This is a genomic window from Puia sp. P3, assembly GCF_050632245.1.
Taxonomy (GTDB): domain Bacteria; phylum Bacteroidota; class Bacteroidia; order Chitinophagales; family Chitinophagaceae; genus Puia.
The window spans coordinates 5,912,672-6,019,813 of record NZ_CP192583.1; the positions used below are offsets into that span (position 1 = coordinate 5,912,672).

The 107,142-nt window shown below is 54.9% G+C and carries 136 protein-coding genes, 1 tRNA gene and 7 pseudogenes (2 of these 144 only partly in view); 49 read left to right on the forward strand and 95 right to left on the reverse strand.

Annotated elements, in window-relative coordinates:
• The 5 genes in view from ACQ86N_RS37290 to ACQ86N_RS37310 are tightly spaced (at most 60 nt apart) and all read right to left on the reverse strand, a layout consistent with a single transcriptional unit that may run on beyond the window.
• On the reverse strand, positions 1-469 hold the beginning of the coding sequence (locus ACQ86N_RS37290) for an amidohydrolase family protein (protein ID WP_431211453.1). 881 nt of this gene lie to the left of the window's left edge; the window shows 469 of its 1,350 coding nt (coding positions 1-469); the start codon lies at positions 467-469; the stop codon falls past the left edge of the window.
• Positions 470-519: 50 nt separating this feature from the next.
• Entirely contained in the window at positions 520-966 is a 447-nt protein-coding gene (locus tag ACQ86N_RS37295) for a carboxymuconolactone decarboxylase family protein (protein WP_431211454.1), read from the reverse strand.
• 60 nt (positions 967-1,026) lie between these two features.
• The gene (locus ACQ86N_RS37300) at positions 1,027-1,623 is read right to left on the reverse strand and encodes a Crp/Fnr family transcriptional regulator (RefSeq protein WP_431211455.1); all 597 of its coding nucleotides are present in this window, start codon (positions 1,621-1,623) and stop codon (positions 1,027-1,029) included.
• A 9-nt stretch (positions 1,624-1,632) separates the two neighbouring features.
• Positions 1,633-1,974: a TetR family transcriptional regulator C-terminal domain-containing protein gene (locus ACQ86N_RS37305; protein WP_431217749.1), complete on the reverse strand. Its 342-nt coding sequence runs from the start codon at positions 1,972-1,974 to the stop codon at positions 1,633-1,635.
• Positions 1,862-2,212, reverse strand: a complete 351-nt coding sequence (locus ACQ86N_RS37310; RefSeq protein ID WP_431211456.1) for a TetR/AcrR family transcriptional regulator — start codon at positions 2,210-2,212, stop codon at positions 1,862-1,864. Before ACQ86N_RS37310 ends, ACQ86N_RS37305 begins: the two co-directional genes overlap by 113 nt.
• A 162-nt stretch (positions 2,213-2,374) precedes the next feature.
• On the opposite strand from ACQ86N_RS37310, the gene ACQ86N_RS37315 reads away from it, so the two are divergent.
• The 3 genes and pseudogenes from ACQ86N_RS37315 (at position 2,375) to ACQ86N_RS37325 (ending at position 4,956) form a co-directional block, all read left to right on the forward strand.
• On the forward strand, positions 2,375-3,193 hold the full coding sequence (locus ACQ86N_RS37315; protein WP_431211457.1) for an SDR family oxidoreductase: 819 nt from the start codon (positions 2,375-2,377) through the stop codon (positions 3,191-3,193).
• 148 nt (positions 3,194-3,341) lie between these two features.
• Positions 3,342-4,045 (forward strand): annotated as a pseudogene (locus ACQ86N_RS37320) (SDR family oxidoreductase).
• Positions 4,046-4,266: 221 nt separating this feature from the next.
• Complete coding sequence (locus tag ACQ86N_RS37325; protein ID WP_431211458.1) at positions 4,267-4,956, forward strand: universal stress protein; 690 nt, start codon at positions 4,267-4,269, stop codon at positions 4,954-4,956.
• Positions 4,957-5,107: 151 nt separating this feature from the next.
• On the opposite strand, the gene ACQ86N_RS37330 is transcribed toward ACQ86N_RS37325, so the two are convergent.
• The 10 genes and pseudogenes from ACQ86N_RS37330 to ACQ86N_RS37375 all read right to left on the reverse strand — a co-directional run bounded on the left by ACQ86N_RS37330 (position 5,108) and on the right by ACQ86N_RS37375 (position 14,783).
• Positions 5,108-6,367 carry an APC family permease gene (locus ACQ86N_RS37330; RefSeq protein WP_431211459.1) on the reverse strand — a complete coding sequence of 420 codons (1,260 nt, stop codon included), beginning with the start codon at positions 6,365-6,367 and terminating at the stop codon, positions 5,108-5,110.
• Between the two features lie 125 nt (positions 6,368-6,492).
• The gene (locus tag ACQ86N_RS37335) at positions 6,493-7,623 is read right to left on the reverse strand and encodes a glutathionylspermidine synthase family protein (protein WP_431211460.1); all 1,131 of its coding nucleotides are present in this window, start codon (positions 7,621-7,623) and stop codon (positions 6,493-6,495) included.
• 40 nt (positions 7,624-7,663) lie between these two features.
• A complete protein-coding gene (locus ACQ86N_RS37340) occupies positions 7,664-7,987 on the reverse strand; it encodes a hypothetical protein (RefSeq protein WP_431211461.1) in 324 nt (107 codons plus the stop codon).
• Positions 7,987-8,313: a hypothetical protein gene (locus ACQ86N_RS37345; protein ID WP_431211462.1), complete on the reverse strand. Its 327-nt coding sequence runs from the start codon at positions 8,311-8,313 to the stop codon at positions 7,987-7,989. Before ACQ86N_RS37345 ends, ACQ86N_RS37340 begins: the two co-directional genes overlap by 1 nt.
• A 25-nt stretch (positions 8,314-8,338) precedes the next feature.
• The gene (locus ACQ86N_RS37350) at positions 8,339-9,403 is read right to left on the reverse strand and encodes a RagB/SusD family nutrient uptake outer membrane protein (RefSeq protein WP_431211463.1); all 1,065 of its coding nucleotides are present in this window, start codon (positions 9,401-9,403) and stop codon (positions 8,339-8,341) included.
• A gap of 51 nt (positions 9,404-9,454) precedes the next feature.
• Positions 9,455-9,673 (reverse strand): annotated as a pseudogene (locus tag ACQ86N_RS37355) (RagB/SusD family nutrient uptake outer membrane protein); the annotation flags it as partial.
• Positions 9,654-10,064: a hypothetical protein gene (locus tag ACQ86N_RS37360; protein WP_431211464.1), complete on the reverse strand. Its 411-nt coding sequence runs from the start codon at positions 10,062-10,064 to the stop codon at positions 9,654-9,656. The pseudogene ACQ86N_RS37355 and the gene ACQ86N_RS37360, both read right to left, overlap by 20 nt.
• A gap of 24 nt (positions 10,065-10,088) precedes the next feature.
• Complete coding sequence (locus tag ACQ86N_RS37365) at positions 10,089-11,528, reverse strand: TonB-dependent receptor domain-containing protein (RefSeq protein WP_431211465.1); 1,440 nt, start codon at positions 11,526-11,528, stop codon at positions 10,089-10,091.
• A complete protein-coding gene (locus ACQ86N_RS37370; RefSeq protein ID WP_431211466.1) occupies positions 11,441-13,057 on the reverse strand; it encodes a TonB-dependent receptor plug domain-containing protein in 1,617 nt (538 codons plus the stop codon). The genes ACQ86N_RS37365 and ACQ86N_RS37370 overlap by 88 nt, the downstream gene beginning before the upstream one ends.
• Positions 13,058-13,418: 361 nt before the next feature.
• Positions 13,419-14,783: an MBL fold metallo-hydrolase gene (locus ACQ86N_RS37375; protein WP_431211467.1), complete on the reverse strand. Its 1,365-nt coding sequence runs from the start codon at positions 14,781-14,783 to the stop codon at positions 13,419-13,421.
• 215 nt (positions 14,784-14,998) lie between these two features.
• Here ACQ86N_RS37375 and ACQ86N_RS37380 point away from each other — a divergent pair, with 215 nt between their 5' ends.
• From ACQ86N_RS37380 to ACQ86N_RS37400, 5 genes are all read left to right on the forward strand, one after another.
• Positions 14,999-16,408: a hypothetical protein gene (locus ACQ86N_RS37380; protein WP_431211468.1), complete on the forward strand. Its 1,410-nt coding sequence runs from the start codon at positions 14,999-15,001 to the stop codon at positions 16,406-16,408.
• Positions 16,375-16,746: a hypothetical protein gene (locus ACQ86N_RS37385; RefSeq protein WP_431211469.1), complete on the forward strand. Its 372-nt coding sequence runs from the start codon at positions 16,375-16,377 to the stop codon at positions 16,744-16,746. The genes ACQ86N_RS37380 and ACQ86N_RS37385 overlap by 34 nt, the downstream gene beginning before the upstream one ends.
• A complete protein-coding gene (locus ACQ86N_RS37390; RefSeq protein WP_431211470.1) occupies positions 16,692-17,066 on the forward strand; it encodes a hypothetical protein in 375 nt (124 codons plus the stop codon). The genes ACQ86N_RS37385 and ACQ86N_RS37390 overlap by 55 nt, the downstream gene beginning before the upstream one ends.
• Positions 17,067-17,188: 122 nt before the next feature.
• Complete coding sequence (locus ACQ86N_RS37395; protein WP_431211471.1) at positions 17,189-18,025, forward strand: T9SS type A sorting domain-containing protein; 837 nt, start codon at positions 17,189-17,191, stop codon at positions 18,023-18,025.
• Positions 18,026-18,539: 514 nt separating this feature from the next.
• Complete coding sequence (locus ACQ86N_RS37400; RefSeq protein WP_431211472.1) at positions 18,540-19,724, forward strand: hypothetical protein; 1,185 nt, start codon at positions 18,540-18,542, stop codon at positions 19,722-19,724.
• Positions 19,725-19,802: 78 nt separating this feature from the next.
• On the opposite strand, the gene ACQ86N_RS37405 is transcribed toward ACQ86N_RS37400, so the two are convergent.
• The 5 genes and pseudogenes from ACQ86N_RS37405 to atpG form a co-directional block, all read right to left on the reverse strand.
• Complete coding sequence (locus ACQ86N_RS37405; RefSeq protein ID WP_431211473.1) at positions 19,803-20,300, reverse strand: PaaI family thioesterase; 498 nt, start codon at positions 20,298-20,300, stop codon at positions 19,803-19,805.
• A 114-nt stretch (positions 20,301-20,414) separates the two neighbouring features.
• Positions 20,415-21,935, reverse strand: coding sequence for a C1 family peptidase (locus tag ACQ86N_RS37410; protein ID WP_431211474.1), 1,521 nt, complete (start codon positions 21,933-21,935; stop codon positions 20,415-20,417).
• A gap of 172 nt (positions 21,936-22,107) precedes the next feature.
• Positions 22,108-23,317 (reverse strand): annotated as a pseudogene (gene lysA, locus ACQ86N_RS37415) (diaminopimelate decarboxylase).
• Positions 23,318-23,333: 16 nt separating this feature from the next.
• Positions 23,334-24,283 (reverse strand): annotated as a pseudogene (gene scpB / locus ACQ86N_RS37420) (SMC-Scp complex subunit ScpB).
• A 72-nt stretch (positions 24,284-24,355) separates the two neighbouring features.
• Positions 24,356-25,237 carry an ATP synthase F1 subunit gamma gene (gene atpG, locus ACQ86N_RS37425; RefSeq protein ID WP_431211475.1) on the reverse strand — a complete coding sequence of 294 codons (882 nt, stop codon included), beginning with the start codon at positions 25,235-25,237 and terminating at the stop codon, positions 24,356-24,358.
• A 505-nt stretch (positions 25,238-25,742) separates the two neighbouring features.
• On the opposite strand from atpG, the gene ACQ86N_RS37430 reads away from it, so the two are divergent.
• The 4 genes from ACQ86N_RS37430 (at position 25,743) to ACQ86N_RS37445 (ending at position 26,902) form a co-directional block, all read left to right on the forward strand.
• Positions 25,743-26,075 carry a 5'/3'-nucleotidase SurE gene (locus tag ACQ86N_RS37430; protein WP_431217750.1) on the forward strand — a complete coding sequence of 111 codons (333 nt, stop codon included), beginning with the start codon at positions 25,743-25,745 and terminating at the stop codon, positions 26,073-26,075.
• Positions 25,993-26,439 (forward strand): 5'/3'-nucleotidase SurE, encoded by a 447-nt coding sequence (gene surE / locus ACQ86N_RS37435; protein ID WP_431217751.1) that lies wholly within the window; start codon positions 25,993-25,995, stop codon positions 26,437-26,439. Before ACQ86N_RS37430 ends, surE begins: the two co-directional genes overlap by 83 nt.
• A complete protein-coding gene (locus tag ACQ86N_RS37440; RefSeq protein WP_431211476.1) occupies positions 26,427-26,732 on the forward strand; it encodes a hypothetical protein in 306 nt (101 codons plus the stop codon). The genes surE and ACQ86N_RS37440 overlap by 13 nt, the downstream gene beginning before the upstream one ends.
• A gap of 99 nt (positions 26,733-26,831) precedes the next feature.
• Positions 26,832-26,902: transfer RNA gene (locus ACQ86N_RS37445), tRNA-Gln, on the forward strand.
• 168 nt (positions 26,903-27,070) lie between these two features.
• On the opposite strand, the gene ACQ86N_RS37450 is transcribed toward ACQ86N_RS37445, so the two are convergent.
• The gene (locus ACQ86N_RS37450; protein ID WP_431211477.1) at positions 27,071-27,322 is read right to left on the reverse strand and encodes a helix-turn-helix domain-containing protein; all 252 of its coding nucleotides are present in this window, start codon (positions 27,320-27,322) and stop codon (positions 27,071-27,073) included.
• Positions 27,291-27,971 (reverse strand): AraC family ligand binding domain-containing protein, encoded by a 681-nt coding sequence (locus ACQ86N_RS37455; protein ID WP_431211478.1) that lies wholly within the window; start codon positions 27,969-27,971, stop codon positions 27,291-27,293. Before ACQ86N_RS37455 ends, ACQ86N_RS37450 begins: the two co-directional genes overlap by 32 nt.
• A 136-nt stretch (positions 27,972-28,107) precedes the next feature.
• Here ACQ86N_RS37455 and ACQ86N_RS37460 point away from each other — a divergent pair, with 136 nt between their 5' ends.
• Positions 28,108-28,524 carry a response regulator gene (locus ACQ86N_RS37460; protein WP_431211479.1) on the forward strand — a complete coding sequence of 139 codons (417 nt, stop codon included), beginning with the start codon at positions 28,108-28,110 and terminating at the stop codon, positions 28,522-28,524.
• Between the two features lie 142 nt (positions 28,525-28,666).
• On the opposite strand, the gene ACQ86N_RS37465 is transcribed toward ACQ86N_RS37460, so the two are convergent.
• Together ACQ86N_RS37465 and ACQ86N_RS37470 are read right to left on the reverse strand one after the other, a co-directional pair.
• Entirely contained in the window at positions 28,667-29,791 is a 1,125-nt protein-coding gene (locus ACQ86N_RS37465; protein WP_431211480.1) for a T9SS type A sorting domain-containing protein, read from the reverse strand.
• Positions 29,792-30,036: 245 nt separating this feature from the next.
• Positions 30,037-30,594, reverse strand: coding sequence for a carboxypeptidase-like regulatory domain-containing protein (locus ACQ86N_RS37470; protein ID WP_431211481.1), 558 nt, complete (start codon positions 30,592-30,594; stop codon positions 30,037-30,039).
• Positions 30,595-30,670: 76 nt separating this feature from the next.
• Here ACQ86N_RS37470 and ACQ86N_RS37475 point away from each other — a divergent pair, with 76 nt between their 5' ends.
• The 3 genes from ACQ86N_RS37475 to ACQ86N_RS37485 all read left to right on the forward strand — a co-directional run bounded on the left by ACQ86N_RS37475 (position 30,671) and on the right by ACQ86N_RS37485 (position 33,998).
• The gene (locus tag ACQ86N_RS37475; protein ID WP_431211482.1) at positions 30,671-31,414 is read left to right on the forward strand and encodes a hypothetical protein; all 744 of its coding nucleotides are present in this window, start codon (positions 30,671-30,673) and stop codon (positions 31,412-31,414) included.
• Between the two features lie 35 nt (positions 31,415-31,449).
• Positions 31,450-32,250 (forward strand): choice-of-anchor J domain-containing protein, encoded by an 801-nt coding sequence (locus tag ACQ86N_RS37480; protein WP_431211483.1) that lies wholly within the window; start codon positions 31,450-31,452, stop codon positions 32,248-32,250.
• Between the two features lie 227 nt (positions 32,251-32,477).
• On the forward strand, positions 32,478-33,998 hold the full coding sequence (locus ACQ86N_RS37485) for a T9SS type A sorting domain-containing protein (RefSeq protein ID WP_431211484.1): 1,521 nt from the start codon (positions 32,478-32,480) through the stop codon (positions 33,996-33,998).
• Here ACQ86N_RS37485 and ACQ86N_RS37490 read toward each other — a convergent pair.
• The 6 genes from ACQ86N_RS37490 to ACQ86N_RS37515 form a co-directional block, all read right to left on the reverse strand.
• Positions 33,984-35,351, reverse strand: coding sequence for an FAD-dependent monooxygenase (locus tag ACQ86N_RS37490; protein ID WP_431217752.1), 1,368 nt, complete (start codon positions 35,349-35,351; stop codon positions 33,984-33,986). The two genes, ACQ86N_RS37485 and ACQ86N_RS37490, sit on opposite strands and share 15 nt — an antisense overlap.
• Positions 35,275-35,487, reverse strand: a complete 213-nt coding sequence (locus tag ACQ86N_RS37495) for an NAD(P)-binding protein (RefSeq protein ID WP_431211485.1) — start codon at positions 35,485-35,487, stop codon at positions 35,275-35,277. The genes ACQ86N_RS37490 and ACQ86N_RS37495 overlap by 77 nt, the downstream gene beginning before the upstream one ends.
• A 28-nt stretch (positions 35,488-35,515) precedes the next feature.
• Complete coding sequence (locus ACQ86N_RS37500; protein WP_431211486.1) at positions 35,516-36,067, reverse strand: helix-turn-helix domain-containing protein; 552 nt, start codon at positions 36,065-36,067, stop codon at positions 35,516-35,518.
• A complete protein-coding gene (locus ACQ86N_RS37505) occupies positions 35,968-36,333 on the reverse strand; it encodes a DUF6597 domain-containing transcriptional factor (protein WP_431211487.1) in 366 nt (121 codons plus the stop codon). Before ACQ86N_RS37505 ends, ACQ86N_RS37500 begins: the two co-directional genes overlap by 100 nt.
• Positions 36,334-36,348: 15 nt before the next feature.
• Entirely contained in the window at positions 36,349-37,101 is a 753-nt protein-coding gene (locus tag ACQ86N_RS37510) for a hypothetical protein (protein WP_431211488.1), read from the reverse strand.
• Between the two features lie 62 nt (positions 37,102-37,163).
• Complete coding sequence (locus ACQ86N_RS37515; RefSeq protein ID WP_431211489.1) at positions 37,164-38,186, reverse strand: hypothetical protein; 1,023 nt, start codon at positions 38,184-38,186, stop codon at positions 37,164-37,166.
• 203 nt (positions 38,187-38,389) lie between these two features.
• Here ACQ86N_RS37515 and ACQ86N_RS37520 point away from each other — a divergent pair, with 203 nt between their 5' ends.
• Positions 38,390-39,541 carry a hypothetical protein gene (locus ACQ86N_RS37520; protein WP_431211490.1) on the forward strand — a complete coding sequence of 384 codons (1,152 nt, stop codon included), beginning with the start codon at positions 38,390-38,392 and terminating at the stop codon, positions 39,539-39,541.
• On the opposite strand, the gene ACQ86N_RS37525 is transcribed toward ACQ86N_RS37520, so the two are convergent.
• Complete coding sequence (locus ACQ86N_RS37525) at positions 39,538-39,765, reverse strand: hypothetical protein (RefSeq protein WP_431211491.1); 228 nt, start codon at positions 39,763-39,765, stop codon at positions 39,538-39,540. The two genes, ACQ86N_RS37520 and ACQ86N_RS37525, sit on opposite strands and share 4 nt — an antisense overlap.
• A gap of 90 nt (positions 39,766-39,855) precedes the next feature.
• On the opposite strand from ACQ86N_RS37525, the pseudogene ACQ86N_RS37530 reads away from it, so the two are divergent.
• The 4 genes and pseudogenes from ACQ86N_RS37530 to ACQ86N_RS37545 form a co-directional block, all read left to right on the forward strand.
• Positions 39,856-40,026 (forward strand): annotated as a pseudogene (locus tag ACQ86N_RS37530) (histidine kinase dimerization/phospho-acceptor domain-containing protein); the annotation flags it as partial.
• A 53-nt stretch (positions 40,027-40,079) separates the two neighbouring features.
• Positions 40,080-40,520 (forward strand): sensor histidine kinase, encoded by a 441-nt coding sequence (locus tag ACQ86N_RS37535; protein ID WP_431211492.1) that lies wholly within the window; start codon positions 40,080-40,082, stop codon positions 40,518-40,520.
• Between the two features lie 103 nt (positions 40,521-40,623).
• Positions 40,624-42,099 carry a peroxidase family protein gene (locus tag ACQ86N_RS37540; protein ID WP_431211493.1) on the forward strand — a complete coding sequence of 492 codons (1,476 nt, stop codon included), beginning with the start codon at positions 40,624-40,626 and terminating at the stop codon, positions 42,097-42,099.
• A complete protein-coding gene (locus tag ACQ86N_RS37545) occupies positions 42,056-42,664 on the forward strand; it encodes a peroxidase family protein (RefSeq protein WP_431211494.1) in 609 nt (202 codons plus the stop codon). The genes ACQ86N_RS37540 and ACQ86N_RS37545 overlap by 44 nt, the downstream gene beginning before the upstream one ends.
• A 233-nt stretch (positions 42,665-42,897) precedes the next feature.
• Here the strand turns inward: ACQ86N_RS37545 and ACQ86N_RS37550 are convergent, their stop codons facing one another.
• The 15 genes from ACQ86N_RS37550 to ACQ86N_RS37620 form a co-directional block, all read right to left on the reverse strand.
• The gene (locus ACQ86N_RS37550) at positions 42,898-43,194 is read right to left on the reverse strand and encodes a hypothetical protein (RefSeq protein ID WP_431211495.1); all 297 of its coding nucleotides are present in this window, start codon (positions 43,192-43,194) and stop codon (positions 42,898-42,900) included.
• A gap of 8 nt (positions 43,195-43,202) precedes the next feature.
• The gene (locus ACQ86N_RS37555) at positions 43,203-44,051 is read right to left on the reverse strand and encodes a sugar phosphate isomerase/epimerase family protein (RefSeq protein ID WP_431211496.1); all 849 of its coding nucleotides are present in this window, start codon (positions 44,049-44,051) and stop codon (positions 43,203-43,205) included.
• Between the two features lie 10 nt (positions 44,052-44,061).
• Positions 44,062-44,271 (reverse strand): hypothetical protein, encoded by a 210-nt coding sequence (locus tag ACQ86N_RS37560; protein ID WP_431211497.1) that lies wholly within the window; start codon positions 44,269-44,271, stop codon positions 44,062-44,064.
• The gene (locus ACQ86N_RS37565) at positions 44,234-44,485 is read right to left on the reverse strand and encodes a hypothetical protein (RefSeq protein WP_431211498.1); all 252 of its coding nucleotides are present in this window, start codon (positions 44,483-44,485) and stop codon (positions 44,234-44,236) included. The genes ACQ86N_RS37560 and ACQ86N_RS37565 overlap by 38 nt, the downstream gene beginning before the upstream one ends.
• Before the next feature lie 22 nt (positions 44,486-44,507).
• A complete protein-coding gene (locus ACQ86N_RS37570) occupies positions 44,508-45,395 on the reverse strand; it encodes a Gfo/Idh/MocA family oxidoreductase (RefSeq protein ID WP_431211499.1) in 888 nt (295 codons plus the stop codon).
• A 348-nt stretch (positions 45,396-45,743) separates the two neighbouring features.
• On the reverse strand, positions 45,744-46,688 hold the full coding sequence (locus ACQ86N_RS37575; RefSeq protein WP_431211500.1) for a glycoside hydrolase family 43 protein: 945 nt from the start codon (positions 46,686-46,688) through the stop codon (positions 45,744-45,746).
• A 229-nt stretch (positions 46,689-46,917) separates the two neighbouring features.
• Positions 46,918-47,199, reverse strand: a complete 282-nt coding sequence (locus tag ACQ86N_RS37580) for a hypothetical protein (RefSeq protein ID WP_431211501.1) — start codon at positions 47,197-47,199, stop codon at positions 46,918-46,920.
• Entirely contained in the window at positions 47,196-47,552 is a 357-nt protein-coding gene (locus ACQ86N_RS37585; protein WP_431211502.1) for a hypothetical protein, read from the reverse strand. Before ACQ86N_RS37585 ends, ACQ86N_RS37580 begins: the two co-directional genes overlap by 4 nt.
• A gap of 48 nt (positions 47,553-47,600) precedes the next feature.
• On the reverse strand, positions 47,601-48,593 hold the full coding sequence (locus ACQ86N_RS37590; RefSeq protein ID WP_431211503.1) for a radical SAM protein: 993 nt from the start codon (positions 48,591-48,593) through the stop codon (positions 47,601-47,603).
• Positions 48,583-49,158 carry a prolipoprotein diacylglyceryl transferase family protein gene (locus tag ACQ86N_RS37595; RefSeq protein WP_431211504.1) on the reverse strand — a complete coding sequence of 192 codons (576 nt, stop codon included), beginning with the start codon at positions 49,156-49,158 and terminating at the stop codon, positions 48,583-48,585. The genes ACQ86N_RS37590 and ACQ86N_RS37595 overlap by 11 nt, the downstream gene beginning before the upstream one ends.
• On the reverse strand, positions 49,088-49,861 hold the full coding sequence (locus ACQ86N_RS37600) for a helix-turn-helix domain-containing protein (RefSeq protein ID WP_431211505.1): 774 nt from the start codon (positions 49,859-49,861) through the stop codon (positions 49,088-49,090). Before ACQ86N_RS37600 ends, ACQ86N_RS37595 begins: the two co-directional genes overlap by 71 nt.
• Positions 49,842-50,198 (reverse strand): hypothetical protein, encoded by a 357-nt coding sequence (locus tag ACQ86N_RS37605; RefSeq protein WP_431211506.1) that lies wholly within the window; start codon positions 50,196-50,198, stop codon positions 49,842-49,844. The genes ACQ86N_RS37600 and ACQ86N_RS37605 overlap by 20 nt, the downstream gene beginning before the upstream one ends.
• Before the next feature lie 11 nt (positions 50,199-50,209).
• Positions 50,210-50,806, reverse strand: a complete 597-nt coding sequence (locus tag ACQ86N_RS37610; RefSeq protein ID WP_431211507.1) for an HAD family hydrolase — start codon at positions 50,804-50,806, stop codon at positions 50,210-50,212.
• Between the two features lie 78 nt (positions 50,807-50,884).
• Entirely contained in the window at positions 50,885-51,700 is an 816-nt protein-coding gene (locus ACQ86N_RS37615; protein ID WP_431211508.1) for a glycoside hydrolase family 3 C-terminal domain-containing protein, read from the reverse strand.
• On the reverse strand, positions 51,625-52,761 hold the full coding sequence (locus ACQ86N_RS37620) for a glycoside hydrolase family 3 N-terminal domain-containing protein (protein ID WP_431211509.1): 1,137 nt from the start codon (positions 52,759-52,761) through the stop codon (positions 51,625-51,627). The genes ACQ86N_RS37615 and ACQ86N_RS37620 overlap by 76 nt, the downstream gene beginning before the upstream one ends.
• 79 nt (positions 52,762-52,840) lie before the next feature.
• Here ACQ86N_RS37620 and ACQ86N_RS37625 point away from each other — a divergent pair, with 79 nt between their 5' ends.
• A complete protein-coding gene (locus ACQ86N_RS37625; protein ID WP_431211510.1) occupies positions 52,841-54,082 on the forward strand; it encodes an amidohydrolase family protein in 1,242 nt (413 codons plus the stop codon).
• Here the strand turns inward: ACQ86N_RS37625 and ACQ86N_RS37630 are convergent.
• From ACQ86N_RS37630 to ACQ86N_RS37640, 3 genes are all read right to left on the reverse strand, one after another.
• Positions 54,079-55,293: an outer membrane beta-barrel family protein gene (locus ACQ86N_RS37630; RefSeq protein WP_431217753.1), complete on the reverse strand. Its 1,215-nt coding sequence runs from the start codon at positions 55,291-55,293 to the stop codon at positions 54,079-54,081. The genes ACQ86N_RS37625 and ACQ86N_RS37630 overlap by 4 nt on opposite strands.
• On the reverse strand, positions 55,277-56,482 hold the full coding sequence (locus tag ACQ86N_RS37635) for a carboxypeptidase regulatory-like domain-containing protein (RefSeq protein ID WP_431211511.1): 1,206 nt from the start codon (positions 56,480-56,482) through the stop codon (positions 55,277-55,279). The genes ACQ86N_RS37630 and ACQ86N_RS37635 overlap by 17 nt, the downstream gene beginning before the upstream one ends.
• Positions 56,483-56,667: 185 nt before the next feature.
• Complete coding sequence (locus ACQ86N_RS37640) at positions 56,668-57,096, reverse strand: nuclear transport factor 2 family protein (RefSeq protein ID WP_431211512.1); 429 nt, start codon at positions 57,094-57,096, stop codon at positions 56,668-56,670.
• A 51-nt stretch (positions 57,097-57,147) separates the two neighbouring features.
• On the opposite strand from ACQ86N_RS37640, the gene ACQ86N_RS37645 reads away from it, so the two are divergent.
• The 5 genes from ACQ86N_RS37645 to ACQ86N_RS37665 all read left to right on the forward strand — a co-directional run bounded on the left by ACQ86N_RS37645 (position 57,148) and on the right by ACQ86N_RS37665 (position 59,485).
• Positions 57,148-57,324, forward strand: coding sequence for a hypothetical protein (locus ACQ86N_RS37645; RefSeq protein WP_431218035.1), 177 nt, complete (start codon positions 57,148-57,150; stop codon positions 57,322-57,324).
• Positions 57,279-57,860, forward strand: coding sequence for an aminotransferase class IV (locus tag ACQ86N_RS37650; RefSeq protein WP_431217754.1), 582 nt, complete (start codon positions 57,279-57,281; stop codon positions 57,858-57,860). Before ACQ86N_RS37645 ends, ACQ86N_RS37650 begins: the two co-directional genes overlap by 46 nt.
• Positions 57,861-58,065: 205 nt before the next feature.
• Positions 58,066-58,200, forward strand: a complete 135-nt coding sequence (locus ACQ86N_RS37655) for a hypothetical protein (RefSeq protein WP_431211513.1) — start codon at positions 58,066-58,068, stop codon at positions 58,198-58,200.
• Positions 58,164-59,096 (forward strand): SLAC1 anion channel family protein, encoded by a 933-nt coding sequence (locus ACQ86N_RS37660; protein ID WP_431211514.1) that lies wholly within the window; start codon positions 58,164-58,166, stop codon positions 59,094-59,096. The genes ACQ86N_RS37655 and ACQ86N_RS37660 overlap by 37 nt, the downstream gene beginning before the upstream one ends.
• Positions 59,093-59,485 (forward strand): DUF302 domain-containing protein, encoded by a 393-nt coding sequence (locus tag ACQ86N_RS37665; RefSeq protein ID WP_431211515.1) that lies wholly within the window; start codon positions 59,093-59,095, stop codon positions 59,483-59,485. The genes ACQ86N_RS37660 and ACQ86N_RS37665 overlap by 4 nt, the downstream gene beginning before the upstream one ends.
• 15 nt (positions 59,486-59,500) lie before the next feature.
• Here ACQ86N_RS37665 and ACQ86N_RS37670 read toward each other — a convergent pair whose 3' ends face one another.
• The 19 genes and pseudogenes from ACQ86N_RS37670 to ACQ86N_RS37760 all read right to left on the reverse strand — a co-directional run bounded on the left by ACQ86N_RS37670 (position 59,501) and on the right by ACQ86N_RS37760 (position 73,941).
• On the reverse strand, positions 59,501-60,253 hold the full coding sequence (locus ACQ86N_RS37670) for a carbohydrate-binding protein (protein ID WP_431211516.1): 753 nt from the start codon (positions 60,251-60,253) through the stop codon (positions 59,501-59,503).
• Positions 60,214-60,489, reverse strand: a complete 276-nt coding sequence (locus ACQ86N_RS37675; protein WP_431217755.1) for a cellulase family glycosylhydrolase — start codon at positions 60,487-60,489, stop codon at positions 60,214-60,216. The genes ACQ86N_RS37670 and ACQ86N_RS37675 overlap by 40 nt, the downstream gene beginning before the upstream one ends.
• A complete protein-coding gene (locus tag ACQ86N_RS37680; RefSeq protein ID WP_431211517.1) occupies positions 60,396-60,788 on the reverse strand; it encodes a hypothetical protein in 393 nt (130 codons plus the stop codon). Before ACQ86N_RS37680 ends, ACQ86N_RS37675 begins: the two co-directional genes overlap by 94 nt.
• On the reverse strand, positions 60,772-61,263 hold the full coding sequence (locus ACQ86N_RS37685) for a hypothetical protein (RefSeq protein WP_431211518.1): 492 nt from the start codon (positions 61,261-61,263) through the stop codon (positions 60,772-60,774). Before ACQ86N_RS37685 ends, ACQ86N_RS37680 begins: the two co-directional genes overlap by 17 nt.
• Before the next feature lie 28 nt (positions 61,264-61,291).
• Complete coding sequence (locus tag ACQ86N_RS37690) at positions 61,292-62,203, reverse strand: triple tyrosine motif-containing protein (RefSeq protein ID WP_431211519.1); 912 nt, start codon at positions 62,201-62,203, stop codon at positions 61,292-61,294.
• Between the two features lie 49 nt (positions 62,204-62,252).
• Positions 62,253-62,531 (reverse strand): hypothetical protein, encoded by a 279-nt coding sequence (locus tag ACQ86N_RS37695; protein WP_431211520.1) that lies wholly within the window; start codon positions 62,529-62,531, stop codon positions 62,253-62,255.
• Positions 62,452-64,221 carry a two-component regulator propeller domain-containing protein gene (locus ACQ86N_RS37700; protein WP_431211521.1) on the reverse strand — a complete coding sequence of 590 codons (1,770 nt, stop codon included), beginning with the start codon at positions 64,219-64,221 and terminating at the stop codon, positions 62,452-62,454. Before ACQ86N_RS37700 ends, ACQ86N_RS37695 begins: the two co-directional genes overlap by 80 nt.
• 86 nt (positions 64,222-64,307) lie before the next feature.
• The gene (locus ACQ86N_RS37705; protein ID WP_431211522.1) at positions 64,308-65,033 is read right to left on the reverse strand and encodes a multiheme c-type cytochrome; all 726 of its coding nucleotides are present in this window, start codon (positions 65,031-65,033) and stop codon (positions 64,308-64,310) included.
• A 190-nt stretch (positions 65,034-65,223) separates the two neighbouring features.
• On the reverse strand, positions 65,224-65,478 hold the full coding sequence (locus ACQ86N_RS37710; RefSeq protein ID WP_431211523.1) for a hypothetical protein: 255 nt from the start codon (positions 65,476-65,478) through the stop codon (positions 65,224-65,226).
• Positions 65,479-65,484: 6 nt separating this feature from the next.
• Entirely contained in the window at positions 65,485-65,982 is a 498-nt protein-coding gene (locus ACQ86N_RS37715) for a RagB/SusD family nutrient uptake outer membrane protein (protein WP_431211524.1), read from the reverse strand.
• Positions 65,967-66,359, reverse strand: a complete 393-nt coding sequence (locus ACQ86N_RS37720) for a hypothetical protein (protein WP_431211525.1) — start codon at positions 66,357-66,359, stop codon at positions 65,967-65,969. The genes ACQ86N_RS37715 and ACQ86N_RS37720 overlap by 16 nt, the downstream gene beginning before the upstream one ends.
• 1 nt (position 66,360) lies before the next feature.
• Complete coding sequence (locus ACQ86N_RS37725) at positions 66,361-67,026, reverse strand: RagB/SusD family nutrient uptake outer membrane protein (RefSeq protein ID WP_431211526.1); 666 nt, start codon at positions 67,024-67,026, stop codon at positions 66,361-66,363.
• Positions 67,027-67,056: 30 nt separating this feature from the next.
• Positions 67,057-68,841 (reverse strand): SusC/RagA family TonB-linked outer membrane protein, encoded by a 1,785-nt coding sequence (locus tag ACQ86N_RS37730; protein WP_431217756.1) that lies wholly within the window; start codon positions 68,839-68,841, stop codon positions 67,057-67,059.
• Positions 68,771-69,616, reverse strand: a complete 846-nt coding sequence (locus ACQ86N_RS37735) for a hypothetical protein (protein ID WP_431211527.1) — start codon at positions 69,614-69,616, stop codon at positions 68,771-68,773. The genes ACQ86N_RS37730 and ACQ86N_RS37735 overlap by 71 nt, the downstream gene beginning before the upstream one ends.
• Positions 69,604-70,242 (reverse strand): carboxypeptidase-like regulatory domain-containing protein, encoded by a 639-nt coding sequence (locus tag ACQ86N_RS37740; protein WP_431211528.1) that lies wholly within the window; start codon positions 70,240-70,242, stop codon positions 69,604-69,606. The genes ACQ86N_RS37735 and ACQ86N_RS37740 overlap by 13 nt, the downstream gene beginning before the upstream one ends.
• Positions 70,243-70,610: 368 nt before the next feature.
• On the reverse strand, positions 70,611-72,137 hold the full coding sequence (locus tag ACQ86N_RS37745; RefSeq protein ID WP_431217757.1) for a DUF5686 family protein: 1,527 nt from the start codon (positions 72,135-72,137) through the stop codon (positions 70,611-70,613).
• Positions 72,083-72,772: pseudogene (locus ACQ86N_RS37750) on the reverse strand (DUF5686 family protein); the annotation flags it as partial. The pseudogene ACQ86N_RS37750 and the gene ACQ86N_RS37745, both read right to left, overlap by 55 nt.
• The gene (locus ACQ86N_RS37755) at positions 72,691-73,386 is read right to left on the reverse strand and encodes a carboxypeptidase-like regulatory domain-containing protein (RefSeq protein ID WP_431211529.1); all 696 of its coding nucleotides are present in this window, start codon (positions 73,384-73,386) and stop codon (positions 72,691-72,693) included. The pseudogene ACQ86N_RS37750 and the gene ACQ86N_RS37755, both read right to left, overlap by 82 nt.
• Positions 73,347-73,941: pseudogene (locus ACQ86N_RS37760) on the reverse strand (ORF6N domain-containing protein). The gene ACQ86N_RS37755 and the pseudogene ACQ86N_RS37760 overlap by 40 nt, the downstream one beginning before the upstream one ends.
• Here ACQ86N_RS37760 and ACQ86N_RS37765 point away from each other — a divergent pair.
• Entirely contained in the window at positions 73,922-74,089 is a 168-nt protein-coding gene (locus ACQ86N_RS37765) for a hypothetical protein (protein ID WP_431218036.1), read from the forward strand. The pseudogene ACQ86N_RS37760 and the gene ACQ86N_RS37765 sit on opposite strands and share 20 nt — an antisense overlap.
• A 2-nt stretch (positions 74,090-74,091) precedes the next feature.
• Here ACQ86N_RS37765 and ACQ86N_RS37770 read toward each other — a convergent pair whose 3' ends face one another.
• Both ACQ86N_RS37770 and ACQ86N_RS37775 read right to left on the reverse strand, forming a co-directional pair.
• Entirely contained in the window at positions 74,092-75,447 is a 1,356-nt protein-coding gene (locus tag ACQ86N_RS37770) for an ABC transporter permease (protein WP_431211530.1), read from the reverse strand.
• A 16-nt stretch (positions 75,448-75,463) separates the two neighbouring features.
• On the reverse strand, positions 75,464-76,468 hold the full coding sequence (locus ACQ86N_RS37775; protein ID WP_431211531.1) for an ABC transporter permease: 1,005 nt from the start codon (positions 76,466-76,468) through the stop codon (positions 75,464-75,466).
• 176 nt (positions 76,469-76,644) lie between these two features.
• Between ACQ86N_RS37775 and ACQ86N_RS37780 the strand changes: the two genes are divergently transcribed.
• Positions 76,645-76,992, forward strand: a complete 348-nt coding sequence (locus ACQ86N_RS37780) for a cbb3-type cytochrome c oxidase subunit I (protein ID WP_431211532.1) — start codon at positions 76,645-76,647, stop codon at positions 76,990-76,992.
• Positions 76,934-78,751 carry a cytochrome c oxidase subunit I gene (locus tag ACQ86N_RS37785; protein ID WP_431211533.1) on the forward strand — a complete coding sequence of 606 codons (1,818 nt, stop codon included), beginning with the start codon at positions 76,934-76,936 and terminating at the stop codon, positions 78,749-78,751. Before ACQ86N_RS37780 ends, ACQ86N_RS37785 begins: the two co-directional genes overlap by 59 nt.
• Positions 78,752-79,007: 256 nt before the next feature.
• Here ACQ86N_RS37785 and ACQ86N_RS37790 read toward each other — a convergent pair whose 3' ends face one another.
• The 6 genes from ACQ86N_RS37790 to ACQ86N_RS37815 form a co-directional block, all read right to left on the reverse strand.
• A complete protein-coding gene (locus ACQ86N_RS37790) occupies positions 79,008-79,589 on the reverse strand; it encodes a c-type cytochrome (RefSeq protein WP_431211534.1) in 582 nt (193 codons plus the stop codon).
• 109 nt (positions 79,590-79,698) lie between these two features.
• The gene (locus ACQ86N_RS37795) at positions 79,699-79,968 is read right to left on the reverse strand and encodes a DUF4242 domain-containing protein (RefSeq protein ID WP_431211535.1); all 270 of its coding nucleotides are present in this window, start codon (positions 79,966-79,968) and stop codon (positions 79,699-79,701) included.
• 184 nt (positions 79,969-80,152) lie between these two features.
• Positions 80,153-81,139, reverse strand: coding sequence for a LuxR C-terminal-related transcriptional regulator (locus ACQ86N_RS37800; RefSeq protein ID WP_431211536.1), 987 nt, complete (start codon positions 81,137-81,139; stop codon positions 80,153-80,155).
• Positions 81,033-81,662, reverse strand: coding sequence for a hypothetical protein (locus tag ACQ86N_RS37805; protein WP_431211537.1), 630 nt, complete (start codon positions 81,660-81,662; stop codon positions 81,033-81,035). The genes ACQ86N_RS37800 and ACQ86N_RS37805 overlap by 107 nt, the downstream gene beginning before the upstream one ends.
• Positions 81,663-81,685: 23 nt before the next feature.
• Positions 81,686-82,132, reverse strand: a complete 447-nt coding sequence (locus tag ACQ86N_RS37810; protein ID WP_431211538.1) for a hypothetical protein — start codon at positions 82,130-82,132, stop codon at positions 81,686-81,688.
• Positions 82,105-82,611, reverse strand: a complete 507-nt coding sequence (locus ACQ86N_RS37815) for a hypothetical protein (protein WP_431211539.1) — start codon at positions 82,609-82,611, stop codon at positions 82,105-82,107. The genes ACQ86N_RS37810 and ACQ86N_RS37815 overlap by 28 nt, the downstream gene beginning before the upstream one ends.
• 301 nt (positions 82,612-82,912) lie before the next feature.
• On the opposite strand from ACQ86N_RS37815, the gene ACQ86N_RS37820 reads away from it, so the two are divergent.
• Both ACQ86N_RS37820 and ACQ86N_RS37825 read left to right on the forward strand, forming a co-directional pair.
• The gene (locus tag ACQ86N_RS37820) at positions 82,913-83,197 is read left to right on the forward strand and encodes a nickel-binding protein (protein ID WP_431211540.1); all 285 of its coding nucleotides are present in this window, start codon (positions 82,913-82,915) and stop codon (positions 83,195-83,197) included.
• Positions 83,185-83,481: a DUF4242 domain-containing protein gene (locus ACQ86N_RS37825; protein WP_431217758.1), complete on the forward strand. Its 297-nt coding sequence runs from the start codon at positions 83,185-83,187 to the stop codon at positions 83,479-83,481. Before ACQ86N_RS37820 ends, ACQ86N_RS37825 begins: the two co-directional genes overlap by 13 nt.
• A 23-nt stretch (positions 83,482-83,504) precedes the next feature.
• Here the strand turns inward: ACQ86N_RS37825 and ACQ86N_RS37830 are convergent, their stop codons facing one another.
• Genes ACQ86N_RS37830 through ACQ86N_RS37850 form a run of 5 tightly spaced genes read right to left on the reverse strand, consistent with a single transcriptional unit; the run spans position 83,505 to position 85,369 of the window.
• Positions 83,505-83,978, reverse strand: coding sequence for a MarR family winged helix-turn-helix transcriptional regulator (locus tag ACQ86N_RS37830; protein ID WP_431211541.1), 474 nt, complete (start codon positions 83,976-83,978; stop codon positions 83,505-83,507).
• A complete protein-coding gene (locus ACQ86N_RS37835) occupies positions 83,975-84,535 on the reverse strand; it encodes a GNAT family N-acetyltransferase (RefSeq protein WP_431211542.1) in 561 nt (186 codons plus the stop codon). Before ACQ86N_RS37835 ends, ACQ86N_RS37830 begins: the two co-directional genes overlap by 4 nt.
• A gap of 44 nt (positions 84,536-84,579) precedes the next feature.
• The gene (locus ACQ86N_RS37840; protein ID WP_431217759.1) at positions 84,580-84,843 is read right to left on the reverse strand and encodes a hypothetical protein; all 264 of its coding nucleotides are present in this window, start codon (positions 84,841-84,843) and stop codon (positions 84,580-84,582) included.
• Positions 84,741-85,211, reverse strand: coding sequence for a hypothetical protein (locus tag ACQ86N_RS37845; protein ID WP_431218037.1), 471 nt, complete (start codon positions 85,209-85,211; stop codon positions 84,741-84,743). Before ACQ86N_RS37845 ends, ACQ86N_RS37840 begins: the two co-directional genes overlap by 103 nt.
• Positions 85,208-85,369, reverse strand: a complete 162-nt coding sequence (locus ACQ86N_RS37850) for a hypothetical protein (RefSeq protein WP_431211543.1) — start codon at positions 85,367-85,369, stop codon at positions 85,208-85,210. The genes ACQ86N_RS37845 and ACQ86N_RS37850 overlap by 4 nt, the downstream gene beginning before the upstream one ends.
• A 107-nt stretch (positions 85,370-85,476) precedes the next feature.
• Here ACQ86N_RS37850 and ACQ86N_RS37855 point away from each other — a divergent pair, with 107 nt between their 5' ends.
• From ACQ86N_RS37855 to ACQ86N_RS37875, 5 genes are all read left to right on the forward strand, one after another.
• Entirely contained in the window at positions 85,477-85,749 is a 273-nt protein-coding gene (locus tag ACQ86N_RS37855) for a hypothetical protein (RefSeq protein ID WP_431211544.1), read from the forward strand.
• A 70-nt stretch (positions 85,750-85,819) separates the two neighbouring features.
• Positions 85,820-87,031 (forward strand): sensor histidine kinase, encoded by a 1,212-nt coding sequence (locus ACQ86N_RS37860; RefSeq protein ID WP_431211545.1) that lies wholly within the window; start codon positions 85,820-85,822, stop codon positions 87,029-87,031.
• Entirely contained in the window at positions 87,028-87,543 is a 516-nt protein-coding gene (locus ACQ86N_RS37865) for a response regulator transcription factor (protein ID WP_431211546.1), read from the forward strand. Before ACQ86N_RS37860 ends, ACQ86N_RS37865 begins: the two co-directional genes overlap by 4 nt.
• A complete protein-coding gene (locus ACQ86N_RS37870) occupies positions 87,474-87,737 on the forward strand; it encodes a winged helix-turn-helix domain-containing protein (RefSeq protein ID WP_431211547.1) in 264 nt (87 codons plus the stop codon). Before ACQ86N_RS37865 ends, ACQ86N_RS37870 begins: the two co-directional genes overlap by 70 nt.
• A gap of 322 nt (positions 87,738-88,059) precedes the next feature.
• A complete protein-coding gene (locus ACQ86N_RS37875) occupies positions 88,060-90,702 on the forward strand; it encodes an outer membrane beta-barrel protein (RefSeq protein ID WP_431211548.1) in 2,643 nt (880 codons plus the stop codon).
• A 75-nt stretch (positions 90,703-90,777) separates the two neighbouring features.
• Here the strand turns inward: ACQ86N_RS37875 and ACQ86N_RS37880 are convergent, their stop codons facing one another.
• The 5 genes from ACQ86N_RS37880 to ACQ86N_RS37900 are packed head-to-tail and all read right to left on the reverse strand — an operon-like array spanning position 90,778 to position 93,099.
• On the reverse strand, positions 90,778-91,155 hold the full coding sequence (locus ACQ86N_RS37880) for an RDD family protein (protein ID WP_431211549.1): 378 nt from the start codon (positions 91,153-91,155) through the stop codon (positions 90,778-90,780).
• A gap of 4 nt (positions 91,156-91,159) precedes the next feature.
• Complete coding sequence (locus ACQ86N_RS37885; RefSeq protein ID WP_431217760.1) at positions 91,160-91,567, reverse strand: 3-keto-disaccharide hydrolase; 408 nt, start codon at positions 91,565-91,567, stop codon at positions 91,160-91,162.
• A complete protein-coding gene (locus ACQ86N_RS37890) occupies positions 91,467-91,673 on the reverse strand; it encodes a family 16 glycoside hydrolase (RefSeq protein ID WP_431217761.1) in 207 nt (68 codons plus the stop codon). The genes ACQ86N_RS37885 and ACQ86N_RS37890 overlap by 101 nt, the downstream gene beginning before the upstream one ends.
• Positions 91,589-92,173, reverse strand: coding sequence for a hypothetical protein (locus ACQ86N_RS37895; protein WP_431211550.1), 585 nt, complete (start codon positions 92,171-92,173; stop codon positions 91,589-91,591). The genes ACQ86N_RS37890 and ACQ86N_RS37895 overlap by 85 nt, the downstream gene beginning before the upstream one ends.
• Positions 92,170-93,099 (reverse strand): serine hydrolase, encoded by a 930-nt coding sequence (locus ACQ86N_RS37900; protein WP_431211551.1) that lies wholly within the window; start codon positions 93,097-93,099, stop codon positions 92,170-92,172. The genes ACQ86N_RS37895 and ACQ86N_RS37900 overlap by 4 nt, the downstream gene beginning before the upstream one ends.
• 95 nt (positions 93,100-93,194) lie before the next feature.
• Between ACQ86N_RS37900 and ACQ86N_RS37905 the strand changes: the two genes are divergently transcribed.
• The 4 genes from ACQ86N_RS37905 (at position 93,195) to ACQ86N_RS37920 (ending at position 96,082) form a co-directional block, all read left to right on the forward strand.
• On the forward strand, positions 93,195-93,971 hold the full coding sequence (locus ACQ86N_RS37905) for a hypothetical protein (protein ID WP_431211552.1): 777 nt from the start codon (positions 93,195-93,197) through the stop codon (positions 93,969-93,971).
• Positions 93,972-94,046: 75 nt separating this feature from the next.
• Positions 94,047-94,577, forward strand: coding sequence for an RNA polymerase sigma factor (locus ACQ86N_RS37910; protein ID WP_431211553.1), 531 nt, complete (start codon positions 94,047-94,049; stop codon positions 94,575-94,577).
• Complete coding sequence (locus ACQ86N_RS37915; protein WP_431211554.1) at positions 94,577-94,774, forward strand: hypothetical protein; 198 nt, start codon at positions 94,577-94,579, stop codon at positions 94,772-94,774. Before ACQ86N_RS37910 ends, ACQ86N_RS37915 begins: the two co-directional genes overlap by 1 nt.
• A 546-nt stretch (positions 94,775-95,320) precedes the next feature.
• Positions 95,321-96,082 carry a hypothetical protein gene (locus ACQ86N_RS37920; protein WP_431211555.1) on the forward strand — a complete coding sequence of 254 codons (762 nt, stop codon included), beginning with the start codon at positions 95,321-95,323 and terminating at the stop codon, positions 96,080-96,082.
• Here the strand turns inward: ACQ86N_RS37920 and ACQ86N_RS37925 are convergent, their stop codons facing one another.
• Complete coding sequence (locus ACQ86N_RS37925; RefSeq protein WP_431211556.1) at positions 96,083-96,739, reverse strand: hypothetical protein; 657 nt, start codon at positions 96,737-96,739, stop codon at positions 96,083-96,085.
• Positions 96,740-96,936: 197 nt separating this feature from the next.
• Between ACQ86N_RS37925 and ACQ86N_RS37930 the strand changes: the two genes are divergently transcribed.
• From ACQ86N_RS37930 to ACQ86N_RS37945, 4 genes are all read left to right on the forward strand, one after another.
• Positions 96,937-97,362, forward strand: a complete 426-nt coding sequence (locus ACQ86N_RS37930) for an SRPBCC family protein (protein WP_431211557.1) — start codon at positions 96,937-96,939, stop codon at positions 97,360-97,362.
• 138 nt (positions 97,363-97,500) lie between these two features.
• On the forward strand, positions 97,501-98,214 hold the full coding sequence (locus ACQ86N_RS37935) for a hypothetical protein (RefSeq protein WP_431211558.1): 714 nt from the start codon (positions 97,501-97,503) through the stop codon (positions 98,212-98,214).
• Positions 98,175-98,495, forward strand: coding sequence for a hypothetical protein (locus ACQ86N_RS37940; protein ID WP_431211559.1), 321 nt, complete (start codon positions 98,175-98,177; stop codon positions 98,493-98,495). Before ACQ86N_RS37935 ends, ACQ86N_RS37940 begins: the two co-directional genes overlap by 40 nt.
• Positions 98,450-98,602: a hypothetical protein gene (locus tag ACQ86N_RS37945; RefSeq protein WP_431211560.1), complete on the forward strand. Its 153-nt coding sequence runs from the start codon at positions 98,450-98,452 to the stop codon at positions 98,600-98,602. Before ACQ86N_RS37940 ends, ACQ86N_RS37945 begins: the two co-directional genes overlap by 46 nt.
• A gap of 36 nt (positions 98,603-98,638) precedes the next feature.
• Here ACQ86N_RS37945 and ACQ86N_RS37950 read toward each other — a convergent pair whose 3' ends face one another.
• The 8 genes from ACQ86N_RS37950 to ACQ86N_RS37985 form a co-directional block, all read right to left on the reverse strand.
• A complete protein-coding gene (locus ACQ86N_RS37950; protein WP_431211561.1) occupies positions 98,639-99,430 on the reverse strand; it encodes a LytR/AlgR family response regulator transcription factor in 792 nt (263 codons plus the stop codon).
• Positions 99,408-100,154, reverse strand: coding sequence for a sensor histidine kinase (locus tag ACQ86N_RS37955; RefSeq protein WP_431211562.1), 747 nt, complete (start codon positions 100,152-100,154; stop codon positions 99,408-99,410). The genes ACQ86N_RS37950 and ACQ86N_RS37955 overlap by 23 nt, the downstream gene beginning before the upstream one ends.
• Positions 100,151-100,564 carry a hypothetical protein gene (locus ACQ86N_RS37960; RefSeq protein WP_431211563.1) on the reverse strand — a complete coding sequence of 138 codons (414 nt, stop codon included), beginning with the start codon at positions 100,562-100,564 and terminating at the stop codon, positions 100,151-100,153. Before ACQ86N_RS37960 ends, ACQ86N_RS37955 begins: the two co-directional genes overlap by 4 nt.
• 116 nt (positions 100,565-100,680) lie before the next feature.
• On the reverse strand, positions 100,681-101,925 hold the full coding sequence (locus ACQ86N_RS37965) for an outer membrane beta-barrel family protein (protein ID WP_431217762.1): 1,245 nt from the start codon (positions 101,923-101,925) through the stop codon (positions 100,681-100,683).
• Complete coding sequence (locus ACQ86N_RS37970; RefSeq protein ID WP_431211564.1) at positions 101,868-103,373, reverse strand: carboxypeptidase regulatory-like domain-containing protein; 1,506 nt, start codon at positions 103,371-103,373, stop codon at positions 101,868-101,870. Before ACQ86N_RS37970 ends, ACQ86N_RS37965 begins: the two co-directional genes overlap by 58 nt.
• Positions 103,374-103,605: 232 nt before the next feature.
• Positions 103,606-104,148: a DinB family protein gene (locus ACQ86N_RS37975; RefSeq protein ID WP_431211565.1), complete on the reverse strand. Its 543-nt coding sequence runs from the start codon at positions 104,146-104,148 to the stop codon at positions 103,606-103,608.
• A gap of 18 nt (positions 104,149-104,166) precedes the next feature.
• Positions 104,167-105,591, reverse strand: a complete 1,425-nt coding sequence (locus ACQ86N_RS37980; protein ID WP_431211566.1) for a beta-N-acetylhexosaminidase — start codon at positions 105,589-105,591, stop codon at positions 104,167-104,169.
• Positions 105,558-106,013 carry a glycoside hydrolase family 20 zincin-like fold domain-containing protein gene (locus ACQ86N_RS37985; RefSeq protein ID WP_431211567.1) on the reverse strand — a complete coding sequence of 152 codons (456 nt, stop codon included), beginning with the start codon at positions 106,011-106,013 and terminating at the stop codon, positions 105,558-105,560. The genes ACQ86N_RS37980 and ACQ86N_RS37985 overlap by 34 nt, the downstream gene beginning before the upstream one ends.
• 138 nt (positions 106,014-106,151) lie before the next feature.
• Here ACQ86N_RS37985 and ACQ86N_RS37990 point away from each other — a divergent pair, with 138 nt between their 5' ends.
• The 4 genes in view from ACQ86N_RS37990 to ACQ86N_RS38005 are tightly spaced (each overlapping or abutting the next) and all read left to right on the forward strand, a layout consistent with a single transcriptional unit that may run on beyond the window.
• Positions 106,152-106,571 carry an ABC transporter permease gene (locus ACQ86N_RS37990; RefSeq protein ID WP_431211568.1) on the forward strand — a complete coding sequence of 140 codons (420 nt, stop codon included), beginning with the start codon at positions 106,152-106,154 and terminating at the stop codon, positions 106,569-106,571.
• The gene (locus tag ACQ86N_RS37995) at positions 106,526-106,711 is read left to right on the forward strand and encodes an ABC transporter permease (RefSeq protein WP_431211569.1); all 186 of its coding nucleotides are present in this window, start codon (positions 106,526-106,528) and stop codon (positions 106,709-106,711) included. Before ACQ86N_RS37990 ends, ACQ86N_RS37995 begins: the two co-directional genes overlap by 46 nt.
• A complete protein-coding gene (locus ACQ86N_RS38000; protein ID WP_431211570.1) occupies positions 106,704-106,862 on the forward strand; it encodes a hypothetical protein in 159 nt (52 codons plus the stop codon). Before ACQ86N_RS37995 ends, ACQ86N_RS38000 begins: the two co-directional genes overlap by 8 nt.
• Positions 106,862-107,142, forward strand: the 5' portion of a protein-coding gene (locus ACQ86N_RS38005; RefSeq protein WP_431211571.1) for an FtsX-like permease family protein. The gene runs 1,369 nt beyond the window's last position; the window shows 281 of its 1,650 coding nt (coding positions 1-281); it begins with the start codon at positions 106,862-106,864; its stop codon lies beyond the right edge, outside the window. The genes ACQ86N_RS38000 and ACQ86N_RS38005 overlap by 1 nt, the downstream gene beginning before the upstream one ends.

Below are 107,142 nucleotides of genomic sequence, written 5' to 3' on the forward strand. Positions count from 1 at the left end.
TTACGCCGAATCCATATATAGCAGAGAACATAGTGGCGCCGGGGATCAGCCCGTTCCTGGAGGAATCCCGTATCGCGACGCCCAGGGGCTGCTCTGTCCCCATGGAGAGAATGGCGCCGACGCCATAGTCCTGAAAATGCAGCAGCTGGCGCCGGACGTTGCCGGAGCTATAATTGTCGCTGCTCGTGGAAGTCCCCTTCAGGTTGCCGACGTGGGTATGGCAGTCGATGATCTCCGGCATGATATATTTGTCGCTGCAGTCGATCTGTATGACGTCGGCCGCCGGCCTGATCTTCCCTCTGGTAATATTGGCAATCTTACCGCCGCGGATGACGATGGCGGTGTGCGGCTGCGGGGCTCCGCCCGTCCCGTCGATGACCGTAGCATTGAGCAGAATGGTCTCGTGGGGCTGGGCGTATGTGCCCATAACGGCAACGGACAGCAGGATTGACGTAAATAGCGCTCTCATAACGTTAAGAATTGAGACTGTAAGTTATGAGATTATTGCAATACATGTGCCTACACCCTGGCAAGGGCCGGACTCATGGCCGTGGCAATCCCGATGCGGGTCCAGCCGTTGATATTGATGATGGCCAGAATGATCTGGCTCAGCAACTGTTCGTCGAACAGCCGGGCGGCCTCCCGATATACCGATTCCGAGACGTGGCGGTTGATGAAGGTAACCTCTTCGGTCAGGGCAAGAATAGCCCTTTCTTCGGGTGTAAAAAAGGGGGTATCCCTCCAGGCGTCGAGGGCATAGATCCGCTGCTCGGTCTCACCCTCCTTTCTTGCGTCGCGGGTATGCATGTCGATACAGTAGGCGCAGCCATTGAGCTGGGAAACCCGTATCTTGATAAGGTGCTGCTGTGTCGGGGTAAGCCGGGTAGATGCTATGTATTTGTCCAGCGCGACCATTGCGCGGTAGCCCTCGGGCTCGGCCTGATTGATCCTGATCCTTGTACTCATAGACTGATTTTTTTGATACCACAAAATTCCCGCGGCATCCGGTCCCAAAAATAATCATGATTAAGAAATCGGCGGCTTACCGTCGCCCGTGCGGCGGCTCTTGATCTTGCTGACAAATTCGGGGGTAAATCCAAGGTAGGACGCGACCATATACTGGGGTACGCGTTGCACGAACTCGGGGAAGGCCTCGTTGAAATGGTGGTACCGCTCTTCCCCGGAAAAAGTATAGATGAAGAGGAGGTTTTGCTGTGACGCGGCAAAAGCCCGCTGGACGATAAGCCGGAAATATCGGTCCAGTTTCGGGATCAGGTCGCAGACTTCCGCGGTGACCCGGCGGTCGAGAATGGCTATCTCGGATGTCTCGACGGCCTGTATATAGTAGTGGGACGGCTGTTGCCAGTCGAGACTCTGAAAATCAGTGATCCACCAGTTCTCGATCGCAAACTGAATGATCTGCTCGACGCCGTTCTCCTGTGTGAAATACATTCGGAAACAACCCTTTAGCACAAAATGGTTGGCCGTACATACTTCCTTTTCCTTTAAGAGAAACTCCTTTTTCCTCACCTTCTTATAGCGGAGAGTGGAATGGAGGATCTCTTCTTCCTCCTTGCTAAGGGGAACGAACTTCCTGATATGAGCAAATAACGACTCGTACATTAAACAGGACTATAGAAAAGAAAGGGTGGTTTTGATGATATCATCGGCGAGCTTCTTGTCGATCCCCAATTTGACCTGCGTGGTGAGGCCCCATAGGCCGTTGAGCAAAAAGCGGGCGAGCGATCTGGGCTGGTGATCCCTTGAGATCTGTCCTTTTTGCTGCCCCCTGCGAATGGCCCGTACCAGGGCATCCTCGGTAGCCTGTCTGTTCTCCTGGACGATGGTCTCCACCGTGGAGTCATGGGGGACCAGCTCGTGGACGGCGTTGATCATATAACATCCCCTCCGGCCTTTGGGTGACAGGCATTCCCTGTAAGTCTCCTGGAACAGCTGGCGAATAGCCAGCGGGATATCCTCTGCCTTGTCGAGGTGGGCGATGACCGCGACGGTCTCCGCGATCGCGATAGCGCTGCAGGGTCTTTATGAAAAGGCTGTGTTTATCTCCATAGGTATCGTACAGACTCGAACGGCTGAGCCCCGTCTCGTCAATGATGTCCTGCGGAGGAGTTCCGTTGTACCCCTTGCGCCAGAAAAGGTCTTTCGCCTTGTCGAGCATGTCCTCCTGATTAAATGACTTTGTGCGTGGCATGTGCTTTAAGGTTGCTGTGGCAAATGTACGAAATCAGGGGAGATTAAACCAAAGCCTACCGCCGGCCCGCCATGGTGATCCTGCTGGTGATCTTTTATTTGGAACTTTTGTTCCTAATTAATTATTTTTGTGGAACTTTTGTTCCAATTACAATTCAAACATATGCAAAAGACGATCTTTATCACCGGGACCAGTTCGGGTCTCGGCAGGGAAACGGCCCTGTATTTTGCCGACAGGGGCTGGAATGTAGCCGCTACCATGCGGTCCCCGGAAAAGGAAACAGAGTTGACCAAACACCCGAATATCCGCGTTTTCCGGCTCGACGTGACAGAGGTTGACCAGGTGGCATCCGCCACCGCCGAAGCCATTGCCACCTTTGGACGGATCGACGTGGTGGTTAACAACGCCGGCATGGGCGCCTATGGCGCGCTCGAGCTGGCCTCCGAAGAGGCGATCGACTGGCAGTTCGCCGTCAATGTCCGCGGCCCCATCAACGTCATCCGCGCCTTTCTGCCCCATTTCCGCGACAACGGCGGGGGCACCTTCGTCAATATCAGCTCGTTCATGGGCCTAACGGTCGCAGTCCCGCTGGGCTCCCTCTATGCTATGTCCAAGTTCGCGCTCGAAGGGCTGACGGAAGGTCTATATTATGAACTGAAGCCCCAGAATATCCGCATCCACCTCGTCGAGCAGGGAGGGACGGAAAACACCAGTTTTGTCAGCAACGTCAGCTGGAGCGAGGACAGTGAGGTCCCCGCCTATAACGAAATGACGGCCAAACTAAAACACCTGATGGCCACGGCGGGACCGGAGCACAAAAGTCATCCGCAGGAGATCATCGACGTGATCTATTCCCTGGCGACGGGTAATAATCAACGATTTAGAAACCCGGTCGGAAATATGACGAGGACGTTGCTCGACATGCGGGCAGCGATGCCTATCGAAGAATATCTGGAGAAGGTCGGGGCCCTTTTTTCCTGAAATACTGAAATGACTACCATTTTCCCTGAACTGTTCACCACGCCGGTGGCCATCTGTCGGGCGAGCTTTGTATCCTAAATTTTCAACTATGAAGGAAACAACGAAGATCGCAGTAGTCACCGGCGGCAGCCGGGGCCTCGGAAGAAATATGGTTCTCCGTCTCGCAGAAAAGGGGATCGACACCATCCTGACCTATAACAGTAATAAGACGGAAGCGGATAAGGTGGTTGCCGAGGTCCGCGCCATGGGGCGAAAGGCCGAAGCCATGCAGCTCGATACCTCGGACAGCAAAGGATTCGACGCTTTCCTGAAAAAAGCGGCGGAACACCTCGAAAAGCATACGGGCAGCGGAAAATTCGACTTTCTCGTGAACAACGCGGGGACGGCGGCCCACTCCCCATCGCTGAAACACCGGAAGAATCCATCGATGAGATGTATAGGATCCACCTGAAGGGAGTATTTCTGCTTACGGAGAAATCTCTTCCCTATCTGAATGATAATGGCCGGATCATCAACATCTCATCGGGTCTGACCCGGTTCTCCCTGCCCGGGTACGCCGCATACGCGTCCATGAAGGGGGCCATCGAAGTTTTTAGCCGGTATCTGGCCAAAGAACTGGGGTCCCGCGGAATTACGGCCAATACGGTAGCGCCGGGTTTGACAGAGACAGATTTTACCAGGCGGTTTCTCCCATCGACGGAAGAAGGGATGAAGCAGGCGGGTTCCATCTTCGCCCTCGGCAGGGTCGGCCGGCCGGACGATATCGGCGGGGTCGTAGCGTGGTTGTGTACGGAGGACGCACGCTGGGTTACCGCGCAGCGGATCGAGGTTTCGGGGGGACAATTGTTGTAGGCGAAGGATCACGGTCTCGGGGGGACAATTACTATAGCGGACCGGGATTACCGGAGAACGATTGCTATAGGTAATCGTACCTTTGTAGCTATGAAACAGCTAGTATTCATATCGGCAGGCAAAGCGTTCCCGGAAGGGGCCTTTGCCTTTCTTCGCTTCCTGCGGCAGCAGGAATCCTTCCATGTGAAGGGGCTTTTTTCAGCCCGATCGACTACGATGGAATGTCTACCGCCAGCCATCTCCATAGCTCTGCCCCTTATATGCGGACCAAAGACAAAGAGCGGCAGGTGGTAGCCGACCATAAAGCCCGTTTCGCCCGTCTCTGCGAAGAGGACAATATCCATTTCCAGTTGCACGCCAACGACGAACCCTGGAGCAAGGAACTTGCCGCAAAGGAAAGCCGATTCGCCGACCTGGTGATTGCCAGCGCAGAAGTTTTTTATGCCGAGATAGACGCACGCGAGCCCAATCTTTTCCTGCACGAAGCCCTTCGCGAAGCGGAATGCCCGATAATGCTGCTACCAGAAGATTTTACGGCCTTCGAACAGCTGTATTTCGCCTACGACGGCAGCAGGGAAAGCCTCCACGCCATGAAGCAGTTCAGCTATCTCTTCCCGCAGTACTCGAGCCTGTCCTCTGAAGTGCTCTATATAAAAGACGAGGCGTCGGCGAACCTGCCCGACCCGGACCTGCTGAAGGAATACGCCGGCATGCACTACGACAATATCGGATTCTCCAAGTTGCATTTTAGGGCCGGCGAGTTTTTCGCGGACTGGATCGCGGACAAGCAGAAAGTATTACTGGTAAGTGGCTCCTTTGGACGGAGCTCGCTTTCCTATATGGCCAAGCGAAGTTTTGCAGAGAAGGTGATACGGGAGCACAAGCATCCCATATTTATCGCTCATCTGTAGATGAGGGCCGGACATTGGGCCACCTGCGTCCGGGTCCGACGACAGATATTGCGGGTGTTCCAAATTAGGAAAAGTTCTGAAATACACAAAAACACCTAGCCTATCGGGTTGGATCTCAGGCCGGGGTTGCGCCAGAGCACGAGGCGCCAGCCTAGTTCCGCGGAGAACAGCATGGCCAGGGCCAGGGCGATAGGGAAGAGCATTTTTCGGAAGTAAGGAGCGTACCCGTTAAGGCAATGGTATAGACACCTATGGGAAGGAGGATCATCAGCAGCAGGCCGGTATTGTTTAGCGGTATCTTAAAGGGCCTCGGGCGGTGCGGCTCCTTGCGGCGAAAGGCCAGCAGGGTAAGAAATTCCAGCGTAAGACCGGCGCCGTAGAGGATGATGTCCATGACTACCAGGTCGGAGAAGGTGAACAGTATGAGGATGCTGACGACAGCGGAAGAGGCGATGATCGAAACATAGGGAGTTGCCCAACGGCGGTGCTCGGCGCAGAGCCAGGAAGGCAACAACTGGTCGTCGGCCATTACCTTGGGAACGCGGCTCACGGACAGCAGCACCGCCGAATAGAGACCCAGCGTGCTGGCCATACCGCCGGCGGCAATCAGCATGCCCAGCCAGTGTCCGCCGAGGATCTCGCCGACCCCTGGAAAATCGCCTTCTTCAAACGTCGTGGTGTCGATACCGGACTGGCCGACGGCGAGGGTCGCCAGAATATAGATGGCGATGACGAGCAGAAAAGCCAGACAGACCGAAGTAAAATAGGACCTGACGGGGCGGGCCACCTCACCCGCATAGGTGGTAGCGTTGTCCCATCCGATAAAATTCCACATCACGGTATAGAGGCCGAGGCTCAGGGTAGAAAAATGCTGGTCGTGAACTGCGGGCACGGGCATGTGGAGGGGAGCATGATGGGCGAAGACCATGCAGATGGTCAGTACAAACGGGGTCAGAACGAGGATACTCAGAACGATGGAAGTTTTACCCACGGGCACGATGCCAATTATATTCAGCAGGGCCGAGGCCCAGATGATGCAGAGGCAGACCGGTATTTTATGCATGGCCACCGCCGGGAAAAAGAAGGCGGCATAGGTGACGAAAAGCACGGGGTAGATCGCCAGATCGCAGAAAGTGTAGAGCCAGGTCCACCAGCCTTCAAAAAATGCCCAGCGGATGCCGAGTGCGTTTTTTACCCACTGGTAGTAGCCGCCGGTGACGGGCATCATGCTGTTGAGCTCGAGGACGGTAAGGATGGTGGGTACGTCCCATAGAAGAGGGGTGACCAGCAGCAGGAGCATCGCGCCATTGACGCCGACGTAGGAAAACAGGGGCTCCAGGCCGTAAGGGCCTCCGGAGACGGTGAGGAAAATGACGGCGGCGAGCTGGAGTGGACCTAGTTTGCGGCGCATGGGTATAAAAATAGGATTTATCGCCGGGCCGGCCAATGACTAGTTACCAAAGGGTTGTGGCGCCCGCGGCGGTACACGGGTTGTGCGGCCCGCGGGGGTGCGCTGGTTGTGCGGCCCGCGGCGGTTTACGCGATGTAGTGCGGTACGAAACGGCTGAGGTTGTCGGTGACGAGACTGTCCGACTCGCGGATGCCCATACCGGCAGGTTCCTGACCGATGATCCAGCTGCCGATGATCGGACGATTGCCGTCGAGCTCGGGTAGTGGGAAGTACTCCTGATAGACGTATCCCTCCTCTCCATACTCGCCTTCGGTCTCCTGAAGAACTGCGCCGCCCTGGACGATCCGGATATTGGCTCCTTCGCGCGAAAGGATCGGTTTTCTGACGTAGTCCCTGAGCCGGCCGCTTTCAAAATACGCGGGGAGAAGCCAGGGGCAGTCCGGATATAGCTCCCAAAGCACCGGCAGGATCGCCTTGTTGGACAGGATCATCTTCCAGGAAGGTTCGATCCAGAAGGCCTTGTTCCTGTCCTGCAGGATATTGTTTCCGAACTCCTCGTGAACCAGCCATTCCCACGGATATAGTTTGAAAACATTCCTTATCGGCTGCTCCTGCATGTCGACGAAGATCCCGCGATCCCTGTCCCATCCGATATCGTCGATGTAGACCAGCCGGGTATCCAGCCCCGCCTGCATGGCGCAATCGCGCATGTATTCGGTATTGGTCAGGTCTTCGAGCGACTGTTTTACACAGGAGAAATGCAGGACGCCGGGATACAGATAGGCCTTGAGATAAGACCAGCAGGCGATCAGTTTTTCGTGAATGCTGTTGAACTGGTCTTTGCTTTTGTCGAGGTCCTGCAGCCAGAACCACTGAACGATACCCGCCTCGTACAGGCTCGTCGGTGTATCGGCGTTAAATTCCAGCAGCTTCAGCTGGCCGTCGCGCCAGGCGAGGTCAAAACGGCCGTAGATTGCGGGATGATCCTCTGTCCAGGACCGCTCGATATACGGAACGAACTCCTCCGGAATCGCGAAACGGCTGTACAGACCATTGTCGATGACGTGCTGAACGGCTCCCAGACAAAGTTCCCAGAGCTCCGCCGAAGCCTTTTCGATCTGAAGGACTTCGTCCAGGGTAAATTCGTAGCAGGCGCTCTCGTCCCAATAGGGAACGTTGGTGGTGTGGAAGCCGAAGCCCAGTTTCTCGACGGCCTGTTGCCATCCTTGACGGGGTTGGATCGATATTCTTTTCATTACAGGTGTTGCAATTTTTTCATGATGACCGATGGTGTTATTAGGATGACACAGAAAACCCGCGGCCGAAGCCGCCTCTCACGATTCCGGATTTACCAAAATTGGTCCCGATATTGCCGCGCTCGCTGATCGCGTCGGAGTAGTATCCGACGCGACGATACTGCCCGAGATAGTAGCTGCCATAAGGACGGAACGCATAGTACCAGAGACCGCCGCCACCATGATTGTAAGTCCTGGTATAGGGGGCCGTGGAGTCACTGCGCACATAGACCCTGTTGCCGCTGCTCCATTCGTTGGAAGGGCGGTGGCAGGATGCCAGGGCGGCGGTGATCAGTATCAGTTCGATATGTCTGGTCTTTTTCATTATTTGACTGTGATAAAGATCTGGTAATCTTTTTTAACGCTGACGCGCTGGGTCTCTCCACCGGAGTTCTCTCCTTCTGTGTTCAGCATGCCCAGCGCAGGAACGGTGTCCCTGTGTTCTACTGTCGTATACTCTTTGTAGTTAACCCATACTTTATGGCGGGTCAGCAGTACGTCGTGCACGCTGTCCGCGTGTTCTACGGACACGGCGGTTTCGACGGAGCCCGATCGGTCGACGACAGCGGTTTCGTCTTCTTTGGGGTCGCTGCATGCGGTGACAAGAAAGGCAGAAAGGAATAGCGGGACAGGCCAGGGTCTGGGTCTCATTTGTCTGTTAGTTGAAGGGGTAAAATTAATCCGTGTATCCGGATGGTAAAAGCGGAATAGGGAATGTCGGGCGGGCGCCCATAAGAATGGAAAAGTATGGAGGATGAATGGTAGGGCCCCGAAGGGCGGCTGCGTCACCTGCAGTGACGCAGCCAGCTTGATGGTCAGTAACCGGTATTCTGATGCAAATTGGGGTTCTTGTTGAGCTCGGTAGCCGGTATCGGGAACAACGTTTTGTCCTGGCTGGAGCTGGCGTGCTGGAACCACATTTTTGTCGTAAACACGCCAAACCGGATGATGTCGCTTCGACGGTGGCCTTCCGCGGCAAACTCCCATCCCAGTTCATCGAGGAACCTGCCAAAGGTGATGTCGGCTCCCCCTGCAGTTGGGTGATAGCGCCGTTGTCCCAATAGCCATACTGATAGGAGCTTCCCTGTTGCAGCTGTGCGCCGGTGACGGTAGCTTTTGCGGGTGTGTTCGTGAAGTCCCTTTGCCTTACCTGCGTGACCAGGACCGCCGCGTCGTCGGCGTGGCCTGTTCTCAAAAGACATTCGGCCTTCATCATCAGAATATCCGCGTAGCGGAAGATCGGGAAGTCGTTGCTGAGGCCAGCTTTTGCGTTGGGCTTGATCTCGTATTTCCCGATGCGGTAGCCTTCGTTGGACTGGGATTTTTCGATGCTGTTGACACTCTTTGTATAGGTGATGACGAGGGCGCCCGTTGTGGCGCTGTATTGCGGACCCTGGATCCAGGTATCTTTCATCCTGGTGTCGTCAGCGTCATAGCTATCGATGAACTGGGGTACCGCGCAGTCACCGCCCCAGGGCTGCACCTGCATCGGGAAAACCTGCTGCATCAGTGGGTCGAGGGTTTTCATGTGGATCTGAAATTCGGTACCGAATGTTTCGTCGTAGGGGACGGTGAAGATGAGTTCCTTCGAGCCCTCGTTGTTCGTCCTGAAGATATCCCTGTACCGGGGTTCCAGCAGGTAGGATCCTTTTGTCGTGGCCTGGTTGATGATGTCGTCGCACTGCTGGCTGCATTTGTCCCACTGCGGCGTACCCGTGTAGACGCCGGCGTTGAGGTACATTTTTGCCAGTATCGCCTTGGCCGCCCATTTGTTGAACCGGCCATAGGTGGATTTGTCGACATTCTCGGAGAGCAGGGGTATATTATCCGTGAGTTCCTTGACAACAAAGTCATAGACCTGTTGACGGGTGCTCTGTTTGGGGAGATCCGTCGCCTTGAAATCGGTGACGATGGGAACATTCCCGTGGTTGTCGCAGAGCAGATAGTAGTAGAAGGCGCGGGCTGCCTTTAATTCGGCGATGACGTTGTCCTTACCGGTAGTGATGGGGATCTGGCCCGAGCTCGATCTGGTAGATCACCCGGTTGGCGGTGTTGATGCCCGTGAAGCAGCGGCTCCAGAGACCGTTGGGTTGTCCTTCCGTCGGTGTCCAGGTATGACGGTGCATACGCTGATAGGTGCCGCCGTCGTACCAGCCGTTGGGGCGGACCGGTGTTACGATCTCGTCGGCGCTCTCTTCTTCCACGTCGAACCAACCCTGCCAGCCGGCAGTCTGCGCTCTGAGATTCGTATATACGGGGGCGATAATGGAAGGGACGTCGTTGGCCGTTGGCTTGAAGTTGTCGGCGATGACTTCGGAATAGACGGTTTCGTCCAGTTTGGTACAGCCGCCCAGGATAAGCGTGGCTGTGAGGGCAGAAGCTATAGTTAATTTGTGTTTCATTTATTTTCAGTTTTTTCCGTAGCGTTAGAAAGTGATATTTGCGCCGAGGGTAAATGTGCGTGTGGTCGGATATTTATCACGCTGGTCGTCGCCGGGTGCAAGGCGCAGGTCGGTGGTGTTGCCGGTCCTCGTCACTTCCGGGTCGATACCCTTGTATCCGGTGATGGTCAGGAGATTGAGGCCTGCGGCATAGAGGTGTACGGAGCGGATGTAATTATTTTTCACGGGCAGAGTATATCCCAGTGTGACGTTGTCTATCTTGACGTAGTCGCCCTTTTCGATATAGTAGCTGACAAAAGCCAGGTCATCTGTGAGCACTGCCTTCCCGTATACTTTGTCAAACGCGGTGCGGAGCATATTGTACTGGGTGACTTTCGGGTCGGAGTAGAACATGCGCTGGAAGTTGAGGATCTGGAACTTGAAGGCGCCTCTTACCAGTACGCTCAGGTCAAAGTTCTTGTACCGGAAGGTGTTGTTCCAGCCGAGATAGTATTTCGGCAGACCGTTGCCGAGAATCTTTTTGTCTTCGAGCTTTGCGTCTTTCATCGGTTTCGGTTTGCCGTCGGCGCCTTCGATGATCCATTTGCCGTTGGCGTCGATGTCGACGGATTTATATCCGTAGAAGTCCCCTACGGGTCCCCCAACATAGAGACGGTGGGTGCTGGTCTGGATAGGCTCGCCCGTGTATCCCGCGTCGATGTAGTTGACGGTGGTCTTGAACAGATCGTTGGAGAGGGAGACCAGTTTGTTGGTATTGGTGGAAAAGTTGGCTCCCGTGGTCCATTGGAAGTTCTTTTTCTGGACGGCGATGAAGTTGACCAGAACTTCCACGCCTTTATTCTCCGTAGTACCCACGTTGGCGGTGATGGTGTTATAGAGATAGGGGGAACGGGAACGCCGTAGTCCCACAGCATGTCCTTTGTCTGCCGTTTGTAGAGGTCGATAGATCCACTCGAGGCGGCTGTTCATCATGGCGAAGTCCAGGCCGATATTGTATTCCCCTTTCCGCTCCCAGCGAAGATCGGGGTTGGGGTTACGAACGGGAGAAAGGGACTGGATCCAGGCGCCGTTGTACAGGAATCGGGCGCCGTAGTTGAGGCTGGTCAGCGAAAGATAGGATACGTCGGGCGCCGTACCGGTGACACCATATCCCGCGCGGAGCTTCAGCTCGTTGATAAAGGTGACGTCCTTCATGAAATTCTCCTTCGTGATCTTCCAGCCCGCGGATATGGCGGGGAAGGTGCCCCATTTATGGGAGGCGCCGAATCTGGACGAGCCTTCGCGACGGACGCTGGCCATTAAAAGGTATTTATCATTCCAGCTGTAGGTGAGCCTTCCGAAGAAACCGATGAGTTTGTAGGAAGTGGCGTTGCTGTTCATGACGGCTTCTCCCCTACCGAGGGCATTGCCGGATTGCATCCTGTTGTATGAATAGTCATCTGTGGGAAAGTCCCAGTTCTGCATGTAGAAGTCTTCGGTCTTGGAGTCCTGATAGCTGTAGCCGGCGAGGGCGGTGAACTTGTGGGCGCCGATCGTCTTTGAGTAGTCAGTAGTAAGCTCCAGGAGGTTGTCGGCGCCGTTGTTCTCTCCGAGGGAGGCATAGCCGTTCTTCCCGTTCTTGACGGTGGAGACGTGTTTTTTGTTTCGGAGTAGCCGCGCTGCTGGTCGGTACGGACGGAAGACATCAACAGCTTCACATGCAGCCCGTCGATGGGCGTGACGGTGACGCTGCCATTGAGGCGGGTTTCCTTTTCCCGATTCTGGCCGTTGGTCTCCATAATATATGCAACGGGGTTGTCGTAGAAGTAGACGTTCTGTTCTTTCCAGTTGCCCAGGTAGTCCTTTATGCTGTCGGTGGGGTTGCGGATGACGGCCTGCCGGTATACATAGCCGTTGAAACTGGTACCGTCGCCTCCCGTCCAGTAGGTCCGGGTGCGGCTGATGGCGCCGAAGTTGAATTTTACTTTCCCGTCGAACATGGAATGGTTGATGTCGACGCGGCCGGTGATCTGGCGGTTGTCCGATCGGAGGAACAGCCCGTCCCAGTTGCGATAGTTGACGGAGGCGGTATAGTTGGTCTGCCTGTTACCACCCTGCAGGCTCAGATTGTGGGTATGGCTATATGGGGTGCGGGAGACGGCTTTGAACCAGTCGGTCGATGTCCCATAGTCCTGGAAGCCGACGCCCTGTGCGATGTATTTCCGGTAGTCGGCAGCGGTAAGAAAGTCGGGGCGTTTGGCGATGGTCTGCACGCTGACATAGCCGTCGTACTGCACGGTCGGCTTCGATTCGCCGTGCAGTTTCTTAGTGGTGATGAGGATTACGCCGTTGGTGCCCCTGGTGCCATAGATGGCGGCGGCGGAGCCGTCTTTCAGTACGTCGATGGATTCGATGTCTTCCGGCGCAACGGAGTTCAGGTTGCCGGGGATACCGTCGATGAGTACCAGTGGTTCAGTGGATGCCTTTAGAGTGGTGATACCGCGGAGCTGGATCTGGGTGCCCGCGGTGGGATCGCCCGAGGACGAGGAGACGGTGAGGCCGGCCACTTTTCCCTGTATCAGCTGGGCGGCGTCGCGTACGGCGCCTTTGGTAAAGTTTTCGGCTTTTACACCGGCGATGGCGCTGGTGACGTCGCCTTTGCGCTGAGTGCCATAGCCGACCACGACGACCTCGTTGAGGTCACCGGCAACGGCTTTGAGGTCGACCGAGAAAATGGTTCGGCCTGACAGTGGAAGTTCCAGCGTCTGATACCCGACGTTGGAGATGACGATAGCCCTCTCATTGGTGGACAGGTCGAGCGAGAATTTCCCGTCGGCATCGGTAGAAGTGCCGGTAGTGCTGTGTTTTGCTTTGACGGATACGCCGGCCAGAGGCTGGTGGGACTGAAAGTCCCGGATGACACCCTGAACGTGTATCGGGGGCGAGGCGAGTGCTGTGTGTACGAGGAGAAGCCCGGTGATGACCGGGAAGAACAGCAGGAGCAGTCTTTTCATACTAGTTAAGTTTTATGGTTAGCGAAGAAAATGCTTTGGGCAAAACATATCCTGTCAGCCAGTTAACCGCTTAACTGTGGCTGAGCAATCGTCTATCGTTCGCACGGACTGTGTCCTGTGCGGGCCTGGCTTCGATCTTATCGTTAAAACTAAATTAATGTCAATTTTACAATTATTCAGATCGTATATTAACAGGTTCTACGCAATTATTAACTTTTGCGCAAACGGAGTCGTTACGCCTCCGATCGGTGCGTTTCGACTGCCGTTAATAATAATTGTATAATTGACACTAAGCTCGCCGGGGTGGCGAGCCGACTACGCGCCTAGTCCAGGCCGCGTTCATAGTGCAGGGCGGGGATCTCTACGTCTGCAAATCCTTTTTTCTCAGGCGTTCCTGGAAGGCCTGCTGTACGTCGTATTCGCCGTGGACGATGAAGAGAACTTTGACTTTGGCGGGGTCCTGGCAGGAGAGGAACTGGCTAAGGTCTTCATAGTCACCATGTGCGCTCATGCTGCGGATGCTGCCGATCTCGGCGTGTACTTCGTGCAGAACGCCGAAGATGTGCACTTCTTTGGCGCCGGCCATCAGGCGTCCGCCCAGGGAATGGGGTTCGCAGTAGCCTACCAGCAGAACGGTGTTACGGCTATTCTCTATATTGTTGCTGATGTGGTGTTTGACGCGTCCGGCATCGGCCATACCGCTGGCGGAGATGATGACACAGGGTTTGTCGCGGTAGTTGAGGAGTTTGGATTCCTCTACGGACTTGATGTATTTGAGTCCCCTGAAACCAAAAGGATCGTTGTCGGTCTCGAGTATTTTCTGGATCGTTTTATTAAAGTACTGGGGATAGCTCTTGACGATCTCGGTTGCGGCTACGCTGAGGGGGCTGTCGACATAGTAGTCCAGGTCGGGGAGGCGATTTTCGTTCTCCAGCTGATTGAAGGCGAAGAGGATTTCCTGGGTGCGGCCTACGCTGAAGGCCGGGATGATGAGCTTGCCTTTCTTCCGGAGGCAGGTCTTTTCGATCCACTGCAGAAGCATATCCGGCGTGGTGTTGGCCGGGTCGTGCAGGCTGTTGCCGTAGGTGGACTCTATTAATATATAGTCAGCCTGTGGAAATACTTCGGGTGAACGAAGAATGACGTCCCGGTAGCGGCCGACGTCGCCGCTAAAGGTAAGATGGGTCTCTTTCCCGCCTTCTTTTATCCGGAGGTGAACGGCGGCGCTGCCGATGATATGTCCGGCGTCGGTATACATGACCTGCACGTTCTCGTCGACGGTGAACCAGGTATCGTATTCTACGGAAACAAAATGGTCCATGGCCCTGGCGGCGTCGTCTTCGTTGTACAGGGGCTGCAGATAAGGGAGACCTTCGGCGGTCCTCCTCTTATTTGCATATTTTACTTCGTCCTGCTGAATGCCGGCGGAGTCTTCGAGGAGGATGCCTGTCAGCTCTCTTGTGGCGGGAGTGCAGAAGATCTTTCCGTTGAACCCGTCCTTCACCAGCTTTGGAATCAACCCGGTGTGGTCGATATGCGCGTGGGACAGGATCAGGTGAGTCACTTCGGCGGGAGTGAAGCCCCAGTTACGGTTGAGTGTGTCGGTCTGGGCGCCCATGCCCTGGAACATCCCGCAGTCGAGTAAATACTTTTTACCATTATCTAAGGTGAGGAGGTGTTTGGATCCGGTGACTACGCGCGCGGCGCCGTGGAAAGCGATTTTCATTATTTTCGATTTCTTCGTGTTTGATTGGACTGGATTCCATCCGGTCAGGCCTCCAATTTAGTTGATTTTTCTCATACGGGTATTTGTTTAATGCATTTATTCAGAAGGGCATCGTCCCTTTCCTACCGATCGGAATCCCCGAATTTATCTACTTTGCCTCTTCGAGTATGGTATATAGTTACTCCTATTCTACCCCGCAAACCAAACCAATACATATGAATCGATCCTTACTAATTTTCCTCTTTTCGCTGGTGGCAGCGCGTGTTCTCGCCACGCCTCAGTGTCCGATCGTGACGCAGTCGATTCAGTCTTCGGCTGACGGAGATATCCAGGACGCCAGCGCTACGGGCTGGTATCTCGACAGGACTCATGTCACGGGCGCGGTGTATTTTGCGGCCAAGTCGCACCGCATCAAGGCGCAGACGCTCGGCGGCGAAGGCGTGTGGTATTCGAGGATATTCGCGGTGTCGGGCTACAGCGGATTCCAGGTCGACGCCAAGATCTCTTCCGAGGGGGCGCTGACGAGTACGGAGTATGTTAAAGTGTATTACAAGCTGGACGGCGGGCCTGAAACCCTGATCGGCGCCTACTATGGCAATTTCGGCACACCCACGGTGACTTCGCCTGCATTGACGGGGAGTACGGTACAGATCGTCATCCGCATATATAATACTACAACCGGCAATGCGGAGTATTATATCGAGAACTACGACGTCTTCAAGGAAAAAAGTCCGTGTACGGTCGCGACGATACCCGTCAGCATCAATGCCAATCCTCAGAATGGGGTACTCACCTGTAATAGTCCTTCTGTGACGTTGACGGCGGGTACGACAGCAACCGGTACTACGACTTATAGCTGGACGGGGCCTGGCGGATTTGCGTCTCCGTCATCCAGTCCGTCGGTTAGTGTTGCCGGTACGTATACGGTCGTGGCTACCAATGCGGCCGGGACCGGTACCGCCACGTACTCCGTCACGTCCGTCGTTGCCGCGCCCGATGTCGCGGCGACGGGGGCGGCTCTTGGATGCGCTGCAAGCGGGACTATCAGCGCCAGTTCTTCCGTAGCAGGTGTGACATACGACCTGGACGGGGCCAGGAGGTTTTCTTCTTCCCTGCAAAGCCCGACGGTGAGTGTGGCGGGTGTGTATACCGTCACGGTGACCAATACCGCGACGGGATGTTCCGCCTCGCAGCCTGTGACCGTCACGTCCGGGGTTGCCACGCCAGCGGTCTTCTGGCTGGAGGACTTTACGCTACCTAATGGTACTGTTTTTGACAGCGGGCCTACCGCCTGGACCTCGGCGACTTCCGGTACAGGTACCTATTCCGTACAGAATAATGAGTTCAAGACCTCTTTCAGCGGTCAGGCGGAGGGCGTGTGGACCTCGGGCATGATCTCCATATCGGGAAAGACCAATACCGTCCTGAATGTTTATTTGCGGAGTGAAACGGCTTCCAGCAACGATTTTTTTGAAACGCCGGACTATGTGCGCGTTTTTTCAGACTGCGCAATGGCGCGGAGACCATGGTATATGAGGACCTGGCAGGCATCGGCAATACGACTACGGGAACGAAGGATACCACTATATCCGTGGCGATACCTGCCGGCGATTCGGTGCAAATAATCATCAGGACCAATAATTCCGACCCGACGGAACGGTATTATTTTGACAATGTCAAGCTGACGGGTGTGAGCGGCGTCAATGCGCTTGCGACTGCCGGCGGGTCGCTGACTTGTACCGCCGGGTCCGTGACGCTTTTGGGGAGTTCGACAACTGCGGGTGCGGTTTATAGCTGGACGGGACCTGGCGGGTTTAATTCGTTAGTTCAAAATCCTTCCGTTGCGGCGCCCGGTATCTATACCCTGACCGTGACTGCGGGGGATGTTCCGCGCAGGATACGGCCCTGGTGGTGCAGAATATTGCGAGGCCGGTGGGTCTTACGACGACGGCGATACCTGTGAACGCGCAGCTGACCTGTACGAATAACAGTGTGACCTTTACTGCCGGTGCGACGACCCCCGGTCTTTTGTATTCCTGGTCCGGGCCTGGTGTTACCTCTGTCGGTGGGGCGATAACCGCGACGGCCACGGGGACGTATGTTTTGGTTGCGACCGATCCTACCAATGGCTGTACGGCGACGGCCGAGCTCGGTCGTGACGCAGAATACGACGGCTCCGGGCGGTGTGACCACGACCGCCGACCCGGCCACGGCTCAGATCACCTGTGCGCATCCTACCGTCCTGCTGACGGGCAATTCCACGACGGCGGGAGTGACGTATAGCTGGGCTGGTCCTCGGTATTGTATCTGCGGCTGGCGCCGGGGCTACGGTCAATGTTGCCGGGACTTATACCGTCACGGTAACCGACCCGACTAATGGTTGTTTTGCTACATTGCCCGGCACCGTGACCAGGAATGTGAGTGTGCCGGTGGGACTGACGGCCAGCCCGAGTGATATCATCAGCTGTTTCACGCCGGTGATCGATCTGCAGGGTGGTTCGACGACTCCGGGCGCGACCTTTGCGTGGTCCGGGCCGGGCGGATATACAGCGAATACGGTGGACGCCGAGACCGATGTGCCGGGCAACTATACGCTGACTGTCACGAATCCGGCCAACGGATGTACGGCTTCGACGGCGACGGTCGTACTGGCGGACACTGCGACTCCCGCAAATGTAACGGCGTCGAATAACGGTCCGCTGAATTGTATCAATACAAGTGTGACGATCAGCAGTAGTACGACTACGCCGGGAGTGGATTTTACCTGGGTTACGCCGGGCAATACGTTTATCGCCGGGGCTACGGCGGTTGTGACGGTACCGGGAACGTATACGATCCAGGTGACGAATAATGGAAATGGTTGTTTTTCGCAGGCGATAACTACGGTGGTACAGAATACGACTGGGTGCCCGGGTACGACGGCTGTGGCGGAGTTGGTGAATGGCAGGTCGATAGCGGGGTTTGCTGTTGACTCGTTGACGGGGTTTGCATATAAGACCTATCCTAATCCTGCCTCGACAACGGCGTTTATCGAATTTGCTTCACCGGTGGGTTGTTTTGTGACTGTGGGGATATACAACACTAGTGGCGGGTTGGAGAGGCTGCTGTTTAGTAGTACTGCTGTCGCAGGTCAGACGTATAAGTTGGCCCTGGGTGTTGCGGGACTTTCTGCGGGGACGCATTTCTGTGTAATAAGAAATGGAGGGAGGTTGTATTCTTCCAAGTTGATATTGGTTAAATAGTTGGATGGTGGATGCCCGGCCGGCCGTTCCGGCCGGGCTTTTTTGCGCTGGTTGGCTGCTGGTGTGTTGAACTAGATGTAAACGATTATTTTTCGGTCGTAAGAGTAAGATAAGTCAAACCAATATCTACCAGTGACGGGTAAGTGTTTAATTAATACGTCAAACGTTCTGAATCCGTGGCGATTTTTTGTAGGTTTATTCCCCGAAAACCAACAATCTGTTCCCATGAAAAGCATTCTACTTCTCTTTATCCTGAGCATTGTGTTTGTGTCTGCAAGCTGGTCTCAGGCCCCTATCTCCCCGGTGCTTGCAAAAATATGCACCGGTACGAACGTCAGTTTCTCGGTGACTGCTACCGGAGGAACCATTACCTATCAAGTGGCAGGAAAGCACAGACGGCGGTATTACCTGGAACAATCTTGCCGAGAATACGAGCGCGGGTGTCAATCCGGCCAATGGCATCTATACCGGGACGACCGGTCCGGCTCTGACGATAACCCGGGCTCCTTCGACGATGAATGGCAACAAGTATCGCAGTAATGTTTCCGTCAATGGCGCCAGTGCGGTTGCTTCCAATATTGCCGTTCTCAATGTGGGTCCCGACGTCAATCTGGACGCGACCACTACGACCAATTGTCCGGCGACGAGCAATACGATCAATACCGCGGGTACGGCCGGTGTTAGTTATCAATGGCAGGTAAGCACGAATTCCGGCACCGGCTGGACCAATGTGGTTGCCGGCGCGGACCCGAGTGGTGTGAGTTATACCATCAACACCGGTTCGCTGGTGATCTCCGCGCTGACCAATGCGATTGACGGATACCAATACCGTTATATTGCCAATGACGGGGCGGGGTGTGTCGTTACGAGTGCGGCGACGACGCAGAAAGTGCCGGCGCTGGCGGCTTTTGGGCTGCCGGGGGCGGGAACGATAACGGCCAATGTAGGCGACGCGGTGAATATTCCCGTTACTGTTACGGCAGGGACGGCTCCCTTCACGTACCAGTGGCAGGTGGCGGTAGGCGCCGGGGCCTACAGTAATATTCTTAACAGCAATGCCTCGTATACCGGGCCGACGACCGGCACGCTGGGGATCCCGAGCGTAACTTCGGCTACGTATAACAATAAATACAGGGTCATTATAAAGAACGCCGGCGGATGTACTTCGGCCAGTGCTTCGTTTGCGCAGGTAGGGCTGCCGGTGACGCTGCCGGTGACAATCACTTCGTTCACGGCTGAGAGACTTGGCGGCACGGGCAACAGGATGGGCGGAACTGCAGTGCGGTTGTCGTGGACGGTGGATGCGGCGAATGTTCCGCAGAGTTTTGGGGTAGAGCGGGCGATGGGTGGTGGATTCTCTGAGGTTGGCAGTGTAAAAGGGCAATCGGGGAAGGCTGAGTATGGTTTTGTGGACGCGGGGGTGAGTGGTGCGGGGGGCAGCGGTGCGGGGGTTGAATACCGGTTGAGGGTTTCAGGCTCCGGCGGACTTTCTCTTTTCAGCACGGTAGTCCGGTTATCCGGGGATGTGGCTGGCCGGCGTTTCGGTCTGCGACCTTCTTTTACTGCGTCGGGATCTACAAGCCTTTATACGGTGTTGGATAAGAATGAAACGATACAGATGACTATGACGGATATTCTCGGCCGCGTGTTGTTGAGAGAGATGGTAAAGGTGGGACGGGGGAAAGTTATACGCCGGTGAATGTGTCCCGGCTTGGTAAAGGGATATATTATTTGCGCATTAGCAGTGTGGATGGTATTTCGGAGGTATTGCCTTTTGTCAGGGACTAGGCGTTTTTGCCTTGAACGACCAGGTGATGAAAAATTCGGCGACGATCTCGCCGTTAGAGTTAGTGCCGACGGACCGCGCTTTGACCTGTCTTGCCTCGCCGGACGCGATACTGGCAGCAATCGCCTCTCTGATCGCGGGTCCATCGACACAGACGAAGACCGTTCGGCCGGTCGCCTTTTTGTGAAAGTTGGCCGAGAGGCCGACGACAAGCATCGACACCGGCGGCTTTCTTTTGTAGACGGCGGCCATGGCGAGGATACCTGTGCTCATCTCCGCGGCCATACTCAGACAGGCGAAATAGGTCGAACGGAAAGGGTTGCGGGTAAACCATTTGAATGGCACGCTGACGGAACAGCCGACGTCATCGGCCTCGTCGATTCGGAGCCCGGCGAAAAAGGCGCTGGGCAGCCGACTCAGCAGATAGAGACGAAAACGAACGGGGTTTCGCAGGAGCCGTAAAAAGCCCGGATGGTGTTGCGCTGTCATGGATTGGGTCACTGTTTACTGATCTCGACGATAGTAGCGACGACGGCATTGCTGCCGGGGTCGCCTTCCACGGTGAACTGCATATTGCCCTTTGCTGAGCTTTTGAATTTGACATTATGCACGGAGCTGGTCGCCGAGTGCCGCATTCAGCCGGCTCGCATAGTCCTGTCCGGGGTTCTGGGAGATCTTATTATTGATAGAATACCAGTTCAGCGGGGTCTTACTCACGACCACGGCCATCTCGTCGCGCGTACCGACGGAGTCGGGCATCATGCTCTTGTCTTTCGGGAAAAGCCGGTAGCCGGTAATGCCGCAGAAGGGCGAGTATTTTGTTTTGGAAGGGTTGTCAGGCCTTGGATAGGGGAACAGGGTATAGCTGGTACCATCCGTTTCCTTCCCAAAGACATAGACATAACAGTCGGTAGTGTTGCGGACTTCCATCTTAAATCGCGTGCCCATTTTTACGGGAGATATGGTCTCAAAGACGTCCCCGTTCTTTACCTGCAGGGGAATATAATTGTCGGTGAGGGTTTTCTTGCCTTCATAGTGTACCTGCATCAGGCCGATCTCACAGGAGAAGGGAGCGTTAGCAGCAGCACCAGTCCTTGCCATGGGCTCGAGACCATAGGCTTCCCTTACAAAAAATTTGAAATCGGGATAGCGCACCCAGGCAAACCCGTTGTTGCCCCATTTAGGGCCCCAGCTGTTCATGATGAGGAAGGCCCCTCCGTATTTACGGTCGTCGTAACCCACAACGCACTGCGCGTGGCCTCCAAATCCGATCATCTGCCGGTCTTCGTCGGTAGGACTCCAGAGGTCCTGCCCAAACATCGGCTGCATATAGCTGCCGCCGACCATCATCCCGATGACCACGGGCGCGCCCTGGGAGAGGTTCTCGCGGATCGCCCGCAGGTCGATGACGTTGTTGCGGTCGCCGGGCGTCAGCCGCACGAAGCCCCGCATCTTGTTCTGACGCGCCATCTCCAGCAGCTGCTGGTCGGGCTGGCGCGCGCAGTCCTTGTCATCATAAGGAAAGTCGTTATAGGGGACCGAACCACTCTGGGTCATGAACTCCATCGCCCGCTCGATATAGGAGCCCTCGCAGCCTTCCAGACCAATCTGGTTGTACAGGAAGGAGGGGCTGTATCTCAGGGCATTGGGGTCCTGTCCGCTACGGACTGCCTCGGCGATAGTGCGGGCGCCATAGGCGCTGCTCCATGCCACGCAGCTTCCCTGATGACCCTGGTCGCCAACGGACGGCGCGTACTTTTGTAGATTGACGGCTTCCGGAAGGGGGTTCTTTGTCGAGTCGTCGGAGAGAGACTCATAGATGTTCGCTTTTTCGAATTGTTTGGGATCGAGGTACCCGCCCGTGGTTAGGCCCTGGGCCACCTGGTGAACGATTCCCGCTCCGCAGCCGCTGCGGCCGAAGAGAAAATAGCCGCCTGCGAGGATAATCAGGAGGACGATCAGACCGCGGCCGCGGAACAGGCCGAGGAGAAGCATGAGGATGCCGAATATGCCGCCGCCGCCACCTCCGCCGCCGGAAAAACCCCCGCCTCCACTACCACCCGATTCATCACCATTGCTGTTACTGTCGTCATTGGGGTCGTCGACCATTCGGATGGGTGGCATAGGAGAATTTTTGGTTCCCCTAAAATAAGGAAAATTCCCGGCGGATCATGCCGCGGTCCTGGTCGGGTTCCCGGACTCGCGGTTCACGGAGGACCGTGGTTCACGGGGTCATGGGTTTACCCTGATGGGAACCCGCCTCGCGGTTCACATGGTGCAAGTGAGGGGTGTCGGCCTACAGTTCTATCTGATTGCGGAGAAGGTCCTGAAAAACGTCGCGGCGACGGACCAACCGGGCCTGCCCGTCTTTGACCAGTACTTCCGCGGGTTTATAACGGGAGTTGAAATTGGAGGACATTTCGAAGCCGTAGGCACCGGCGTTGTAAAAAACGAGGTAGTCGCCTTCGCGGACCTCGTTGATGGTCCGGTCCCAGGCGAATGTGTCGGTCTCGCAGATATTGCCGACGACGGAATAGCGCCTGGGCGCGCCATTGGGGTTGCTGATGTTCTCGATGCGGTGGTAGGCGTCGTAGAACATGGGGCGGATGAGATGATTGAACCCGCTGTCGACGCTGACAAAGGTTGCGGCATCGGTTTCCTTTATGACGTTGACCTTGGTGATGAAGTAGCCACACTCGCTGACCAGGAATTTGCCGGGCTCGAACCACACCTGCAGCGGGCGACCGCCGGGATTGGGGTGGTTGGCGAAGGCCTCGTTGACCTTTTGCGCCAGCAGCTGGATATCGGTCTCAGAATCTCCATCTTTATAGGGGACCTTGAACCCGCCGCCCAGATCGATAAATTTCAGGTCGGAAAATTTCGGGATCAGGTCGAACAGGATCCCGATACCCTTCACAAAGACGTCCACATCCTTGATCTCACTGCCCGTATGTATATGGAGGTCGGCAATGTTGAGGTTATATTTCTCCACCAGCGCCAGCACCCTATCGGCCTGGTCGACGGGAATGCCGAATTTGCTTTTGTCGTGACCGGTGGAGATCTTGAGATTGCCGCCCGCCATTATATTGGGCCGGAGGCGGATGCCTACCGGGTAGCTGTGACCGAATTTTTGCCCGAATTTCTCCAGATTGGAAAGGCTGTCGATATTGATGATGATGCCAAGGCTTACTGCCTCTTCTATCTCGTCAAAGCCGATGCCGTTGGACGTGTAGAGGATGCGTTCGGGGGAAGCCGGCGTGCAGCGCCAGCCGGGCTTCATTGATGCTGCTGCAGTCGACGTTGGCGCCGAGGCTGCAAACGTATTTTAAGACATTGATATTGGTGAGGGCCTTGCAGGCGTAGAAGAAGAGCGTATTGCTGTTCCTAAAAGCGGTCGTCAGCTTAGTATATTGTTCCTTGATCTTCTCAGCGTGATAGACGTAAAGGGGAGTTCCGAATTCTTTGCCGAGCTCTGAGAGGTATTGCTGCGATAGTTGTTCTGACATGATTGGTTGCCTGGGTTTAGTGTTCGTCGGTTACGTCTGAGGCGGGGTCGTGGGGAGGCTGCTCGCCGGAATCATCGCTGTAGTCTTCTTCGCCTTTTGAGTTGGTTTCGTCGGCGCCGGACCCGGATCCGGCTGTGCCGGCCTCTTCTTCGATTTCTTCATCGGCCTCTTCGTCACTTTCCGAAGGGTTGCCTTCAGAATCGTTGCCATGGAATTCGGAGCCTGTTTCCAGCTCGGTCGCGACTGCGGCAGCATCCGTATCCGGCGTCTCATCGGATTCTTCGGAGCCTGCCCCTTCCAGTAGTTCGCCCTGCTCGGACACTACGAGCGGCACGCCTTCCCCGCCGCCGGCGGTGGTGCCTTCTTCGGGAAGCGTTTCGCCCGGGCTGTGGGTAATGATGGTGGGTTCGACAATAGTATCGGCAAAGACTTCCTTGAGTTTGGGCAGGTCGGCCGCGGTGTTGATCCCGAAGTAGTCCATAAATGTCTTGGACGTAGAATAGACCAGGGGCTTGCCCGGCATATCTTCGTTGCGGCCGGTGATGACGATCAGCTCTTTTTCAAGTAGCTTCTGTATGGAATAGTCGCTGCTGACGCCGCGGATGGCTTCGATCTCGCCCTTGGTGATGGGCTGTTTGTAAGCGATGATCGACAGGGTCTCCAGCGCCGCGGAAGAAAGCCTTTTCAGGAATTTCTCGCCGTTGAGCTGGGCGACGGTCTTGTGATAGTCTTTTTTGTTAGGAACTGCCATCCCCCGCCGCTTTCGCGCACTTCGAATGGATAGAATTCGGAAGCATATTTCTCAACGATGCCGTCGAGAGATGTTTGGATCTGTTCGAGGGTGAGCTTCTCCTCCATAAAACCAAAAGCGTTGTTGATCAGCTCCGTGATCTCCATGGAGGTCAGGGGTTTTTCGCTGGCAAAGATCAGCGCTTCGATGTGGGGGATTATGTTTCCGATTTCCATATGTAAAGTTTTGCGGGCGAGCTCTCCTGAGACGACAGTGTCCGTCCCCGTGGCTAAGGTCTCCGCCCGTTGTTAGCCCTGCAGTGCGGCGGCGCCACTGACGATCTCCGTGAGCTCGGTAGTGATTGCGGCCTGACGTGCACGGTTGTAGGAAAGACGCAGGGACTTGAGCAGCTCGTTGGCATTGTCGCTGGCCTTGTCCATCGCGGTCATACGGGCGCCGTGCTCGGAGGCGTTGGCGTCCAGTACCGCCTTATACAGCTGGGTGTTGAGTATCTTGGGCATCAGTTCGGCCACCAGCTCTTCCTTGCTGGGTTCGAAGATAAAGTCGACGTTGGAGGTACCCTGCTTCTTCTCGACTTTGGGGATGGGGAGGAAACGTTCGACAACGAAAGACTGGGTGGCGGCGTTTCTGAACTGGCTGTAGACGATCTCAACGGCGTCGAATTCCTTATTTTCGAAGGCTTTGACGGCGGCCTGCGCGCAAGCCTGTACGTTTTCGAAGGTCAGGCTCAGGAAGATATCCTTATAGGTTTCGGTAACTTTGAAGTTGTTCTTCTGGAAATGCTCGAAGCCTTTCTTACCGATCGACCAGATCGTGACGTTGCCTTTTGCGTTCTGTGAAGCATATTTATCGCGGATGGTAGCCTTGGCGAGCTTGATCAGGTTGGCATTGTAAGCGCCGGCCAGACCGCGGTCACTGGTAATAACGACGAGAAGTACCTTTTCGACCGGTCTTTCGGCGGCGAGGTCCATGCCTATCTCTCCTTCGGAGTTGCTGACGATATTGCTGAGCAGTTCCTGGAGTTTCTGGGCATAGGGGCGCATTTGGATAATTGCATCCTGGGCGCGGCGAAGTTTGGCTGCGCTGACCATCTTCATGGCCTTGGTGATCTGCTGGGAGTTTTGGATGGATTTGATCCGGTTGCGTACCTCTTTAAGTTGTCCTGCCATAGACTTGAGTCTTGTTTAAAATGGGGGCAAAAGTACTGCAAAGCAGGGATAATTCCAACCGCGGAAAGCGGCAATTTCCCTTCACCCGCCTGGTTATTCCGGCTCTGACGCGGCAAATTCCAAATAAATACAGATTTTTGTAGAACAACTATGGAAAAAAAGAACTTGTCTAACGAACGCAAAACCAGGCAGTCCGCTGCTGGTAAGAAAACGACTTCCGGCAGAACTGCACTGACACGCAAACCCGGTAAGACCGGCGCCACCGGAATTTTAAAAACCACCGACACCGATACGACACAGCGACCGGTTCGAAGCGGGAAGACCGGGCCCACAGGGATTATCCGGCAGGAGACGGGTAAAAGCCCGGAACCCACCAATGGTATCCCCCCGCTGTAACCTCGAAGACGCCATTAGCGTCTAAAAAGGCGGTAAGCGGCTGCCGACAATCCTCATTACCAATGACGACGGCATCAGCGCTCCGGGGATCCGCAATCTGGTGGAAGCGGTGAAGGGACTGGGCAAGATCGTCGTGGTTGCCCCGGACAAGCCCCAGTCGGGTATGGGACACGCGATCACAATAGGTAATCCACTGAGACTTAACCCCATGCACCATCTCTTCGAAGGGGTGGAAGCCTGGCAGTGCAGCGGTACACCGGTGGATTGCGTCAAGCTGGCCGTGGACAAGGTATTGCGCCGTAAACCCGATCTCTGTCTCAAGTGGGATCAACCACGGCGCGAATCATTCGATCAACGTCATCTATTCCGGGACCATGTCCGCGGCGGTGGAAGCGGCCATAGAAAGCATTCCGTCCATTGGTTTTTCGTTGCTGGACTATAGTGTAGAAGCGGACTTCAGCGCAGCCCGGAAATACGTGCGGATCATCGTGGAGGAGGTACTCTCCCGCCCTATGGATAAACACTTGATTCTCAACGTTAATTTCCCGGCCGTCCCCGAGAATTTGATCAAGGGCATCAAGGTGGCCCGTCAGGCTTACGCCAAGTACGAGGAGGATTTCGTCGAGCGCAACGATCCCAACTCTAAAAAATATTACTGGTTGACCGGTAAATTCGTAAATTTTGATCGCGGCAGGGATACGGACGTCTGGGCCCTCGAACACAATTACGTAAGTGTAGTGCCCGTACAATTTGACATGACGAATTACGTTCTAAAAAGCAAACTCGAAAAAACGTGGAAATCGTGATATTCAAAAAAGACAACCTCCGCCTGGGCCTGGTCCTGGGGTTGGTCGCGCCGATCATAAGCCTTGTCGTCTATTATTTCGTCAAGTTCTACCCCACTTTTTCGATAAAAGACTTTTTCGATTTCCTGCGGACGAACAAGTCGCAGATCACTGCGGTGTCGGTGCCCTGTCTGGTGCTTAATATTGCCTTGTTCACTTATTATATCAATTCCCATAAGGATAGTACGGCGAAGGGCATTTTTGCCGCGACGCTGATCTATGCGATTCTCGCGTTGCTTTTTAAGTTCATTTGAGTTTCGAAGGGGACTTTGCGGCTGTAGTTTTTGCAAATTCTTTTGGAACATCTTGGATCAGACCGTATTTTTGCACTCCTTTTTAGATAAAGGACGGATTGGCCTATAGTATAATGGTAGTACGACAGATTTTGGTTCTGTTTGTCTTGGTTCGAATCCAGGTAGGCCAACAAGTGACCGCTCAGCCTCGCTGAGCGGTTTGTTTTTGTCCTGTTTTCATCGTTTGCCTTCCCGAAACAAAGGTCCCAGGAAAACTCACGAAGCGATATCTCCGGAAGTATGGTGTCGCTGCAAAACGGCTTCAATAAGTTTGGCGGATTATTGCAATTAAATGCCTTTTAGTCGTCTTTCTGTCGCTTCCTTCGGTAGTTTGCCCGGAACTCTAAAGGGGTCTCGCAGGTCGCCTTCTTGAAAACACGGCTGAAATAAGAATTATCCGCGTAGCCGAGGTCGAGGGATATCTGAACGATGTTCATGTTCGTGTGGATGAGCATTCGTTTGGCCTCCAGTACGACGCGGTCTGTAATGACAGTTGACGTTGTCTTATTCAGGATGACCTTACAAATCAAATTCAGGTTCTTTTCGCTCATAAACATATCCTTCGCATAGTTCGCAGGTGATTTCATGTCCTTGAAATTGTTGTCGATCAGCACGTTTAACCGCCGAATATGAGCCGAGCTGCAGCTCGCGATGTTTATTTATTCTCTTGTCCGGCAAATACACGCGGGCGAGGTCTATGTAAAGTACGTTGAGCATAGAACCTATCTTTTGGAAATGCATGAGGAATTTGCTCTTATACTCTTCTACGATCGACCGGAATTGAAGGGTCAACATAACTTCTTGTTCCTTCCCGAGTTTTATCAATGGCGTATTTTGACTACTTCCAAAGAAGGGAAAATGTTCCATTCTTTCGTAAGTAAAATTCAGATCGTAGAACTCCTTCTTATGGAAAATAATATAGCCGTCTATATCTTCCGACACCTTCCAGTAATGCACCTGACCGGGTGACAATAGGAAAATGTATCCCGGCTGGATGTCGAATGTTTGAAAATCCACCTCGTGTATTCCATTACCCCGCGTGAATAGTACACTCAAGTAAAAGCCATGCCGATGGGGCGCCAGAACCATGTGTTCATGTTGTATAAGATGCTCGGCAAAGGTATTGGCATAAAAATCACTCTCTGAACCCAGGTATTTGAAATCCGCAATATCATATATCGGCATCTTTCCAGGAGGCATGTATTAAAGGTAGAGAAATTGTTCGATTTGTCCTATACGACGGGTATTCTATGGTATCGTTCCGTCCAGCAAGGAAATAACTTTGTGTCAAGAGGCGATAGTTCGCCTCATCAACCCGAGGATTAAATCAACACCGATGCATAGAAATCTGGAAGCTCTCATTATCGACGACGATCCATTTGCACTGGCTATGACGAAAAAGACCGTCAGCGATCGAATTCCCAGAAAACAGATCCGGATTTTTTCATCCCCCAAATTCGCTCTCCAATACCTCCTGACGGAGAACGATGTACAGGATAAGAAAATAGGTAGGCACGGTATTATCCTTACTGACCTGGAAATGCCGGATATGGATGGATTTGAATTCCTTGATGAATTCAACCGGCTTCAAAAGGCGATCAGAGAGAAATATGTAATATTCGTATTATCATCAGCAAACGAAATTTCTAAAATCCAACGTCTGTATGAAAAGCCAAGTTTTGAAGGCTTGCTCCCTAAACCCCTGACTGTAGAAAAACTTGACTTCCTGTTGAAGCAAATTGGCGCCCGATGAAGACCCAATCCTCCCCTATGAAACGTCCAGTATCCTATAAAGAGCTCCAAAAGAGCTCTTTATCATTAGAACAGATTGTCCACCGCCGTTACTGCATACGCTGGAAGATCTGATAACCGGCAGAACCGGCGACCATGGCGCGTCACTTGATCAACAACACCTTGCCGGCGCTCCATTTGTTATCGTCGGTAAAATATTGGATCAGGTAGGTGCCGGAGGGATAGCGGCTTAGATCGACTTGCAGGGATTGACCTTTGGAAGAGACGTTTAGTTTTTCCAGGAATTTGCCGGTGAAATCCGCGACGAATAATTCTTTTATTTTTTCCGTGGACTTGATGTTGATGATGCCTGACGATGGGTTGGGATAGACAACCAGTTTTGCCGTGTTATTGTTAGAAATGATGGGAGCTTCGACCCTTTCGTTGTCGGTGCAGGGCAGCATGAAGATCATTTCCGAGATGACGCGCTGTAAAAGATCGTTCAGCAGCTCGACCTTAAAATTGTCGGTTGTCGGCTTGATATGTTTGTCGCCTACACCGCTATCATCGGTGAGGAAAACGTAGCTGCCGTTGGTCGCCAGTGCGATCGACCGCATCAGGTACTCCGTAGACTTGTCGATTCCGCTGCACACTACCGGCACAATGCGGATACCCATCGACGCGGCCCGGATCAGCAATAGTCTCATTCTATCCTTTGCCTCGTCGTGCGGCGGCGCATCGAGGATCAGAAAGAGAATCTTTGCCCTTGCCCCCGCATCCCAGTGCAGGCTGTCGAGCGCCGTTGTCAGTGCGTCATCCACCGCCTCGGGGTAGTCGCCCCCGCCGCCGGCGGATTGCTTCCTGATGAACTGGGTCAGGGCCGGCAGGTCCTTTCGAAACCCCATATGACGGGTCAAATATTCGTCACTTTTGTCCCGGTAAAAGACGGCTCCGAGATAAAGGTCGACGCCCTTATTTTTATCGGACAATCCGCCGATGACGTCCTGCAACTCCTCCTGCAGATATTGGATCTCGTCACCCATGCTGCCGGTGGCGTCCACGACAAAGGCGATCTCCGCGACGTTGGAATGGTCGCAATCGGTTCGTAGTGAGATATAGTTAATGCCGTTGGCAAACATAACGGGATTGCGGACGGTCTCCGTTCCGCATACGATCCGGTAAGAATCCTGACGGTCGGCCGTCCCATCAAAATTCGCCCATAGTTCGGCCTTGCCGGTATTATCAGTAACGGCACGCCAGGCGGTGTCCTTTGTATTCCCGCTGATCAAAAAGACTTTGACGCCGGCGATCCCCTTGTGACCGTCGTTTTGTACCTGAACGCAATAACGCTGGGAGGGTGAGATGCCCCAGTGTTGGCTCCATTTTTTGAATTCGTCTTTGGTGTAGCCTTCCCACAGCGTCCATTTTTTAAAATCGCTGAGCTCGCCGGCTGTGAGGACTTTTGGATGACCTGGTTTTCCGGCGTCGCGTGTCCCGTTGCCAGTGGTATCGGAGGTGATAAGAAGCCCCCGACTCAGGGAGGAAGGTATTCCCCGGGGGAAGACGACCCATATAGAGAAGCCGCTCCTTTTGACCGATAGGATGCGGTTCCACGGATTGAGATCGTTTTGCTTGCGCCGACACTGAGTCCCGGAGCCCGCCCTTCGAGGGCTGTCAGGGGAACGGTAGGGCTGGCTGTGACCATTACGTCTTTCAACGCCGAAGTTGCCATGGCAAGTCTCACCGAAATGTATATCGCACTGTCCGCTGTGCTTATCGCGAGTTCCTTTCTTTCATACCCGACGGCTGAGAAAACTAAAGAAACGGGAAGTGTTGGCACAGTGAGGGTAAAGACACCGTTGGAGTTGGTCATAGTAGTTGTTTTGCCGCCTTTTACCGCAACGGTAACGTAGGACATGGCTGAATCGATCTCGTTCTTTACTATTCCCCTGATAGATATGGTTTGGGAGAATGCAATCGCGGGGAAAGCCAGGAACATTATGCAGAGAAATCTCATAAACGGAATTTCCCATAGGATGACGGGAAACCGATAATTACACACAAAAAAAGAAATTGTGTAGTTTTCGTACATTTACCTTCCAATCCTCTGAAAAGCATCTCCCGCTAATTTCCTACCGTCCAATTACTCCACATCAACCTTTTGGACAATGAAGCCACTGAACTTTATCCTTTGGCTCGCGTGGGCTATGCTGCCCTTCGCCGTACACAGCCAGGATACGCTGACTGCTATCGATCTGAATCAAAATTTGGGCAATGGCTGGCCGCCGGTACCGACTGTCGGCAACGAGCCTTATTTCCACTGGTATGGTACCGGCAACCAGATCAACGACACCTATTTGAACCGCGGCACCGGGATGGTGGTCGGCGCAACCCTTGCAGGCGGATTCGTCGGCAGCGGGTTTACGGACCACTCGCTGGCGGAGGCCATTGCCAACAACCGTTACTACGAATTTTCCACAACTCCGGCGTATGGTGTCATTACCATCATGGCGCTGGACTGTTACCTCTACCGTTCGACCAACGGTCCTGTCTGGTATCAATGGATGATCAGTTCCGACGACTTTACCACAACAAGTGTCCCGCTGGGCGACAGCGTGCTGTTTACCGGCTTCGACTCGGCCGGTATTCAACAGCCGGAGATCAACACCCGCCTTACTTCCGGATTCCAGTATCTGGCAAGCGGCAAATATTATCGCCTGTATGCCTGGGGCGGCAGCGACACTGCGGGTGTCTTTGGCTTTGGGAGGCCGCCGCATTCGTCCAGCATAACCACGCTGGGAAGGGGCGCCGATCATTACCAGAGTTATGCTGTCGGCGCCAGTTGGGGCTGGAGTGTGCCCGGCTTTTTACGACGCAGGGGAATCCCAGTCCCGCGCAGCAAATCGGGATAGGTTTTAGTGGTATTACCGACACCATCACCATGACCATGTCTCAATATTTCGAGTTCTCAAGGGACAGCGTAAACTGGACCCATGAGTTGAAATTTGACCCTTATAGGGCCAGCTCGCCAGTACTCCTCTGGGTCCGGGCGACGGCCTCGGCACCGCCGAGTGATATTACCGGCAACATGGGGCTTTCCACGCCCGGACAGCTATCAGTAGGCGGTTCCGGTCAGCCGACCGCCCTCTATGCCACGGTCTATCCGGCCGATCGTCATATTCTCTGGTCGACCAATTTCAATGACTGCGCCGCCTACACGACGGCCCCTCCCGGCGAAGGTTTTACCGCCTACAATATTTCGGGCGACGCCAGCATCTGGTCCTGCTCTCCTTATGGCCGCGACCCCGCGCAGATCACCGGTGAGCGCCCCGGACACGGACCCGGTATCGATATTTCCCCTGGGGGGAACTATCCGGTGCCCCCGACCTATATCCCGGACGAAGACTGGCTGGTCTCTCCACGATTTGACCTCAGCGCTACCCATAACCCGGTGCTCAATTTCTGGAGCCGCGCCGGACAGTATACCTACTGGCCCCTGCAGTTGAAGGTATCCACCGACTACACAGGCAGCGGCGATCCGCGGACGGCCCACTGGACCAATATCAACGGTCATTTTCCGGATACCCTGACGGATATCTGGACTGAGTCTTCGAATATCGACCTGTCCGCATACCGCCAAAACGGTGTTTATTTCGCCTACGTCTTCAAGGCACCCGGCACGGGGGCACCGGCTGGAGCATCGACGACTTTATCCTTTTCGACCTCGACAATCCCCTGCCAACCCTGAACGTCTCTTCCAATAGTCTCGAACTCGGATATGCCGCAGCGGGGAATACCGTCAATAAAAAGCTAACAATCACGACCACCCATCTCCCCGGCAGTGCTACTGTCACGAGCCCCGGCAGCGATTTCCAGGTTTCGACGGACAGCGTCAATTTCGGTACTACCGCAGCGGTCAGCGGTGACACGACCGAGTATCTTTATGTCCGATTCGCGCCTTCTTCCAACAATGTCATGTATGCCGACTCCCTGAAGGTCGTAGCACCGGATACTACGGCAACGATCAGCCTGAAAGGCAATAGTCTTCCCCCGGCCTCCACGATGAGTATTGTCAGCTGGAACCTCGACTATTTCGGTTCGCCCGAATGGGGAGCCGGGCCGATCGACAAATCTTCACAAACGGCAGCCATCGGTGCTATTCTTCCATCCCTGCACGCCGATGTTTACGCGCTCCAGGAAGTGGTGAACGAATCCTCGCTGCAGGCAATCGTCGCCAGTATGCCAGGTTATGCGTATTCGATCAGTACCTACGGCTCGCATTCAAACCCTTCCGATCCGACACCCGCAACACTGGATACCGTACAGAAACTGGCCTTCGTCTACGATACTGTCAAGGTGAAAAACATCCAGCTCAACTCCCTGCTGACAACAGGTACCCGTCTTCCGGCGGATGTTGCGACCCGGTATTATTCCGACTGGACCAATGGGCGTTACCCCTATATGCTGACGGCCAGTGTAACACTGGATAACCGCAATGGCGATACGATCGTGAGGAAGATCCGATTTATCAACATCCATGCGACGGTCGGCAACCAGCTAACTGCGTACAACAGCCGCTGGCGGGGCGCTTTTGCGCTGGATTCGCTGATACAGTCCAACTATAAAAACGACAACGTGATCGTTCTCGGCGACTACAACGACGACCTGAATCGTTCGGTCACGTCCGGCAAGGATACAAGCTCGTATATGCCCTTTATCCGGGATTCGCAGCTCTATCAGTTTCCGACCCGGACACTGGATCTGCAGAACGAAAATTCCGAGATAAATAAAACCGGCGTTCTCGAGAACATGCTCCTGAACAATTCCACCGCCGCCTGGTATCTTCCATTCTCTGCCACGGTGCTGTCTGAAGTGTCATCCGGCAACTCCTCCTTTGGTTCCACCGTGACGTCCCATTATCCCGTCGTCACCCAGCTGAGCTTTGCGCCTCCCATCGTCCCGCTGCCCGTAACTCTGCTGAACTTTAACGCCGTCAAACACGGCACCGGGGCCAAGGTTTCGTGGACAACGACGCAGGAAACAAACAGCGACCATTTCGACGTCCAGCGCAGCGGCGACAACCGGAACTTCACCACGATCGCCACGGTTGCCGCGCAGGGCAACAGACAAACGGCTACCGACTATCGTTGTACCGATGTTTCCCCGCTGATGGGCGACAACTATTACAGGCTAAGGCCGGTAGACAAGGACGGCCATTCCACCTTGTCAAAAACCGTGCTCCTCGATTTCAACAGCATGACTGTTCGTCTCAGCCCCAACCCGGCTCATGGCACGGTCAATCTCTTTTTCGGAAAGACCAGCGAGCCATTATTCATTCAGATCGTTGACGGCAGCGGACAGGTGGTCAGCCAGTTCCGAAGTACGGGTGGGACTACCAGCTACCTTATTGACGTCAGCCAATATCCGAAGGGCGTCTATGTGGTGAAGGTGACGGGCGCTGCTACGACGGTTACACAGAAATTACTGGTTCAATAACCAGCGGCCTGCGGCCTCGCGGAGGCCATCCAAATCGGCCTCGCCGGCGCAGGCGACCCGGGCGACCATGCCGTCGGGGCGGATAAGCAGGGCGGTGAGGCCCAGTTGGTCTTTGGCGCGGGCGGAGATATATCTGAGTTGCCCCGCAAATGCCCGGAGGGAGGGGTTGCCGCAAAAATCAAGCAGGATGCCCTGGCCGTCGTGCATCAGCTGGCCCAGGCGCGTACCGTCTTCGAATTCGAAGTCCGGTGCGCTGCGGCCGATCAGCGGGTGGTCGCCGCCGAGGTCGTAACGGGTAAAGATACCCCATACCCTGCCAGCAAACCAGGTTGCGCCGTCGCGGGTATTTATAAGGTCGCGGACGATGGCGTTCAGGGCTCGGGAGTCGGGATCGGGCCGCATGATCGCCACCTGAGCGCGCGACCAGTCCAGCACCTGTTCGCCGATGGGGTGGCGTTCGGTATAGTAGCTGTCCAGTAAGCCCCCGGGCGCTGTATTGTGGATGGTCGCGGCGAGTTTCCAGCCGAGGTTCATGGCGTCGCCGAGTCCGAGGTTGAGACCCTGACCGCCGAGTGGCGAGTGAATATGCGCGGCGTCGCCCGCCAACAGCACCCGTCCGTTGCGATACGACGTGGCCTGGCGCGCCCGGTCGGTCCAGGTGGTTGCAATATGCAGGGCGGTAATAGTGACATCGGTGTCGGAGACGCGCCGCAGTACTTCCTGTACGTGTTCGGGCGTGATTGGTTGTCCAGAATCGTGAAAAGCTCCGCCGTCAAAATCCTGTATCGCCAGATAGCCTGGCTGGGACTGGAGGTACATGCCTCTGGGTGTCAGGTTTCGGCCGGGGCGCAGTTTCCCGGGGTCAGCAAGGTCGGCCTTTATCGAATAGCCGGTGAATTCCGGCTCGGTGCCGGCGAATTCAAAGCCGCCGGATTTGCGGACGACACTGCGGCTGCCGTCGCAGCCCACGAGAAATTTGCTTTGAAAAGTCTGGCCAGTTGAATGAACGGCTATATGGTCTTCGGCTTGTTCAAAACCGGTGACAGCAACGCCCCGCGTGATCTCTACACTGAGGGATACCGCGCGACGGGTCAGCACCGTCTCAAGTTCCTCCATTTCGGAGATGAGGCTATTGCCGCCAGGGCCTGGAAGGCGATGGTCCCATTGTGAAGTGTCGATATCGCCTTCATGAAACGGGATACCGGCAAAGTGGCCCACCTGACGACGGGGCCCCTGTATAGCATTTTGGTGAGGACTTTTAATACGTTTGTGGATATCAAGCTGATCGAGCAGCCCACGGCGGTAGAGTGCGTCGATGGTAGGGGCTGAGAGTCCACGGATCCCAAACGGAATTTGTTTGAGGGGAGTGGGGGTGTTCTGCCCTTTCCAGTATCAGGACCGAGCACCTGGCGAGAGCGAGTTCGCAGGCGAGGAAGAGGCCGACGGGTCCGGCTCCGGAAATAATTACGTCGTGGTTGTTTGTTTTCATGGACGCAAAATTCCAGAAAGCTTTCGTGTTAGGCTTGTACAAACGCGACAAAATCGCCACTCAGGGCCTGACGTCCTTTTTTGGATTTACGGGCAAATGCCGCCGGCGTGGTGCCGCCGTACTTTTTGAATTCCCTGCTCAGGTGGGACTGATCGGTATAACCAAGCTCGTGTGCGAGGCCGGCTATATTGGTATCCGGATGGTTCCACAGCTGGTTGCGTACCTGTTCGAAGCGCATCAGGGCGGATACGTCTTTAACGGTATGGCCCGAGGAGGATTTGAAATTCCTCTCTAGCGTACGAACGGTCGCGTGGGCCGCCGCGGCGATTTGGCTTACGGGCATCGAACCGTGGGCTTTCCGCATGGCTACCCCCGCCCTGAAGAGCATACTGTCCATGGCGATCCGCGACCGGGCGTTCAGGAAATATTGTTTTGCCCGGGCCAGCGCTTCGTCGACGTTGCCGGCGCGGATCAGTTCGCTCAGCGCAGGCTGGAGCGCGGCGATCGGGTGTTCAAATATGTGTACGCTTTTTTCCCTGGCTGCAGGCCGAGCAGATCGAATACGGTCCAGGGAAAGCATCGGATGGCGATGATCTCGAGACGGTTCTTTGTATAGAAATGAACGGGCTGGTTGAGGAGACCTACCATGAACGGTGATGGCAATGGCTGGAGGCCCCCGTCGTATGAGATACTGCATCCGCTGCCGAAGTGAAAGATGATCTCCGCGTAGCCGTCGGGCATTACCTCGAATCCCGAAACTAGTTCACCAACGTCTCTGCTATCGTACCAGAAGCATTTTATAGTGTCCTGCAATTCTTCCGGTGGTTCGATTTCCCGATGCAGCATTATGAAGGTTGTCGATCAGAATTTAATTTCCAGCTTCTTCGAAACCAATTTATCGTCCTTATAGTATTCGAAAATCCACTCGCCATCTTTCTTAAACACGACTCCATTGAACCCTCCGGCTCCGGCGATATAGTAGTCCGGTGCGGAAGTCTTCAGAAGGGTCAAAACTTTCTTCGGAGTAGTATCGATCAGCTGGTATCCGTTGGGCGTGACCTGGGCGTATAGCGTGCCTGTTATTTCCGCAACGGGCGCCGTCGCGGGAGCGGGTGCGGGTGCAGGTGCGGAAGCCACCGGTGCGGCAACCGCGGGTGCAGCGGCCGTCTGCTGAGCCGTAAGGGTGCTGTCATATTTGTACGGCACGTCGCTCAGCGAAGCAAAAGCATTTTTTAGGGCCTCGTCGTATGCTGCCAGAAATTCCTTTTCCCGGCTCTTGCCTTCTTTGCTTTTGAAGACGATATTTCCCTGGCAGTCTTTTAGCAACAAAGTAAGATTGGTAACAAACAAGCCCTTTTTCTGAACGACTTCGGCCTTGAGCGCATTGCATCGGTTGGTGGCCACGGCAGGCGGCATGGCGTCGTTACCCATAAATGTGGTGAATCCCTTTTGTTCCAGCAGCAATTTGGCCGTGGTATTCAGACCGTACTGGTTGTCTTCCTTTGAGAAATCGAACCGTTCGGGCACCAGTACATACTTGTAGTTGTTGATGGTGTTTTGGGACCAGGCAGTTAGCGTAAGTAGCGTCAGGAGGAGGAGTGCGCATGCTTTCATGAACTAAAAATACTAAAAAACCCCACGCAAAACGTGGGGTTAGTCCGAGAAAGTCAGCCGGGCTATTTGCCTGGGTTAAAGTCGTTCATGACAGGAGTGAGAACGACATTGATATTATTATTGCTCGGATTGCCGTTGCCTGCGGGTTGTTTCAGCGCTATATTGACTTTTGGAACGCCGCTCTGCAGGAAATTGCCCGCTACCATGTTCATACGGGCTTGCTTGAGCGCCCATGCCTTGCTCCTGGACGTCCTTGGCATATTGTTGTAGATGGTGGTCGAGCCTTCGGAACTTGCGGCTCTGTGGTGTACGCGATGGTGGGTCGTTGCCGTGCTGCTCTTAGGCGCAGCTGATGCAACGGTTCCGGAACTGGCGCCAGACGGGGAGGCCGAAGCGCCGGACCCGGATGCGCCGGAAGAAGATGATTTCCGTGCGGCCGCGGCGTGGTGGGAAGAATGGTGCTTCGGGGTCGTACGGGCGGTCGTATTGTCTTCAGCATTGCTGGTCATAGCCTCATTTCCCGAAGAGGAAGAAGACATGGCAGCGCCGGGCTGACCCGAAGACGAATCGCCGTCGTTGACGAATACGTTGACGTTGTTCGACCGATTTTTGATCACCTGGGCCAGGTTATTCAGTGCCTGTTTGCCGCTGGTGGTGACGGTCGTACTGTTCTTTTTGAAGACCTTGTCTTCGTCCAGGCGCACATAGATGGTATTGTCCACCTGCTGTACGTCTTCATTGGCGAGGCCTGCCTGCGACATGGCGCCCTTCAGGTCGTTGCTGACCTGTGACATGGCCGCCTGCTGCTGGCTGAAATAGTTCTGATAATAACCAAGCGATTTTTGCTGGGTCGCGTAGTTGTTGGTGGAACTGTCCAGCGACCGCTGAAGGGAGCTGTTTTTCTCTTCGAGGTCGTGTACATTCCCATTCAGGGAGGTCACTTGCTGGGCCAGCCGGGCGCTATCTCCCTTAGACTGCTGGAGAGCTGCCTGAGATGCTTTATACTTCTTGCTCGATACACATCCGGCCAACAAAACAGCGGCAGTAGCGGTAGTGACTAACACCACATTTAGTCTTGTTTTCATAATCATCATAGTTTTAAATATTTCCTTAAAATTTAATGCCAGGGGCTGGATTTGGGATAGGCAAGGTTATTAACGACTGATTTTCAGCGACGTAGCACATTTGGTCCCGCCATCTATTATCGAAGGCCGTCTGCAAAACATTCCTCACCCTTCTTACACAACTCCGCGAGCCGCGTCTGTACTTACTTTCAGGGAAGCAAAAAATGAAGATTTATCGGCTCCCTCCCATACTGCGGGGCTTGTCTCTGTCGTTTGCTGTTCTTTCTATGCCTCGTCACTGCTCTGATATCCTTTTTGTAAGATGCGCTATCGTCCTCTTCCTGGCCGCAGTGTTTCAAGGCTGCCAGAATCCGGGCCCGCTGCCTCCGGACCATCCGGCCTATTTCGACAGGCTTTTTCGCCAGATGGATAGCATGAGTCTTCCTCCACAGCAGGCTTTCCGGTATGTCGACTCGGTCTATGAGCGCTACCCTACCCCGGGCATCCTCGACCAGATCCGCCGCTATGACTATAAAGGGAATTACTATTATAATACCGCCCATGATCTCGTCAGCGCCGAGCGATATGTCGACAGCGCCCTGATGCTTTTGTCGTCCGAAGCGGCCCGCAACCGGTATCCCCGCGAATACGCCAAATGTCTGATCGATAAGGCGGAGACCTATCAGCACGGAAACAATCTGGAAAGCGCCTTTTTTTATTACCGGAAAGGGCTCGAGGCGATACGGGATCTCGGCGACAGCTGTACGATGGCTGAATACACGCAGCGGGTGGCGATGGCCAGTTACCGGGCCGGGCGCTATGCCGACGCGTGCAATCTTTTTGGTTTGGCTTTCCATCAGTTTGCGGCTTGTCACCCGGACTTCAGGGCTTTTGCCTATGAGCAGTGCAATCTCGACAATATGGGTGAGTGCTATGCCGCCATCAACAAATGGGACAGCGCCGCCTTTTATTTCGACAGCACCCTCTCCTTTATCGGAAAAGAAGCCCGCCCGTTTGTCACCGACTCTTCGCGTCGCATGTATATCGAGACCGCCAAAGCCGTCGCCTTTGGCAATTTGGGCGACTGCGCGCTCCGAAAGGGAGACACGGTCAAGGCCTGGCAACTCTACCGGGCCAGCATTTTCGTCAATATGCGTCCCCTTCATGACTCCGGCAATGCGCTTACTGTCCTGCTCAAGACTGCCCGCCTTCACCTGGACCCAGGGCCGCCTTCAGGACGCACGAATGCAGCTGGATCAGATCCGCACAGCGCTGGACCACCGGTCGGATATCGATCTCGAGCTGGCCTGGCAAAAGCTGCATGCCGAGTGGCTGGGCAAATCCGGGGACTGGTCCGGAGCACTGGGCCTCGTTAAATGCCTGGAATGCCCGTAAGGATTCCCTGCATGCGGGAATTGCCGCGTCCACCATCGATATTCCCCGGGAACTGGTACATCTGGAGGACAAGTATACTATCCAGCTGCTGAAACAGCGTGACCATGTCAAGACCATCTATCTGCTGCTGGCGGTGCTTATCGTCCTCATGCTGGTGGTCATCGCCTTCCTTATCCGCAGGGGTGCACAGAAATCCAACGCGCATATCCGCCAGCTGAACCGGCTCAATAAGGCCCTTCGCAGCGAAAACCGGCAAACGCAGACGGCGATCAATGCGCTGAATGAAGACCAGGCGATGTATCTAAGATCGCTCAAGTCGATCGCGCACGATCTCCGCAATCCCGTTGGGGCGATCTCATCGGCGGTCTCGCTTCTAAATAAACAAACCGACGTCAGCCCTCAAACAAAGACATGGTTGAGTCTGATCGGTCAGTCGGCCGACCAGTCCATGCACCTGGTGGAGGGAATCATGCATCTCGACCTTCCCATCGGGAATATGCAGATGGAAAAATTAGACCTGTGCCGGCTATTGGAGACCTGTGTTTCAACCCTGCAGTTCAAGGCCGGAGAGAAAAACAGGCCATCCGTCTCGATGCGGAGCCGGTCACTCTTCTTGCGGACCACGACAAGCTGTGGCGCGTCATCATCAATCTGCTCGACAACGCCATCAAGTTCAGTCCCGAAGGGGCCGATATCGGGCTTAGCCTCCGGCGGCAGGGGGACAAGGCCGTCATCTCCGTCAGTGACAGGGGCATGGGTATACCAAAAAACATCGAAGGAAAACTGTTTACGGTCGACGACGCCGTCAGGCGGCTGGGGACTGCGGGCGAAAAATCCTTTGGACTCGGCCTCGCGATCGTCGGTCAGATCATCAAGGCCCATGGCGGAACGATCAGTGTAGAGAGCGGGGAACAGAAGGGTACGACTTTCCGAATCGAATTGATGACATCGGCGGCTTAGCGGTGTGACTACTTATAGATATTATCGATCTCCCCGATCAAAACTATCTATAAAGCCGATCGTCAAAACTTCGATATATTTACTTTACACAATCAAACTCATCATGGAAAATAACACGCTGCACTATTCAACAGTGCACCATCCAGGCGCCGCGGGCAAATGCCCCTTTATCGGAGGAGAACTCAAAGAAGTCGCAGGTGGAGGGACGAGAAACCGCGACTGGTGGCCGAACCAGGTGAACCTGAATATCCTCAGACATCATTCCTCTTTGTCGGATCCGATGGACAAAGGGTTTAATTATGCCGAAGAATTTAAGAAGCTCGATCTTAAGGAAGTAAAAAAAGAAATTACGGATGTGCTCACTACGTCGCAGGAGTGGTGGCCGGCCGACTTTGGCCACTATGGCCCGCTGATGATCCGGATGGCATGGCACTCCGCGGGCACGTACCGTATCGGGGACGGACGTGGCGGCGGCGGCAGGGGCATGCAGCGTTTTGCGCCGCTGAACAGCTGGCCCGATAACGCCAACCTGGATAAAGCGCGCCGGCTGCTCTGGCCGATCAAACAGAAATATGGCAAGAAACTTTCCTGGGCCGATCTGATGATACTGGCGGGCAACTGTGCCCTCGAGTCGATGGGGTTCAAGACCTTCGGATTTGGCGGCGGACGCGAGGACGTGTGGGAAGCGGCGGAAGACACGTACTGGGGTTCCGAGACGCAGTGGCTCGGCAATAAAAGATATGAAGGCGACCGCCAGCTGGAAAATCCGCTTGGCGCCGTGCAGATGGGTTTGATCTATGTAAACCCGGAAGGTCCCGATGGAACACCGGACCCGATCGCCGCGGCCCGCGATATCCGCGAGACGTTTGGAAGGATGGCCATGAATGACGAAGAGACGGTGGCGCTGATCGCTGGCGGCCATAGTTTTGGAAAAACGCATGGCGCGGCCGATGCGGGGAAATATGTCGGAAAAGAGCCTGCGGGGGCTACGATAGCGGAACAGGGACTTGGCTGGAACAATACCTATGGCAACGGCAATGCAGGCCATACGATCACCAGCGGTCTCGAAGGGATCTGGACTACTACGCCTACCAAATGGAGCAATAATTTCTTCGAGAACCTCTTTGGTTATGAATGGGAGCTGACCAAGAGCCCCGCGGGCGCGTTCCAGTGGACGCCCAAGGACGGCGGCGGCGCCGGAACGGTGCCGGATGCGTTCGACGCCAGCAAACGTCATGCGCCGACGATGCTCACGACCGATCTTTCGCTGAAAATGGATCCTGTGTACGAGAAGATCTCGCGCCGGTTCTACGAGAATCCCGATCAGTTCGCCGACGCCTTTGCGCGCGCCTGGTTCAAGCTGACGCACCGCGATATGGGGCCGCGTGTCCGCTATCTTGGGTCCGAGGTACCTGCAGAAGAGCTGATCTGGCAGGATCCCCTGCCAAGGGTGACGCATCCATTGGTCAATGATCAGGATATCGCTTCATTAAAGGAACAGCTGCTCAAATCGGGTCTTTCCGTTTCGCAGCTCGGTGACGACGGCATGGGCGTCGGCCTCTACTTTCCGCGGCTCTGACAGACGCGGCGGCGCCAATGGTGCGCGCATCCGCCTCGCGCCGCAGAAGCACTGGGAAGTCAACAACCCGGATGAACTGGCGAAGGTGCTGGAAACGCTCGAAGGAGTGCAAAAGACTTTTAACAGCGCGCAGACAGGTGGTAAAGCGGTATCGCTGGCCGACGTCATCGTCCTGGCCGGGTGCGCTGGTGTCGAGCAGGCGGCGAAGAATGCTGGCTATCCGGTCAAGGTGCCGTTCACACCCGGGCGCGCCGACGCGACGCAGGAGCAAACCGATATAGAATCGTTCGATGCGCTCGAACCGGTAGCAGACGGATTCCGCAACTATGCCCAGCCGAGGTATGCTGCGAAGGCTGACTTTTTCCTTGTGGACAAGGCACAGCTGCTGAATCTCACAGCACCTGAACTGACGGTGCTGATCGGTGGAATGCGGGTGATGCATGGGGTGTTCACGAACCGCACGGATACGCTGTCGACCGATTTCTTCATAAACCTGCTGGATATGCGCACGAAATGGGGGCTACGTCCGATGCCGGCGACTTTTTCGAAGGACGGGACCGGGTGACAGGGGCGGTGAAGTGGACGGCTACGCGTGCTGACTTAGTGTTTGGGTCGAATTCGGAGTTGAGGGCGCTGGTGGAAGTGTATGCGTGCGAAGACGCCGAGGGAGAAGTTTGTGAAAAGACTTTGTGGCGGCGTGGGCCAAGGTGATGAACCTCGATCGGTTTGACTTAGTTTGATAGATCTTTTGTTTTGCATAGAGGCGGACCTGACGGTCCGCCTTTTTTTGTCGCGGATTTAGGGTTTCATTTGCTGGCCCTTTTCGTCCAGCAGGATGATAAATTCTTTTTCTTTATCCATCAGATAGTTGAGGACAAATTTGGCCGGGGTGTCGGGGGATGCGTTGTCGAAATGTGTGACGACGGCCTGCGCTGGCTCAAAGAAAGGGTCGCCGGCTTTGAGGATGCGCGCCGGGTCGCCTTTGACCTGGAAATAGATCGAACGACGGCCAAAATGGTAGCGAACCAACTGATGCCGTAGTACAGTATGTGCAGGATTCAGCCCGAAGGCTATCGGGGGCGGCCAGGTACTCAAAATAGCGCTTATGCCATAAGCGACCGGATATAGGATGCGCTATCCCTGTATTTGTCCAGGTCCATCTCGACGAAGAAGTTCTTTACGCCTCCTGTTTTCGCGGCCGTGAAAAATTCTTTCCAGTCGATGGTGCCCTGGCCCACCGGCACCTGTTTTTTATCCGCTGTCCAGTCGGACAGATGCGCAGAAATGAATCTGCCCGGATATTTATTGAAATAGTCGGACGCCTTGTACCCAAGATTGATCACCTCTGTCTGGAACTGCATTTTTACGAGTGCGGGGTCCAGGCGCTTCATCAGCGCGTCGTAGATCAACTGGCCGCCGAGTTCATGAAATTCAAATTCGTGATTATGAAAGCCGGTCTGCATGCCGGCTTTCTTTATTTTTTCGGCTGCCGTGTTTAATTTATCGGCCGCGGCGAGGTAGTCGTCGAGGGTCGCATCTTTGGGCAGCCAGAAGGTCGAGCAGATCATCTGGCTGAGTCCGAGCCCGTGCGCGAATTCGATGCGTTCGTCGAGCGGCTGGCCAAATTCCGCAAAACCAAAATGGCAGCTGGGACATTGCAGGCCCGCGTCGGTGATGATCCTGCGCATTTCGGACGGCTTCATGCCTACCAGCGGCCCATAGCCGATGTCGGCGTATCCTTTCGGGGAACACATCTCCGTGAGCTGGTAGCCCTGGGCCGCCATCGACTTTAGCGTGCCGGGAAAATCCTTTGCCAGCATTTCCCTGATCGGATAGGTCTGAAACCCGACGGGTATGTTCAGCATTTTTGCCTGGGCCAGAAAAGGTGACAGGCCGAGGGCCGCGCCTGCCGCCATTTTGCCGATAAAAGAACGACGATTGATGTTTGTCATAGTGTTTGTTTTAGATGGACTCAGGGTCCCAACCCTGTCTGTATTCCCGGCTTAGGTATTTATTGGCATCGGCGGCGTTGGTGATGGTATGGCTGGCCGCATCGTATCTCAGCAGCTTGTTGGCCCTTAATGAGGCCGCGTACAGATTCACAGCTTCCGTGAGGTATTCGGCTTCTCCAAAATTACCCGGGTATTGTTTGCCTGACCTGCAGGCTTCCACGAACTTCGGCAGCGCCGCCGAGGGTCTGCTGGACCTGGTCGCCTTTTGGGTTGCTGCCTGCCATCGGAGCCTCCATTTTCTGGCCGGAGATCACCTGCGGATTCTGCACGTTGAATCCGGCGAGGATCTTTCCCCTGTCGCCGACAAACATCATTCCCTCCTGTGGCAGTTCCTTGTTGTCTCTTGCGAGCTCATCCGGGAGACTTGGACGCATGCCGCCGTCGTACCAAAAAAGATCAATGGGGCCCCGGCCACCATTGGCCGGATATGCCGAACCTCACGGTGCTGGCCATCGGAAAAGAAAAGTCGTTATTCACGCGGAACGGAACGGCTCCGTTGAAGTCACAAAAATGGCTGCGGTGCGGTTCTATCACGGTTGGGGAGGTCAGCTGCAGCGCTTTAAAAACTGTCCACAGACTATAGTGCCCCATGTCGGCCATGGAGCCTCCGCCGAAGTCATACCAGCCCCTGAACACCATATTGGTATAGTTGGGATGATAAGGGCGGTCGGATTCGGGGCCGAGCCAGAGATCCCAGTCGAAGCCTTCGGGAACGGGGGGTTTGTCGGCCGGCAGTTCGGGATACTGTGGCCATACGGGGCGGTTAGTCCAGTTGTGTACTTCCTTCAGTGTGCCGATGGCTCCGGCGTTGATCCAGTTCATCACGGTGTCCATCGAGCCGTTGGAGTCCCAGGGGATAAGGTGTGTGATAAGTTTTGGGTTGTTCCTGGCCATTTCGATCACCCTCTTGCCTTCGATGAGTCTGTTGGATATGGGTTTGTGGACCAGCACGTGTTTTCCTCTCCGGATGGCCGCCATGCAGAGCACGCCGTGGAGGTGGTCGGGGGTCATGATCTTGACGGCGTCCAGGTCCTTCTCTTTATCCAGCAGCCGGCGCGGGTCGGCATAGGCGGCGCAGCCTTTGAACTTTTGATCGTTCCTTACGTTAGCGTAATAAGTATCCACGATATCCTTTCCGTTGTCTCTTCCGCCGGGAATGGTATTGTCGCCGCCCGGGTTCCAGTCCGGTTTTTTAATGGTTTTGCGGATCTCGTCCTTCAGGTAGTTGAGCTCCCAGTCGCGGTAGCCTTTGGCTTCCTTATTGGGGTCGCAGACTGCGACCACCGGATCTCAGGTATCGCCAGAAGGGGGAGCAATTCTCCTGATACCCTGAGTGCCGATGCCGATGTAGGCCAGCGTGATCTTGTCACTGGGTGCGATATAGCCCCTGCCGAGTACGTGCCTTGGAACGATGGTAAAGCAAGCCCGGCCGCAGCCGTCATTTCGACAAACTTGCGCCGGGTCAAATCATTTTTCATATAGTATAGGTTTTCGTAGGTACTGAATTTACGGAATTATTTATTAATTCCGGGCTCCCATTCTCCATTTGTCGATATCACTGTGCCGCCGGGTTGGCTCTTCCATTCGCTTCTTTTTCCCGAAAATACAATACCCGAAACTGGTGATATCCGACTAGTGCTGCGCCGTTATGGTCTGGATGCTTCCATCCGGATTGAAATGGAGTTCGGTCACTTTGACGTTGCGTAAAAACGTTTTACCGCTCAACTGCGTGTCGTGATAAAAAAGCCACCACTTCCCGCCGAATGAAATTATGGAATGGTGGGTGGTCCAGCCTTCCACGGGGTTCAGAATTACTCCCTGATAAGTAAAGGGACCGTAGGGTGAGCTTCCCGTTGCGTATACCAGGCGGTGGGTATCGCCCGTGGAATAAGTAAAATAGTATTTACCCTGGTATTTGAACATCCAGGAGCCCTCGAAGAAACGTCTGTCGTTGTCTTTTTCGGAGTAGGGCTTGTTATCACCGCCTACAACCTGAACCTCTTTCACGGCTTCGGCGAAGTGCTTCATGTCGGGGCTCAGCCTTGCCACGCGGGGCAGGATGGCTGGTTCGTCCGGTTTGCGGTTGCCTTTTGTGGAATCATACCGGTTGTTGTTCCATTTTTGGAGCTGTCCGCCCCAGATGCCGCCGAAATACATATAGTATTTACCGTCGTCGTCTTTAAATACGCAGGGATCGATGCTGTAGGATCCGGTAATCGGGTCTTTTTCCGCCACGAAGGGACCCTCGGGTTTTTGGCTGGTGGCGACGCCGATATGAAAAATATCCTTTTTGTCCTTTACGGGAAAATAGAGGTAGTAGGTGTTGTTTGCAAAGGCTGCGTCCGGCGCCCATAGCTGGCGGCCTGCCCAGGGTATATTGCGTATATCCAGGGCTACGCCGTTGTCCGTGACCTTACCACCGACCGAGTCCATCGAGAGGATATGGTAGTCCCGCATATCGAAATGCGAGCCCAGGTCGTCTTCGGGGATGCCCGTGGCCGTGTCGTGGGATGGATAGATATAGATGCGCCCGTTGAAAACGTGGGCCGAGGGGTCGGCGGTATAGATATTCGTCACCAGCGGCTGGGATAAATACTGGGTCTTGTGGGCTGCGGAAGAGTCTTTCCGGGCTGAATCCGCGCCCCTGGTTGCGGGGTTTCTCCGTTGTTACAGGCTGCAAGGACGATAAGGAGAGATACTGTGGGGACAAGCTGTTTCATTGGCAATTGCTTTGAGCGAAAATAAGGCATTTGGATGACGTTGCAATCGGTTTAAATTTTTTGCCGTTTCGTCCAAAAAAGCGTGCTCAGAGGGAGGCGTTGCCGATACAGGCGGAGAATCCTACCACCAAAACAACCAGTGAGCTCAGCAGCCAGGCCCTGCCGGTACCGGAGCGTTTTGAGCTGAATTCCGCGATCGAAACGACAAGGCAAACCGCGACGTGCAACCCAACCGCCAGGGCTGAGAAAATTGCAATGCTCATCCCGTGGTCGTTCCAGGACATTCCAAAACTAATGATGCGGATCAGGAGGGAATATATCAGGATGGCCAGCAGGTTCCACCCGGCGGTCTTTGCCAAATTGTTCATAGTGACGTTTGTCTTAGTTGATTAAGTTTCGGTCTTAGTTCGGGGCGATAAAACAGATTCATCGTTTCAAAGGGAATGATCTTTCCGTCTGTATCTACGATGTGGACGCAGGATTTCTTGACAGAGCGGACGTCGAAATCGTGTGCGTCCATAAAATTCATGATAATGACCCTGAAAAGATTGTTATAGGTCAGTCCCTCGGCGAATACCTGTGGGAGACAGCAGAGCAGCTGGTTGAAGGTCTGGCTGGCTGAAACGGGAGAATTTCCTGTACTGAACATCTTCATTATATAGCTGTGCAGGGCCTGGTCCTGTTCGTAAACGATGGTATTCCGGGAGGAGTTCAGCAGCACCGCGGGGTCGATCAGCTCTGGTGAGCGGTTGTACGGTACCGCCTAACTTCAGCGCATAGGCCATTGTGAGGGCATCCGGGTTGCAGGGGACGGGAATAAGATCGTTGGGTTGGAAGACGGGGGTTTGTTCGAGGATCTTTCTCCGGACTTCCGTGGGCGTGAGTTTACCGGTGGCGGGGTTGAAGTTCTCGAGGCGTCCGCTGATCTGGGCAGGCTGAAAGGTGACTCCCCGGACGCATGGCTGTTGCAGGGCGAATTCGATGATGCTGCCGATCTCGTCGTCGTTGAGGCCCTGCTGGAGGGTGACCACAAGCGTGGTGGAAAGATTGAACCGGTTGAGGTGTTCGAGTGCTTTTTCCGGACGTCTGTAAGGTCCCGGCCGCGCAACAGGCGGAGTGCTTCCGGCTTAAAGGAGTCGAACTGCAGATAGATCTCGAAATCCGGCATGTAGCCGGCGAGCCTTTCGGTAAAGGTGATATCGTTGGCAATGCGGATACCATTTGTATTCACCATCAAGTGTTTGATGGGTTTGCGTCTGGCGATGTCGAGAATTTCGAAGAACTCCGGATGAACGGTAGGTTCGCCGCCGCTGAGCTGGACAACGTCGGGTTCGCCCTCGCTGGCCACGATCGCATCGAGCATAAATTCGATCTCTTCCAGGCTTCTGTGCCTGCCGTGGGTCGGAGACGAGCTGGCGTAGCAGGTTGGGCAGGTAAGGTTGCAGCGGTCCGTGACTTCGATAAGTGTCAGGCAGCTGTGCTGTTCGTGGTCGGGGCAGATACCGCAGTCGAAAGGGCAGCCGTATTCGGTCCGGGTATGCGGCCTGACCGGGTATTCGCTGGCCTTGTTGTAGTTCCTGATCTGTTTGTAGTACTCTATATCGACGGCCAGTAATACCTTTTGGAAGCCGTGTTCTTTGCAGTTCTTGGTGAGATAGACGTCGTCCTGTTCGAAGATGATCTTTGCACTTATCTGGCGGTGGCATTCGTTGCAAAGGCTGATCGTATGATCATAGTAGATATAATCCCTTTTATTTTCCATATGCTGTAGTAAGCATCGAAAAGTTAGTGAATATTTTGTAAATAGTCTTCGAATAATAGACCAGACCGGCCAGACAGCAGAGCTGAATCATTCCCAGACCGGCAAAATAGCTGTAGTGCGGTTTGATGAAATCCAGCAGGAAACGAAAGGATAAGTACGCTATCATAAACAACTGCCAGCGGTATCCGCTGAGGAGGTGGTGCTTTTTCTCTATGGCCTTCAGGACCACCCATAGAAGGGCCAGGAAGCCGATCTCATACAGCGCTACCGGATGGCGGCGAAGGCCGTCGCCCAGATCCATACCCAAAATGAAATTGGTTGGTGTGCCATAGGTCTCTTCGGTGATGCCGCTGGTGAAACAGCCGATCCTGCCGATGATCATGGCCAGTATCAGCGGGTAGGTAAACAGGTCGCCCGAAGACGACCTCTCGTGGATGATCTTTTTGGTGGTCTCCACCATGGCCAGTCCGCCGAGCAGGGCGCCGACGACGGTCTTATTGGCGTAGAGGTATAGTAAAAGGTGGCGGGAATGTAAAAGGCCCCAGGGGTTTTCGAAGGCGCCCACGAGGCGTGAGCCGACGAGGGCGCCGAAAGCTGGCGCCGATAATGATCCAGGTACGATTGCGTTCGCCGATGGTATCCTGCTGGCGCCCGCGCAGAAAAAGAAAATACCGGAAACCGACAAAAAAGCCGAGGGTCTCGAATATGATGTGCAGGTTCAGGGAAATGCCGCCAATCTTCAGGTCGATGGGGAAGGTCATAGGCGTTCTTTTTCTGAACTCTGAGGGAGTAGTACCACTCTTTTTCTTAAAGAATTTGCTGAAGTGGGTGGCGTCCTCGAAACCCATGTCGGCGGCGACCTCTTTGGCCGACTTGCCGGTGTAGAACAGCAGGCGTTTGGCCTCCTGCAGGACCCTTTCGTGGATCACTTGCTGCGGGGACTTATGATTGTACAGCGCGAAAACGTTGGAAAGGGTTTTGGGGGATTTGTTCAGCCGGTCGGCATAGAACTTCACCTGGTGTTCTTTCTTGTAGTTCTTTTCGACGAGGAGGTTGTATTGACGTACAAGATCCAGTTTGTCTTCGGTCAGCGCGGCCTCATTCAGGTATTGGCGTTTAGCCAGCCGGGTTATGATGATGATGAGCCGCTTGAGCAGCACCTGCATCATCTCGCCCTGGATATGGTCCCGGTCCTCGAACTCGTCCAGAAAGACCTGGAAGAGGAGTTCCATCTTTCCCTGTTCTTTTTTATCGAGGCGGATGAACATCTTTTGGGAAGAGCCGTAGAACAGAAATCCGGACGCAGCTGACTTCCTTGTCGTGGTCTACGATGCAATAAAAATCGCGGTTGAACTGCCAGGCGACGACGGACCAGGAATCCGGGAAATGGAAGGTCTCGTTGACCATCAGGCAGAGTACGGTGTTGGACGGAAAGGCGTATTCGACGTCGTCGATCTTTACGGTCTGGTCTTCTCCTTTGTTCCAGGCGATAGTAAGGAGTTTGTCCTTCTTGTCCTTGCCGTAGAATACGCGATCAAATTCGGGCTCGTCGTACAGGAGTCTCAGTTCTGAATTGGTCTTTGGCCTGTTGTATCGAAGGATCATCTTGTTTGTTTTTATAGCTTGTCTATCCGCACCCATTTCATTCCCGCGGCTATGGCAGCCTGTACGCCGGCGTCGCCGTCCTCGAAGACCATGCAGTCTTCCGGCGCCACATCCAGCAGCTGTGCTGCTTTCAGAAAGGGTTCGGGCCAGGGTTTGCCCTGCTGTGTTTCGCCGGAGCAGACCATCACTTCTACCAGGTCGTAGATGCCGAGGATCTTCAGGGTCTTTTCGACCGATTCCCTTCTGCTGCCGCTGACGACGCCGATCTTTATTTTCCCTGCGTGCGCTTTGAGGTGTTCGACTACAAAGTCCACCGGACGCGTGTGCTCAATATATTCCTCCAGGAAAAGCTGGTATTTCGCTTCTTTGAATTCTTCCGGGTCAAAACTCGTCCCGTATCTTCTGTTGATCTCTTCGATCACTTTCACTGCTGGCCAGCCAGCGAGTTCGTCGATGATCGCCCCGTCGATGGAGGCGCCTTTTGACGCGGCTACTCTTACGTAGGACTCTCTGTGGGCGCCCATGTTGTCGGCAAGGGTTCCGTCGCAGTCATACAGGTATGCCTTGCAGCCATCGGCCAGACCGGTCAGTAGTGTTAGTTTCTCCATATGTGCCGGCAAATATAATCGACATAAAGTCGATAAAGAATCAGACCTTGTAAAAAGGCCCCTTTTGAGGGGCCTTTTTTAGTAGGTCAGTCCGAAGCCGAATTTGTATAGCGGCGCCCTGCTGTCATGTGGAAGGTCTTCTTTCTGCGCGCGCACGGCCTCCATGGAAGAGGGCAGTTCGATCGGCAGGTGGCCGCCGGGCTTGTCTTTACCGAAGATGACGTCGAGTACGGCTGCATCGCTCGCGCCGAAGTCCGCCAGCAGGCCTTTTGCGCCGGCACTGATCTCCGGGATGACGGCGGCCCGGTCGATATAGATATCGACGATGGTCGGCACTGTTCGCAGCAGCTGGAGGATGCTGTCTTTTTGTTTGCCCTTGAAATCGAGGTCGCCGTGGTGGAACATTTTGGCAATGGGAATATCCGTCTTCACCGGATAGTAGGGCGTGTTGAGGCGGAGTATGGCGATATCGGCCTGTTCGGGCCGGTCGACGACGGTCCCGTACTGCGCGGCTATTTTCGGATCGAGATTGCGGACGTAGATCTTTAGTTTGTTTGGCGTGAGGGGCAGGGTCCTGCCGTCGTTCTTCAGCAGGGTCATGGCTCTGCGCTGTGAAGCCTCACCGGCCTTGATAGAGACCGGATTGCCTATTACCTGACTGACTTTTGTGGTGTCGACAAAGGGATTGTCGAAAAGGCCGAGTTCGAATTTCTGGAGCAGGAGGCGGCGGGCGCTGCTGTCGATACGGGCCTGGGTGATGCGACCTTCTTTTAATAGTTGCAGGACGAGTTCGGGACAGTTCTCACCGCCGAACTGGTCTACGCCGGCGTCGATGATCTTTTTACCCGGTCGACGCGTGATAGTTGCTCTACTCCCCAGGCCCTGGCAGGCCATACAGTCCCTCCAAGATTCGCGTCGGTGACGAGTCCCCAGTCAGTACAGACCACCCCGTCATAGTGGTACTTGTTGCGTAGAAGGCCCGTAATGATATCCTTGTTGTAGGAGAACCCCACGTTTTCGCTGGTCTGTCCCGTCGGAACACCATAGTAGGGCATGATCGCGGCGGTGTGTGCGGCGAATGCTGCCTCGAAGGGCAGGAGATGATACTGAAAATTATTCCCGGGATATACCTGCCCTTTTTGAAAAGGGAAATGCGGGTCCAGTCCTTCTTTCTGCGGGCCGCCGCCGGAAAAATGTTTGGTCATGGTGGCTACGCTGTTGGAGTCCAGTCGCTCGCCCTGATATCCTTTTATGTAGGCTGTCGCCATTCCCGAGGTCAGCGCGGCGTCCTCGCCAAAGGTGCCGCTGATGCGCGCCCAGCGAGGCTCTGTCGCGAGGTCCACCTGCGGGTGTAGCGCTTCGCGGATGCCTACCGCCAGATATTCCCGGCGGGAGACGTCGGCGAACTGATGGGTAAGACTTTCGTCGCCGATGGCCCCGAGGCCCAGCGGCTCGCACCACTGGGAGAAGGTGTTGGCTGCCATGGCGAAGACGTTATTGCTGAAATGATTGCGGGGATCGGAGGCTATGGTCATGGGTATGCCCAGGCGGGTCGAGTCCTGGAGGTATTGCTGCATGGCGTTGTACCAGCGGGCGAGGGCTATGGGTGAGGGAGTCGCCCACAGATTGAAATGGGTCATATGGTCTTCTCTGACTAGCCGGAGCGCGTTGGGGGCGAAGGCGAAGGGGCCGGTTGCGGGTTTGTCGCCGATGGAGCCGTCGTCGTTGACACGGGCGCCGTTGATGAAAAGCAGACCGGCTTTTTCTTCGGGTGTCATTTGCGCCAGAAGGTCTTCGACTCGTGCCGCCGGGGGTTGGGTGCGGTCTTCGTAGATATCTAATTTACCGTTCTTGTTAAGATCGCGGTAGGTGGTGGTGGTTTGGGTTGGTTGGCCGCAGGAGAGGAAGATCGCCGTCAGCGGTATGAGTGCGGGAAAGATTTGTTTGGCAAGCATAGATTTTCATTATGTTATTATGACACAATGTAAAAAATTTTATGAGACTCGCCATTGTTTTTTTGAGTATCTTGATTGTATGAGTATTATGTTCCGTTTTTCGATGTTTCTGTTGCTGGCGAGGGTTGGCGTGGTGGCTCAGGAGCCCGCTTTTCGGCAGCCATTGCGCAGTTATGCTCTCACCGGTGTTACGCTGATTGGTGGTGGTGGCGACGCCCCGGCGGCAAACCAGACCGTGGTTGTTGCCGATGGAATGATCGCGGATGTATTTCCAGATGGTTCTAAGGTCCTGCCTGACTCGGTTGTCCTGATCCGTCTGCGCGGCAAATTCCTGTTGCCGGGCCTGATCGATACGCATGTCCATATGGCGACCGATCCATCGGGGACGGACAACCGCACTGCCACTCTTGGGGTCCTTGAGCGCATGCTGCGGTCCGGGGTCACTTCGGTGCGGGACATGGCGGGCGATGCCCGTGTGCTGGCGGGTCTGTCGAGGGATGCGCGGGTTGGGGACATCCTGTCGCCGGATATTTATTTCTCGGCGCTGATGGCGGGGCCTTCCTTCTTTAAAGACCCCCGTACGATGGCTTCGTCGAAAGGGGGAGTTGCCGGGGGGATGCCCTATATGAAGGCGGTGGCCGACAGTACCGATCTTCGTCAGGCCGTTGCGGAAGCGAAAGGAACGGGAGCGACGGGAATAAAGCTTTATGCCAATCTTGGGCCGGAACTCGTGGCGCGTATCGTCGCCGAAGCCAGGCGGCAGGGGCTGCTGGTCTGGGGCCATGCCTGGCTGGATCCGGCAAGGCCTTCCGATCTTGTCCGGGCAGGGGTAGGTTCGATCTCCCATACCCCGCTGCTCGTGCATGAGTCGAGGGACAGTATGCCGGACCTTTCGGCCTTATTCAGTCTGATGAAGAAGAACAATGTGCTGCTCGACGCCACCATGTCTGCTTACCGGCAGTGGGCGCAGCAGGATTCGTCGAAAATCTATTATTATTCGATCACAAAACTATATACTGCGGCGGCGCACAAGGCGGGAGTAAAGATCTGTGCGGGGACGGATGATGACCAGACGAATTTCGTTCAGAGCGAAATGGAACTGCTGGTCCACGACGCGGGATTCAGTCCGAAGGACGCGATGATCGCGGCGACGAAATATGCGGCCGAAGCGCTCGGCATCGGCGGGGTCTGCGGAACGATCGAAAAAGGAAAAAAGGCGGACATGCTGGTGGTGGACCGCAATCCGCTGGACCGCATCGAAAATATCCGCTCGGTGGTCCTGGTCACAAAGGGCGGGAAGATATACTGGAAAGAAGACTAATTGGTATCAAAGCCATTCTTTTTCGCCGCTTTCAACAATTTCCTGCGCCCCTTGTCGACGGTGTGGTTCCAGTCATAGCTGAGGGTCAGCCGGTAGTTGCGGGTCTGCGTCGTGCCATACGACTGCAGATTGAAATTTGTCCCGTGTACCTGCGAGGTATTGCTCTGCTGGACAAAAGGGTCCGAGACGTTCAGCGTGACGATGAATTTCTTCTGGAAGAACTTGCGCTGGATACCGAAATTCATATTCATTGTGGCGGTGGACACACCCTGCGGATTCCCGTTGCGGTTGTACAGGCAGGAGAGGCTGAGGTTCCACAGTTTGGCAGGGATATAGTTGACGTTGAAATTGCTGTAGAAGGACCCGTTGTCCTGGTATTTGTTCACGGTCTTGTCGTAGGCGCCGTACTGGCTATAGATATAATTCAACCCCAGATTGAACTTCAGCGCACGGGAGAAGGTATAGCCCGACCAGGAACCTACAGAATACTCGGTACGGTTGGAAATGTTCTCGTAGGTAGTCATGGTTGTTCCATTCTGCTGAAGGGTGGTGATCTGGCTGAAGATATTCTGCACCTTGTTGAGTCCGATGCTGGAGTTGAAATAGTAATTATTCGTCCCCTTGCCCACGTTCAGGTTGAACTCGTGGGAAAGACTCGGTAGCAACTGGGGGTTGCCATATTTCAGGTTATAGGGATCGGAGTAGTCGATACTGGGGTTCATCTGGTCAAGACCCGGCCGGTGGATGGTCCTCCGGTAGACGAGCGTAACCCCCCACTGGTTGTCCCAGGTCTTGTTGATATTGGCGAAGGGCAGCCAGTTCCAGTAGGTATTGCTGGTGGTCTTGTCCGTATTGTACAGGTCGAATTTTACGAGGGTCTTGTTGACCGAGGTACCGCCGGTGAAAACGAGTCCGTGCGCGATGATCTGGCGGACGGATGCGCGCAGATTGCTTCTGGTCTGGAGGAAATTGAGGTCGCTGCTCAGCGGGTTATTTTCGACAAAATCACCGGAGGACTTGTCGAGGAAGCTGGTGGTCACCTTTACGTCGTTGCCGCTGTAGTTGTAGTAGCCTCCCAGGGACACGATCGTATGGGCCTTCGCGTCGAGTGGTTTGTCGTAGTTGGCGCGGATCTCGTAGCCTCTGATCCGGCTTTCGCTGCGCTGGTGCTGGGTGGAGTCCAGGCCGCTGGGGCTATGGTCGGGGTTCAGGTATTGCTGAAAAAAGCAAGGTCGTTGCGGTTATTGCTGTAGTTGTACGAGCCGGTGACTTCGGGGACCTCTTCCGGGCGGAGGCCTCGGTGGCGGAAGGTGAGATTGCCGTTCGGATTAAGATTGTAGCCGTTGCTTCCGGTCGTCCGCTGGCTGAGGCCGTATGCCTCGCCGTGCTGGCTGACGGAGCCGTAGTCGGTAACGGAGTGGTTGTCGAAATTGTTCTGGTTGATCTGCCAGACGGTATTGAGCGAATTGAATTTGTCCAGGTCGTAGTCGACGCTGAGCCTCCCGCTGGGGCGGGTGTTCGTATTCCTGTAGTGGTTGGCCGTATTGAGGAAGTTGGAGGAGTCGGCGAAAATATTCTGGCGTTCGGAGTGGCCGCTGCCGGTCCATTTGTTATAGCCTTCTCCGGCGCTGAAGTTGAGTGCCAGGTGGTGGTCGCGGTAGCTAAGGTTGGTATTTCCGCCGTACTCGCCGCGGGTACCGCTGTAGAGGTTGACCCTGCCGCCGATGCCGATGCGCCCCTTGCGCGTGACGATATTGATGACGCTTCCCTGTTCATTCGCGTATTCTGGAGGGGGTTGGGCATGACCTCTATCTTTTCGATCATATTACCGGGCAGCGCGTCGAGGAAGTCCTGGAGCTGCTGCGCGTTAAGATTGACGGGCTTGCCGTCGATGAGTACGATGGGGGTTTTGCCTTCGACGATGAGGTTGCCGTTGGCGTCGGTTGCCACCAGCGGTACGTTACGGAGGAGCTCATTTGCGCTGGCCCCGGCGCTCAGCGGAGATTCGGCGGCGTTGAAGGTGAGGTTGCCGCCTTTGCTTTGTACGAGCGGCTTCTCGGCGTATACGACGACGGCGTCCATATCGGAGCTTTTCGGCGAGAGTTTGAGGTCGCTCATGTTAAAATCCGAGCGTTCCTGGCGAACGTTGATGCTGTCGAGTGAAAGGGTGTTGAAACCGACGGCGGAGATCTGCAGCCGGTAGACGCCGAAGGCCAGGTCGTTGAAGGTAAAGCTGCCGTCGTTGGAGCTGGCTATTTCGCGTCCTTTCGACGCGTCGGTGAGACCGATGAGAGCGACTGTGGCGCCGGGAACGGGCTTGCCTGTTTCTTTCTCCAGGATATTTCCCGCGACTATTCCGGTGCCGGATTTTTGCGCCGATGTAGAAAGAGCTGAAAACAAAAAATAAAGGGGTAATGAGGATGACGCCGCGAGTCCTGTTCATGGGGCGCAAAATACCAAAAGACGGGTTTTTCGGTCGAATTAATGTGCGGGTGGTCGCATGACGCGATCAGTGGAGAATTGGGGTTGGCTAAAACTTTAGGAGGCAGTGGCCACGGCCGGTAGTTTTCATCGCGGCCAGGCGGCTACTCCGGATGGGTCGTCATGCGGCGGATCTTCCAGCCTTCTTTTTCGCCCCAGAGCCACTCAGCCTCGTAGCTGCCCCTGACGTGGGCGGTATCTTTGCCATTGACGAGCGCGGTCTGCGTATAGGCGCCTGTTTGAAACGCGGTATCGGCGGTGATGGTGATATTTTTTGTGGTAGAGCTGACCTCGAGGACCCGTACATTTTTGAAGGTCTGCAGGAATCGGCGGATCGAGTCTCTGCCGTGTGCGATGTTGCCCAGCGAACCGTCGGCCGTATAGATCCATGCGATGGAGTCGGCGTCGGTCTTTCGGATGAGGCTGTCGTAGTGTGACATGGCGGCCTCTACGGCGGCGGGGGAATGGGTCGCCGGCTGGCGGCAGGCTGAAGCCAAAGCGAGTACCAGCAGGAATGACAGGCAAGGTTTCATCGACTAAAAATAACCGAAAAACAGATAACTTAGGTCGACCAAATATCAACTATGCCTACAGTATTTGTCGGAGACGGATTTGTTGCCGCGGAGAGGGCGGCCCTGCAGGTCAGCGACCTCGCCATACAGAGGGGTTATGGCATCTTCGACTTTTTAAAACGCTGGGTGGCAAGCCCATTTTTCTGGAAGACCATCTCGACCGATTTGTTCATTCCGCCGGACAGATGAGGCTCGATATCGGCAAGACGCGTGACGAGCTCCGCATCATTATACAAGAGCTGCAGAGATCCAACGGAATCCCCGACTCCGGGATCCGTATCACGCTGACGGGCGGGTATTCCCCCGACGGCTACAGCCTCGCGAGGCCCAACCTCATCATCACGCAGCAGCCGCTGCAGGTGACGGTGAAGGAGGATTTGCCCCGCAGCATGCGCCTGATCACCTGGCCTCACCAGCGACAGATGGCGGACGTAAAGACTATCGACTATCTGATGGCTATCTGGCTGCAGCCGCAGATTCGGGACAGCGGCGCCGACGACGTCCTGTACTATAGGGAAGGGTTCATCAGCGAGTGTCCCCGCTCCAACTTCTTTATCGTTACGCCGAATGATACCATCGTGACGCCGTACCGCCATATCCTCAAAGGGATCACCCGGCTCAAGGTGCTGGAGATCGCCGCCAGCCGATACCCTGGTCGAGCAGCGGGACCTGCATATGGACGAGCTAAAGACCGCGAAGGAGGCGTTTATTACGAGTACGACTAAACAGGTGGTGCCGGTGGTGCAGGTGGGGACCAGCAAATTATTGGCGGCGGGGTATCGGGGGAGATCAGTCGATGGTTGAACAGGGGAGGTCTACCGGCTCGCGAGGTGGGTTTCAGGGTAGTAAACTTTACAAAAAATGCCATTCTTTCTCCAATAAATGCCATGTCCGCGGGATGGGCATTATAGTATCTTACGCAAAAATTCCATGACTGAGACAAAGACCCAGCCATCCTTTCTCGAGTTCCTGCCGGCGAGTATTTTCGGGGCCGTCATGGGACTGACGGGTCTGTCCTTCTGCTGGGGATGGGCCGAACGCACGTGGGTTTTGGCGGATGGGTGAAGGATGGCCTCGGCGGAATTGCGATCCTTTTATTCCTCCTGCTGGGGGGCGCCTATCTGATGAAATGGCGGAAATATCCCGGGCTCGTGCGCTCGGAATTCAATCATCCGGTGTCGGTCAGCTTTTTTGCGACGATCATCATCTCGCTGTTGCTGCTGCCCGGCATCCTCTTTCCCTATAGCAGCACGCTGGCGACGGTGATCTGGGCCGTCGGGACGGTGCTGATGGCCGCGTTCTCCTGGTTCGTATTCCGCAGATGGCTGGGGCGCCAGCAGGACCCCGCCAATGCGCTGCCGGCGTGGGTGCTACCCATCGTCGGGACGCTGGACATACCCGTCGTGGGCGCCCGGCTTTCCTTCCCCGGCGTGAGGGAGATCAACCTGCTGTTCTTTGGCATCGGACTGCTGTTTGGCATCATTCTGATGACGATCATCATCTACCGGCTGCTCTTCTTCCCTCCCCTGCCGGAGGCTATCCAGCCATCTCTCATGATCCTCGTAGGCCCCTTTGCGCTGGCGACATCCGCCTATGACTCGTTTACGGGAGCGCACGATATCGTGCTCTCGGTGTTTTTCTATTTCGACCTGGCCGTCGTGGTGCTGCTCGGGAGCAAGATCGCGCTGCTGCCGGTATGCTGTCCATTTCGCGTAACGTGGTGGGCGGTCAGCTTCCCGCTGGTGGCGTTCACGATCGCTGCTTTCCGGTATTCGGCGCGCGTGCCGGAGAAGCTGTTTCAGCTGGTTCCGGGGTCGCTGCTCGTGCTTTCCACCGGGGTCATTCTCTTTTTACTGGTACAAAGCCTGTACAAACTATTCACGCATCAATTGTTCCTGCCCAATCCGGCTGCGGAAAAAGCGACCCGCCTGCTGGAGCCGGCGACAAAACCATTACCATGAGCAATCCGATCAAAGGAGTTACCATCCATCCCAGCCCCTGGTCTGTAAAAGAGACGGTGGACAAGCTGGAGGCGTTCCTGAAACAGCAGGGTGTGACCGTTTACGCGCGCATCGACCAGCAGAGCGAGCTGAAAAAGGCAGGTCTGGAGTTGTGGGCGCTCGAGTACCTTCTTTTCGGGAACCCGAAAGCGGGAGGACCGGTGATGCAGGAGAATCCTATTGCGGCCCTCGACCTTCCGCTGAAGGTGATCGCGTGGGAGGATCAGCAGAATAAAGTCTGGATCGCCTATAATGAAATGGCCTATATCCGGGACAGATATGATCTGACGGACAAAGTCAGCGGACCGCTGAACCTGGACGGGCTGATCGCAAAAGTACTCAACCACTGACTGTGGCGGCGGGCCTTATTCCGTCGAAAAGGACAGCTCGTCCAGGTCGAAGCCGCCTTTGGTGGCGACCAGGCGCAGACGGTGGGTGCCTTTTGGAAGGTCGATACCTTTCAGGTTGATGGCCTGCCAGCTGGTGGTTCCGCCGGTGGCAGGAATTACGATATTTTGAGCCATGGGTTTGTCGTCGCACAGCAGGGTCAGTCTGCCGGAATCGGCGGCGGCGGCGACGGTGGCGGCGATGGTGTACCTGCCGGCCTTTTCGACGGAAACGGTATACTGAAGCCATTCGCCGTCTTCTATGCTAAAGACATCGTATCGGGACGCGTCGTGGCCTTCGATGTCGACCCCGTCGTTGCGATAGGACCAGCCCCGGTTGCCTGCGGAAGGTGTGGCAGGGGTAGCATATTGATAGCGCGCCGTATCGTTGTCCCTGTACGCGTATCCTTCGCGTCCGAGGTCGTAGTCGACGGCTCTGATGACGGCGCCGCTTTTGATCACGTGTTCTTTAAAGGGGAGTGTCCAGGTCGAGCCGACCTGTCTGAACATCGCGTCGGTCACGTCCCTGTGATAGATGTTGTTGCGGATCTGAATATTGGCGAGCAGTTCGTTCAGCGCGGCCTGCGCCTCGTGAGCCGATGGCTTCGGCCCGTTCTTCAGCCAGTAGTTGACAAGGACCTGCCAGGACGGCGAGCTCTTTATCTCCAGCGGATTGTTGACGCCCATCTTCTTCAGCTGCCACCAGCACCAGCCGATGTTGCGGGACTCCACCAGCTGGATGGCTTCGGTAAAACCAGGTATTCGGAGTTCTCGCCCGACTCACCCAGCCACAGCGGTACGTTGTACTGATCCTGCCAGTTCAGGAAATTTTGTATGGAAGCCTGGGTATTGAAGTTGCCATATTTGTGAAAGCTCAGCACGAGGTTGTCATCCCAGAGCGGAAAGATGCCGTTGTAGTTATTTCCAAATCCATTTCCTTCGATGATGATGATATGGCGCTGGTCCAGCTTCGCGGATGGCGCTGGTGATCTGCATCATCAGCTGGCGAAGCGGCTTGTTCGATCTCTCTTCGTCCCCCGGTGTCCTTCGGGTCGTCGAATCCCCAGTTGGGTTCGTTGATGATATCGTATCCGCCGATGAAGGGTTCTGTTCGCGTAGCGCTGGGCCGGCGCCGCCAGAGCGCGATGGTCTTCTGCTGATTCGGCAAGCTCTGCCACAGGGAGGGTTTCGAAGGATCGCGGTCCGAAATATTCAGGTCGTTCCCCCGTCCGCCGGGGGCGGCGTGGAGGTCAAGGATCAGGTACATATTGTTGGCCTTTGCACCAGGACAGCAGGCTGTCTGTGATCTCGAACCCCTTGTTCAGCCAGGTGTTCTGCCCGGGTGCCGGCTCTTCCTCTACGGGCAGCGTATACAGGCCGTAGTGCATCGGCAGGCGTACCGAATTGAAACCCCATGCAGCCAGAGAATCGATATCGGTCTTTGTTGTATGACCGCTCAGCCAGGAATCGTAGAACGCCGCGGTCTTTTCAGTGCCGATGAGTTCCGAGATCTTTTGCCGGATGCGGTATTGGGGTCCGATGCCGCCGAGGTGGAACATATAGCTCTCCTGCAGCATCCAGCCGCCCAGGCCCATGCCCCTGAGAATGTAGGGGTGGCCGGTGGCGTCGACGATGGATTTATCTTTGACTTTTAACCAATGGGCGGCGGTGGTTTGGGACAGTACGGGTAACGAACAAACAAGGCAGAGAACAAGGGCCGGGGAGGTTGAGATTTTATTCACGACAGAGTAATTTTATTGAACGGGTGAATTATTCGCGTTTGTGTTGCCTACCGCGCCCAAAAAGTCGGACAGCGATACTTCTGTTTGAAATGAGCAGTTTCTTTCTCAGCCGGTACCTGCTGCTCTCCACGCCGCGGATCGAAAGGTTCAGCAGGTCGGCGATGGCCTTGGTAGAAAGGTTGAGGCGGAGGTACGCACATAGTTTGAGGTCGGAAGGGGTCAGCAGTGGGAAGGACTCCTTCAGCGTCTTCAGGAAGTCGTTATTCGACTTGTCGAAGTAGAGCGAGAACCTCTCCCAGTCGTCGTTGATCTCCAGCTGCTCGTTGATGATCTTGATGATCCTCCGCATATTTCTGGTCCTTTTCTCCGGCTCGACCTCGTCCTGTACGGCCAGGATCTCGTCCTTGATCTTATTGAGCAGCTCTCTTTTCTGCAAAAGGTTCATGGTATTGGAAGCGAGTACGGCGTTGTTGTGCTCGACCTCGCTCTGGAGCCTGACGTTCCTCAGGCGAATGATCTCCTTCTCACTCTTTTCTATCTCCAGCTGGTGCTGGTATTGAAGCCGGCGCTGTTCTTCTTCGTATCTGTCCCGCTGTTTCTTCAGCCGCTCGGTATGCTGGAGCAGGTATTTGCGCTGCTGCCGCTTATAGAAATAGTAGAGCAGCGCGACGAACACGAGGACGTACACGGCCCATGCCAGGATGCTGTTATACCAGGGAGGGGAAATGGTGAATTCGAACAGGCTGAGGGGTGATTTCTGGCCGTTGTTGCCTCTGGCGACCACTTCGAATGTGTATTTTCCCGCCGGCAGATTGGTATAGGAACGCTCGGTCTTCTTTGACCAGGCGGACCACTGAGGGTCGGATCCCTTTAGCCTGCTGCTGTATTCCACAGTTCCGTTGAAATAGGGGAAGAGAACTCGAAATGGACGGAGTTCCACCGGTGACTGATCCGGTGTTGGATGACAAATACGTCGCCACCTGAATCCTTTACCAGCGGCAGGTAGCCGCCGAACAGGACGCTGTCCTTTTGTTAAACGCAGTGACGGAACGCAGCAGTGCGCGCAGACGGTGGCTGGCTGTGCGGTATTTTTCATAGTTGATATGGTAAAATCCGGTTTCGCTGGCAATAAGAACGTTGCGTCTGTTGATGGGATAGATGAATTCCTCGTCGTTGCCCAGAATGCGGTTATTGAGTTCGGAAAAATAGATGCGAACGGGGTGATCGGGATCCGAAATGTCGATGACGCCGGGCCTTTTGTCTTCCACAAACCAGATATTCCCCTCCGTATCCTCGCGCAGGTAGGAGATGTTGGCGTGTCCGAAAAGCTTTTTCAGACGAATGGATTCCCTGAAGTCTCCGGTCGGGGGGTCGTATTCGTAAAAACCTTTTCTCGAGACCGAGGACGATCTTGTCGTGGATCTTAAAAAGATAGTTGTGCCCCGATGACAGGATATGGTGGATGTCGTCATAGGGTTTGTGGACGGGGCCGCCGGTGTCGTTGAAGCTGATCTTATAGAGGCCCTGATAGGGATGGGCTACCCAAATGTCGCTACCCTCGACGACGGTATATTTCGCGGCTTCGAAAGAGGTATGGGATTTATGGTTCTGGAATCTCCCGTTGACGTAGTTATAGACGTTGATGCCGTTGTAGGTACCCGCGATGACGCGCGGGCATGGCTGCTGCGCGGTCAGCGGCTGAAAGAACCAGAAGCCGGTGGAGGTATCGAGCGGAACGCAGTTGTTATTCCCGACGAGATATGCGCCGTCGTGGCGGCCGACGAGCAGCTCGTCGTTGACGACGGAAAGTCCCCAGACGAGACCGTTGCCGTTGTTCACCGGGGTGAATCCGCCGCGGAGGCCCAGCAGGTTGTCGTCCGCGCCGATGGGTATGCTGTAGAGGCCGATCCCGGTACCGACAAACAGCCGGTCTTTGAACAGGGCGGCAGAATAGCCCGGTCCTTTTTTGTCGTTGTCTGGATTCAGGTGGCTGATGGCACTGTTGTAGATGACGAGGTCGATGCCGTTGTTAAGTCCCAGCCAGATGTTCTTCTCCTTGTCTGCATAGACGGTGTTGACGGTATTGGACTGAAGGCCGTCGGATTTCGTAACGTGCTGGACGATCTCGCCTTTTGAATTTATGATATAGTAGCCGTCCAGCCGCGTGGCGATGACGATGCGGTCGGTATCGATGGCAAACGCAGCGTGCACGAGCTGGGCGGTAATGGCGTTAATCGCGGGCGACTCGAGCCGGTGGACGGTCTCGCCTTCGATGGAATAGATGCCCGACTTCAGCGAGGTCATAAGGGTCCGGTGCGGACCAAATTCACAAACGGAACGGATGGATGATTTATCTTTTGAAAAATCGTATCCGGATGGCAGGGCCTGCCATCGCTGGTTCCGGAATACCATCAGTCCTTTGTCGTATTCCTGGGCGATCAGCAGGCCATTGCATGCCCCGAGGAATCCCCAGTTGATGCTAAGAAAGGCGGTGACCTTTCCGTCGTGGAAGCGGAAGATGCGTTTGTTCGACCGGAAAAAAACGTCGTCCTGAAAAGCAACGACGTTCCATACGTCGGCGAACTCCGTCTCGTCGCGCGGTATCAGCTGCTTCAGGGACTGATAGGTCAGCAGGCCGGCACTGTCGAAATAGAAATAGCCGATCTCCTGCTGTCCCCCTACATAGATGCGGTCGCCTATTACCTTAAGCGATCTCACGATACTGCCGTTGGGCAGGGAATAGGTCTTCCAGTAGGTGCCGTCAAAGACGAGCAGGCCGTCGTCGTTGGCAAAATACAGCAGTCCCCTCCGGTCCTGGTCGACCGACCGGTTCTGATTACCCGCCTCATAGGTCTTCTTGGAGAAATTTACGATCTCGGGTATCAGGATGCTGCTCTGAGCAAGGACGTGCAGGGAAGCAAATAGGGCAGATAATATGATAAACCAGCTCTTCTTCATTCAAAACAGTGAAATTACATCTATTTATATATTGCAATTTTATGTGTTCTTACAAAATAGGGAATATTTTTTCCCCTGAGCCACTACTAAACCAGATGGTTCTGGACGTTTGCAGTGGCATGTGACAGTTGATACAGCTGGTGCCAGACAGGTTGAAATCCCGCTTCTTCTGTTCGTTCTCTTTCTGGACGGCCACCGCGTGCGCGGATTGCTGAGTGGCAGTCCATGCATTTGGAGACGAAGACGGCCATGTTGCCGTTTTCGGTCTGGTGCGTGTTGTGACAAGTGTTGCAGGTCATGTCAGATTTCTGAAAACAAAGGCTCGACTGCAGCAGTTGCAGCTGTTTGCCGTGGACGTCGGGGTCGGGGGCTTCGCCGGTGAACTCGGGATAATAAAAATGAGAGAGTGTATCGCCGGGAGCAAATGCGAAAAGCGAACGCTGCGGCGACAGGTCGTTCCCAGAATGACAGGCGGCGCAGACATCCAGCTGGCGCTGGCGGGTGAGGGATCTTATCGGAACAATATATTTGGCTGTCTTTTGGTCGGGGTTCTCCGTCTGATACCTGACGTGCTGCGCGGCAGGTCCATGACAACGCTCGCAGTCGATACCAAAGACGATGGAGGACTTGTCCAGGTGCTCGGTCACGGATAAGGGGCCGGACTGGACCATCTCTTTGCTGATACAGGAAGCATGACATTCAAAACAACGGCCCGTGATCACCCTTTCATAGCGGGCACGCCGGATAGAAAAGCCAGGACTATTGGCCCAGGTCTTCTGGCTGGCATACCAGGTGAGGGGTAGTTCGAACAATTGGTCGTTCTTCCAGTAGCCGTAGGTCTGGGCTTTTCGCCGGAGCCAAAAGCGAGATCGAAGCGTTCGGAGCGGGTCTTTTGGCCGGCTCTGAAATAGGATTGGGAAAAAGTACCGGAGGCTTCTTCAACCCGGACATAGCTGGAATCGGCGAAGTAGACGCAGTCCTTTGCGGATTTGGTGAGGTCCCTCAGCCGTTGATCGGCGGCGATCGAGGAGGTTTGGAAATGACGGGTATGCGTGTAGTTATCGGAAAGGCCCGCATGGCAATGCCTGCAGGCTTCGGAGCCGGCGTATTCCGCGCCGCGCGGGTCAGTTGGTCTGCCCGACTGTAAACACTGAGAAAAAGGACCGCGAGTCCGATCAGCAATCCTGTAATAAGGTACTTCATGGCTAAGCAAAAGAAAAGATCAGAAGGCGCGGGGACCTTCTGATCTGTATTCATGATAAACTATTTTGTACCACCCCACTCCTTGCTTTGTTCGAGTTTGGTGTTGTTCAGTTCGGTCTGCGGAATCGGGAAGATCTCGTTCCTTCCGGCGACGAATCCGCGGGCTGCGAGCACGGTTGCGGCCTTGCCCCAGCGCACCAGGTCGGGGAAGCGCTGGCCTTCGCCGGCAAACTCCATCCATCTTTCGTGTTCGATGTTGGTCTGGGTCACGGCAGTCGGAGCGAGCCCAACGCGATTCCTGACGGCGTTGAGCAGTTGGTAGGCCCGGCCCGAGGAGCTAACGTCGGCGCCGGCATTCATCAGTGCTTCGGCTTCCATCAGGTAGGTGTCGGCGAGGCGGATCTCGTACTCGTCCTGCGGGAAGTTCAATTCTTTTGTTCCGCTGACAGACGCTACGTCTGCGGCATGGCCCGCGTATTTATTCAGGTAGAAACCGGTGTTGCCGTAGGCGGCCGCGGCGTTATACTTGGCGTGGTTGATCGTCACAAGGCTGTCCATATTGGCAACGGTCGCGCCATAGCGGGGTCTCCGTACATGGCGGTCGCGAAGTCTTTGGTGAACATCAGGAAGCTGTAGCCGGAGTAGTAGTCCGGGGCAACGGAGTCCTTCACGACGGAATAGCCGCGGGGTCCGGAAATGATGCAGATCAGGTTGCCTTCGCTGGCGCCCGCGTCGCTCCAGCCGCCGTTGGAGGTCGAGGTGTGAACGAATTCGACGACGGACTCGGAATTGAATTTATTCGAGGGTTTCCAAAGGTCCGAGAATTTGGGCAACAGGGAGTAGCCGTAGGACGAGGCCGCAACGCCGGGATTCGGACCGTTGACATCCTTGAGCATATCGGCGGCCTGCTGCCATTTCTTTTCGTACAGGTACATTTTACCGAGGATCGCTTTCGCCCCCCTGGGTGAGGCGACCGCCTTCTGAAGCGGCGCTTACCGTCTGGGGCAGGTTCGGAATTGCGGCCAGCAGGTCGGCTTCCGCGTAGGCATATACGTCAGCAGGCGGAGCCTGGACGACGGAGTACAGGCTATCGACCGGCAGGATGCCCTTCAGCAGGGGGACGTTCTTAAAATACCAGACGAGGTCGAAGTAGAATGCTCCGCGCATTGCCTTGAGTTCGGCGATATAGCGGGTCTTGGTGGCCGCGTCGAGGCCGCAGCCGTCGATCTGCGCAAGCAGGACGTTGGCGCGGTAGATGCCGGTGTAGCTTCTGTTCCATACATAGCTCTCGGGACCCGAGGTCGAGCTGAGGGTCCAGGTCTGCATGACCTGCAGGTCGTTGATGTCGGTTGCGCTACCGCCGCCTGCTACCTGGTCGCCGCCGGCGACGTCGTTGATAGCGAGTTTGTCGTATAAGCCGCCGGTTTGGAAGCCAAAGCGGTCATAGACGGCGACGAGCGCTGTAAAGGCCTGCGCCGGTGTCTTATAATACGTGTCGGTAGTCTGGCGTCCCTGGCTGTTGACTTCCAGCTCTTTTTTACAGGAGCCCAGCAGCTGAGTCCCAAGGGCGATCGCCGCGATATATACAAGATTCTTTTTCATATTGCGAATGATTTGAGTAGCTGATTAAGATTAAAAGCCGACGTTCACTCCGAACAGGAAGGACCTGGCAGGTACATAGGTACCTCTGTCGACGCCGAACATCGAACCAGCGCCCGCGTCAGGGCTGATGCCGATCTCGGGATCGAAGCCGTCATATTTGGTGATGGTGAATGGATTCTCGACCAGGAAATAGGCGCGCAGACGCTGGCAGCCCCATTTGGTGGTCAGGCTTTTGGGCAGCGTGTAGCCGATCTGGATGGTGCGCATCTTGAAGTAGTTGCCGCTTTCCAGATAGAGATTGGTGAACCTCGAATAACTCTGACCGGGGTCGCCGTCGATGATACGGGGCAGTTTGGAACTGGTGTTCGTCGGTGTCCACGCGTTCAGGTATTTGGTCAGGTAGTTCGCTGTTCCGATATCCAGTCTGCGCAGTCCCTGGAAGATCTGATTCCCGCCCGAACCGCTGCCGAAGGCAACGAAGTCAAAGTTCTTGTAGGCGAGGTTGATGGTCAAACCATAGCTGACGGTCGGATTCGGGTTGCCGATATAGGTACGGTCGTTGGCGTCGATGGTGTTGTCGTTCTGCAGGTTTGCGATCTTCAGGTCACCGGGTCTTGCCTTAGGCTGAAGTTTGGTCGCGCCATCCTTGCCTACATAGCCGTCTACTTCGGCCTGTGTCTGGAAGATGCCCAGGTATTTGTATCCGTAGAACTGGTTGTAGGGTCCTCCGATCTGCGTTCTTGCGATACCCCCAAGGTTCTGGAAGGTGGCGCTGTTGTCGTCCAGATAGGCTTGTCCCAGCAAGCCTTTTGTCAGCTTGTTCTGGTAGAAGGAGATATTTCCGTTGACGCCCAGGGTCAGTTCGCCGATCTTCCTCTTATAACCCAGTTCGAACTCGAGGCCCTTGTTCTGCATTTCGCCGAGGTTCTGCGCGAAGCTGCCGTAGCCCGCGTATCCCGGGAGAACGGGATTTTCAAGGATGCCGGTGGTCGTCTTCTGATAGGCGTCGAAGCTAAAGGTCAGCGCATTGAACAGGATGGCGTCGAATCCGACGTCGGTAGACTTCGTTGTTTCCCAGGCCAGGATTGGGTTGGCGGGTGCGTTGGGCGCATATCCGATGTTTACGGTACCGGTCGTTCCGAAGGAATAGTTCCTTTGTCCGCCGGCGCCTACTACGGGTATGAAGGCAAAATCGGGGGTGATAAGGTCCTGGCCGGTTACACCGTAGCTGGCGCGGATCTTCAGGTTGTTGAGTATGTTGGTCTGCGGGAAGAAGTTCTCGAGCGTCGGTACCCAGCCAATGGACACGGAGGGGAAATTACCGAATTTCTTGTTGCCGCCGAACCGGGATGAACCGTCCCTTCTGACGAGGGCTTGCAGCAGGTATTTCTCCTGGTAGTTGTACTGTAAGCGACCGAACAGGGAGTTGACGCGGTGGTCTGTGCCGTCGGTGGCGTTGCTGTTCTGTCTGTCGGCTGGCAGTGCATTGTATACGCCCGTATTGAAAGTAGCCTGGTCAAAAGTCGTAGCGGGTGTGTTGTTGTAGACTACCGTGGCTGTTCTGGCGTTGCCGTCCTTGTATTCGCCCCAGCCACCGAGCAGGGTCACATTGTGACCGCCGAGCGAGCGGTTGTAGGAGATGGTATTCTCGACGTTCCAGTTGATCAGCCAGGCGTCGTTGCGGGTAACATTCGACTGGTTGATCGAGGTAGACGTATTGTAGTAGGCTACGGGAGTAAAGGACTCATAGCCGTACCAGGGCCATCTTCGTACCGAAGCTGGAGTGGATGACCAGCCCTTTGATCGGGGAGATATCTACGTAGGCGTTGCCGACGAGGTTGTTGTCCCAGTTGTAGTTGCCCAGGTGATTCTGGATGTACTGCAGGGGGTTCTTCATTTCCTGACCTACATAGGGGGAGATGCCGTAGTACTGACCGGAACCGGTCTTTGTAGCTGCCGACCATTGGGCGGGGTTTACCGGGATGAAGGCGGCATATTTGACGGTGTCGTTTACGATACCGGGAGTGATGGGGTCGAGGTTGATCGCCGAGCTGACGACGCCGCCAAATTCGCGGTTCGTTTCTCCGACGCCGCTGCTTTTGCCGTGTTCAAAACCCAGATTCTCACCGAAGCTGATAAATTTCGCCGGTTTGAAGTTGGTGTTGATGCGGTAGTTCATCCGCTGGTACTTCGAGATGTCGGAAGCAACGACACCTGTCAGGTTGGTGTAGCCGAAGGAAGTAAAGAAGGTGGACTTGTCGCTGCCGCCGCTGATGGAAATTTCGTGATTGGTCTTGGGGGCGCTGTAGTTGAAGATGGCTTTCTGCCAGTCGGTACCGGCTCCGTAAGAAGAAGGATTGGGGAAGGCCGAGGGCTTGCCTGCGGCGGATAAAGCGGAATCCCTCAGCAGGGCGTACTGTGAAGCGTTGGCAAGGTTGAGCTTTTTCATCGGCTCCTGTGTACCATACCAGCCGTTGTAGTTGATCCGGAGTTGGCCGGGCCTGCCTTTCTTGGTGGTGATGAGGATTACGCCGGCGGCGGCGCGGGTACCGTAGATGGCTGCCGAGGCACCGTCTTTCAGGACCTCCATCGATTCGATATCGTCCTGGTTGAGGTAGCCGATACCGCCTGCGTCGACGATGACTCCGTCGATAACCCAAAGCGGGTCGTTCTTGCCGACGGTTCCAAAGTGGTAAAGCCGCGGAGACGAACGGTCGCGGCCGCGCCCGGCTGGCCGGACTGGGAGGCGATGGTCAGGCCGGAGGTACGGCCCTGCAGGGATTGCTCGACGCGTACAACAGGCTGTTCTTCGAGGTCGGCTGCCCGCACGCTGGAGATGGAACCGGTAACGACGCTCTTTTTCTGCGTTCCGTAGCCGACGACGACGACCTCATCCAGTTTGGAAACAGTGGACTGTTCGAGCTGGACGGATACCGAGCCGGATGCCGGGATCGAAATTTCCTGACTGGTCATGCCAATATAGGAGACGACGAGCGCCCTGGCGTTGGCCGGGATGCTGAGGGTAAAGTTCCCGGAGTTATCCGTGGTCGTCGCTATTTTGGTTCCCTTGACGGAGACGGTAGCTCCGCCGAGAGATTGACCATTTGCTTTTGATGAAACCGTACCGGTGAGGGTACGATTTTGGGCCGTAGCCGTAAAGAAGAGGATCTGAAAGAACAATAGTGCACGTAGATGCAGCAGTAATTTTGCTTTCATACAACAAGCAGTTGGTTGAAGAATTATGAATCAGTTAACAACCGCTAAAATAGACGTGGTGCTAAAGTTTTTCCAATAAAGGGGGTACGGCAATGCTACGTCAAGCAAAAAATATGCGATATTAGAGTATAGTATTATTTTTATATTGTTGATTATTAATAAATACCATTCGAACAAATTTTTAGGTGACGTAGCGCGAGTTGGGTTTGCTAAAATTTCGCAGCCAATTGAAAGCGATTGCAAGGATTTGTCCGGATCAGGGAAGGCTGGCGTGGATGGAGAATTAAAAATTACAATATTAATAATATTGAGCTTGCCACTGAAGGACATTTAATATGGATTAATAAAAATTCGAATTAGCAAATTTTCTAATAATCGAATTTCAGCTGGAAACGGAGGCCATATTTGGGTGCCATCGGATGGTTGAGATAGGAGAATCGTTCGATGGCGTCGACGCGGAGGAACTTGAAGATATTGCCGATGGCGAAGCCCGCTTCGATGTAGGGTTGGTTACCCAGAGCAAAGGTGCTTGTCTGGCCGTCGAGCAGCGGGAATTTGACGAGCTGGAGGTCTTTCGCCGGGTCGTTCTCGGCGCGGAGTCCGCCGTACAGGACTTTTGCGGTGAGCATCTCTCTTAACCTGAGCCGTTTCAGGAAGGGTACCTTATTAAATATGAAGCCGTTGAAATGGTGCTCGAGGTCCACCCCCGCGTAGTGGTCGCTAACGAATTCCAGAAAATTCATCAGGTTGTAGGAGTTGGCCTGGTAAATATATCCCTGGTTGGCGGGGACGATCCCCAGCAGGGGAAAAGGCAGCCGCCCGCTGATGTAGGTGCCGGTCAGGTTGATATCGGTGTACCCGAAGGTGGATAGGTAACAACGTTTGAACAGGCTGAGGTTGATGTTCTGGTAGGAATATTCGCCGCCGAAGAGTCCTTTGATACCCGCGATGTATTGCAGTGAGATAATGGGATATTCATTGGGATAGGGAACACGATATACTCTCCCCTGATAGAATTTTTCGTGGGGCGCCCAGCGGATCTGCGCCGACAGCTGGGAGGTAGCTATATTACCGACGGTGTCCAGCCCCGAGCTTTTGACCTGTATATATTGTATACTTCCGGCCGGCTGCTGGGCCCAGTATTTAAACCCGAAGCCATAGGAGAGATGGTTCTGTAATTCATGGACGTAGTCGAGGCGGAAGATATCGTTGTATAGCCATTTATCGTTGCTGCCGCGGTTGAAGGACAGGAGGAAGCTGTTGTCCTGTACGAACTGGAGCTCCTGGCCGGGGATCTTTACGTCGTGCATAAAGGCCGCCTTTAAATAATGGAGCGGATAGCCGTAGTCGGACAGTTTATTAAAGGAGTAGGCTACGCCGGCGTCGTATTTCCAGCGGCGGTCTTTAAATCCATAGGCGCCGTATCCGTCGAGCCAGATCCTTTTGCTGAAACCTGGTGTGGTTCGCCCGCCGAGGCGGAGACGAAGTCCCTCGATCGGATTGAAGCTGTAAAAAGTATTGGCGGGGCCGATCTCGAATGCGGGGCCGGCGCTCTTGTAGCCTGCGACGAACAGATTGATAAGATCTTTGGTGCGGATGAACGAACGGAGGTGTCTCAGGCTGTCGATATTTCCGTAGACGCGGGATTCGCCGGGGGTAAGGGACTCGTGGCGGCGGGAGGTCCAGAAGGAGTCCGGTCTTTCAACCGCGGCAGTTTTTGGGGAATCGCTGACGTCGTCTTTAAATATGCTTTCGGGGATGGGCTGGTCGGTGACGAGTTTGCTGTAGGAAACGGTCTTTCGGCCGTGGATGCCTTTTTCTTCGCCGAAAAGGAAAAATCGGCGGATGCGTCGGATTTTTGGCGGTAGTAGTGTCCGTCGGCGGTCTTTACGAATTCCTGTGCGATGTGGACGTTGCGGATGAAATTCAGGTTGGCTTTTTTGCTGATGGTCAGCGCTAATTTGGTTACGGCGTATTTGCCGTCGAGTGTGATATAGAACATCCCCCTGAACAGGAGGTCGTCGGGGTTGCGGGGAATAAAATTCAGGCGGACGAGCTTTTCGCCGTTTTCCACGACTGTATCCCCAAGAAAGAACTCGTAGAAGGTCGGGGCGGCGCTGGAGATGGGGCTCAGGAACTGGTTGGTGAACAGCATGACATTATTGTCATAGATGTCGACGTCGGCCAGCAGCGTATTTACGTAGTCGCTCATGCCTTTTGCGTCGATGAGGTCGCCGAAATCGACTTTTTTGTCGCCGATAACGATCTGTTTGCTGCGGGCGGGCTTTTTTTGCAGGTAGTTATTCGACAGTTTTTCTTCGAGGTATACCGGGTATAACAGGGAGGTATCTTCGCCCGCGAGGGTGTCGGGGTGGTCGAAGAGGAAACCATAGGGCTTGAGGAGCCGTTTGTTCATTTTCTTTTTGTCGATATCGCGGAGGCTGATCCCTATTTTGTCGTATTCTTCGTAGGACACGTTGTCGAAGGATTCGGGCCGGTTGTTCTCTTTTTCGGCGATGACCTTTCTGATGAGTTCGACCGCCGGGTTGTCTTTGTTACGGTATTTCCCGCGTTTATTGGTGATGGTGACTGCGTCGAGGGGTTTTGCGTCGGGGGTGAGTGATATGTTTGTTGTATTGGAGGGGAGGATGATCCGGGAAATGCCGCGGAGGTGATGGTTTTTGGGGCGTAGCCGATCATGGAGATTACGATAGTGGGGTTGCCCTGGCTGACGGGGAGACGAAATCTTCCGAGTGAATCTGTTCGGACGCCTTTGTTGTCCGGCTTGCTGGTGATGCTGGCGTTTCGCAGCGGTTCGTGGGTGGTGGCGTCGGTTATGGTGCCCGACAACCAGCGGGTCTGCCCCTGTACTTGAAGTGAACAAAAGGTTATTCCCAGGACTAGGAGGATTTTCATCGGGTGCAAAATTCTACAGCATTTTCGGTCTGTCAAAGTCGTAAGGGGGAAATAACGAATTGTTGACATACCCGATAGGACGCGGGTGACGCGTTGGGTGATCAATGACGCGTTGGGGTGATCCGTTACGCGTTGGTTGAGGGACGGCTCACGTATTGGCGGTAGCTGACGGCCGTGGGTGACGGGACTTATTTGTTTTTGAAGCCTATTCGTTCGCGGTCTTCCCATTTACGTTGGGCCGCTTTTTCGTCGAGGAGGTTTTCCATCGCGTCGTAGATGTGGTTTAGTTGGGTGTCGTGTTCGCCCAGACGCGCTTTTATTTCCTGCAGCTGTGCCTTCAGGTCGCTCTGCTGGAGTACGATCCTTCGTATTTCTACGAAGGCGCGCATGATCGCGATGTTCATGTTGATGGCCCGGTCGGAGTTGAGGATGCCGCTGAGCATGGCGACGCCTTGTTCGGTGAAGGCGTAGGGCATGTATCGGGTGCCGCCTCTGCCGTCTTTTGAGGTTTCATTCTGCAACCTCAAAGATTCCCCTTTTTAAGGTTTCATTTTGCAACCTTAAACCGCCTTTTTCCATGGCTTCGACCTGGGACCTTATTTCTTCGAATTCCTCTTTGTGAGCTGGAACATGAAATCGGGGGAAAACGTTTGATATTACGCTTTACGGCGAGGTTAAGTGCTTTAGTTTCAGCCTCATAGAGGGCGGCTAGTCCCGGTCCAGCATCACCCTTTCGCCTCTGATATCGTAGATCCTGTTTTGGATGCTTCGAATGATTTCCATAGAAGAGAATTATTCGCACAATATAGAAGTTTTCCGGGTGTGGACCAGGGTTTTTGGTGGTTCCGCCAGGGGGATGGAGGTCCTGGCGGGAAGGGTAGGTTGTCACGTCGGGGGATGGTGGTCCCGCCAGGGGGATGGGCTGGGGTGATGCTACTCGGTTCGCAGGCTTTTGACGGGGGAGGCGACCGCGGCCTTTATGGCCTGATAGCAGATGGTGAGAAAGGCGATGAGGACCGCGGCCATGCCTGACTCCAGAAAGATCCACCAGGACATATCGACCCGGTAGGCAAAGTCCTGCAGCCATTTGCCCATCAGCCACCAGGACAGTGGGGCGGCAATGACAAAGGCGATGAGGACCAGGCGCAGAAAGTCCGCGGACAAAAGCCGGACGATCCCGCTGACGCTGGCGCCCATCACGCGGCGGACGCCCACCTCCTTTGTCCGCTGTACGGTACTGTAAGAAGAGAGTCCCAGCAGACCGAGACAGGATATAAAAATGGCGAGGATGGCGAAGTTGATAAACAGGTTTCCAAACTTTGTCTCGGACTTGTATTGTTCATTGAAGGCTTCGTCGAGGAAGAAATAGTCCAATGGCAAGGGCGTACCCAGCCGGTCCCATTTTTTCTTCAGTGCGGCGATGGTCTCGGGCAGGCGGTTGCCCGCAACCTTTAGAGAGAGGTAGCTGCAGTCGCCGAAGTCCAGGCAAATGCTCAGCGGAGTGATCTCCTGCTGGAGGCCGTTGAAATTGTAGTCCCTGATGACGCCGATGATCTGTCCTTTCTTGCCCCATTGTTCAAAGCGACGGCCAACCGCCGCCGCGGGAGAGGCGTAGCCAAAAAGCCTCACGGCCTTCTCGTTGAGGATCATCGCCTGCATGGTATCGGTCGAAATATCGCGCCGGAAGAAGCGGCCCGCCAGCAGCTTCATCCGGTACTGCTCCAGATAGCCGAAGTCGACATAGGTAAGATCAAGGTTCGCGATCTGCATTTCGCCGTGGTTGTTCTCGACCCCGGAATAGGCGCTCCAGGTGCCCTCGCCGGGAACGCTGCCTGAAAACGTGGCCGACTCCACCCCCGACAGTCCCGAAACTTCCTGGGCGAACACCCTCTTGTGCGGATCGTTATGGGTATCGACCACCAGAACCCGGTCTTTATCGAATCCAAGGTCCCGGCTGCGCAGATAGCCGAGCTCCGAATACACGACGGCGGTGCCGATGATCAGCGTGATAGAAATGGTGAACTGAACGATAACCAGCCCTTTCCGGAGGACAAGCCCTTTCCTGCTGGACGTGAAACGTCCTTTCAGTGAAGCGATCGGCCTGAAGGAAGAAAGTACCAGCGCGGGATAGATGCCGGCCAGCAATCCGATGACAAGCGCAATGGCCAGCAGGGTCAGCATATCCGCGGGCTTGCTGTAGATGCCGGTGCTGATGGTCTTGCCGGCCAGCTGATTGAATAACGGCATCGCCAGACCGCAAAGTCCCGTCGACAGGACAAAGGCGATCACGCAAATGATGACGGACTCACCCAGGAACTGACCCGCCGAGCTGAAAGCGCCCTGCGCCGATGACCTTCCGGATACCGACCTCCTTCGCGCGTTCCGCGGCCCTGGCGGTTGTGAGATTGACAAAATTGATGCAGGCGATGAGCAGTATGAACAAGCCGATGATCGAAAAGATATAGACATTACTTCTGTTACCGGAGACGAAGCCGCCGCGGGAAGACCAGTAGGTGTCCTTCAGTGGTTCGAGGAAGAGTACATAGTTCTGTCGCTCCGCCTTCATTTTCTCCCCGATGTGTTTTTTGATAAAGGGACGGAGCCCGGCCTGCAGTGCGTCGGGGTTCGCGCCCGGCCGGAGCAGTACATAAGAGGTCACGCCGAATCTACCCCAGCCATAGTCCAGGCTGTCCCGGAATCTTTTCCGGGTCGACATCGATACGAACAGGTCCGCTTTTATTGACGAGTTCCCAGGAAGGTCTTTCATGACGCCTGTAACTGTAGCGGTAAAGCCACTGTCGGAGAACTGGAGGGTCTTGCCCATCGGGTCGGCGTCGCCAAAATATTTCCTGGCCGTGGACTGCGACAGAACGACGCTGAAGGGCGCTTTCAGCGCTGTCTTTGCGTTGCCGTCGACCAGCGGAAAATCAAAGATGGAGAACAGGGAAGAGTCGGCAAATACGGTGGCCTGTTCCTGGAACCGGATGTCGCCCCTTCTGATGAGCGTGCCCTGCCGGTTTAGGCGGACGATGTCTTCTACGTCGGGATAGTCGGCTTTCAGATGGATGGCCATCGGCATGGACGTGCTGGAGCTGTGCTGAGTAGCCGATGTGGACTCCAGATCGGTCACCAGGCGGTAGATACGGGACGACTTTGAATGAAAGTTATCGTAACTAGTTTCAAAGCGGACGTACTGGCAGATGAGAAAGAATGCGGACATGCCGACGGCGAGGCCGGCGATATTGAGTATCGAGAAGCCCCGGTGGCGCCAGAGATTGCGGATGGCGATCTTGAAGTAGTTCTTTAGCATAAGCCCTTTTTTTGCAAAAACTAATGGATTAGGAGCACACGGTATGCCAATTGGGTATATAGCTATAAATTAATGGGTTACCGGGAGGTGGGAACCTGGGACTGTTCGATTTTGAAACAGGAAGCGACCGGCAGCGCACAGCGGCAAGGCATAATAATTGAGTTAACCCTGACGGCATGGAAAAGGAATCCTTTCTTACGAAGTACGTTTTCAGCACCGATCACAAGATAATCGCGAAACAGTTTCTGATCACTGGAATATTGTGGGCTTTGGTTGGGGGTTTTTTCTCGGTCCTTATGCGGGTGCAGCTGGGCTTCCCCAACGCCTCGCACAGCGTCCTGAAAGAGTTGGCGGGTCATGTTTTTGTGAGCGGCAAGATCCAGCCGGAGACCTACTACCAGCTGATGACCATGCACGGGACGATCATGATCTTCTTCGTCCTCACGGCGGGGCTCAGCGGAACATTTGCCAATTTCCTCATACCGCTGCAGATCGGCGCGAGGGATATGGCCTCCCCTTTGTGAATATGCTTTCCTACTGGGCGTTCTTTGTGGCGAGTGTCCTGATGATCGCCTCCTTTTTGTACACGGCGGGCCATCGGGTGTCGGGTGGACCGCATATGCGCCGCTGAGCGCGCTGAAGGACGCGGACTCGGGATCCGGCGCGGGACTCGATCTCTGGATAAGTAGTCTGGCCTTCTTTATCGTCTCGACGCTGATGGGCGGGATCAACTATATTTCTACGATACTCAATATGCGTACGAAGGGGATGTCGATGACGCGCCTCCCTCTGAGCGTCTGGGGGCTGTTGTTCACCGCCATCATGGGGCTGCTTTCCTTCCCGGTGCTGCTGGCTGCATTTGTGATGCTGTTGCTGGACCGGAATGCGGGGACCAGCTTTTTCCTGTCGGATATCTTTATGACGTCGACCGCGCGCGCTCTTCCCTATGAAGGGGGAAGCGCCATCCTGTATCAGCACCTCTTCTGGTTCCTCGGGCACCCCGAGGTCTATATCGTCATCTTCCCGGCGTTCGGGATCGTCTCGGAAGTCATGAGCGTCAACTCACGAAAACCAATCTTCGGCTATACGGCCATGGTGTATTCGATGTTCGCCATCCTGAGCCTTTCCTTTATGGTGTGGGCCCATCATATGTTCGTGTCGGGGTTGAACCCTTTTCTGGGATCAGTGTTTGTGTTGTTTACGCTGCTGATCGCGGTGCCGTCGGCCATTAAGGTGTTCAACTGGCTGACGACGCTGTGGAGGGGCAATATCAGATTTACTCCCGCGATGTTGTTTGCGATTGGGTTTGTCAGCACGTTCATTTCGGGAGGACTGACGGGTATTTTTTTGGGAAATTCGACGCTGGACATCCAGCTGCATGATACCTATTTTGTGATTGCCCATTTCCATCTGGTAATGGGGGTATCAGCGGTGTTTGGCATGTTTGCCGGGGTGTATCACTGGTTCCCGAAAATGTTCGGCCGATTCATGGACCCGGTGGTGGGTTATATCCATTTCTGGGTGACGCTGTGCGCAGTCTATTTTATCTTCTGGCCGATGTATTATGAAGGGTTGGCGGGGATGCCGAGGCGCTATTTTGACTTTGGTGGATGGGTGTCGTTTAATCAGTGGGACAAGCTCAATGTGTTCATTTCCTCGATGGCGTTTTTGGGTTTTTTCGCGCAGCTGTTATTTGTCGCCAATTTTTTCCATTCGATCTTCAGGGGAGAACGGTTAAAAGAAAAGAATCCATGGCAGGCCAATACGCTGGAATGGACGACGCCGATAAGACCCGGACATGGCAACTGGCCAGGTGAGATACCCAGGTGTTCAGGGGTCCCTACGAATATTCAAAAGATGGAAGGGAATTCATCCCGCAGGATGAGCAGCCGGGTTCGGCTAGTAGTGACATTTCTGACATTCCGTCCCGCCGATATTCTCAACAGTGACGGAATCCATCCGGCCCGTGGCCATGCCGCGGGAAAATTTATTATATATGGAGTAGAACCGGTTGCCTTTGCCGGTGCTGTCGGGGAAATCGACCTTTGTGGTCCGGTGGCAGTTGATACACCAGCCCATGCTCAGTGGTGCGAACTGGCGGACCTCGTCCATCTCCTGAACGGGTCCGTGACAGGTCTGGCATTGGATCCTGCCGGCGTGAACGTGCTGGGCATGGCTGAAAAAGACGTGGTCGGGAAGATTGTGGATCCTTACCCATTCGATGGGATGTCCGGCCTTTGTGTATTTTCCTTTATCGGGGTCGTAGCCGGAGTAGCTATATAGCTTCTTAATCTCGTCGTTGGGGCTGACCCGGCTGCCGTCTTCGCGCTCCAGACGCTCGCCGTGGTAGTCGTTGATGGCCGCGTGGCAGTTCATGCAGATATTGGGAGAGGGGACGGTGGCCTGTTTGCTGTCCCAGGCGTTGCCGTGGCAAAACAGACAGCTGATCTGGTTGAGACCGGCGTGAACGCGGTGGGAAAAAAGATCGGCTGCTGCGGCTGATAGCCTTGTGATCTGCCCAGACCGATGCCCAGTTGTGTCACCCAATAGCCAAGGGCGCCAAACAGCAAAATGCCGGCCAAGCTAATATAGATCTTGTTCCGGTAGACGGGGATGGGAGGTGATGGAACGATCCCCGGCTTTCTTCGGCGAGTTTTTTCAGATTGCGGTTGTGCAGGTAGAGGCCAATTACAAAGAGGCCGAGTATACAGCTGACGATGCCGTATAGCAGTGTATGATCTTGTTCGGAAGGTGTGGGAAAGGCGGACGTGTTGGTCTTTGCTACCGGTTCCGCATAGTTGTCGACATAGGTAAGGATCGCGTCAATCTCCGCGTCGGTGAGGCCGGGGAAGGTGTTCATCGGCGCGCGGCCGTACTGATTATACAGGTTGTTGAAATAGGTGTTCCCCGAGGCCAGCACTTTTGTATTGTTATGGATCCAGTCGTGGAGGAGCCGGCGGTCGCTGACCCGGTCAGTGACCCCTTTCAGTGCGGGGCCGGTGATGACCTTCACCGGATTGTGGCACTGAGCGCAGTTGGTCTGAAATAAGTTTTTGCCGTCCTGGGAATGAGCCCGGATGGATGAGAAGAAAAGAAGGATGAACAGAGAAAGCCGCGCCATGTCGTGGCATTTTCAAAAAAAACCATGCCACGACACGGTGGGGAAAAAGACGGGCAAGCCCGCGGCGGCTGCCTTTGGGGTTTGCCTTTGGGACGACCCAGCGGGCGGCTTATAGCAGGTTGCTGGTCATGGGATCGATCACTGCTTTTACTTCGGAGACGGTGTTGATGGGGAAACCGCCCAGACGTGCGTGTTCCCGGATCAGCTCTTCGCTCTCGGCGATATGGATGCAGTAGATCTTGTCGTCGGTGACAAAGGACTGGATCCAGTGGTAGGGTTTGCCCAGTTGGCAGACGACTTCGCAGGAGGCCCTTGCGATCTCCTCGGAGCTCTTCCGGCGAGAGGTTTCCTGCGCCGGGGAGGATTCTTTCGATGACAAACTTCTTCATACGGTGAGTTTTTATTGATTAATCGGCCCATTCCGGGGCCTTTACCTATACAAAGTTGGGCTTTATCCCGATGGGTCTTATCGGGGGTGTTCCCTATTTAAGAGGGTACGGTTCCCTATATTAGGGAACATTTGGGTACGGGGGCGGTGGGGCCTGGGAGCCGCGATTTCCGGCCTATTTCAGGATCCCGAGGCGGAGGGCTTCCTGGACCGCCCTGGTGCGTGAATTGACGTCGAGTTTAAAGAGTACGGATGATATATGGTGGTCGACGGTCTTGGCGGAAATAAAGAGTCTCGCGCCGATCTCCTTGTTCTGCAGGCCTTCTTTCAGTAGTTCGAGCACCCCGAGTTCGCGTTCGGTAAGGAGGGCCGGGTTGCCAAGGGTCGTTTTGCGGAGGCCGCGGGGAATGCTTTTGATACCGGAGGTCCTCATATCCATCTTCATCTTTTCGCAGACGGCATTTGCCCCCAGCTGGCTGATGATCGTGAGCGCCTTCTTTTTGTCCTCTTCGTCGCTTTCGAAAAGGGCCAGCGCCTGTTCGTAGGGACAGCCGAGACGATCCCACAAAGCCGAGGCCCGGACCGCCCTGTCCGGTGTGTCCAGGCGATAGCCTTCACAGGCCTCGCGGAGGGGCACCGCCTGTTTGCGGGTCCGCAGCAGCCAGAAGTCGAATTCGCCGTTCTCGTGCATGCCGGGCGTCTGCCCGATGAGGCCGATGGCGTATTCGATCGCTGCTATTTCCAGCAGCACCCGGCCGGTAAGCCATTCGTATTCCAGCAGGGCTACCAGCGCCGGAAGGATCCGCTGCAGCTCCATAGCCTCGAAGGCCATCGTCTTCGCCTGCAGTAACAGCGGAAGGGCGTCCTCTCCTCCCCTTCTCATTTTTATGGTCCCGATCACCACTAGGGCGCCCATGCGCACGATGGGGGCCTGCTCGCTATTGTTGAGAAGCTCTTCTGAAATGGCACAGGCCTCGTTCCAGCGTCCCGTCTCGAGCATCATCCTGGCTTTCCCGGACAGCATATAGGTCCTCCAGGAATCCAGTTCCCTCTCCTCACAGTATTGAATGCCCTGCTTCAGGATCTCGTCGGCGAATGCGTAGTCTTTGATCTTTATGGCGCCGTTGCTGAGGCTGGTGTAGGCACTGGGCCGCCAGCTCATGATATCCGTGTTTGAGCGCCAGTTCGAGGCTTCGCTTGAGCAGCAGGATGCCTCTTTCCCTGTAGGCCGGTACGCGCATCTGTACGGCCCCTACGCTGTTGAGGGCGTGTGAAAGGATCTCGTCGTCGCCCAACTCGTTGGCGATGATGATGGCATTCTCGCCCCAGTGAATGCACTCGACGATATGGTCGGAGAGCATTTTTAGCTGAGACATATTGCTATACGCCATGGCTTTGGCCCGGGATGAGGGCCGGGCGCTGAGGACCTCAATGGCCTGGTGACCGTAGCCCTCGGCCTGTTTACGGTTGCCGTCGAACCACCATAGGCGGGACAGAAACCACATGGAATCGCCGATCTTTTCGACTTCGTGTTTTTCCTTCCAGATCGCGAGCGCCTTGCCCTGAAAGATAATGGCCTCCTTGATCCGGTTGGTCAGATAGCACTCGTAGGCATAGGACGTGTAGAGGCGGACGAGTGTGTCCCTGTCCTTTCCCTGATAGTATTCGATGGCGGTATAGAACAATTTGGAAGCCTCGACGTGTGCGCCTACTCCGGCTGCGGCAGCGGCGGCGAGGGGGCGTAGTGGACGACGAGATCGTACTCGTTGGCGTTCTTGGCGTGGTGGACGATGCGCTCGATCTCGCGGTGCTCCTCGAAACTGGCCCTAAACAGCTGGAGGATCTTTCTGTTGAGCGCGATCCGAACGAAGGGGGACAGCGAATTCTCGATCGTTCTCCGGTAGAGTTCGTGTTTAAAGTAGATGAGTCCGTCCCGTACGAAGAGGATCTTTGCTTCGAGGCAGTTCGCGAGCGCGGACGCGTACATGGGTTCTACCGTTTCAAGGTATTTGACCTCAAAACCGGTTGGGAGGACGGAAAGCAGGTCCCAAACCTGCTTGGTCTTTTCGTCGAGGCGGTGGTATACAGAAAGGATGGAGTCCTTTATGTTGTCGGGGACGCCCAGAGCTATAGCTGGCCAGGATCTCGTTGACATAAAAGGGGTTGCCGCCGGAGATGCTGTAGACATCCTCGCCGCTGTAGCCTTTCTCGCGGGCCGAGCTGCTCGACGGCCGGTCGGGACAGCGGGGCCGGTGCATGCGGGTAAAGGAGTCCGGAGGCAGCTGCCCCGAGGACGTTCCGGAGGGGATGGAGGGAATGGATCTCGTCGTCGCGATAGGTAAGGACGAAGAGACAGTGAAGACGGGTGATGCGCCGCGCCGGGAACTTGATAAAGTCCAGGGTGGCCTCGTCGGCCCAGTGGATGTCCTCGAATATGATGATGGAAGGGCCTTTTCCGCTGGCTATCTCGTGAAAGAAGCGGTTGAAAAGGGCGGCCCTGTCTCTGTTGCCATTGTCCCAGGCGTCGCCGTGGATCTGCCAGATGATGTCGTAGAGCGGAGCCAGCGGGCGGGGCGTGAACAGGGCGTCACAGGTGCCCTGGTAGACGCTGGCGGCAAGCCCTTTTCCCGGCAAAAGCTCTGATCAGGGACGTCTTGCCGATGCCGGACTCCCCGACTTAGTAGTATACAATGCCCTTCCCCATCTGCAACGTCTTTAAGTCTTGACTGCAGAGTGGCTAAGAAACCGGCTCTTTCGATCAATTCCATAGTGGTTATTTATAAAATGGGGGGACAGTGATGGTAAAATAGGGAATTATCCTTACACCCTATAGCTGAATTGAAGGTTCCTTTGTGATGGAAAATTCATTAATCAAAACAACAATTCAAAGCCACTCTACCATGAAAGTCTTTTTATCCACACAGCACTTGCAGCGATGAGCCTGCTTCCTATCCGAATATTGGCCCAGTCGGATAAGGACGAACATCTTTATTTAGACGTACATCACCTTGGTCCAGGTAAGGTCACAGCGGCGGCAGTCGCAGAGGCACACGCAAAGGATCTGGCTGTTCAAAGGAAATACGGGGTGCATTTTCTCAAGTATTGGGTTGACGAAGCCGGGGGGACGTCTATTGCCTTTCTTCTTCTGCTGACACCCAATCTATCCGAAAGACCCATGGAGAAGCACATGGTCTGCTCCCGGATCAGATATATCCGGTAACCGAAGGTAAGGAGTCGTCTCTTAACGGAGAAAAGAATTTCTACCTCGACGTTCACGATTTTGGGACACAAAAGGTTACGCCACAGGATGTTGCCGCTGCTCACCAGAAGGATCTGGCCGTAGAGGGAAAGTATGGTGTGAACTTTATCAATTACTGGGTGAATGGGGGAATGGTGGTGTGTTTGTCTCAGGCGCCGGACTCTTCGGCGGTGATCAACACGCACAGGGAGGCGCATGGGCTGATCCCGCAGCACATCATGCAGGTAAAACCAGGAGAGAAATAGAACGGCCCTGGGCCGGCAAACCTTTATTTTTTATGCGAACGCGCACGTTCAAAAAAACTCATTTCGCCCAGCCGGGTCTCGACCTCAATGATGGCCTTCATAAGATTGTTTCGCGTGTCGGTAATCTCCTCGATGGCCTTAGTCATGATCTGCCAGACAGGCTGCATCTGCTGAACCAGCTGCTTACCCTTGTCGGAAAGCCTAAGGATCCGCTTGCGCTCATCCAGCCTATCCTTGCGGCTCAGGACCAGTCGGTTCTTTTCCAACTCCTTCAGCAGGCTGATGGTGGAAGGATGAGCATAGCCGATCTCCGCCGCCAGCTCGACCACGCTAAGCCCAGGTCTGTGGTGCAGGGTGTAGATGACTGGGAACCATTTGGGTTCGAAGTCGATACCGTTGTCCCTGTAGATGAGGGCGCCGTCCTTGCGGAGTTGGTCGCTCAGCCGTTGGAGGCGCGTGGAAATGGCCAGCAGCCCCAGATCATCGATGACGTTCATATTTCGAGATGTAAATGATAGAACAGATTGTCGGTCTTCATGCGCGGGAAGTATGACGGCAGGGCGTCTATCCCGATTGCCCGGAAGCCGTTGCGTTCGTAGAAGCGGTGGGCCGCTTTCATCTGGTCGACGGTGCCGAGATAGATGTCGTGGATGCCGTGGTTGCGGCAGTGGGTGATCAGCGTGTCGAGGAGGCGTTGGGCGATCGAGAGTTGTTTCCCGCGGAATTCTTTTCGGACGAACATTTTGCGGATGACTCCGGCGTTGTGGCCGACGGACATGAGAGCAATGCTGCCGAGGATAAGATCGGGGTTGGTCGGGTTTAGGTTGGTCGGGTTTGGGTTGGTCGGGTTTGGCCCGAACGGCCCCTGCGCGGTCAGCGCGCCCCAGAACCCTCCGCCGGGGCGGATGTAGCAGCCTTCGATATCGAGCAGGTCGGGTTGCGCTTCGATGGTGATCGGAACCCCGAACTCTATCTGTTGTATGGGCAGGATGAGGTCGATAATCCGTTGACAATAAGAGTTGTCGAGCGCCCTGATCAAAACCGGTTCTTCCATTCAATATAATTTATGTACAAATCTACGTAGTTGACTACATATATTCAAAAAAAAGACCCGTTTGGGGTCAGTTTATCCGCCGCACTATCCGGCGTCCCTGTGCGTCGGCGGGGCCGAGGACCTTGTCCAGCAGCTTTCTCGTAGTCGGCGCGGCTGATCGGCTTTCCTGCCGGCGCACGGAGGTCTTTGTCCCGGACGGCCGGGTCTACCCGAATCGCGCTGAAAACGATGCCTCCGCTGTCGGCGTCGAGGCGGAGGATGGCTCCCGGCAGCCCGCCGAATTTTTCCGGTCCGACGGAGGCGGGGATATCGCTGCAGTACCAGGCGACCAGCTTGCTTCCGCGCATACTTGTGGCCGTTGCTTTTTGCAGGAATGCCCGAGCACGCTGGCTGTCTCCTCCGACAATTTCCAGGACAGGCCCCCAACCGTATCGGAGACGAGGTATTTCTTGTCTTCGAGCGTCGACTCTTCCAGAAGCCTGCCGCTGGCGTGGTTCTCGTAGAGCACGCCGTCGTCGCCAGGTCCCCCAAAGCGCATGACGATGCGGTTGCCGCCGCCGGAAGGCTCGAAGGGGTCCGGTGCCTCGTCCTTCGGAGCGGCCCTGTAGACAGAAATACTGTCGTTGAACGACAGGTCATATGCCGCGGTCTGAAACTGCGGGATGGTCGCCCTCATTTGCGGGTCCGGCAGGTGGCGGTGTACGTCGACTTTTCTCTCGTAGTGGATGGTACCCTGGTGGATTTGCGGGGGTGCTGTGCGTTGACTTGCGGGGGCTGCTGTGCATGCAGCGTTGCGGTGGTGCCTATGGCGCAAAGGAGGAGCAGAGCTTTCATGTTTCTTGTTTTTCCAAATCTATAGCCGCCTTCCGTTAATCAACCCTGCTATAACGTTAATTAAGGTTAATCCTCTTTTTCGGCCGGTATCTTGCCTATCTTTACTGATGATGAAGATCGGATCCATTATACCGGACTCGCGCAGGCTGCGGACTTCCGCCGCCCTAATGATGCTCGCGATCATCGGAATGACCGTCTTCCAGGTGTACTGGTTCCGGAAACTCTACAACGAAGAATGGGCGGAGTTGAAAAAGGAGACGGAGGTCACGTTCAGGGACGTGATCTATAAACTGCAGTTCCAGCGTTTCCAGGACGACACCGTTGCCCACCGGAGTGAGATCCGGAATAATTTTTCTATTCGACGCTGTGGACAGTGTTAGAACCAGTATTCGAATGTCGGGGGCAACCGGAAGGTTTATCGAAGAGGATCGCGGGCACCCGAGACAGGTCATGGTTGCATTGTCCGCGGGGGGCCAGCCGGACGGACCCGACAGTGAGGATCGCGGAGCCCGGGATGGCCGGGCGGGCGATCGCGACACGCAGGTGAAAAGGATGATCACGATGAGAGACATCGTTCCTCCGCCGGATCCCGATGTTGCAGCACAGTTGGTCATAAGGTATATATCCCCGACGGACACCGGCAGAAAGGCCCTTACGATCGGCCAGATCGATTCGGCTTATAAAACGGAGCTGCTCAAAAGCAGGATCGACGTCCCCTATGTCATGCAGCGGGTGCAGGGCAGCCCGCAGGAGCTCGAACGACCGATACCTTCCGATCAGCTGAAGACGAGCTGCCTCTTTCTGGGGCTATCGAATGTCTATGCATACCAGGCCAGTTTCGGCAATCCTTTTGGTTATATCCTGAACCGGCTGCGGCTGCCACTGGGCATGGGCGTCCTTCTCCTGGCCTTCACTACGGCCTCTTTTGTCTTCCTCTACCGCAACCTCAAACAGCAGCAGCAGCTGGCCGTTATAAAGAACGACTTCATCAGCAATATGACCCACGAACTGAAAACGCCCATTTCGACGGTCAAGGTGGCGGTAGAAGCCCTGCGCCATTTCGATGCGCTGAATGACCCGCAGAAGACGAGGGAATACCTCGATATCTCTGCACTGGAGCTTCAGCGGCTGTCGATGCTGGTCGACAAAGTTCTGAAGCTGTCCTCGTATGAGAACAGGGAGATCCAGCTGAATACTACGGAGGTGGACCTCCACGAGCTGGCGGCGGAGACTATCGCCAGCATGCGGCTGCAGCTGGAAAAGACTGGCGCGTTCGTGCAGCTGACCACCAGCGGCGAACGATGGACCGTAAAAGCGGACAGGACGCATATGGGCAGCGTATTCTCCAATCTGCTGGACAACGCCGTCAAATACAGTAAAGAAATTCCGTCGGTCACGATCCATCTCTCGGAAAATGTGAGCCCCTCGCCTACCGTGGACGTGGTTGTGACCGACAACGGTATCGGCATACCCGCCGCCTATGTCTCCCGGATCTTCGACAAATTCTTCCGCGTTCCCTCGGGCGACCACCACGATATCAAGGGCTATGGGCTGGGCCTTAGTTATGTTCATCATATTGTAACCAGACATAACGGCTCGGTCTCGGTGGAAAGCAAAGAAGGAAAGGGAACCCGTTTCACCATACAACTACCCCTCGCATGAGCAGGATAAAAGTACTATATGCGGAAGACGAGATCTTTCTGGGCAAGATCGTAAAAGAGACCCTCGAGAGCCGGGGTTTCGAGGTAATGATGGTGACTAACGGATCATCGGTAATGGGCGCGTTCACCAGCGGCGCACCGGATGTGTGCGTGCTTGACGTGATGCTGCCCGGCCGCAACGGCTACGAGCTGGCAACGGATATCCGTGCCACCAATGACGATATTCCCATCATCTTCCTCACGGCGAAGACGCAGACGGGAGACCTGGTCCGGGGCTTCCGAACAGGAGGGAATGACTATATCCGCAAGCCTTTCAGCATGGAAGAGCTGATCGTCCGGATCGAGAATGCGCTCCGCGTCAGACGGGGGCTGCGGCGCCTGGTCCTGTATCGGAAGCTATCGCTATCGGCGGTTATGTTTTCTCGACGCACCGCCAGGTGCTGGTGTATACCCACGCATCCCTCGCGGGAGAAGAGGAACGCAAACTATCCTACCGGGAGAGTGAGCTCCTGAAGCAACTTTGGATCGGAAGAAACCATATTATCCCGCGCGAAGACATCCTGCAGGCCATATGGGGCAACGACTCTTTCCTGAATAGCCGGAACCTCGACGTGTACATTACCAAGCTTCGGAATTACCTAAAGCACGATCCAAGGATAGAGATACTGACTATAAAGGGTGTCGGGTACAGATTTGTCCTGCCGTAGATGGTTGTGATGCGGTATATTTTTGGTGTGCTGAAGATTTTAACCTCGCTTAACTTTTCTGCCAGATTGCTTAACCCGGTGTCAGCGCGCGGGCCGATAACTTCGGCGAAACTGATCTTATGCTCCGAAACCTGCTGTCCTTAGCCTTCTGTCTGTATACATTCACGACCTACGCCCAAACGATGACGATCAGGGGAAGGGTCTTCGATTCATCGGCCAATAAAGCGCTGGCGTATGCTACGGTATCGCTGGTGAACGCGCGGGATACTACGCTCGTTAGTTTTGTAGTCGCCGACTCTGGCGGGAATTTCCAGTTAAAAAAGTGGCCGCGGGCGACTATTTGCTTTCGGCCTCGTATGCGGGTTATCTTCCGGTGTGGCGGCCGCTGCTGCATCTTTCCGGAGCGGGAGTACACGAAACGGGCGGGATCTGCCTGTCCCAGACCCGCAGCCTGGAGGGTGTCCAGGTCACGGCGAGACGTCCTCCGGTGGAGATCAACAACGACACGCTCGAATTCAACTCCGAGAATTTCAAAACGCAGCCCAACGCCGTTGTCGAAGAGATGCTGAAGAAGATGCCGGGTGTCACGGTGGAAAGCGACGGAACGGTGAAGGTCAACGGGCAGACAGTACGTCGGGTGCTCATTAATGGAAAAGAGTTCTTTACGGGTGATGTAAAAATGGCGACCAGGAATCTCAATGCCGACGCTGTTGACAAAGTACAGGTCTTCGACCGGAAGAGTGATCAGGCGGCGTTTACCGGTGTGGATGACGGCAACAGTGAAAAGACGATCAATCTGCAGTTGAAGAAGGATAGAAATTTTGCCACGTTTGGGAAGGTGACGGCAGGCGGGGGATCGGGTGGAGGGTCAGGGTCAGCCGGGGGTGGCGGCCGGTATGATGGGCAGGCCAATATCAATAAATTCAAAGGAGATGAACAGCTGTCGCTGCTTGGAATGGCCAATAATACCAACCGGCAGGGTTTCTCGATGATGGACGTCCTGAACTTTACCGGCGAGCTGTCGCGGGGAATGCGCAACGGCGGCGGCGGGATAAGGATCCAGACGGGCGAAGCCGGCGGCAACAACGGGCTTCCGGTGACCGGACTCGGCCAGAACCAGCAGGGCATCGCAAGGACTTTTGCGGGAGGGGTCAACTACAACAATTCCTGGAATAAGGGCAAATCGTCGCTGAACTCCAACTATACGGTCAGCAATATACGCCTGACGACCGACAAGACTTCGCTCTCCCAGTATCTGGCGCCGGGAAATAGTTACACGACCCAGGACAGCTCGGCTACTGTTGACGAGGCTACCCAACACCGGCTGGCTGCCATCCTCGACCAGCAGCGCGGACAGCAGCACGTCCTTCCGGCTGTCGCCGGCGCTGACCTGGCAAAATGCAGGAAAAAAGTCTCGGACCGCTACAGCAGCCTGACCGAGGGCGTGCAGTTGCTAAATGACGGTTTCAGCGACAACGGTACGAACCCTTCCGCGTTCGAGATGTCGACGGGGCTGTTGCTTCGGCGAAGGCTGGCGAAGAAAGGCAGGACGGTTTCCGGCGATTTCAGTGTCGCCTATAATCATAGCAGGCAGGACGGCAGTCAGTTGTCGGGCAACCATTACTATACCGGCGGCCCGGGCGCCGACTCGGCCATCAACCAACTGACGGACCGGAATGCAACTACCAAAAGCCTGGGCGGTAATATCACGTATACCGAACCGCTGGGCCGGCGATCGCTGCTCGCGCTGAGCGGCTTCCTCAACGTCAATCAGGGCAGCAGCAATAAACATGCATTTGATTTCAACCCCAGCTCGGGCAAACACGACCGGCAGGATTCGCTGCTGAGCAACGATTTTGGAAGTGACTACCGCTATTCCGGCGGGGGCGTCAGTTTTCGCAGTAACCAGAAAAAACTGAATATCACGGTCGGAGCCAGTTGGCAGTCGGCGTCACTGAACGCCACCAACCATTCCGGCGGATCGGATGTCCGACAGTCCTTTACAGATGTCCTGCCCAACGCCATCCTCCAGTACAATTTCTCGCAGACGCGAAATCTCCGGATGGACTATTCCACCTACACCACACAGCCATCCGTCGCCCAGCTGCAGCCGGCACCGGATATCAGCAATCCTCTCAATATTACTACGGGAAACCCTGCTTTGAGACGGAGTTACACTCATAGCCTTTCGCTCAATTATTTTTCGGCCAGCCCTTCGCGGGGTAAACACTTGCTGTTCTTCGTCAATGCGACGGACGCCCTCAGCGCTATCGTACAAAGCGATTCGGTCAGCGCGATGGGAACTCGCACCAGTCGGCCCGACAACGCCAACGGCACGGGCAATCTCCTGTCGAATCTGGAGTATGGCTTCCCTATCCGCCCGCTCCACGCCCGCCTCGAGATCGGAACCTTTTTTGTCTATAGCCGAAATATCGCTTTCGTCAACGGCGAAGCGAACAGGATCGGTTCGACTACGCTGCGCCCCAATTTTTCATTCAACTATGATATCAACGAAAAATTCGATCTCGAGCTGGCGGCGTCGGTAGCCTTCTATTCGGCCAGCTATTCGCTGCAGCCCGCGCTGAATACCCACTACCTCCGCCATAACTACGGGGCCACGACAACCAACTATCTCCCGCTGGGTTTAACGCTTCACAATGAGTTCAGCTATATCCTCAATACCGGACGGTCCGACGGATACAATACCCGGATCCCGCTGTGGAATGTCTCGCTGGCCAAATCCTTTCTCAGAAACGACCGTGCCGAGGTAAAATTCGGGGTAATGGATCTGCTCGACAAAAATAATGGGATCACCCGCAGTGTGAATCAGGGAAATATTATCGACGAAAGGTACAATGTACTGCACCGGTATTTTTTGATGAGCCTAACCTACAGCCTGAATAAGGCGGGTTTGAAGACGAAGGGAGGGCCAAATATCAGAATAAAGAATTTTAATGGGGACTAGTTTATTTATATACAACCCTTGTACCCGCAACAAGATCGCCAATCCTCTTTCTTTTCAAATTGGCGGCGGCAACGATCAAACCGACCAAAAAAGACAGTCGACAATGTCAAAAAGATGCCGGATAATTGAAAACCCAATACTGGGAGCGTTCGAACGCTCGTGGATCACCTGTATTCTTAAAACTCGTTTTCCGAGTGTTTGCCCGGTCGACCCCTCAAGTACCGGGATCAGCAGCAACCAGACCACCATCGATAAAACTGCAGGAAGGCCCGTCAGGCTGAAACCATAGCTGAAATACGAATAATGAGCCTGACCTGCAGCAAGGCCAATGACAAAATCTATTCCCCACAGGATTAGGGTATCCACAATCGCCGCCCCTATCCGACTGCCAATACTTGCCGTTTTTGGCTCCAATAATACGTCCGTAAGTATATCTTCCTGGAAATCGGTCATACAGTTATTTGCCAGGTGTCAGAGTGATATTACGATATTCGATGGGACCGTGATCGCCCTGGAGGTAGATCGGGCCCGGCTCGCCTTCCCTGCTGTCGAGGGCGCCGCCGGTGATGCCGGGGATCTCCTGGTTGCAGATGACCGTCGTTCCGTTGAATACGATCGTAACCAGCCTTCCGACTAGTGTGATATCGTACGACTGCCACTCGCCGGCCTTTTTCACCATCTGTTCGGTGGGAGAAAGAAAGCCGTAGACGGCGCTGATCTGATTGTTATACGGCTCGGTCCCGTCGTTGTCCTCGATCTGGACTTCATAGCGGCCCCTCAGATAGACACCACTTGTTGCTCTCTTTGGGGTAGCGGAATTCGATGTGTAATTTGAAGTCGGAATACTTTCCGTCTGTGATAATATTGGAACCAGACGCTGGGCTTTTCAGGATGCCGGCGACGGCCTGCCACTGATTGGTCGCGCCCGACGCGTGCCAGCCTTTGAGGTCTTTGCCGTTGAACAGCGCGATGGGCTTGCCCCATACCGGCGCCGTGCTCCGGTGCAAAGTGGGCGCCCGGTGCGCCGACCGAGGACCGAGGACTTGCCGTCCGGGTTGGTGAGCGTCCCCTTCAGACTATCGCCCTGGAAGGTACCGTCGACGACAAGGTCATTGTCGCTACGCTCCCACTGTGGAGGAATGGAGAAATGCAGCTTGCCGTCCTTATATTCAATTTTTGAGATGGGGCGCGCACTGCCGCCGCCACCGACAAAACGGCCGACCAGCGTGCGAACCCCCGAACGGATGATCTCCAGCCAGGAAGGAACTTCGCGGTCATTCTGGTGTACGACGAGGTCCCAGCGGCCTTCAATGGTCGAATCGACGGGATAGTCCCCTGTGCGGGCAGGGGAATATTCAGTGGCGCGGGGAAAGGAATAGTCCCCCGCGCGGGCAACGGAATAGTCTGTGGCGCGGGCGACGGAAATACAAAACAACAACGGGAGGGCAAGCATGCCGATGGCCTTTTTCATAGTTGTGAATGTACGTAATTTATTCGATGACAGGTGCAGGTTTCCAGTTGTAGTGCGGCTCGTAGTACTCCCAAAGCAGCGCGGATATTTTTCGCGCCAGATCGCCAGGCCTCATTGTCGGATACCCATCGCTGATCCTTATTATTTTTCGTCGCTATATAGAACACGTAGTCGCCGTGAGGCGCGTTCACGAGCACGGCCTCCGACCTCGAATCGTCTACCATCCCCTGTTTGGACGCCGCCTGTACAAAGGGCGGAAGCGCCGAAAGCGCGTATTCATTCCAGAAGACCTGGGTCATGATCCGGTACATTGTCTGGCTTGCCGCCGGACTGACGGCTTCGCCATTACGGATAAGGGTGACCAGCCGGGCCATCTCCCTCGGCGTCGTTTGTCCCCAGCCGTATAGCTGTCTGTTTGAATCCCGCCCCGGCGTCCGGTTGTTGAGCCGGGTATCCCTGAAGCTATGGGCGTCGAGCCAGGCGTTGATGGCCAGGCCGCCGCCGGCCATCTTTTCACACCAGACGGCGGAGGAATTATCGCTGTGCGTGATCATCAGTACGATGGCGGTCTGGAGATCGGTAGCCGAGCTGTCCTTAAAGAACTGGAACAACCCCGACCCTTTCTTCGCCAGGGAATCGCGGTATACCAGCGGCTGGTGGTATTTGTATACCCCCTGATTGATCTTGTCGAAGATGCCGACCATGATCGGGACCTTGATGATACTCGCGGTGGGAAAAATGGTATCGGCATTGATCGCGACCTCTTTGTTGGTCCTGAGGTTGCGGACATAAATGCCGGCGACTCCGTGGAAGGAATCTATCAGCGGACGCAGCTGCGCTTCGAGGCGTTTGTCGGTGCGGTACTGCGGCATTGCGGAATGGGCAGTGAAGATAAGAGCCAGAATAAGAATTGATAGTCGGTACATAAGACAGTTATAAAGAATAAAAATAAATATTTTTCCCATACCCAACCTAATCGGTGCGCAAGGACGTAAAGTATTCAACTTAAAAAAATTTGCGTATGAAACAATTACTGCCGGCCCTACTCCTCGCGGGCGGGCTGATATTTTGGATGGCTTGCAACAAGTCAACCAGCAGTCAGACTCCACCCAATGCAAGCTCTTTGACACTCACTCTTTCCGACCAGTCCGTTAAGAAAGGACAGCCCCTGATGGTGTCTTTGCCGCAGGGCGTCAGCTCTTCGGGCGTAAAATGGTCGGTGAGCCCGGATTCCGGCGCGCGGCTGACTGCCTCGGCAGGAAGCGCCTCCGTGCTCTTCTTCAAAGCGGGCCGCTACAAGATATCGGCGAATTATGCGAGCGGCTCCGATAGTGCCAGAAGGGATAGCTGTTATGGGACGGTTGTTGTGGCGGATACAGTCTATGTCCCCCCGATGTCTCCTTCCTTTGATACGACGGCTGTTGACAGGGATACGCTGACGCTGACGCCGATGTCCGATACCAGCGACCTGATCCTTGTTGCGCAGTCTTCCCGGCGGTATGGCTGTCTCCCCTACTACATTTATTCCATATCGGCGGGTGTTAACACCGGGATATCCATGCAGTTTCCCTGGGTCGTGAGCAATCATATCAATGGCTGCGGCGACGCGGGACCGGCGGTCTCTGCCCTCTTCCTGCAGAACAGTATAAAAGACTGGCCTAATGGAACTTATCCTTTTTCGGCGAACTATAGCGGGGCGACTTATTCGGGATCGCTGACAATTACCGGTTCAGACTATACCTTTACCTGGAACTACACGACCGGAGTGATCATCTCCCCTCTGCACATAAAAAGATAGACCTGTAATCGATCAATCCTATTCAGACCCCGGGGCTGCGGTCCCGGGACTTATGTTTTTTAACAGGGACAAGATTTGGAAGATCTCCAGGAAATAATAAGAGGCTGTATCGGGAATGACAGGAAGAGTCAGGAAAAATTGTATAGGGAATTCTATGTCCCGCTGTTTTGCATGTGCAGGCGATATTTTCAAAATGACCACGAGGCGGTTGAATCTGTCAACGACGGGATGTTAAAGGTGTTTCAGCATATCGGGACGTATCAGGACGAAAAGGGGAAATTCTTCAACTGGGTGTATACGATAGTGCGCAACACCGCTCTGGACAAGTTCAGGGCTTCCGCGGCTGCTTTTCGCGCCGGGCCGGGTGATATCGCGGAGACGGACACGGGCACCAACCCCCTGATAGCACTGGAAGGAAAGGACCTCTACCGGCTGCTCGACCGGCTGAGTCCGGCCACGAGGGTCATCTGCGGATTGTTCTATCTGGAGGGGTATAGCGTCAACGATATAGCGGACCAGTTGTCCATCAGCGGTGGAACGGTGAAATGGCATCTGAGCGAGAGCCGAAAGAAACTAAGATCGATTTTAGAACGACATTTTTCGTAATGACCATGGATCAGGAAAAACAACCACATATCTATCATTCGGCTGAAGAAAGCCCGATCCCGGTGCCTCCGGTGGAGGAGGGTTGGTCGATGATGAAGCGGCAGCTTGACGTACAGCAGCCGGTGAATGGCCGGTGGGGTGCCCGGTTGGCGGGGCGGCTTGCCCGGCGGGCCCGGGGGGTGCCGGGAGGGGGTTAGGGCCCGGGAGGCCGGCTGTTTGGCTTGGGGTTGCGGCGGTTGCCGTGACGGGATTTTTGTGATGTGGCCGGGGCAGGGGTCGCGTTCGCGGGGTGGAGTCGTTGTTGTGGGTACGAGGGGGGATTCCGGGCGGGGGGAGACCGGGTTCTCGGGGGCACGGAAAAAGAACGGAGGTGGGTTGGGGGACGCGAGTCGGGACGGGGTGCCCGGGGGAAGGGGCCAGAGTGAGGTTGGGTTGCCCGAGGGAGGGGATAAGGACGAGGGCCTCGCCGGTGGTAAGACATCTGGCGGACGCGTGATTGAAAACGGCCTCGCGCCGGTTGGCGGTGAAGGGACGGGTTCGGGAGAGCGATCTTCCGTCGGGGGGAGGTATCGCGTGACAAGGGGAAAGCAGGGAGTGAGGGGACAACCCGGGAGAGCATCGTTCTCCGGGGAGGTGGAATGGTCCGTGATCGGACTATCCCGGTCAGGAAGGGAAATAGATACAGGAGCAGCGAAGGACCGGCGCTCGCTAAAACGGCTCCCCCGTCCCCTAAACTTATCTCTGTGGCGGACTCGCTCCTGAGGAGGATTCGTTCCGGGGATAAGAATAAAGCGGCTGCGACGGGTAAAAAGGCCATCGCCAATAAGAGACCGGCAGGACCCGGCTTTGAAGCCGGACTATCGCTGAGCCAGTCCATTCCTATCGGACAACAGAAACTGTCATCCTATAACCTTCTTTCAGACTATATCCCCTCGCCCTATCTCCGGTTTCGTTTTGGGGACCGGTGGTATCTGCAGACCGCCCCGCGCGTGAACAGCGCCCAGTATACCCGACCGCAGGTGATCGACAGCAGCGGGGGCGACACCACCCATATTGCCGGCTATCCCCAATATCTGGAGTATAGTAAGATCACGCTGAAAAAACTGTATTATACCGATTTCCCGCTGACCATCAATTACCGCGTCTTCAAAGGGCTCTGGCTTGGCGCCGGCATTCAATACTCGCGCCTGTGGCAGGCAGCGGGAGAGGACCGCATTACGCTGCGCCCCAGCAACGGACGGGGAAGCGATACACTGATCAGCTCGAAAACCATCGGACTGAAGACAAATGATTCCGTCTACAACCGCCTGTCCGGATCCGACTGGCGACTGCTGCTGGAAGCGAACTATACATGGAGGCGGTTTACGTTGGGACTTCAGTACCAGCGGGGGCTAAAAACGATTTTGCCGGTAAATGGCGCTGGCGTGAATGGAGCAGATAAAAATTCGTCCTTTAGTTTGCACGTTTATTATGAGCTCTGGAATCAAAGAAGAAAGAGTAACTGATTATCGCCTGCGGGCCGCCGCCCACTGGCGGATGGAAAAGATATGCAGCGAATAGGCGAGGGGCACCAGCAGCCCCGGCAGGTATATCAGGGGAAAATGAGCCAGTATTCCGGCGTCGGGCTGGCCCGGAAATTTACGCAGGGGAGTAGGCATCGAAAGAAAAGCGATGGTCACCACATTCACCAGCATCAGCAGCCCGAATATATTGTAGACAAGCACCGTCCAGGAAGGCAGTGACTTTCTGACAAAAACAAAATATCCCACCGGTATCGCCAGCAGCCCGACGAGGACGTCAAAATTTCTGCCTTCAAAACTCAGTTGCACCGGCAACACCCCATTGCGCACCAGCGCCCACAGACCGAGCTCCACCAGAATGCGGAAGGACTGCAGGTAGACCATCCACTGCGGCCGGACGTGACAGATCAGGTATTTCCCCGTTGTTGACCGGGCAAACCACAGTACTATTGGCAGGGGGACCAGCGGCGCGAAAGCCATTCGGGGTGGCAATTTGGAGAAGTCGGCGAAGAAGCCGGTCGCAGACAAAATTCCAAGTAATAGCAGCCATACGGCCAGCAGAAAATAGAGCCCGCGAAAGCCGGGCTTCCGGCCGGAAAGTTCCGGCGCCCCGGAGATAGCGGTAAAACCTGAACTGGACATAGTAGTAATATAAGACCACAAAGTTCCGCATCCGGTGCGGTTTATCAGATAACCAAAATTGCTATTTTCAGGACATATGATCGACTGGCGGAATCGGCCCCCTGATTGCCGCTTTCGCACAGCGTGAATACCGTAGAAGCAGAGTATGTTTGTATTGTCAATCGATCATCAATCATTCACACCTTAAAGAGAAAAAAATGACAACGACAACTGCAACAAAGATCACCGTTGAAACCACCGTTAATGCTCCGGTCGAAAAGGTCTGGAAGTTCTGGTCTGCCCCCGAACATATCATCCAGTGGAACTCTCCTTCGCCGGAATGGCACACACCCCGCGCCGAAAACGACCTGCGCCCCGGAGGCCAATTCATGGCAAGAATGGAAGCGAAAGACGGCAGTTTTGGATTTGATTTCGGTGGGGTATACGACACCGTAAAAGAGAACGAACTGATCGAGTATACGATCGGCGACGGACGGAAGGTATCAGTAAAATTCGAAGGCAAAGGAAATGAAACGCACGTGACCGAAACCTTTGAGGCAGAAAGCATAAACCCAATCGAAATGCAGAGGGGCGGGTGGCAGGCGATCCTCGACAGCTTTAAGAAACACGCCGAATCCAACTAACGGATATCGGGCAGCGGTTGCGCCCGCCGAAAGGCAACAGTGCCTAACCGAAGGGAAATTAGGGGTTTTTACGGTTGGCGCAACCGCGGAAGAGCGGTAACTTAGGCCTGCTATGTTATCATCCATTACCAATTCCCCTTGCTGGAGACGATAATTTGTCTGGTTCTCGTCTTCGCACTGCTGAGTCTGCTGGTCGGAACGCTCACGGAAATGATCAATAACTGGAAGAACGAGCGTGGCCGGATGCTGTTCGAAGGCATCGTTAAGATGTTTGCCAACGGGGCGGACATCAATTTCGGAGAGATGTTGTACAAACATCCGATGGTAGCCGCGATCTTCAAGACGCCTGACCGTCCCCCAATGTATATCAGCAATTTCATGTTCAGCCAGGCGCTGATCGACACGATCGTCAACCACGGCAGGAAATTTATCAAAGACGAGGATGTCTTCAAACTTTTCCAGGCAGGTGTCAACAACATGAAGGGAGACAGCGACCTCAAGCTGCTGTTGGTCAACATGATCGAAAAGAGCATCTCTTACAGCGGAGGCTATCCCGGGAAAGTGCTGACCATGCTCGACCAGCAGATACAACAAGTGGTACAAAGACCAGACGGACCGGATGACCGGATGGTTCAAAGACCTCATGCGGCGCAGGGTCCTCTTCATCTCTATCATCGTAACGCTGGTGCTCAACGTGAACAGCATCCACCTCTTCAAATCGATATATACAAGCCCAACTCTTCGCAGTCAGCTGGACGCCGATCGCGGAACAGATCGCGGACAACTATGCGAAAGCAAAACAGGATACGACGATGTCGGCGCTACAGCAGACCTATAAAGCTGTGGCCATGAGCCACCTGCAGAAAGGTAATGCGGACTCGGCATTTGGCGTTTTGAATAAGGCGGTTACGACGCTGGACAGCCTGCAGCGGCACCATGACTCGGTTGGCGTAAACGATCTCCAGCAGATATCCGACCAGCTGGGCGAACTGGCCGCTCTGCATATCCCCATCGGCTGGCACAGGGGCGTACCGCCAATGAGCATCGACACGGGTGCCACCGATAGCGTAAGGGCGGCAAACGGGAAATGGAAAAAAGCCCGGACAAGGGAGTTCAGCTGTTCTGGTACGTGATCGGTCTGGCCATAACGGCTTTCTCCATCAGCGCGGGCGCGCCGTTCTGGTTCGATATGCTGCTCAAGCTGGTGAATGTGAGGCGGACCGGGAATAAGCCGGAATAGAGCCGCGGCTGCGTGGACGCCTGCCCCAGACGGCGGCTATTTACTCCACAGATTATTATTTACGACACGGTCGATCACGTGCTCGCGGTAGTTGCGGCTAACGGGGATACGATGGGCGCCGATGCGGATCTCGTTGCCGTCGATGGAGTCGATCCGGGCGATGGGAACGATATACGACTTGTGTACACGGATGAAGGCGCGGTTGTCGAGGTTTTGCTCGATATTCTTCAGGTATAGCAGGGTAAGGTATTTTCCCCTGGATGTGTGGATGGCAACGTAGTTCTGCAGGGCCTCGATATATAGAATATCGGAGAATTGGATCTTCTCGAATTTATTGCTGCATTTGATGAAAACGAAGTCCTCGCCCCGTTGGAGGGAGCCCGATTGAGGGGTTGCTGGCTGGAGGGAGCCCTGCTCGCCCGCCGCCGGCCCATTGGCCGGGACCGTCGCCTCTGCTGTCGGCCGCGCTGTGAGGAGATGATAGTCCCTGGCGCGGGACACCGCCTTGAAAAAACGGTCAAATGTTATTGGTTTCAGCAAATAGTCCAGCACGTTCAGCTGAAAGCCGTCCAGCGCATATTCTGAAAAGGCGGTGGTGATGATGACCATCGGTGGGTTTTGCAGGATCCGCAAAAAGTCGATGCCGTTGATCTTCGGCATCTGGATATCCATAAAGACCAGGTCAATTTTTTGGGTGTCCAGCAGCAGCCCCAGCTCGACGGGGTTGATGCAAACGCCCGCCAACTGTAAAAAACCGATCTCTTTGACATAGTCGGCCAGCCCTTCCCGGGCCAGCGGTTCGTCGTCAACTATAACACAATTGAGCATAATTATTGTTGATTGTTTGCTCCGACAGCCGCAGGTGAAGCCGCACCTCGAAGCTGGAATGGTTATCCTCGATGTCCAGCCGGTACTGGCCGGGATATAAAAGATCGAGACGCCGGCGGACATTTCCGAGACCAATCCCGCCGGGGATGGGGGACCCGTGATCGAGGGAGTTGGATGACCCGCGACTGCCGGGATCCCCGGCAATGTCCGGACGCCGGTCCGCGGGGCAGCTATTGCTGACCGAAAACCGCAGTTCCTGCAATTCGGCCTCCAGCCGAATATTGATCCAGTTGGGCCGGTCCGTGTCGTTGGATACGTGTTTAAAGGCGTTCTCCACGAAGGTCATCAGTACAAAAGGGGCAATACCAAGGTTCCCCGAAGAGCAAAGCCGCAGGTCCGATTGCACGACGACACTCTCGTTCTGGCGCAGCCGCTGCAGCTGGATAAAATTCTCCAGGTAGGCAATCTCTTTATCCAGCGGGATCTGCATATCGTTGCACTCGTACAGCTGGTGGCGCAGCAGCTCGGAGAACTTCGCCAGAGATGCGGAGGCTTTGTCGGGATTTTTATGAATAAGAAAGAAAATGGAATTGATCGTATTGAAGAGAAAATGGGGGTTGAACTGGTATTTGAGGAATTTCAGTTCGGATTCCAGGCGCTCTTTTTCCAGCAATTGTTGCCTCCGCCTCGCCTGGATCCAGTTGTTGGTCAGCTTGATGCTCATGCCCAGCGTTGTACTCGCGAGTGTGGCGGGGAACGTGTTTCCGAAAAAAGATGGACGACGACCGGCGGCCCCACCTGGTAGACTTGCTGAACGCTGCTGCGCATCGCCGCGGCTGTCAGGTAATAGCCGGGTATGATCAGTGCCGCCGTCACCACGATACTCCCGGTCAGCCAGACAATATAGGGTACGATGCGGTTCCTGTCGAGGTAGCGGGGCATCAGGACGTACAAGTTCAAGCAGACGCAAGCCGTGCTCGCCACCACATAGAAGATATATTTGAAGAATAGCGGCGAGTCAAAAATGACGGAGGCCGTTTTAAAAGGATTCCCCAGCGCGATAGCCCACCAGCAGTAGTGATATACCGCCCAGAACAGCAGGTGGTGCAGCTTGTATCGGAAAAAGAAGTTCACTATGAAATATACGCAAAATCCCGGGCAAGCCCGGGATCTGCTATGTGAAAGTATCGGAATAATTGACGAAAGGCAGGGGAAATTCGGTGGCTGTAGGAGTCGTGGCGCGGCCAGAACTACTGCATGCTCGAACCGGCGTCGCCCATGCCCTGCGAGTTCATGTCCTTACGCTTGAAAATGTTGAGGTCCATTTTTCCGAATCGATAGGTGAATACCGCCCTGAACAACTGGGGATCCTTGAGACGGTCATACTCCTGCGCAAAGTATTGGCTTGAGCTGTACTGCTTGGACCAGCGGGTGCGGAACACGTCGCTCATGCTGAGGGTGATGGACGCGGCATTGTTCTTCAGGAAGCTCTTCTTGACGGCGATGTCTACGCCACCGAAAGGCTTGATATAGCCCTGAGCAGCGCTCTGCAGGGTTTGTCCGGGAGGGCCGAACTGCTGCGGCTGCTGGTTGGCAGGAATATTCGTCTTGGACTGATAGATGGCTGTCAGCTGAATGGTGATATTTTCCGGCAGCTTGAAGTTGCTGTTGAATTTTCCAAACCAGCTCCACAGCGCGTCCTGAGAAGGCTGTTTCAGATTCTCAGTGTTGATGTGAGAATTATAGACGTTGATGTTCAGTGAAATGTCCCACCAGCGTGTCAATACATTGGTAGAAGTAATTTCACCCCCAACAGTATACGCGTTATTAGCATTCTCATACGTATTGATCAGGATCGGCTTGCCGACGGGGCCGATGGCGCTGTCCTGGTAACGCGTGATCAGATTGGACGTATACTTGTAGTAACCCGACACCAGCAGCGTATTGCTGTGAGGGAATGTTTTCATATACGACAACTCGAAAGAGTTGGTAAACTCCGGTACGAGGTTGGGGTTACCACGGGTAATATTCAGCGTATCCGAGTAGTCCGTAAAGGGTACCAGCTGGAAGAACCCGGGGCGGTTGATCTTGCGTGTCGCACTAACCTGCAGCTCCTGGTTGCCCTTGAATTTTTCGCTCAGGAATACCGAGGGGAAGAGGCTTGTCGGATAGGAATTGTGGAAGTGCTCGTTGAAGTTGCGCAAATCACCCGAATACCGTGAATTCTCACCCCTGAGCCCCAGGGCATAACTGAAATTGCCAAAACCGCTGGTCAGGTTCACATAGGCCGCATACACGTCATTTGTGCTGCTGTAATCGCTGATACCCAGCGGGCTGGGGATCTCGTTCCCCTTGGAATCCAGCGGGAATGTAGAGTTGTAGTTGTCCAGCTTTTGGATGGAGGCCCGGAGACCGGCTTCGAGCTTGGTCTTTGGCGTCAGCGGATTGGTATAGTCCGTCTGGAAGGTCCAGAAGGCCGGCTTCGCACTGCCGATCGTTTTTGCAGACCCGTTCCGCCTGGAATGGTGTGCGCCGCGTCCTTGAAATAATTCGTCGTATACAGGGAACTCGCGTCGCCTTTAACGCCGAAATAAGAACCGTCGGCAGTAATTTGATGCCCGTCCTTCGCGAACGAGTGCTTCATGCCGAATTGTGCTCCGTTGACGTCGAAGGTCCTGTCAGAAAGACTGTTGCGTATGGAGTAGTTCGTCGCGTTATAGTTCTGCCCGACACTGTCTGTCCGGATATCGGAAACGTCGGTCGGCTTGAAATTACCGTGTACCTTAATGTACGAAAGTGAAAATGTTGTCTTGTTGGTAACAAACCAGTCCAGCCCAATTTGCCCGAACATAAAATGTCCTTTGTTCCGCTGGAGGTCGTCCTGCACCAGGTGTGTGGTCGTGTCGGACAGAAAGGTCGACCGGTCAGTGTTACCGATGGTCCGGTTGTTCATCGCGTTGTACATCCCGTTGGCGGTGAAGTTGACCTTGCCGCTGCGGAGGTTGAACCCGGCGAGCACATTGGGCTGACCATGGGAGTCGATCCCAGCGTTGATATTGCCGTTGTAGCCCTGCTTCCTGTTCTTCTTCAGAATGATATTCAGGATACCCGATCCACCGCCCGAGGCGTCATATTTTGCGGATGGGTTGGTCATCACTTCCACGCTCTCGATAGCGTCGGCAGGGATCTGATCAAGCGACAGGGTTGTCGGGCGACCGTCCACGAAGATGGTCGGGCTTGCGCCGCGAAGGCTTACGTTTCCGTCGATGTCGACGTTGACGGAGGGCACGTTGCGCATGACGTCTACGGCCGTACCGCCAGTGCTGACGATGTTCTTGTCGACGTTGAACACTTTTTTATCCAGCTCGAGCTTCATCGCAGGCGCGCTGGCTTTTACGACGACGGAACCGAGTTCCTTGATGTCGCTGGCCAACTTGACGGCGCCAAGGTCCTTTTCAAAGGAAGGCAGGTTGCCCATCGGGTTGTTGTTGTTCTTGTCGCCGGGTTTTGCGGCTGCCTGCTGTGGAACGATCATGACATTCACGTCCTGGGTCTTATAGCCCGTTGCAGAGATACGCGCTACCATCGGCGTGACGATCGGAAGGTCTTCAAAGTCGAATTCGCCGTTCGCCTTTGTCTCCGTACCCTTCATCAGGATCAGTTTCCTTTTCTTGGTAGCGGGGTCCGTGGTTGCCTTTAATAATATAACAGAGGCCTGTGCCATCGGCTGGCCGGTTGAGTCTGTGACCTTTCCAAAAGCGCGGCCGATCGTGGGAGCAGCCTGCGGAGCGCCAGCCTTAGCGCCGGCAGCGCCCTGTGCACCCTGTTGCGGCGCACCTTGTGCGGGAGCCTGACCACCAGCGGGCTTCTGGCCTGCAGGAGGTTGGGCAATTGCCGCAGTTGTTAGGATAAGAGAGAAGATTAAAGCAGATAGTGTTTTCATCACTTGTAAAATTTGAAGACAAAACTAATTTGATCAATTCAGTCCGTCTATACCAATGCTGCAAACGGAGCAAAAAACGCGGTAAACGGCGCAAAACTGTCGGCAAAAAAATGCTCGCAAAGTTCCTATTAATTGGTTGATCAAACAGGAATTTTGTTTCCTTCAGGGATGAATTATACCTGTGCGGATGCATTCCCGGATGAGGGGAAATTAATTGGGATTAGTGGTAATCTTATTTTACTCCCTTATTGGAATCCCAGTTGCCGGCCAGTTTGCGGATATAAAGGATCTGACCGGTGTGATAGGCATTGTGCGTACTGATATGTGCGATGGTGTCGTACCAGGCCTGGAGTTTGGCGTCGTCGGAATTTTTGATGGCCGACTCCCAGTCCTTCATGACCTGGTTGAGCTGCTCCACGGTAGACGCCCAGGTGGCCTCGGTGAATGCGGTGAAGGTCTCGTTGTTATCGCCGTCGAATGCCGCGGGTTTTTTGCCGTTGAACTTGTCGAGCGACTGCCGGTTCCAAAACAGCAGATGATAGGTAAGCTGTCCGATAGAATGGGAAGAATCGGAAGGCTTCCACATCGCCTGCTGCGCGGTAAGGCCTTCGACGGCCTTACTGATCGGAACGAACCAGTCCTGCTGGTTCCATGTGTTCTGAAACTGTTGAAGCAGAATTGATTTCAGCGTGGGAGGTGTTTTTGCCTGCTGGCCGATGGCGGAGACTCCGGTCAGTAAAAGACCGGCAAACAGAAAGTAGGTTAGCTTACGCATAAGATCGATTTATGGTTGTTAATAGATATGCCTGCCCTGATCGATGCGGCGCGACAATTCGTCCTTTCTGATGTTCACCTGCTGTCCTATCGGACGACCATCTCTGTAAGTAATTACATTTAGCTGCGCGGCGCCGAGCGGAAATCTCACCGGAGTACCGTCGTACCTGGTGCTGAACGTATCCGGGTTTGTATTATCAAATGTATAGTAAATATCCAGCCCTTTGATCTCGGTGGTCATGTCGACGGTGAAATCGCGGTCCGGGGTACGCTTTGGCGTGAAGATCACGTTGAACGAGCTGCGCGCGTATTTGATGCCGGCCGCGTCGAAATAGTGAAATTCCTCTTCCATGCGGCGGGTAAAATCGTCCCAGTTGCGCGCTGCCTTAGGACTCCAGTAAACCTCGGAGAGTGCAAGCGCCCTGGGCCAGGTCATGTATTCGACCTGGCGGAAGGTGGGGACCGATTCGGTCCACAGATTGCCCTGTCCGCCAAGGATGAGTTTTTCGTCGACGCTGTCGGGGACGGGGTCGTAGTTATAAGAATCTCTCAGCCGGCAGATGCCGTAGGTCGGAGGTTCGACGGTATTCTCTCCCTGATAGAGATCGAGATAAGTATAATCCCAGGGGGTCATGACGACCTTGTGCCCCATCCGCGCTGCAGTGATGCCGCCGGACATTCCCCGCCAGCTCATCACCGTTGCCTCGGGGGCCAGTCCGCCTTCGAGGATCTCGTCCCAGCCTATCAGCCGCTTGCCTTTCGAGTTGAGCATTTTCTCCATACGTCGTACAAAATAGCTCTGCAGTTCGTCGACGTTCTTCAGGTGCTCGTCCGCCATGCGGCGCTGGCATTTGGGACAGGTCGCCCAGAAGCCTTTGTAGGCTTCGTCGCCGCCGATGTGTATGTATTCGCAGGGAAAGATGGTTGCCAGCTCCGAAAAGATCTTGTCGAGGACGGTAAACACGGTGTCATTCCCGATGCAAAGCGCGTTGTCTTCCCGCACCGGACCGCGCGATCCGGGATTGACGCTATATGGCAGCTGCGTGCAGGACAGATTGTTATAGGATGAGATCAGCGCAAGGCTGTGGGCGGGCACGTCGATCTCGGGGAGAATGGTCACGTTCCTGTCCTGTGCATAGCGGATGATCTCCCGCATTTCGTCCTGGGTGTAAAATCCACCATAGGGAGTGGGTTCTCCCGCCAGAGAAGGCAGGAACTCGCCCCAGCGTCCGGTACGCGATACGCGCCAGGCGCCGTGCTGGGTCAGCTGCGGCAGGCTCTTGATCTCGATCCGCCAACCCTGGTCGTCGCTAAGGTGGAGATGAAGGGTATTGTATTTATACCGGACCATTTCGTCGATATAGCGCAACACTTCGTCTTTTGTAAAGAAATGACGGCTCACGTCCAGCATCAGTCCCCTCCAGGCAAAGCGGGGGTAGTCCATGACCTCAACGCAGGGGAGGTGCCCCCGGTCTGCAGCTGCAGCAAAGTCTGCAGTCCATAAAACACGCCGGCTGCGTCGTTGGCCCGCAGGACGATACGGGACGGGGTGACGGTAAGGGTATAGCCTTCTTTTCCAAGGACATTCCTGTCGGCCATCGTAGCTATCTGAAGAACTTTCCCGCTCTTGCCCCGCCGCATCCGGATGCCTGTGCTTTTTTCCAACTGACCGGTAAACCAGCCCGCGGGATGGTCGAAAGCCGGTGTCTCTACGGACAACACGACGGACTTGTCCAGGGTAAAAGAGCCGGTCTGTTGTTTGACGGAAACGGGTTGTGGAATCAAATGTATCGACGGGTCGGGCGCAGCGTGCGCTTTCGAGATCAATAAGGCCAGAGTGAGGAGGGCCGCAGATAGTCGTTGCATAGAAAGCAAAATACGGATTTGAGGACGGAAATGAACACCGTTCGTATCAAAAGCGGACAATTTCCTGCTAAATAAGGTGCTATTTTGCTGGTTCTTAGCCGGGTATAAACCCGGCACCGTTTTTATTGTACCGAAGGCATGCTAAAGAATTATGTCTTCATCGCCCTGCGGAATCTGTGGAAGCACAAGCGTTTTTCCGCGATCAACCTCATAGGACTGGCGTTGGGTATCGCCTGTACCCTGCTGATACTACTGTGGGTCCGGGACGAAAAAGGCGTCGACGCCTTTCACCGGAATTCCGACCGGCTCTACTATGTCTATGAGCGCAACTATATGGGGGGTAAGCTGCAGCCCTGGTACTGGACGCAGGGACCGTTGTGGGAAGAACTGAAAAAAGAGTTTCCGGAGGTCGAGCAGGCTGCGGCGGTCTCCTGGACTTCGACCAATACGTTTTCGGTCGGTGAGAAGGCTCTCAAAGAGAGCGGATATAGCGCGGGCGCCGATTTTTTACGATGTTCAGCCACCCGCTGCTGGAAGGGTCTGCGAAACAGGCGCTGAATACCCCCAACAGTCTGGCTATCTCGAGGACGATGGCCGACCAGTTCTTCGGCAGTCCCGCGGCCGCGATTGGTAAGACAATTCGCTATGAGAACCGCAAGGATTTCAGGGTCTCCGCGGTATTCGGAAGACATGGGTGACCGGGTATCCGACAAGGCCAGTTATATCATGAGCTGGCTGGCGTACGCGGAGGACGGCAACGAATGGACCAAACAGTGGCAGGCGGTTGACCCGCGCACGGTAATTCTATTACGCCCGGGGGCCGACGCGGCGGCGGTGGAAAAAAGATAATGCATCTGCTCGACCGGTTCGAGACGGAGCAAAAGAATATCCGGATCGAACTGGCGCTTCAGCGTTTTAGCGACTATTATCTTCATTCGGAGTTCAGGAACGGCGTGCCGACCGCGGGGAGAATCGAATATATGAAGCTCTTCAGCATTGTGGCGCTGTTCATCCTGCTGATCGCCTGTATCAATTTTATGAACCTGACTACAGCGAGGTCTGTTCGCAGGGCAAAGGAAATCGGCGTCCGAAAGGTAATGGGCGCGCTGCGAAGCCGGTTGATCCGGCA

Bases quoted from the DNA above. Each gene is read 5' to 3' on its own strand.
- ACQ86N_RS37735 (WP_431211527.1), bottom strand. From the start codon at position 69,616: ATGGAGGTCCTGAAAGACGGTGCCTCGGCAGCCATCTACGGTACCCGC.
- ACQ86N_RS37900 (WP_431211551.1), bottom strand. From the start codon at position 93,099: ATGTACCGACTATCAATTCTTATTCTGGCTCTTATCTTCACTGCCCAT.
- ACQ86N_RS37500 (WP_431211486.1), bottom strand. From the start codon at position 36,067: ATGCTTTCCCTGGACCGTATTCGATCTGCTCGGCCTGCAGCCAGGGAA.
- atpG (WP_431211475.1), bottom strand. From the start codon at position 25,237: ATGGCAGGACAACTTAAAGAGGTACGCAACCGGATCAAATCCATCCAA.
- ACQ86N_RS37505 (WP_431211487.1), bottom strand. From the start codon at position 36,333: ATGCTGCATCGGGAAATCGAACCACCGGAAGAATTGCAGGACACTATA.
- ACQ86N_RS37895 (WP_431211550.1), bottom strand. From the start codon at position 92,173: ATGAAAAAGGCCATCGGCATGCTTGCCCTCCCGTTGTTGTTTTGTATT.
- ACQ86N_RS37340 (WP_431211461.1), bottom strand. From the start codon at position 7,987: ATGAAAAAGACCAGACATATCGAACTGATACTGATCACCGCCGCCCTG.
- ACQ86N_RS37495 (WP_431211485.1), bottom strand. From the start codon at position 35,487: ATGAAAACAAACAACCACGACGTAATTATTTCCGGAGCCGGACCCGTC.
- ACQ86N_RS37405 (WP_431211473.1), bottom strand. From the start codon at position 20,300: ATGACAGCGCAACACCATCCGGGCTTTTTACGGCTCCTGCGAAACCCC.
- ACQ86N_RS37775 (WP_431211531.1), bottom strand. From the start codon at position 76,468: ATGCTAAAGAACTACTTCAAGATCGCCATCCGCAATCTCTGGCGCCAC.
- ACQ86N_RS37865 (WP_431211546.1), top strand. From the start codon at position 87,028: ATGAGCAGGATAAAAGTACTATATGCGGAAGACGAGATCTTTCTGGGC.
- ACQ86N_RS37325 (WP_431211458.1), top strand. From the start codon at position 4,267: ATGTCTACCGCCAGCCATCTCCATAGCTCTGCCCCTTATATGCGGACC.
- ACQ86N_RS37620 (WP_431211509.1), bottom strand. From the start codon at position 52,761: ATGCTTGCCAAACAAATCTTTCCCGCACTCATACCGCTGACGGCGATC.
- ACQ86N_RS37680 (WP_431211517.1), bottom strand. From the start codon at position 60,788: ATGTACCTGATCCTTGACCTCCACGCCGCCCCCGGCGGACGGGGGAAC.
- ACQ86N_RS37810 (WP_431211538.1), bottom strand. From the start codon at position 82,132: ATGTCAACGAGATCCTGGCCAGCTATAGCTCTGGGCGTCCCCGACAAC.
- ACQ86N_RS37660 (WP_431211514.1), top strand. From the start codon at position 58,164: ATGGGCCGAACGCACGTGGGTTTTGGCGGATGGGTGAAGGATGGCCTC.
- ACQ86N_RS37610 (WP_431211507.1), bottom strand. From the start codon at position 50,806: ATGGAGAAACTAACACTACTGACCGGTCTGGCCGATGGCTGCAAGGCA.
- ACQ86N_RS37850 (WP_431211543.1), bottom strand. From the start codon at position 85,369: ATGAAAGCTCTGCTCCTCCTTTGCGCCATAGGCACCACCGCAACGCTG.
- ACQ86N_RS37645 (WP_431218035.1), top strand. From the start codon at position 57,148: ATGCCTACAGTATTTGTCGGAGACGGATTTGTTGCCGCGGAGAGGGCG.
- ACQ86N_RS37350 (WP_431211463.1), bottom strand. From the start codon at position 9,403: ATGTACCTCAACGCCGGCGTCTACACGGGTACGCCGCAGTGGGACAAA.
- ACQ86N_RS37525 (WP_431211491.1), bottom strand. From the start codon at position 39,765: ATGCGCGTTGGATTTCTGTGCACCCCTGCGGATAAGGAAGGCGATGAC.
- ACQ86N_RS37835 (WP_431211542.1), bottom strand. From the start codon at position 84,535: ATGGAAGAACCGGTTTTGATCAGGGCGCTCGACAACTCTTATTGTCAA.
- ACQ86N_RS37345 (WP_431211462.1), bottom strand. From the start codon at position 8,313: ATGAGACCCAGACCCTGGCCTGTCCCGCTATTCCTTTCTGCCTTTCTT.
- ACQ86N_RS37520 (WP_431211490.1), top strand. From the start codon at position 38,390: ATGAAGATTTATCGGCTCCCTCCCATACTGCGGGGCTTGTCTCTGTCG.
- ACQ86N_RS37975 (WP_431211565.1), bottom strand. From the start codon at position 104,148: ATGCGTAAGCTAACCTACTTTCTGTTTGCCGGTCTTTTACTGACCGGA.
- ACQ86N_RS37590 (WP_431211503.1), bottom strand. From the start codon at position 48,593: ATGGAAAATAAAAGGGATTATATCTACTATGATCATACGATCAGCCTT.
- ACQ86N_RS37940 (WP_431211559.1), top strand. From the start codon at position 98,175: ATGTCGGCGCTACAGCAGACCTATAAAGCTGTGGCCATGAGCCACCTG.
- ACQ86N_RS37410 (WP_431211474.1), bottom strand. From the start codon at position 21,935: ATGCCACCCATCCGAATGGTCGACGACCCCAATGACGACAGTAACAGC.
- ACQ86N_RS37625 (WP_431211510.1), top strand. From the start codon at position 52,841: ATGAGTATTATGTTCCGTTTTTCGATGTTTCTGTTGCTGGCGAGGGTT.
- ACQ86N_RS37475 (WP_431211482.1), top strand. From the start codon at position 30,671: ATGAAGCCACTGAACTTTATCCTTTGGCTCGCGTGGGCTATGCTGCCC.
- ACQ86N_RS37710 (WP_431211523.1), bottom strand. From the start codon at position 65,478: ATGAATACAGATCAGAAGGTCCCCGCGCCTTCTGATCTTTTCTTTTGC.
- ACQ86N_RS38000 (WP_431211570.1), top strand. From the start codon at position 106,704: ATGGGTGACCGGGTATCCGACAAGGCCAGTTATATCATGAGCTGGCTG.
- ACQ86N_RS37380 (WP_431211468.1), top strand. From the start codon at position 14,999: ATGAATCGATCCTTACTAATTTTCCTCTTTTCGCTGGTGGCAGCGCGT.
- ACQ86N_RS37800 (WP_431211536.1), bottom strand. From the start codon at position 81,139: ATGAGCTGGCGGCCCAGTGCCTACACCAGCCTCAGCAACGGCGCCATA.
- ACQ86N_RS37755 (WP_431211529.1), bottom strand. From the start codon at position 73,386: ATGGGAAGACCGCGAACGAATAGGCTTCAAAAACAAATAAGTCCCGTC.
- ACQ86N_RS37365 (WP_431211465.1), bottom strand. From the start codon at position 11,528: ATGCAGAACTGGGACTTTCCCACAGATGACTATTCATACAACAGGATG.
- ACQ86N_RS37980 (WP_431211566.1), bottom strand. From the start codon at position 105,591: ATGGACTACCCCCGCTTTGCCTGGAGGGGACTGATGCTGGACGTGAGC.
- ACQ86N_RS37855 (WP_431211544.1), top strand. From the start codon at position 85,477: ATGATGAAGATCGGATCCATTATACCGGACTCGCGCAGGCTGCGGACT.
- ACQ86N_RS37315 (WP_431211457.1), top strand. From the start codon at position 2,375: ATGCAAAAGACGATCTTTATCACCGGGACCAGTTCGGGTCTCGGCAGG.
- ACQ86N_RS37990 (WP_431211568.1), top strand. From the start codon at position 106,152: ATGCTAAAGAATTATGTCTTCATCGCCCTGCGGAATCTGTGGAAGCAC.
- ACQ86N_RS37955 (WP_431211562.1), bottom strand. From the start codon at position 100,154: ATGAGCATCAAGCTGACCAACAACTGGATCCAGGCGAGGCGGAGGCAA.
- ACQ86N_RS37905 (WP_431211552.1), top strand. From the start codon at position 93,195: ATGAAACAATTACTGCCGGCCCTACTCCTCGCGGGCGGGCTGATATTT.
- ACQ86N_RS37330 (WP_431211459.1), bottom strand. From the start codon at position 6,367: ATGCGCCGCAAACTAGGTCCACTCCAGCTCGCCGCCGTCATTTTCCTC.
- ACQ86N_RS37540 (WP_431211493.1), top strand. From the start codon at position 40,624: ATGGAAAATAACACGCTGCACTATTCAACAGTGCACCATCCAGGCGCC.
- ACQ86N_RS37615 (WP_431211508.1), bottom strand. From the start codon at position 51,700: ATGGCCTGCCAGGGCCTGGGGAGTAGAGCAACTATCACGCGTCGACCG.
- ACQ86N_RS37925 (WP_431211556.1), bottom strand. From the start codon at position 96,739: ATGTCCAGTTCAGGTTTTACCGCTATCTCCGGGGCGCCGGAACTTTCC.
- ACQ86N_RS37400 (WP_431211472.1), top strand. From the start codon at position 18,540: ATGAATGGCAACAAGTATCGCAGTAATGTTTCCGTCAATGGCGCCAGT.
- ACQ86N_RS37370 (WP_431211466.1), bottom strand. From the start codon at position 13,057: ATGAAAAGACTGCTCCTGCTGTTCTTCCCGGTCATCACCGGGCTTCTC.
- ACQ86N_RS37830 (WP_431211541.1), bottom strand. From the start codon at position 83,978: ATGAACGTCATCGATGATCTGGGGCTGCTGGCCATTTCCACGCGCCTC.
- ACQ86N_RS37945 (WP_431211560.1), top strand. From the start codon at position 98,450: ATGGAAAAAAGCCCGGACAAGGGAGTTCAGCTGTTCTGGTACGTGATC.
- ACQ86N_RS37715 (WP_431211524.1), bottom strand. From the start codon at position 65,982: ATGGACAGCCTTGTGACGATCAACCACGCCAAGTATAACGCCGCGGCC.
- ACQ86N_RS37930 (WP_431211557.1), top strand. From the start codon at position 96,937: ATGACAACGACAACTGCAACAAAGATCACCGTTGAAACCACCGTTAAT.
- ACQ86N_RS37470 (WP_431211481.1), bottom strand. From the start codon at position 30,594: ATGTACGAAAACTACACAATTTCTTTTTTTGTGTGTAATTATCGGTTT.
- ACQ86N_RS37725 (WP_431211526.1), bottom strand. From the start codon at position 67,026: ATGAAAAAGAATCTTGTATATATCGCGGCGATCGCCCTTGGGACTCAG.
- ACQ86N_RS37950 (WP_431211561.1), bottom strand. From the start codon at position 99,430: ATGCTCAATTGTGTTATAGTTGACGACGAACCGCTGGCCCGGGAAGGG.
- ACQ86N_RS37605 (WP_431211506.1), bottom strand. From the start codon at position 50,198: ATGATCCTTCGATACAACAGGCCAAAGACCAATTCAGAACTGAGACTC.
- ACQ86N_RS37740 (WP_431211528.1), bottom strand. From the start codon at position 70,242: ATGAAAGCAAAATTACTGCTGCATCTACGTGCACTATTGTTCTTTCAG.
- ACQ86N_RS37860 (WP_431211545.1), top strand. From the start codon at position 85,820: ATGGTTGCATTGTCCGCGGGGGGCCAGCCGGACGGACCCGACAGTGAG.
- ACQ86N_RS37310 (WP_431211456.1), bottom strand. From the start codon at position 2,212: ATGCCACGCACAAAGTCATTTAATCAGGAGGACATGCTCGACAAGGCG.
- ACQ86N_RS37790 (WP_431211534.1), bottom strand. From the start codon at position 79,589: ATGGCGCGGCTTTCTCTGTTCATCCTTCTTTTCTTCTCATCCATCCGG.
- ACQ86N_RS37700 (WP_431211521.1), bottom strand. From the start codon at position 64,221: ATGAAGAAGAGCTGGTTTATCATATTATCTGCCCTATTTGCTTCCCTG.
- ACQ86N_RS37565 (WP_431211498.1), bottom strand. From the start codon at position 44,485: ATGCGTCCAAGTCTCCCGGATGAGCTCGCAAGAGACAACAAGGAACTG.
- ACQ86N_RS37655 (WP_431211513.1), top strand. From the start codon at position 58,066: ATGACTGAGACAAAGACCCAGCCATCCTTTCTCGAGTTCCTGCCGGCG.
- ACQ86N_RS37720 (WP_431211525.1), bottom strand. From the start codon at position 66,359: ATGTACCTGTACGAAAAGAAATGGCAGCAGGCCGCCGATATGCTCAAG.
- ACQ86N_RS37970 (WP_431211564.1), bottom strand. From the start codon at position 103,373: ATGAAAACACTATCTGCTTTAATCTTCTCTCTTATCCTAACAACTGCG.
- ACQ86N_RS37995 (WP_431211569.1), top strand. From the start codon at position 106,526: ATGTTCAGCCACCCGCTGCTGGAAGGGTCTGCGAAACAGGCGCTGAAT.
- ACQ86N_RS37845 (WP_431218037.1), bottom strand. From the start codon at position 85,211: ATGAGGGCGACCATCCCGCAGTTTCAGACCGCGGCATATGACCTGTCG.
- ACQ86N_RS37515 (WP_431211489.1), bottom strand. From the start codon at position 38,186: ATGAAAACAAGACTAAATGTGGTGTTAGTCACTACCGCTACTGCCGCT.
- ACQ86N_RS37300 (WP_431211455.1), bottom strand. From the start codon at position 1,623: ATGTACGAGTCGTTATTTGCTCATATCAGGAAGTTCGTTCCCCTTAGC.
- ACQ86N_RS37360 (WP_431211464.1), bottom strand. From the start codon at position 10,064: ATGAAACACAAATTAACTATAGCTTCTGCCCTCACAGCCACGCTTATC.
- ACQ86N_RS37455 (WP_431211478.1), bottom strand. From the start codon at position 27,971: ATGCCTCCTGGAAAGATGCCGATATATGATATTGCGGATTTCAAATAC.
- ACQ86N_RS37335 (WP_431211460.1), bottom strand. From the start codon at position 7,623: ATGAAAAGAATATCGATCCAACCCCGTCAAGGATGGCAACAGGCCGTC.
- ACQ86N_RS37640 (WP_431211512.1), bottom strand. From the start codon at position 57,096: ATGAAACCTTGCCTGTCATTCCTGCTGGTACTCGCTTTGGCTTCAGCC.
- ACQ86N_RS37450 (WP_431211477.1), bottom strand. From the start codon at position 27,322: ATGAGCGAAAAGAACCTGAATTTGATTTGTAAGGTCATCCTGAATAAG.
- ACQ86N_RS37985 (WP_431211567.1), bottom strand. From the start codon at position 106,013: ATGCAACGACTATCTGCGGCCCTCCTCACTCTGGCCTTATTGATCTCG.
- ACQ86N_RS37375 (WP_431211467.1), bottom strand. From the start codon at position 14,783: ATGAAAATCGCTTTCCACGGCGCCGCGCGCGTAGTCACCGGATCCAAA.
- ACQ86N_RS37295 (WP_431211454.1), bottom strand. From the start codon at position 966: ATGAGTACAAGGATCAGGATCAATCAGGCCGAGCCCGAGGGCTACCGC.
- ACQ86N_RS37485 (WP_431211484.1), top strand. From the start codon at position 32,478: ATGTATGCCGACTCCCTGAAGGTCGTAGCACCGGATACTACGGCAACG.
- ACQ86N_RS37555 (WP_431211496.1), bottom strand. From the start codon at position 44,051: ATGACAAACATCAATCGTCGTTCTTTTATCGGCAAAATGGCGGCAGGC.
- ACQ86N_RS37510 (WP_431211488.1), bottom strand. From the start codon at position 37,101: ATGAAAGCATGCGCACTCCTCCTCCTGACGCTACTTACGCTAACTGCC.
- ACQ86N_RS37880 (WP_431211549.1), bottom strand. From the start codon at position 91,155: ATGACCGATTTCCAGGAAGATATACTTACGGACGTATTATTGGAGCCA.
- ACQ86N_RS37460 (WP_431211479.1), top strand. From the start codon at position 28,108: ATGCATAGAAATCTGGAAGCTCTCATTATCGACGACGATCCATTTGCA.
- ACQ86N_RS37780 (WP_431211532.1), top strand. From the start codon at position 76,645: ATGGAAAAGGAATCCTTTCTTACGAAGTACGTTTTCAGCACCGATCAC.
- ACQ86N_RS37600 (WP_431211505.1), bottom strand. From the start codon at position 49,861: ATGTTCATCCGCCTCGATAAAAAAGAACAGGGAAAGATGGAACTCCTC.
- ACQ86N_RS37765 (WP_431218036.1), top strand. From the start codon at position 73,922: ATGCTTCGAATGATTTCCATAGAAGAGAATTATTCGCACAATATAGAA.
- ACQ86N_RS37915 (WP_431211554.1), top strand. From the start codon at position 94,577: ATGACCATGGATCAGGAAAAACAACCACATATCTATCATTCGGCTGAA.
- ACQ86N_RS37820 (WP_431211540.1), top strand. From the start codon at position 82,913: ATGAGCCTGCTTCCTATCCGAATATTGGCCCAGTCGGATAAGGACGAA.
- ACQ86N_RS37665 (WP_431211515.1), top strand. From the start codon at position 59,093: ATGAGCAATCCGATCAAAGGAGTTACCATCCATCCCAGCCCCTGGTCT.
- ACQ86N_RS37480 (WP_431211483.1), top strand. From the start codon at position 31,450: ATGTCTCAATATTTCGAGTTCTCAAGGGACAGCGTAAACTGGACCCAT.
- ACQ86N_RS37580 (WP_431211501.1), bottom strand. From the start codon at position 47,199: ATGAACAATTTGGCAAAGACCGCCGGGTGGAACCTGCTGGCCATCCTG.